The sequence below is a fragment of the Sinomonas mesophila genome, from assembly GCF_001999765.1.
Classification (GTDB): Bacteria; Actinomycetota; Actinomycetes; order Actinomycetales; family Micrococcaceae; genus Sinomonas; species Sinomonas mesophila.
Map to the genome: position 1 here is coordinate 342,985 of NZ_MTIC01000003.1, position 113,354 is coordinate 456,338.

101 protein-coding genes and 1 tRNA gene (2 of these 102 only partly in view) are annotated in these 113,354 nt (G+C 72.4%); 71 read left to right on the forward strand and 31 right to left on the reverse strand.

Going from position 1 to position 113,354, the window contains the following annotated elements:
• On the reverse strand, positions 1 to 371 hold the start of the coding sequence (locus BV907_RS12905; RefSeq protein WP_077490116.1) for a PLP-dependent cysteine synthase family protein. 730 nt of this gene lie to the left of the window's left edge; only the first 371 of its 1,101 coding nucleotides appear in the window; its start codon is at positions 369 to 371; its stop codon lies beyond the left edge, outside the window.
• Positions 372 to 460: 89 nt separating this feature from the next.
• Between BV907_RS12905 and BV907_RS12910 the strand changes: the two genes are divergently transcribed.
• The gene (locus BV907_RS12910) at positions 461 to 1,351 is read left to right on the forward strand and encodes a sulfurtransferase (protein WP_077490117.1); all 891 of its coding nucleotides are present in this window, start codon (positions 461 to 463) and stop codon (positions 1,349 to 1,351) included.
• Between the two features lie 68 nt (positions 1,352 to 1,419).
• Complete coding sequence (locus BV907_RS12915; protein ID WP_077490118.1) at positions 1,420 to 1,848, forward strand: HIT family protein; 429 nt, start codon at positions 1,420 to 1,422, stop codon at positions 1,846 to 1,848.
• A gap of 52 nt (positions 1,849 to 1,900) precedes the next feature.
• Here the strand turns inward: BV907_RS12915 and BV907_RS12920 are convergent, their stop codons facing one another.
• The 5 genes from BV907_RS12920 to BV907_RS12940 all read right to left on the reverse strand — a co-directional run bounded on the left by BV907_RS12920 (position 1,901) and on the right by BV907_RS12940 (position 9,319).
• Positions 1,901 to 2,893: a beta-ketoacyl-ACP synthase 3 gene (locus BV907_RS12920; RefSeq protein WP_077490119.1), complete on the reverse strand. Its 993-nt coding sequence runs from the start codon at positions 2,891 to 2,893 to the stop codon at positions 1,901 to 1,903.
• 65 nt (positions 2,894 to 2,958) lie between these two features.
• Positions 2,959 to 7,050: an ATP-dependent RNA helicase HrpA gene (hrpA, locus tag BV907_RS12925; RefSeq protein ID WP_077490120.1), complete on the reverse strand. Its 4,092-nt coding sequence runs from the start codon at positions 7,048 to 7,050 to the stop codon at positions 2,959 to 2,961.
• A gap of 115 nt (positions 7,051 to 7,165) precedes the next feature.
• Positions 7,166 to 7,238: transfer RNA gene (locus BV907_RS12930), tRNA-Arg, on the reverse strand.
• Positions 7,239 to 7,366: 128 nt separating this feature from the next.
• Complete coding sequence (locus tag BV907_RS12935) at positions 7,367 to 8,263, reverse strand: diacylglycerol kinase catalytic domain-containing protein (protein ID WP_077490121.1); 897 nt, start codon at positions 8,261 to 8,263, stop codon at positions 7,367 to 7,369.
• A 9-nt stretch (positions 8,264 to 8,272) separates the two neighbouring features.
• A complete protein-coding gene (locus BV907_RS12940; RefSeq protein ID WP_077490122.1) occupies positions 8,273 to 9,319 on the reverse strand; it encodes an SPFH domain-containing protein in 1,047 nt (348 codons plus the stop codon).
• A gap of 101 nt (positions 9,320 to 9,420) precedes the next feature.
• On the opposite strand from BV907_RS12940, the gene BV907_RS12945 reads away from it, so the two are divergent.
• The gene (locus tag BV907_RS12945) at positions 9,421 to 10,149 is read left to right on the forward strand and encodes an NUDIX hydrolase (protein WP_077490123.1); all 729 of its coding nucleotides are present in this window, start codon (positions 9,421 to 9,423) and stop codon (positions 10,147 to 10,149) included.
• A 69-nt stretch (positions 10,150 to 10,218) separates the two neighbouring features.
• On the opposite strand, the gene BV907_RS12950 is transcribed toward BV907_RS12945, so the two are convergent.
• Positions 10,219 to 11,781 carry an HNH endonuclease signature motif containing protein gene (locus tag BV907_RS12950; RefSeq protein ID WP_077490124.1) on the reverse strand — a complete coding sequence of 521 codons (1,563 nt, stop codon included), beginning with the start codon at positions 11,779 to 11,781 and terminating at the stop codon, positions 10,219 to 10,221.
• A gap of 168 nt (positions 11,782 to 11,949) precedes the next feature.
• Between BV907_RS12950 and BV907_RS12955 the strand changes: the two genes are divergently transcribed.
• The 10 genes from BV907_RS12955 (at position 11,950) to BV907_RS13000 (ending at position 24,707) form a co-directional block, all read left to right on the forward strand.
• Positions 11,950 to 12,480, forward strand: a complete 531-nt coding sequence (locus tag BV907_RS12955) for an MFS transporter (RefSeq protein ID WP_077490125.1) — start codon at positions 11,950 to 11,952, stop codon at positions 12,478 to 12,480.
• A gap of 76 nt (positions 12,481 to 12,556) precedes the next feature.
• On the forward strand, positions 12,557 to 14,212 hold the full coding sequence (gene argS / locus BV907_RS12960) for an arginine--tRNA ligase (protein WP_077490126.1): 1,656 nt from the start codon (positions 12,557 to 12,559) through the stop codon (positions 14,210 to 14,212).
• A gap of 3 nt (positions 14,213 to 14,215) precedes the next feature.
• Positions 14,216 to 15,766 carry a diaminopimelate decarboxylase gene (lysA, locus tag BV907_RS12965; RefSeq protein ID WP_245827953.1) on the forward strand — a complete coding sequence of 517 codons (1,551 nt, stop codon included), beginning with the start codon at positions 14,216 to 14,218 and terminating at the stop codon, positions 15,764 to 15,766.
• 17 nt (positions 15,767 to 15,783) lie between these two features.
• Positions 15,784 to 17,121: a homoserine dehydrogenase gene (locus BV907_RS12970; protein WP_077490127.1), complete on the forward strand. Its 1,338-nt coding sequence runs from the start codon at positions 15,784 to 15,786 to the stop codon at positions 17,119 to 17,121.
• The gene (thrC, locus tag BV907_RS12975) at positions 17,121 to 18,269 is read left to right on the forward strand and encodes a threonine synthase (protein WP_077490128.1); all 1,149 of its coding nucleotides are present in this window, start codon (positions 17,121 to 17,123) and stop codon (positions 18,267 to 18,269) included. Before BV907_RS12970 ends, thrC begins: the two co-directional genes overlap by 1 nt.
• On the forward strand, positions 18,269 to 19,291 hold the full coding sequence (gene thrB / locus BV907_RS12980; protein WP_077490129.1) for a homoserine kinase: 1,023 nt from the start codon (positions 18,269 to 18,271) through the stop codon (positions 19,289 to 19,291). The genes thrC and thrB overlap by 1 nt, the downstream gene beginning before the upstream one ends.
• A gap of 294 nt (positions 19,292 to 19,585) precedes the next feature.
• Entirely contained in the window at positions 19,586 to 21,733 is a 2,148-nt protein-coding gene (rho, locus tag BV907_RS12985; protein WP_077490130.1) for a transcription termination factor Rho, read from the forward strand.
• 124 nt (positions 21,734 to 21,857) lie between these two features.
• Positions 21,858 to 22,931 carry a peptide chain release factor 1 gene (prfA, locus tag BV907_RS12990; RefSeq protein WP_077490131.1) on the forward strand — a complete coding sequence of 358 codons (1,074 nt, stop codon included), beginning with the start codon at positions 21,858 to 21,860 and terminating at the stop codon, positions 22,929 to 22,931.
• Between the two features lie 16 nt (positions 22,932 to 22,947).
• Positions 22,948 to 23,925 (forward strand): peptide chain release factor N(5)-glutamine methyltransferase, encoded by a 978-nt coding sequence (prmC, locus tag BV907_RS12995; RefSeq protein WP_077490132.1) that lies wholly within the window; start codon positions 22,948 to 22,950, stop codon positions 23,923 to 23,925.
• Between the two features lie 5 nt (positions 23,926 to 23,930).
• The gene (locus tag BV907_RS13000) at positions 23,931 to 24,707 is read left to right on the forward strand and encodes an L-threonylcarbamoyladenylate synthase (RefSeq protein ID WP_425441635.1); all 777 of its coding nucleotides are present in this window, start codon (positions 23,931 to 23,933) and stop codon (positions 24,705 to 24,707) included.
• On the opposite strand, the gene BV907_RS13005 is transcribed toward BV907_RS13000, so the two are convergent.
• A complete protein-coding gene (locus BV907_RS13005; protein ID WP_077490134.1) occupies positions 24,646 to 25,632 on the reverse strand; it encodes an NAD-dependent epimerase/dehydratase family protein in 987 nt (328 codons plus the stop codon). The two genes, BV907_RS13000 and BV907_RS13005, sit on opposite strands and share 62 nt — an antisense overlap.
• 115 nt (positions 25,633 to 25,747) lie before the next feature.
• Between BV907_RS13005 and BV907_RS13010 the strand changes: the two genes are divergently transcribed.
• The 16 genes from BV907_RS13010 to BV907_RS13085 all read left to right on the forward strand — a co-directional run bounded on the left by BV907_RS13010 (position 25,748) and on the right by BV907_RS13085 (position 42,813).
• Positions 25,748 to 27,550, forward strand: coding sequence for a glycosyltransferase (locus BV907_RS13010; protein WP_077490135.1), 1,803 nt, complete (start codon positions 25,748 to 25,750; stop codon positions 27,548 to 27,550).
• 115 nt (positions 27,551 to 27,665) lie between these two features.
• Positions 27,666 to 29,525, forward strand: coding sequence for a polysaccharide biosynthesis protein (locus tag BV907_RS13015; protein ID WP_077490136.1), 1,860 nt, complete (start codon positions 27,666 to 27,668; stop codon positions 29,523 to 29,525).
• The gene (locus tag BV907_RS13020; protein WP_077490137.1) at positions 29,522 to 30,553 is read left to right on the forward strand and encodes an MraY family glycosyltransferase; all 1,032 of its coding nucleotides are present in this window, start codon (positions 29,522 to 29,524) and stop codon (positions 30,551 to 30,553) included. The genes BV907_RS13015 and BV907_RS13020 overlap by 4 nt, the downstream gene beginning before the upstream one ends.
• A 114-nt stretch (positions 30,554 to 30,667) precedes the next feature.
• Positions 30,668 to 31,132, forward strand: a complete 465-nt coding sequence (locus BV907_RS13025) for a hypothetical protein (protein ID WP_077490138.1) — start codon at positions 30,668 to 30,670, stop codon at positions 31,130 to 31,132.
• On the forward strand, positions 31,125 to 31,445 hold the full coding sequence (locus tag BV907_RS13030; RefSeq protein ID WP_077490139.1) for an AtpZ/AtpI family protein: 321 nt from the start codon (positions 31,125 to 31,127) through the stop codon (positions 31,443 to 31,445). The genes BV907_RS13025 and BV907_RS13030 overlap by 8 nt, the downstream gene beginning before the upstream one ends.
• An 87-nt stretch (positions 31,446 to 31,532) precedes the next feature.
• Entirely contained in the window at positions 31,533 to 32,333 is an 801-nt protein-coding gene (gene atpB / locus BV907_RS13035; protein ID WP_139346760.1) for a F0F1 ATP synthase subunit A, read from the forward strand.
• A gap of 68 nt (positions 32,334 to 32,401) precedes the next feature.
• On the forward strand, positions 32,402 to 32,605 hold the full coding sequence (gene atpE, locus BV907_RS13040) for an ATP synthase F0 subunit C (protein ID WP_005268527.1): 204 nt from the start codon (positions 32,402 to 32,404) through the stop codon (positions 32,603 to 32,605).
• Positions 32,606 to 32,660: 55 nt separating this feature from the next.
• Positions 32,661 to 33,212, forward strand: a complete 552-nt coding sequence (locus BV907_RS13045; RefSeq protein WP_077490243.1) for a F0F1 ATP synthase subunit B — start codon at positions 32,661 to 32,663, stop codon at positions 33,210 to 33,212.
• Positions 33,212 to 34,045, forward strand: a complete 834-nt coding sequence (locus tag BV907_RS13050) for a F0F1 ATP synthase subunit delta (RefSeq protein WP_077490140.1) — start codon at positions 33,212 to 33,214, stop codon at positions 34,043 to 34,045. Before BV907_RS13045 ends, BV907_RS13050 begins: the two co-directional genes overlap by 1 nt.
• Before the next feature lie 87 nt (positions 34,046 to 34,132).
• Positions 34,133 to 35,770, forward strand: a complete 1,638-nt coding sequence (gene atpA, locus BV907_RS13055) for a F0F1 ATP synthase subunit alpha (RefSeq protein ID WP_077490141.1) — start codon at positions 34,133 to 34,135, stop codon at positions 35,768 to 35,770.
• Positions 35,771 to 35,847: 77 nt separating this feature from the next.
• Complete coding sequence (locus tag BV907_RS13060) at positions 35,848 to 36,738, forward strand: F0F1 ATP synthase subunit gamma (RefSeq protein WP_077490142.1); 891 nt, start codon at positions 35,848 to 35,850, stop codon at positions 36,736 to 36,738.
• A gap of 64 nt (positions 36,739 to 36,802) precedes the next feature.
• Complete coding sequence (atpD, locus tag BV907_RS13065; protein WP_077490143.1) at positions 36,803 to 38,254, forward strand: F0F1 ATP synthase subunit beta; 1,452 nt, start codon at positions 36,803 to 36,805, stop codon at positions 38,252 to 38,254.
• The gene (locus BV907_RS13070) at positions 38,255 to 38,536 is read left to right on the forward strand and encodes a F0F1 ATP synthase subunit epsilon (protein ID WP_077490144.1); all 282 of its coding nucleotides are present in this window, start codon (positions 38,255 to 38,257) and stop codon (positions 38,534 to 38,536) included.
• 10 nt (positions 38,537 to 38,546) lie between these two features.
• Positions 38,547 to 38,978, forward strand: coding sequence for a DUF2550 domain-containing protein (locus BV907_RS13075; protein ID WP_077490145.1), 432 nt, complete (start codon positions 38,547 to 38,549; stop codon positions 38,976 to 38,978).
• An 11-nt stretch (positions 38,979 to 38,989) separates the two neighbouring features.
• A complete protein-coding gene (locus BV907_RS13080; protein WP_077490245.1) occupies positions 38,990 to 40,309 on the forward strand; it encodes an alpha/beta hydrolase in 1,320 nt (439 codons plus the stop codon).
• Positions 40,306 to 42,813, forward strand: a complete 2,508-nt coding sequence (locus BV907_RS13085; protein WP_245827954.1) for a bifunctional lysylphosphatidylglycerol flippase/synthetase MprF — start codon at positions 40,306 to 40,308, stop codon at positions 42,811 to 42,813. Before BV907_RS13080 ends, BV907_RS13085 begins: the two co-directional genes overlap by 4 nt.
• A 122-nt stretch (positions 42,814 to 42,935) precedes the next feature.
• Here the strand turns inward: BV907_RS13085 and BV907_RS13090 are convergent, their stop codons facing one another.
• The 3 genes from BV907_RS13090 to nucS all read right to left on the reverse strand — a co-directional run bounded on the left by BV907_RS13090 (position 42,936) and on the right by nucS (position 45,468).
• The gene (locus BV907_RS13090) at positions 42,936 to 43,139 is read right to left on the reverse strand and encodes a cold-shock protein (RefSeq protein ID WP_077490146.1); all 204 of its coding nucleotides are present in this window, start codon (positions 43,137 to 43,139) and stop codon (positions 42,936 to 42,938) included.
• Between the two features lie 294 nt (positions 43,140 to 43,433).
• Complete coding sequence (locus BV907_RS13095; RefSeq protein ID WP_077490147.1) at positions 43,434 to 44,696, reverse strand: N-acetylglucosamine-6-phosphate deacetylase; 1,263 nt, start codon at positions 44,694 to 44,696, stop codon at positions 43,434 to 43,436.
• Between the two features lie 76 nt (positions 44,697 to 44,772).
• Positions 44,773 to 45,468, reverse strand: coding sequence for an endonuclease NucS (gene nucS, locus BV907_RS13100; protein ID WP_077490148.1), 696 nt, complete (start codon positions 45,466 to 45,468; stop codon positions 44,773 to 44,775).
• Between the two features lie 97 nt (positions 45,469 to 45,565).
• On the opposite strand from nucS, the gene BV907_RS13105 reads away from it, so the two are divergent.
• Together BV907_RS13105 and BV907_RS13110 are read left to right on the forward strand one after the other, a co-directional pair.
• Positions 45,566 to 45,910, forward strand: coding sequence for an ATP/GTP-binding protein (locus tag BV907_RS13105; RefSeq protein WP_077490246.1), 345 nt, complete (start codon positions 45,566 to 45,568; stop codon positions 45,908 to 45,910).
• 17 nt (positions 45,911 to 45,927) lie between these two features.
• The gene (locus BV907_RS13110; protein ID WP_077490149.1) at positions 45,928 to 46,728 is read left to right on the forward strand and encodes an alpha/beta hydrolase; all 801 of its coding nucleotides are present in this window, start codon (positions 45,928 to 45,930) and stop codon (positions 46,726 to 46,728) included.
• Here the strand turns inward: BV907_RS13110 and BV907_RS13115 are convergent.
• Complete coding sequence (locus tag BV907_RS13115) at positions 46,725 to 48,023, reverse strand: AI-2E family transporter (RefSeq protein ID WP_425441636.1); 1,299 nt, start codon at positions 48,021 to 48,023, stop codon at positions 46,725 to 46,727. The two genes, BV907_RS13110 and BV907_RS13115, sit on opposite strands and share 4 nt — an antisense overlap.
• A 152-nt stretch (positions 48,024 to 48,175) precedes the next feature.
• On the opposite strand from BV907_RS13115, the gene BV907_RS13120 reads away from it, so the two are divergent.
• The 9 genes from BV907_RS13120 to BV907_RS13160 all read left to right on the forward strand — a co-directional run bounded on the left by BV907_RS13120 (position 48,176) and on the right by BV907_RS13160 (position 58,664).
• Entirely contained in the window at positions 48,176 to 49,900 is a 1,725-nt protein-coding gene (locus BV907_RS13120; RefSeq protein WP_245827955.1) for a DUF8094 domain-containing protein, read from the forward strand.
• Between the two features lie 164 nt (positions 49,901 to 50,064).
• Positions 50,065 to 51,090 (forward strand): co-chaperone YbbN, encoded by a 1,026-nt coding sequence (locus tag BV907_RS13125; RefSeq protein ID WP_077490150.1) that lies wholly within the window; start codon positions 50,065 to 50,067, stop codon positions 51,088 to 51,090.
• A gap of 109 nt (positions 51,091 to 51,199) precedes the next feature.
• Entirely contained in the window at positions 51,200 to 52,006 is an 807-nt protein-coding gene (locus BV907_RS13130) for an ABC transporter ATP-binding protein (RefSeq protein ID WP_077490151.1), read from the forward strand.
• Positions 51,991 to 53,583 (forward strand): transporter, encoded by a 1,593-nt coding sequence (locus tag BV907_RS13135; protein WP_077490152.1) that lies wholly within the window; start codon positions 51,991 to 51,993, stop codon positions 53,581 to 53,583. The genes BV907_RS13130 and BV907_RS13135 overlap by 16 nt, the downstream gene beginning before the upstream one ends.
• A gap of 15 nt (positions 53,584 to 53,598) precedes the next feature.
• Positions 53,599 to 54,381 (forward strand): glucosamine-6-phosphate deaminase, encoded by a 783-nt coding sequence (gene nagB, locus BV907_RS13140; RefSeq protein WP_077490153.1) that lies wholly within the window; start codon positions 53,599 to 53,601, stop codon positions 54,379 to 54,381.
• 38 nt (positions 54,382 to 54,419) lie between these two features.
• Positions 54,420 to 54,722, forward strand: a complete 303-nt coding sequence (locus tag BV907_RS13145; protein ID WP_077490154.1) for a DUF3039 domain-containing protein — start codon at positions 54,420 to 54,422, stop codon at positions 54,720 to 54,722.
• The gene (locus tag BV907_RS13150) at positions 54,723 to 56,210 is read left to right on the forward strand and encodes an MFS transporter (protein WP_139346761.1); all 1,488 of its coding nucleotides are present in this window, start codon (positions 54,723 to 54,725) and stop codon (positions 56,208 to 56,210) included.
• Positions 56,207 to 57,994, forward strand: coding sequence for a DEAD/DEAH box helicase (locus tag BV907_RS13155; protein WP_077490156.1), 1,788 nt, complete (start codon positions 56,207 to 56,209; stop codon positions 57,992 to 57,994). The genes BV907_RS13150 and BV907_RS13155 overlap by 4 nt, the downstream gene beginning before the upstream one ends.
• 82 nt (positions 57,995 to 58,076) lie before the next feature.
• The gene (locus BV907_RS13160) at positions 58,077 to 58,664 is read left to right on the forward strand and encodes an isochorismatase family protein (protein WP_077490157.1); all 588 of its coding nucleotides are present in this window, start codon (positions 58,077 to 58,079) and stop codon (positions 58,662 to 58,664) included.
• A 49-nt stretch (positions 58,665 to 58,713) separates the two neighbouring features.
• Here BV907_RS13160 and BV907_RS13165 read toward each other — a convergent pair whose 3' ends face one another.
• Positions 58,714 to 60,033, reverse strand: coding sequence for a nicotinate phosphoribosyltransferase (locus tag BV907_RS13165; protein WP_077490158.1), 1,320 nt, complete (start codon positions 60,031 to 60,033; stop codon positions 58,714 to 58,716).
• A gap of 87 nt (positions 60,034 to 60,120) precedes the next feature.
• Between BV907_RS13165 and clpS the strand changes: the two genes are divergently transcribed.
• The 6 genes from clpS (at position 60,121) to rdgB (ending at position 64,246) form a co-directional block, all read left to right on the forward strand.
• Entirely contained in the window at positions 60,121 to 60,438 is a 318-nt protein-coding gene (clpS, locus tag BV907_RS13170) for an ATP-dependent Clp protease adapter ClpS (protein WP_077490159.1), read from the forward strand.
• Positions 60,431 to 61,015: a DUF2017 domain-containing protein gene (locus BV907_RS13175; protein ID WP_077490160.1), complete on the forward strand. Its 585-nt coding sequence runs from the start codon at positions 60,431 to 60,433 to the stop codon at positions 61,013 to 61,015. The genes clpS and BV907_RS13175 overlap by 8 nt, the downstream gene beginning before the upstream one ends.
• Positions 61,008 to 61,958, forward strand: coding sequence for a glutamate racemase (gene murI / locus BV907_RS13180; protein ID WP_077490161.1), 951 nt, complete (start codon positions 61,008 to 61,010; stop codon positions 61,956 to 61,958). Before BV907_RS13175 ends, murI begins: the two co-directional genes overlap by 8 nt.
• Positions 61,955 to 62,752 (forward strand): MBL fold metallo-hydrolase, encoded by a 798-nt coding sequence (locus tag BV907_RS13185; protein ID WP_077490162.1) that lies wholly within the window; start codon positions 61,955 to 61,957, stop codon positions 62,750 to 62,752. Before murI ends, BV907_RS13185 begins: the two co-directional genes overlap by 4 nt.
• Before the next feature lie 76 nt (positions 62,753 to 62,828).
• Positions 62,829 to 63,593 carry a ribonuclease PH gene (rph, locus tag BV907_RS13190; RefSeq protein ID WP_077490163.1) on the forward strand — a complete coding sequence of 255 codons (765 nt, stop codon included), beginning with the start codon at positions 62,829 to 62,831 and terminating at the stop codon, positions 63,591 to 63,593.
• Positions 63,590 to 64,246 carry an RdgB/HAM1 family non-canonical purine NTP pyrophosphatase gene (gene rdgB / locus BV907_RS13195; RefSeq protein WP_077490164.1) on the forward strand — a complete coding sequence of 219 codons (657 nt, stop codon included), beginning with the start codon at positions 63,590 to 63,592 and terminating at the stop codon, positions 64,244 to 64,246. Before rph ends, rdgB begins: the two co-directional genes overlap by 4 nt.
• An 81-nt stretch (positions 64,247 to 64,327) precedes the next feature.
• Here the strand turns inward: rdgB and BV907_RS13200 are convergent, their stop codons facing one another.
• Positions 64,328 to 65,050, reverse strand: a complete 723-nt coding sequence (locus tag BV907_RS13200) for a DedA family protein (protein ID WP_077490249.1) — start codon at positions 65,048 to 65,050, stop codon at positions 64,328 to 64,330.
• Positions 65,051 to 65,224: 174 nt separating this feature from the next.
• On the opposite strand from BV907_RS13200, the gene BV907_RS13205 reads away from it, so the two are divergent.
• Together BV907_RS13205 and BV907_RS13210 are read left to right on the forward strand one after the other, a co-directional pair.
• Positions 65,225 to 66,280, forward strand: coding sequence for an exonuclease domain-containing protein (locus BV907_RS13205; protein ID WP_077490165.1), 1,056 nt, complete (start codon positions 65,225 to 65,227; stop codon positions 66,278 to 66,280).
• A gap of 74 nt (positions 66,281 to 66,354) precedes the next feature.
• Entirely contained in the window at positions 66,355 to 66,930 is a 576-nt protein-coding gene (locus BV907_RS13210) for a DUF4395 domain-containing protein (RefSeq protein ID WP_077490166.1), read from the forward strand.
• A 12-nt stretch (positions 66,931 to 66,942) separates the two neighbouring features.
• Here BV907_RS13210 and BV907_RS13215 read toward each other — a convergent pair whose 3' ends face one another.
• On the reverse strand, positions 66,943 to 67,905 hold the full coding sequence (locus BV907_RS13215) for an ADP-ribosylglycohydrolase family protein (protein WP_077490167.1): 963 nt from the start codon (positions 67,903 to 67,905) through the stop codon (positions 66,943 to 66,945).
• Between the two features lie 94 nt (positions 67,906 to 67,999).
• Between BV907_RS13215 and BV907_RS13220 the strand changes: the two genes are divergently transcribed.
• The 6 genes from BV907_RS13220 to BV907_RS13245 all read left to right on the forward strand — a co-directional run bounded on the left by BV907_RS13220 (position 68,000) and on the right by BV907_RS13245 (position 75,445).
• Entirely contained in the window at positions 68,000 to 68,356 is a 357-nt protein-coding gene (locus BV907_RS13220) for a DUF202 domain-containing protein (RefSeq protein WP_077490168.1), read from the forward strand.
• Positions 68,353 to 68,718: a DUF202 domain-containing protein gene (locus BV907_RS13225; protein WP_077490169.1), complete on the forward strand. Its 366-nt coding sequence runs from the start codon at positions 68,353 to 68,355 to the stop codon at positions 68,716 to 68,718. The genes BV907_RS13220 and BV907_RS13225 overlap by 4 nt, the downstream gene beginning before the upstream one ends.
• Positions 68,719 to 68,801: 83 nt before the next feature.
• Complete coding sequence (locus BV907_RS13230; protein WP_077490170.1) at positions 68,802 to 69,806, forward strand: aquaporin; 1,005 nt, start codon at positions 68,802 to 68,804, stop codon at positions 69,804 to 69,806.
• 68 nt (positions 69,807 to 69,874) lie between these two features.
• On the forward strand, positions 69,875 to 71,038 hold the full coding sequence (locus BV907_RS13235; protein WP_077490171.1) for an exonuclease SbcCD subunit D: 1,164 nt from the start codon (positions 69,875 to 69,877) through the stop codon (positions 71,036 to 71,038).
• Positions 71,035 to 74,142 (forward strand): AAA family ATPase, encoded by a 3,108-nt coding sequence (locus BV907_RS13240; RefSeq protein ID WP_077490172.1) that lies wholly within the window; start codon positions 71,035 to 71,037, stop codon positions 74,140 to 74,142. Before BV907_RS13235 ends, BV907_RS13240 begins: the two co-directional genes overlap by 4 nt.
• Positions 74,143 to 74,209: 67 nt before the next feature.
• Positions 74,210 to 75,445, forward strand: a complete 1,236-nt coding sequence (locus tag BV907_RS13245) for an MFS transporter (RefSeq protein WP_245827956.1) — start codon at positions 74,210 to 74,212, stop codon at positions 75,443 to 75,445.
• Between the two features lie 131 nt (positions 75,446 to 75,576).
• On the opposite strand, the gene BV907_RS13250 is transcribed toward BV907_RS13245, so the two are convergent.
• Positions 75,577 to 75,969 carry a hypothetical protein gene (locus BV907_RS13250; protein WP_139346763.1) on the reverse strand — a complete coding sequence of 131 codons (393 nt, stop codon included), beginning with the start codon at positions 75,967 to 75,969 and terminating at the stop codon, positions 75,577 to 75,579.
• Between the two features lie 391 nt (positions 75,970 to 76,360).
• Between BV907_RS13250 and BV907_RS13255 the strand changes: the two genes are divergently transcribed.
• Entirely contained in the window at positions 76,361 to 79,306 is a 2,946-nt protein-coding gene (locus tag BV907_RS13255; protein WP_077490175.1) for a DUF7948 domain-containing protein, read from the forward strand.
• A gap of 113 nt (positions 79,307 to 79,419) precedes the next feature.
• On the opposite strand, the gene BV907_RS13260 is transcribed toward BV907_RS13255, so the two are convergent.
• Positions 79,420 to 80,133, reverse strand: coding sequence for an IclR family transcriptional regulator (locus BV907_RS13260; protein ID WP_077490176.1), 714 nt, complete (start codon positions 80,131 to 80,133; stop codon positions 79,420 to 79,422).
• Positions 80,134 to 80,262: 129 nt separating this feature from the next.
• Here BV907_RS13260 and BV907_RS13265 point away from each other — a divergent pair, with 129 nt between their 5' ends.
• The 5 genes from BV907_RS13265 to BV907_RS13285 all read left to right on the forward strand — a co-directional run bounded on the left by BV907_RS13265 (position 80,263) and on the right by BV907_RS13285 (position 85,560).
• Positions 80,263 to 80,799 (forward strand): flavin reductase family protein, encoded by a 537-nt coding sequence (locus BV907_RS13265; RefSeq protein ID WP_077490177.1) that lies wholly within the window; start codon positions 80,263 to 80,265, stop codon positions 80,797 to 80,799.
• 60 nt (positions 80,800 to 80,859) lie between these two features.
• The gene (gene hpaB, locus BV907_RS13270) at positions 80,860 to 82,311 is read left to right on the forward strand and encodes a 4-hydroxyphenylacetate 3-monooxygenase, oxygenase component (RefSeq protein ID WP_077490178.1); all 1,452 of its coding nucleotides are present in this window, start codon (positions 80,860 to 80,862) and stop codon (positions 82,309 to 82,311) included.
• Positions 82,312 to 82,445: 134 nt separating this feature from the next.
• On the forward strand, positions 82,446 to 83,813 hold the full coding sequence (locus BV907_RS13275) for an MFS transporter (RefSeq protein ID WP_077490179.1): 1,368 nt from the start codon (positions 82,446 to 82,448) through the stop codon (positions 83,811 to 83,813).
• A 191-nt stretch (positions 83,814 to 84,004) separates the two neighbouring features.
• Positions 84,005 to 84,553: a hypothetical protein gene (locus BV907_RS13280; RefSeq protein WP_139346764.1), complete on the forward strand. Its 549-nt coding sequence runs from the start codon at positions 84,005 to 84,007 to the stop codon at positions 84,551 to 84,553.
• 125 nt (positions 84,554 to 84,678) lie between these two features.
• A complete protein-coding gene (locus BV907_RS13285) occupies positions 84,679 to 85,560 on the forward strand; it encodes an alpha/beta fold hydrolase (protein ID WP_342745555.1) in 882 nt (293 codons plus the stop codon).
• Positions 85,561 to 86,073: 513 nt separating this feature from the next.
• On the opposite strand, the gene BV907_RS13290 is transcribed toward BV907_RS13285, so the two are convergent.
• The 3 genes from BV907_RS13290 to BV907_RS13300 are packed head-to-tail and all read right to left on the reverse strand — an operon-like array spanning position 86,074 to position 88,190.
• On the reverse strand, positions 86,074 to 86,595 hold the full coding sequence (locus BV907_RS13290) for a hypothetical protein (RefSeq protein ID WP_077490181.1): 522 nt from the start codon (positions 86,593 to 86,595) through the stop codon (positions 86,074 to 86,076).
• Positions 86,596 to 86,640: 45 nt separating this feature from the next.
• A complete protein-coding gene (locus BV907_RS13295; protein WP_139346765.1) occupies positions 86,641 to 87,582 on the reverse strand; it encodes an AraC-like ligand-binding domain-containing protein in 942 nt (313 codons plus the stop codon).
• The gene (locus BV907_RS13300) at positions 87,579 to 88,190 is read right to left on the reverse strand and encodes a TetR/AcrR family transcriptional regulator (RefSeq protein ID WP_077490182.1); all 612 of its coding nucleotides are present in this window, start codon (positions 88,188 to 88,190) and stop codon (positions 87,579 to 87,581) included. The genes BV907_RS13295 and BV907_RS13300 overlap by 4 nt, the downstream gene beginning before the upstream one ends.
• A 102-nt stretch (positions 88,191 to 88,292) precedes the next feature.
• Between BV907_RS13300 and BV907_RS13305 the strand changes: the two genes are divergently transcribed.
• From BV907_RS13305 to BV907_RS13320, 4 genes are all read left to right on the forward strand, one after another.
• The gene (locus tag BV907_RS13305; protein ID WP_077490183.1) at positions 88,293 to 90,299 is read left to right on the forward strand and encodes a primary-amine oxidase; all 2,007 of its coding nucleotides are present in this window, start codon (positions 88,293 to 88,295) and stop codon (positions 90,297 to 90,299) included.
• 157 nt (positions 90,300 to 90,456) lie between these two features.
• Entirely contained in the window at positions 90,457 to 91,965 is a 1,509-nt protein-coding gene (locus BV907_RS13310) for an APC family permease (protein WP_077490184.1), read from the forward strand.
• 136 nt (positions 91,966 to 92,101) lie between these two features.
• A complete protein-coding gene (locus BV907_RS13315) occupies positions 92,102 to 92,743 on the forward strand; it encodes a DnaJ family domain-containing protein (RefSeq protein ID WP_077490185.1) in 642 nt (213 codons plus the stop codon).
• Positions 92,740 to 93,621 carry an alpha/beta fold hydrolase gene (locus tag BV907_RS13320; RefSeq protein ID WP_245827957.1) on the forward strand — a complete coding sequence of 294 codons (882 nt, stop codon included), beginning with the start codon at positions 92,740 to 92,742 and terminating at the stop codon, positions 93,619 to 93,621. The genes BV907_RS13315 and BV907_RS13320 overlap by 4 nt, the downstream gene beginning before the upstream one ends.
• 30 nt (positions 93,622 to 93,651) lie before the next feature.
• On the opposite strand, the gene BV907_RS13325 is transcribed toward BV907_RS13320, so the two are convergent.
• The 6 genes from BV907_RS13325 to BV907_RS13350 are packed head-to-tail and all read right to left on the reverse strand — an operon-like array spanning position 93,652 to position 100,307.
• A complete protein-coding gene (locus tag BV907_RS13325; protein ID WP_077490186.1) occupies positions 93,652 to 94,515 on the reverse strand; it encodes an HpcH/HpaI aldolase family protein in 864 nt (287 codons plus the stop codon).
• The gene (gene hpaH, locus BV907_RS13330) at positions 94,500 to 95,285 is read right to left on the reverse strand and encodes a 2-oxo-hept-4-ene-1,7-dioate hydratase (protein ID WP_077490187.1); all 786 of its coding nucleotides are present in this window, start codon (positions 95,283 to 95,285) and stop codon (positions 94,500 to 94,502) included. Before hpaH ends, BV907_RS13325 begins: the two co-directional genes overlap by 16 nt.
• A gap of 3 nt (positions 95,286 to 95,288) precedes the next feature.
• Entirely contained in the window at positions 95,289 to 96,407 is a 1,119-nt protein-coding gene (hpaD, locus tag BV907_RS13335) for a 3,4-dihydroxyphenylacetate 2,3-dioxygenase (RefSeq protein ID WP_077490188.1), read from the reverse strand.
• A gap of 32 nt (positions 96,408 to 96,439) precedes the next feature.
• Positions 96,440 to 97,993 (reverse strand): 5-carboxymethyl-2-hydroxymuconate semialdehyde dehydrogenase, encoded by a 1,554-nt coding sequence (gene hpaE, locus BV907_RS13340; RefSeq protein WP_077490189.1) that lies wholly within the window; start codon positions 97,991 to 97,993, stop codon positions 96,440 to 96,442.
• Positions 97,994 to 98,043: 50 nt separating this feature from the next.
• Complete coding sequence (locus BV907_RS13345; RefSeq protein ID WP_077490190.1) at positions 98,044 to 98,748, reverse strand: GntR family transcriptional regulator; 705 nt, start codon at positions 98,746 to 98,748, stop codon at positions 98,044 to 98,046.
• Positions 98,745 to 100,307, reverse strand: a complete 1,563-nt coding sequence (locus BV907_RS13350; RefSeq protein WP_245827958.1) for a fumarylacetoacetate hydrolase family protein — start codon at positions 100,305 to 100,307, stop codon at positions 98,745 to 98,747. The genes BV907_RS13345 and BV907_RS13350 overlap by 4 nt, the downstream gene beginning before the upstream one ends.
• 109 nt (positions 100,308 to 100,416) lie before the next feature.
• Between BV907_RS13350 and BV907_RS13355 the strand changes: the two genes are divergently transcribed.
• Complete coding sequence (locus tag BV907_RS13355) at positions 100,417 to 101,394, forward strand: CapA family protein (RefSeq protein WP_077490192.1); 978 nt, start codon at positions 100,417 to 100,419, stop codon at positions 101,392 to 101,394.
• A gap of 96 nt (positions 101,395 to 101,490) precedes the next feature.
• Here the strand turns inward: BV907_RS13355 and BV907_RS13360 are convergent, their stop codons facing one another.
• The 5 genes from BV907_RS13360 to BV907_RS13380 form a co-directional block, all read right to left on the reverse strand.
• Positions 101,491 to 102,312: an alpha/beta fold hydrolase gene (locus BV907_RS13360; RefSeq protein WP_077490252.1), complete on the reverse strand. Its 822-nt coding sequence runs from the start codon at positions 102,310 to 102,312 to the stop codon at positions 101,491 to 101,493.
• A gap of 74 nt (positions 102,313 to 102,386) precedes the next feature.
• Positions 102,387 to 102,716: a biotin/lipoyl-containing protein gene (locus BV907_RS13365; protein WP_077490193.1), complete on the reverse strand. Its 330-nt coding sequence runs from the start codon at positions 102,714 to 102,716 to the stop codon at positions 102,387 to 102,389.
• Positions 102,709 to 103,710: an alpha-ketoacid dehydrogenase subunit beta gene (locus BV907_RS13370; protein WP_077490194.1), complete on the reverse strand. Its 1,002-nt coding sequence runs from the start codon at positions 103,708 to 103,710 to the stop codon at positions 102,709 to 102,711. The genes BV907_RS13365 and BV907_RS13370 overlap by 8 nt, the downstream gene beginning before the upstream one ends.
• Positions 103,703 to 104,728 (reverse strand): thiamine pyrophosphate-dependent enzyme, encoded by a 1,026-nt coding sequence (locus tag BV907_RS13375; protein WP_245827974.1) that lies wholly within the window; start codon positions 104,726 to 104,728, stop codon positions 103,703 to 103,705. Before BV907_RS13375 ends, BV907_RS13370 begins: the two co-directional genes overlap by 8 nt.
• Before the next feature lie 259 nt (positions 104,729 to 104,987).
• Positions 104,988 to 106,376, reverse strand: a complete 1,389-nt coding sequence (locus BV907_RS13380; protein WP_245827975.1) for an amino acid permease — start codon at positions 106,374 to 106,376, stop codon at positions 104,988 to 104,990.
• A gap of 359 nt (positions 106,377 to 106,735) precedes the next feature.
• Between BV907_RS13380 and BV907_RS13385 the strand changes: the two genes are divergently transcribed.
• The 6 genes from BV907_RS13385 to BV907_RS13410 form a co-directional block, all read left to right on the forward strand.
• Positions 106,736 to 107,206: an Lrp/AsnC family transcriptional regulator gene (locus BV907_RS13385; RefSeq protein WP_077490197.1), complete on the forward strand. Its 471-nt coding sequence runs from the start codon at positions 106,736 to 106,738 to the stop codon at positions 107,204 to 107,206.
• A 173-nt stretch (positions 107,207 to 107,379) separates the two neighbouring features.
• Complete coding sequence (locus BV907_RS13390; RefSeq protein WP_077490198.1) at positions 107,380 to 108,123, forward strand: NUDIX hydrolase; 744 nt, start codon at positions 107,380 to 107,382, stop codon at positions 108,121 to 108,123.
• A 58-nt stretch (positions 108,124 to 108,181) separates the two neighbouring features.
• Positions 108,182 to 109,501 carry a quinolinate synthase NadA gene (nadA, locus tag BV907_RS13395; protein WP_077490199.1) on the forward strand — a complete coding sequence of 440 codons (1,320 nt, stop codon included), beginning with the start codon at positions 108,182 to 108,184 and terminating at the stop codon, positions 109,499 to 109,501.
• Positions 109,498 to 111,273 (forward strand): L-aspartate oxidase, encoded by a 1,776-nt coding sequence (nadB, locus tag BV907_RS13400; RefSeq protein ID WP_245827959.1) that lies wholly within the window; start codon positions 109,498 to 109,500, stop codon positions 111,271 to 111,273. Before nadA ends, nadB begins: the two co-directional genes overlap by 4 nt.
• A 1-nt stretch (position 111,274) precedes the next feature.
• On the forward strand, positions 111,275 to 112,243 hold the full coding sequence (nadC, locus tag BV907_RS13405) for a carboxylating nicotinate-nucleotide diphosphorylase (RefSeq protein WP_077490200.1): 969 nt from the start codon (positions 111,275 to 111,277) through the stop codon (positions 112,241 to 112,243).
• Positions 112,240 to 113,354: the 5' portion of a cysteine desulfurase family protein gene (locus BV907_RS13410; RefSeq protein ID WP_077490201.1), read on the forward strand. 43 nt of this gene lie beyond the right edge of the window; only the first 1,115 of its 1,158 coding nucleotides appear in the window; its start codon is at positions 112,240 to 112,242; its stop codon lies beyond the right edge, outside the window. Before nadC ends, BV907_RS13410 begins: the two co-directional genes overlap by 4 nt.

Sequence of the window (113,354 nt, forward strand, 5' to 3'; positions counted from 1 at the left end):
TTCTCGTGGCTCGTCCCGCGCGTCACGACCGCCGTGAACGGCACGCCGATGAGCCGCGCGAAGTAGGCCTCGGACACGGCCGTGCTGCCGCTCGAGGCCTCAACGACCATCGTGCCCTCGCGGATCCAGCCGTTGACGAGGCCGAAGAGGAACAGCGAGCGGGCCAGGCGGTGCTTGAGGCTGCCCGTGCGGTGCGTCGACTCGTCCTTGACGTACAGGTCCACGCCCCACTCGGCGGGCAGCGGCACGGCGTGCAGGTGGGTGTCCGCGCTGCGCCGGGCGTCCGCTTCGATGCGGCGGATGGCCTCGTCGGCCCACGCGCGCTCGCTCCCGCGGGGATCTGGGGTGGCTGCTGGTGCTGGTGAATCCACCGCAACAGCCTATCCGCGGGACTAGGGTGGGAGTGCGTGCGCGCACATCCCGGCGCGCAGGGCTGGACGATCCTCACGAAGGAGTGGCGATGAGCACAGAGCAGGTCCTGGTCTCCGTGGGAGACCTGGCGCGGCGGATGGATGCCGGGTTGCGGACGGTGGTCCTCGACGTCCGCTGGCAGCTCGGCGGTCCCGACGGGCGCACCGCGTACGCGCAGGGCCACCTCCCGGGCGCCGTGTACGCGGACCTGCCGAGCGAGCTCGCCGTCCCCGTCGCCCCCGGCAGCGCCGAGGAGGCGGCCGACGGCCGCCACCCGCTCCCCGCCGCGGATCATTTCGAGGAGTCCGCGCGGAGGTGGGGGATCGACGACGGCGATGCGGTCGTCGTCTACGACGACTGCGCCGGGCAGTCAGCGGCCCGCGCGTGGTGGATGCTGCGCGATGCCGGCGTGGGGGACGTCACGATCCTCGACGGCGGCCTCGCGGCCTGGACGCGCGCTGGCCTGCCCCTCGAGACGGGTCACGAGGTCGCGGCCCTCGGGAGCGTGCGCCTGCGCCCCGGGCAGCTTCCCGTGATCGGCGCCGACGAGGCCGCGGAGTTCCCGGGCGTGCTCCTCGATGCCCGCGCAGGGGAACGGTATCGCGGCGAGACGGAGCCCGTGGACCCGCGCGCTGGCCACATCCCCGGGGCCGTGAGCGCCCCCACGGCAGCGAACCTCTCCGAGGACGGGACGTTCCTGCCCGCCGCCGCCCTGCGCGAGCGCTACGCCCGGCTGGGCGTGCAGGCAGGCCGGCCCGTGGCCGTGTACTGCGGCTCGGGCGTCACCGCCGCGCACAGCGTTGCCGCCCTCGCGGTGGCCGGGATCCGGGCCGCCCTGTACCCCGGCTCGTTCTCCCAGTGGTCCCGCGACCCGGAGCGCCCCGTGGCCGTCGGCGCCGACCCGTCCGGGCTCCAGCATGGGATAGCGTCGGCCTCATGACACCCGGACGCCCTGCCCTCCCCGGCGCGGACAAGCTCGCCCGCGTCCTGCCCCCCGAGAGGAAGCCCATGAGCAGCATCTTCACCAAGATCATCGACGGCGAGATCCCCGGCCGCTTCGTCTGGAAGGACGACGAGGTCGTGGCCTTCCTGAGCATCGGGCCCCTCGCTGAGGGGCACACGCTCGTCGTCCCGCGCGAGGAGGTGGACCGGTGGACGGACGCGTCCCCGGAGCTCTTCGCGAAGGTCGCCGCCGTCGCCCAGATCATCGGCAAGGCGCAGGTCGAGGCGTTCGACGCCGAGCGGGCGGGCGTCATCATCGCCGGCTTCGAGGTCCACCACCTCCACCTGCACGTGTGGCCGTCCAACTCCGAGGCTGAGTTCGACTTCAAGCGCGCCCAGCACAATCCGGACCCCGCCGTCATGGACGCGGCCGCCGAGAAGCTCCGCGCGGCCCTGCGCGCCGCAGGCCACGGGGACTCCGTCCCGGAGGCCTGACGGGCGCGCTGCGCCGGCCAGTGCGACAGGGGGCCGGTGCGTCAGGGGTCGTTCAGTCCCTGCGCGGCGTCATCGCGACCATGCCGGCGAAGGTGAAGCCGCCGCCGAAGCCGAAGAGTAGGGCGGGCACGTCGGCGGGGATCCGGCCGGCATGCCACCAGCGGCTCAGGCCGAGCGGGACGCTCGCGGCGGACGTGTTGCCCGACTCCGTGACGTCGGTGACGACGACGCGGTCGGCGAGGCCGAGCGCCTCGGCGAGCGGCTCGATGATGCGCAGGTTCGCCTGGTGCGTGACGAGGACCTCGATGTCCTCGAGCGCCAGGCCGGACCGCTCGACCGCAGAGCGCGCGTGGCCCGCGGCCTCGGTGAGCGCCCAGCGCAGCACGTCCCGGCCGTTCTGGGCGAAGGTCCCCGTGGGCGGCGAGATCGTCACGGAGCCGGCCATCGCGGGCTTCGAGCCCCACACGACAGGGCCGATCCGCGGCGCCTCCGCGGCGCGCACGACGGCGGCGCCGGCGCCGTCGGCGGTGAGAACCGCCGTCGTCCGGTCCGTCCAGTCCGTGACCGAGGAGAGCTTCTCGGCGCCGATGACGAGCGCGTGCGTCGCCGAGCCCGTGCGGATGGACTGGTCCGCGACGGCGAGGGCGTACTCGAAGCCCGAGCATGCCGTGTTGACGTCCACGATGCCGGGGCCGCGCTCGCCGGCGCCGTCGGTGCCGAGTCCCAGGGCTTCGGCGACGCGGCCGGCGGTGTTCGGGGAGCGTTCCTCGGCCGTGGTCGTCGCGACGATCACGAGGTCGATCTCCTCGGCGCCTACGCCCGAGTCCTCGAGCGCGTGCCGGGCGGCCTCCGCGGCGAGGTCTGCGACGGTCTGGCCGTCAGCGATCCGGCGCGTCACGATCCCCGTGCGCTGCCGGATCCACTCGTCCGAGGTGTCCATCATCGTCTCGAGCTCGTGGTTGTCCATGAGCCGGGAGGCGTCGGCATGGCCGAGGCCGGCGATCTCGGTGCCGGCGGCCGTCGGGGGGAGGCGGAGCACGGGCATGGGGTCCTTTCGGGTGGTGGGCGAGGCCGCGGGGGCCGGAGGAGGGGACAGCGGCAGGGGACCGGCTACGCCGGGGCGAGGGCCTCGTTCAGAGCCTGGCGGACGCGCTTCTCGGAAACCTTCCCGGCGGTTCCGAGCTCGACGGCGAAGAGGCTGACGCGCAGCTCCTCGATCATCCAGCGCACGCGTTCGAGTTTCGCGCGGTGGCGGCCGCCGGCCGCGAGGGCGGCCGCGGCGTCGTCGTAGTCGTCCTCGAGGGACTGGACTGTGGCCATCGCGACGGCGTCGCGCTGGACGTTCGCGGGCATCTTCTCGAGCCGGCGCTCCATCGCGGCGAGATAGCGCGGCAGGTGCGCGAGCTGGGCGTAGCCCGTCTGCGCGACGAAGCCCGGGTACACGAGCTGCTCGAGCTGGGCCTTGATGTCATTCAGGCCCGAGACGAGGGCCAGGCTTGTCGAGCCCCGGAGCGCCTTGCCGATGCGCAGCGACGCGGCGAGGACCTGCTCCACGATCGCGGTCACGGCGAAGACGGTGTCGATGAGCTCGGCGCGGACCTCGTCGTAGAGCGCGTCGAAGGCCGCGCGGTCCCACGGCAGGGCCGCGGGCACGAGGCGGTCGATGGCCGCGAGGACGCAGTCGGCGATGAGGTCAGCGACGGAGCCGTGCGGGTTCTGGCTGAACGTGAGCTTCTCACGGTTGTTCAGGTGCTCGAGGACGTAGCGGTCCGGCGGCGGAACGCGCAGGGCGAGGAGGCGGATGACGCCGGCGCGGTGCGCGGCGAGCTGGTCCTCCTCCGTCTGGAAGACGCGCAGGCCCGCCGTCCCCCGGGAGGAGCCCTTGGGGCGGCCCTCGAGCTGTTCGTCGATGAGAGCCGGGTAGCCCGTCACCGTGTGGCCCGCGACGGTCGTGCTCGCCGTGCGGGGGATCGTGCCCACGCTCCACTCGGTGAGCCCGATCCTCTCGGCGAGGCCTCCGCTTTCGGTGACGCCGCCGCGCTCGGAGGTGGCCGCCGTCGTGCTCACTGACCCTGAGGCCGCGGTGCCAGACCCCCTCTTCGGCGGCATACCCCCCGACTTCGGCGGCACAGTCCCCCTTTTCGGCGGCATGCCCCCCGACGTCGGCGGGGTGGGCGTCGCGCCGAGGGACTCGGCGATGGCCCTGCGGGTCGCCGGGGCGAGCTGCTCCTTGAGGGCCGCGAGGTCCTTCCCCGCGCCGAGCACGGTCCCCTTCGGGTCGACGACGCTGAAGGCCATCGTCAGGTGCGGCGGGACTGCCTCCCAGTTCCAGGACCCGGGCGGGATGATCTGGCCCTTGAGCCGGCGCAGCACGAGCTCGAGGGAATCCGTGAGGGAGTCCTGAGCGGGGTCGAAGTCGGCCTCGAGCGCGGCGACGGCCTGCCGGGCGACGTCCGGGGCGGGCACGAAGCTCTTGCGCACCTGCTTGGGCAGGGACTTGATGAGGGCCGTGACGAGCTCGGTCCGCAGGCCCGGGATCTGCCAGCGGAAGGGTTCCGGGTCGAGCTGGTTGAGGAACAGCACGGGGACCTCGGCGGTCACGCCGTCGCCCAGCTCCGGCGTGCCGTCCTGCATGCCGCCGCGCGCGACAGGATGGAACTCGTACGCGAGCGGGAGGTCGAAGCCGGCCTGCCGCCACACGGTGGGGTAGGCGGCGTCCGCGCTTTCGAGGGTGTCCTCGGCCTCCTGGCGCAGGAGCAGGGCCCGGTCGAAGTCGAGCAGGTGCGGGTCCTTCTGGCGGGCCTTTCTCCACCACGAGTCGAAGTGGCGCTCCGAGACGATGCCCTCGGGCAGGCGCGCGTCGTAGAACTCGACGAGGTCCTCGTCGTCGACCCTCAGGCCACGGCGTCGCACGCGCGTCTCGAGCTCCTCGACCTCTTCGAGCAGGGCCCGGTTGCGGGCGAAGAAGTGGTGGCGTGTAGTCCACTCGCCGTCGACGAGGGCGTGCCGGATGAACAGCTCCCGGGCCACTGGCGGGTCGATCCGGCCGTAGTTGACGCGCCGCTGCGCCACGAGGGTCACGCCGTAGAGCGTGACCTTCTCGTACGCCATGACGGCGCCGGCGCGCTTGGACCAGTGCGGCTCCGAGTAGGAGCGCTTGACGAGGTGCGGCGCGACGAGCTCGGCCCACGCGGGGTCCATCTTCGCCGCGGTGCGGGCCCAGAGCCGGCTCGTCTCGACGAGCTCGGCGGCCATGACATAGGTCGGGTTCTTCTTGAACAGGGCCGAGCCCGGGAAGATGGCGAAGCGCGTCCCGCGGGCGCCGACGTACTCCCGCCCACGCTCGCCCTTGCGCTCGTCGAGCAGGCCGATCTGGCTCGTGAGGCCTGCGAGCAGCGACTGGTGCACGGCGTCGTGCTTCCCGACGGCGTCGAGCCGCACCTCGCCGCGGCCCTGGCCCGCGCTGATGCCGAGCGGGCGCGCGAGCTGCCGCAGCTGGGCGAAGAGCTCCTGCCACTCGCGCACGCGCAGGAAGTTGATGAACTCGGCCTTGCACAGGCGCCGGAACGCCGAGGACGAGAGCTCCTGCTGCTTCTCCTGCAGATAGTTCCACAGGTTGAGGTAGCCGGTGAAGTCGGAGTTCTCGTCCTTGAAGCGCGCGTGCTTCTCCTCCGCGGCCTGCTTCTTTCCGGTCTCAGCCGAGGGCCGCTCGCGAGGATCCTGGATCGTCAGGGCGGCGGCGAGGACCATGACCTCGCGGACGCAGTCGCGGCGGGACGCCTCGACGATCATGCGTCCGAGGCGGGGATCGACCGGCAGCTGGGCGAGCTGGTGGCCGACGGCGCTGAGGCCGCCCTTCGCGTTCCCCGCCTCCGCGAGGGCGCCGAGCTCGCGCAGGAGGGCCACGCCGTCGTTGATCGCGCGCGACTCCGGCGGCTCGACGAAGGGGAACGCCTCGACGTCCTTGGGCCCGCGCGCGATCCCCATCGCGGTCATCTGGAGGATGACGGCAGCGAGGTTCGTGCGCAGGATCTCCGGGTCCGTGAACTCGGGCCGCGAGAGGTAGTCCTCCTCCGAGTAGAGGCGGATGCAGATGCCGTCGGAGACGCGGCCGCAGCGGCCCGCGCGCTGGTTCGCCGAGGCCTGGGAGACGCGCTCGATCGGCAGGCGCTGGACCTTAGTGCGGTGCGAGTAGCGCGAGATGCGGGCGGTGCCCGTGTCGATGACGTACTTGATCCCGGGGACCGTGAGGGACGTCTCGGCGACGTTCGTGGCCAGGACGATGCGCCGCCGCGCTCCCGGGGTGAAGACGCGGTGCTGCTCGGCGAGGGAGAGGCGGGCGAAGAGGGGCAGGATCTCGGCGTCCGCCATCCGCGGGTTGCGCTGGATCCGGCCTGCGAGGGCCTCGGCGGCGTCGCGGATCTCGCGCTCGCCCGAGAAGAAGATGAGGATGTCCCCGGGGGCCTCGCGCGAGAGCTCGTCGACGGCGTCGCACACCGCGTCGAGCGGGTCGCGGTCCTCCTCCAGAGGGTCGTCGGGGGCGCCGCCCTCGCCGTCCTCGTCATCGCTGGCGGGTTCGGCGACGAGCGGCCGGTACCGGATCTCGACCGGGTACGTGCGGCCCGAGACCTCGAGGATGGGGGCGCGCTCGGGCTCCTCGCCGGGAACCTCTTGGGCGAAGTGCCGTGCGAAGCGCTCCGGGTCGATCGTGGCCGAGGTGATGATGACCTTGAGGTCGGGACGCTGGGGGAGGACCCGCTTGAGGTAGCCCAGGATGAAGTCGATGTTGAGGCTGCGCTCGTGGGCCTCGTCGATGATGATCGTCGAGTACTTCTTCAGCAGCCGGTCCCGCTGGATCTCCGCGAGAAGGATGCCGTCGGTCATGAGCTTGACGCGCGTCTGCGGCCCGACCTCGCCCGTGAAGCGGACCTGGAAGCCGACCTCCTGACCCAGTTCGACGCCGAGCTCCTCCGCGATGCGCTCGGCGACCGTGCGCGCGGCAAGCCGGCGGGGCTGCGTGTGCCCGATGAGGCCCTTCTCGCCCAGGCCCAGCTCGAGGCACATCTTGGGGATCTGCGTGGTCTTCCCGGAGCCGGTCTCACCCGCGATGATCGTCACCTGGTGGGCGGCGATGGCCTCCATGAGCTCCTCGCGGCGCTCGGAGACGGGGAGGGCGGCGGGGTAGGTGATCGTCAAGGCCATGGCTGGTCCAGTCTAGTTGCACCGTCCGCGTGCACCCGCAGACGAGAGAAGGCCCCGCTGAGTCTCGTGCGACTCGGCGGGGCCTTCTGACGACGTCCACGGACATCGCTGGATGTGCCCTCGATAGGATTCGAACCTACGGCCTTCTGCTCCGGAGGCAGACGCTCTATCCCCTGAGCTACGAGGGCAGCTCGTCCCGGTGGGAACTCACTGAGCTTATCAGCTGCCGGGGGTGCCGATGCAAACTCGCGCCTGCCCGCGCGGCGCCGCTTCCGCCGGGACTCTCGGCGCGTGGGGCCGCTCCTGCGCTGGCCCGTCACGCGACGAGGAGGAGGGGGCGGTCGGCGAGGCCGACGGCGATCTCCTGCCCCCAGCCGGCATCGAGCCGGTCCGCCTCGATGCCGTCGCCGAAGACCACTAGCTGGCCCGACATGACGGTGATGCGGAGTTCCTCGCCGCGGGTCAGGACGCCCTCGGTCAGCGCGGTGCCTGTGGCGGGCGACGGCCACGCCTCGCGGACGAACCAGGCCAGCCGGCGCTCGGTCGGCAGGGGGAGGCGGCGGCCTCCGCGGTCCCTGGCGATGGACGCGCACCAGCCTGTCGAGCCCGTGCCGCTCGAGATGATGAGGCCGGACGAGGACTGCAGCTCGGAGCCGCCGTCCGGGGTGGCCACCGTGTATCGCGCCGATTGGTGGGACGCGTGGCCGACGAACACCTCATTGAGGGCGCAGAGCTCCTGGCCGTCGTCGAGCCGCGCCCGCACCATCGTGAGCTCCTCGGACCTGAGGGCTGACGCCGAGGCCTCTGCTGCCGCGCCGATGAGCCGCACCGCCTCGTCCGGAGAATGCCGGACGAGGCTTCCCGCATTGACGCCCGGCAGCGGATTGACGCCGATGACAGGCTGCCCGGCGAGGTACTTCGCGGTATTGGCCACGAGCCCGTCCTGCCCGACGACGGCGATGACGTCGTCCGGCTCCCACAGGAAGCGGCTGAGGTCGGAGCGCTCGATCTGGGCCAGACGCCAGGCAAGGGGGAGGGCCTCGCGGACCTGCTGCAGTGCGGCCCGGATGACGTCGTGCTGCTCCTCGACCTCCGACAGGCTTCGCCCCCGCAGCCCGAGGAAGAACTCCGCCTGGCCGCGCGTCGCGTGCCGTTCGAGGAGCTCGTCGAGCTCGGTGCGCCGGTGGACCAGGACGAGCCTCGGCTTTCCCACGGGGGCCTCCTAGATCTCGTGGCTCGCCGAGCCCGCCGAGCCCGCCGAGCCCGCAGGGTGCGAGGCCAGGCGGGTCAGGGCCGCGACGGCCGAGGTGAGCATGTCCGGGGTGATGGTGAGGCTCTCGATGGCCGGGAGCCGTCCCGCCGCTTCGCGCAGGGCCAGGGCGAGGAGCGTGCCCTGGTCCACGGTCCGGTACGCGTCCAGCGCGGCGGCCTCCCTGGCCGCCTCTGCCTCGCCCACGATGCGGATCTGCCCTGCCTCGGCCTCCGCCGCGAGCCCGCGCTGCTCGGCCTGAGAGCGTGCGCCGATCAGGCTGGCCGCTGCATGCTCCTCGGCCTCGAGCCGGGCGTTCGCGCCCTCTTGGGACACGAGCCGCTCGCGCTGCGCAGCGAGCCGGATCTGGTTCGCGAGCTCGTTCTCGGAGATGGCACGCTCGCGTTCGACGGCGAGGGCCCGCCGCTCGTAGGTGGCCCGGTCGGCCTCCGACTGCAGCTGCTCGCGGACGGGCGTCTGCAGGGCGCGTTCCACGTCGGCCTCGGGGCGAACGGCGAGGACGCGGACCCCGATGATCCGGATTCCGGTGGTCACGAGGCGTTCGTCGCTCGCGAGCCCGGCCGAGAGCAGGTCGCGGAGCTCGCCGTTGCCCCGGGCGAGGGCCTCTGCCAGCGTCAGCGTCGCGAGGTGGTCGATGCTCAGGCTCTGGCAGAGCTGGCCCACGATCGTGGCCACCTGCTCCCGCCCCCGCGCCGGCCGCTTGGAGTCGTCGCGCATCGCGAAGTCGAGGCGGGCCGAGACGGTGACCGGGTCCGCGAAGCGGTAGGTGACGTTGGCTTGGACGCTCACATCCTGGTGGTCGCGGGTGAGTGCATGGAAGAGCGTAGGGAGTTCCTGGTCGTCTACCGGCACCTCGCTGAGCACCGAGGTCGCGGGGCGGAACCAGAACGCCTGGCCCACTCCCTGGTGCGTGACCACGCCTTTCTGCAAGTGCACGACGTAGCCCGTCGGGCTGCCCAGGAAGTGGTTGATCCAGGGATAGTGCCTGATGGTCGGCATGGCTCCTCCTTGCCTCAATTTTCGTCAATATGACGATAAAGAGAATCTAGGCGGGGCGAGGATTATTGTCAAGGTGACGATAATACGGATACGGTGAGGACGTGCCTTCGACGCCTTCCCGCCTCCCGTGCCTTCCCGTAGCGGTCGACGTCGTCGCCCTGACCGTGCGGGACGGTTCGCTGAATGTCCTGCTCGTCACCCGACTCATCGACCCCTTCAAGGGACGGCTCGCCCTGCCCGGCGGCTTCGTCACATCGGGAGAGGATGTCGGGGAGGCGGCGAGCCGGGAGCTCGCGGAGGAGACCGGCGTCGAGCGCGTACCTGGCCACCTCGAGCAACTGGCCACCTACGGGCCCAAGGGCCGCGACCCGCGAGGCGACGTGCTCACGGTCGCCCACCTCCTGCTCGCGCCGGACTTCCCCGTGCTCGTCGCGGGCAGCGACGCGGAGCACGCCGACTGGTTCCCCGTGGCGGAGGCCCTCGGCGGCACGCTCGCCCTCGCCTTCGACCACGAGCGGATCCTCCGCGACGCGGTCGAACGCGCCCGCTCGAAGCTCGAGTACTCGCCGCTCGCGGCGGCGTTCTGCGGCGAGGAATTCACGATCGGCCAGCTCCGGGCCGTCTACGAGGCCGTATGGGGCACGCGGCTCGACCCCCGCAACTTCCACCGGAAGGCCACGGGAACGCCCGACTTCCTCGAGGACACGGGAAGGGTCTCCTCCGGCGACGCCGGGCGGCCCGCCGCCCTCTTCCGGCTCGCCGACCGTGCCCGCGCCGAGCCCGGACGCGCGGTCCTCAACCCGCCTCTCATGCGGCCGCGCCCGCTCTAGGCGCCATGGGGTGAGCGGAGCGGTGAGAGGGCTTGCGCCGTTCATCGGCCCCGCGCTGCGCGGGGCGCATCAGAACGGCGGCGGGTCGTTGCGCACGACGACGGCGGGCGCATCGGGTGGCAAGGGAGCCGGAGCGTCCCCCGCTGGCGGGTCTTTGGGGGGCCGTGGCAGCGATGCCCCAAGGGGCGCCAGGCGCGGGCCGAGGATGTGTTCGCGGTCTGCGGGACCGACGGGGAACGTCTGGCCGAGGAGCGTCTCCCACACGAGCTCGCCCGGAACGACCGGTGGCCCCCCATCCGAGGCGCGGGTCCCCGCGGCTCGCCGCAAGTGGAACAGCGCGAGGGACTTGAGGGCATGGTGCTTGCGGCACAGGAGGGTCAGGTTGTTCGCGTCGGTGGTGCCGCCGTCTTGCCATTCGATCGTGTGGTCGACCTCGGACCGATGGGCGGCGCATGTGCAGCCGGGCACGAGGCATTCGCCGTCGCGATACTGGATGAAGCGGCGCAGCCCCGCGGATGGTCGATAGGCGGTGCGGCCGAGACTGAGCGGGACGCCCTCCACGTCGGTGAGGAGCCGCTCCCAGGTCGGGGCGGCCGCGGCGAGCTGCCGGGCGGTCGTCGCGTCGATGACGCCATAGCCCTCGAGCTCGGCGACGTCATCCGAGGCGCCGAGCAGGACGGCCGCCGGGATGTGCACGACGATCTCGGCCTTGATGTTCGAGCTGAAGTCCTCTGGAATCTGAGGGGCAGAGCCCGCGCCGGGCTCGGCAGCTGTTGCCGAGGCCCCGACGGCGCCCTTGAGCATGGGCGCCTCCGCAGTGCCCGCCGGTGCGAGCGACAGGGCGAGGTGAGCGATGGTGTCGGCGCGCAGTTGCGGCAGCGTCCGGTGCTCGCCCTCGACGGCGTGCGCTGCGCGGGCGAGGGCGTCGACGCGCTCGTACATCGCGAGGCCGGTCTCGGCGGGCAGGAGCGCGGTGAGGGTGCACATGCCGTCCTCGGCGGGCTCGTACCAGACGCCCCGGTCCGCCCGGGCCTTGGCCTTGCGCACGGCGACGGACTCCGGGTGGAGGCGCTCGCGGAGGTCCCGTGCCACCCGGCGGAACTCGCCGGGCGTGCGGCGGTGCCCGGCACGGGTGCGCACGCGCTGGAGGGCCTCAGCCTCGAAGGCGGCTGCGGCGTCCTCGGGGAGCGTCCCTGCCTGCTCGACGAGGATGCGGGCGTGGGCCTCGGTGATGTCTCCCGAGGAGAGGGCCTCATAGGTGCCCTCATGCCGGCCGACGAGCGACTGGGAGAAGTTCAGGGTTCGGGCCGCTGCATTCTCGGACGTGCCCAGCAGGAGCGCGAGCTCCGAGACGGCGACGGCGTGGGCATGGTCTCCGCCGAGCCGCGCCGGCTGGCCGGCACGTCCCTCGAGGGGCTCCTCGGCGATCAGGTGGGCCATGCGGTCCACGAGCAGAGCGCGCATGGAGGCATTGAAGGAATCCATATCCGCGATCGCCCGGAGTCCGTTGAGGACTCCCTCGAGCGAGTCGAACGTGTCCGGCGCGAACCAGAGTGTCCCACGGAGGGCTTCCGGATGGCGGGAAGCGAACGCGATGTCGGGCGGCAGCAGCCGTTCGGCCAGCATCGGCATGCGCTCACCCCCCGAGCAGCGGACTCATTCGAAGATATATACGAAAGTCTAGTGGACACGGGCTGGCGTGAGAAGAGATATCTCCTAGGAATCTGCTTGGCCAAAGTAGGCTGAGGTAATTGCACGTGAGAATGGTTACGCGGGGGCGTCCGGAGCGCCTCCTGGGCCGTGCTCAACGTCGTCGCGGTCCTGCCGTGGCTTGGCCTGGCGCTGCGCCCCGCGCACGACGGCGGGCGGGCGCCGCGCGAGGGCCAGCCCGGCGCCGTCGTGCGCAGCGACAGCCCCGACGGTCCGGGAGCCGCATCCCAGGGCCGCCTGGGCGGCGGCCCGCCCCCGCCCCACACCGGGCCAGTGAGGGTGTGGCGCTCGCCGACGGCGTGGGCTCTCGCGCTCGTCTTCGGCTGCACGTCACTCAACACGTACGGGATGTTCGCGTGGATCCCCTCCGTCTTCGCGGACGCGGGCCTCCCGCCGCAGGAGGCCGGCCTGTGGCTCGCGCCGGGCGCCGCGCCGTCCCTCTGGTCGGCGCTCGCGTGCCTCGGGCCTCTGGTCACGGGGTGGCTCCACGACGCGACGGGGGAGTGGACGGCGTTGTTCGCGTTCCTCGGCGCGACGCTCGCGGTGCTCGCCGCGGCGGGATGGGTGATCAGCCGGCGGGGCTTCGTGGACGACGACGAGGGCGTCCTCGCTGCTCGGTGAGTGCCTGGCGTCGCATCCCGGCTCAGGCAGTGGACTGGTTTCAGGGCGGCAGTCCCGCGCCGGTAGGCTATAGGCCGTGACTCCCGAAGAACTCTCCGCCGCTATCTCTGCCTGCCTTGCCGACGCCGTGCGCGCCGGCGAGATCTCTGTGGACGTGCCGGAGGACATCCGCGTGGAGCGCCCCAAGAACCGCGAGCACGGCGACTGGGCGACGAACATCGCCCTCCAGCTCGGCAAGAAGGCGGGCATGAACCCGCGTGAGCTCGCCGGCATCCTCGCCGAGCGCCTCGGCGGCCTCGAGGGCGTCGCCTCCGTGGAGATCGCGGGCCCCGGCTTCCTCAACGTCACGCTCGACGCCGCCGCGGCCGGTGCGCTCGCGAAGACCATCGTCGAGGCGGGCGAGGCCTACGGGACGAACGACACCCTGGAGGGGCACGTCGTCAACATGGAGTTCGTGTCGGCGAACCCGACCGGGCCCCTGCACATCGGCCACACCCGATGGGCCGCACTCGGCGACTCGATCGCCCGCGTCCTGCGCGCCTCGGGGGCGAAGGTGACGCGCGAGTACTACATCAACGACGCGGGCAGCCAGATGAACGTGTTCGCGAACTCCGTCCTGTCGCGCCTGCACGGCCGCGACGTCCCCGAGGGCGGCTACCCGGGCCAGTACATCGTGGACCTCGGCCACGACGTGCTCACCGCCCACCCCGATGTGCGCGAGCTCACCGAGGACGCGGCCCTGCCGATCGTGCGCCACGCCGCGTACGAGGCGCAGATGAAGGACATCAAGGCGACCCTCGCGGCCTTCGACGTCTCCTTTGACGTCTACTTCTCCGAGAAGTCCCTGCACGACGCCGGCGCGATCGAGTCCGCCGTCGCCCGCCTGCGCGAGCAGGGCCACGTCTTCGACGAGGACGGCGCCGTGTGGCTGCGCACGACCGACTTCGGCGACGACAAGGACCGCGTGCTCATCCGGGCCAACGGCGAGCCGACGTACTTCGCCGCCGACGCCGCCTACTACCTCTCGAAGAAGGACCGCGGCTTCGGCGAGAAGATCTACCTCCTCGGCGCCGACCACCACGGCTACGTCAACCGCCTCAAGGCCATCGCCGCGTGCGCGGGCGACGACCCGGAGGCGAACATCGAGGTGCTCATCGGGCAGCTCGTCTCGGTCAACGGCGCCAAGCTCTCCAAGCGGGCCGGCAACATCATCGAGCTCAAGGACCTCATCGACTGGCTCGGCAAGGACGCGGTGCGGTACTCGCTCGCGCGCTTCCCCGCCGACTCGCCGCTCACTCTCGACCCCGAGCTGCTGAAGAAGAACACGAACGAGAACCCCGTGTTCTACGTCCAGTACGCGCACGCCCGCTCGCGCGGCGCGGCGCGCAACGCCGTCGCGGCCGGCGTCGAGCGCACGGTCGGCGGCGAGGACGCGTTCGACGCCGCGCTGCTGGACCACAAGACCGAGAACGAGCTCATCGCGCACCTCGCGGCCTACCCCTCGATCGTGGGCAAGGCCGCCGAGTTCCGCGAGCCGCACCGCGTGGCCCGGCACCTCGAGACCATCGCGGCCGCGTACCACTCGTGGTACGACAACTGCCGCATCGCGCCGCTGGGCGACGAGGAGGTCACCGACCTCAACCGCACCCGCCTGTGGCTCAACGACGCCACGAGCCAGGTGCTTGCCAATGGCCTCAGGCTGCTGGGCGTCTCGGCGCCGGAGAGGATGTAGGCAGTGGGACAGACCGCATCGGCGCCCGCGTCGCGGGCCGCCTCGCCGCTCGCGCCCGCGTGGCTCGACGTGCCGCAGGACCTCAACGCGCTCGAGCCCAAGATGTGGGCGCACGACGTCGAGCGGACCGCGGGCGGGGAGCTCACCGTCGGCGGGCTCGGCGTCGCGGTGCTCAAGGAGCGCTTCGGCACGCCGCTGTTCGTGCTCAGCGAGGCTGACTTCCGCCGCCGCGCGCGCGAATTCAAGGACTCGTTCGACGCCGCGTTCGCCGACGTGTGCGGCGGCGTCGACGTCTACTACGCCGGCAAGTCGTTCCTGTGCAGCGCCGTCGCGACGTGGGTCGGGCAGGAGGGCCTGCGCCTCGACACGGCCTCGGGAGGCGAGCTCGCCGTGGCCGCGAAGGCCGGCCTCGCGGGCGAGCTCATCGGGCTGCACGGCAACAACAAGTCCGACGCCGAGATCGTCCGCGCGCTAGACATGGGCGTCGGCCGGATCATCGTGGACAGCCTCGATGAGCTCGAGCGCGTGGCCCGGATCGCCGCCGCGCGGGGCACCGACACGCCAGGCACCGGGCCGGATGGGGGAGAGGCACCCCGGGCGAAGGTCATGCTGCGCCTCACCCCCGGCGTGCACGCCCATACGCACGAGTTCATCGCGACCGCGCACGAGGACCAGAAGTTCGGCCTCTCGCTGGCCCCGGGCACGGCCAGCGCCGGCTTCGTCGGCGAGCACGGCGGAACCGAGGCGAGCGCCGCGGAGGAGGCCGTCGCGGCGGCCGTGGACCACGACAGCATCGAGCTGCTCGGCGTGCACTGCCACATCGGCTCGCAGATCTTCGACCCCGAGGGCTTCGAGCTCGCGGCCGTGAAGCTCCTGACGTTCGTCGCCGCGATGCGCCCGGCCTACGGCGCGGCCCTTCCCGAGCTCGACCTCGGCGGCGGCTACGGGATCGCCTACGTGCCCGGGGACACCCCACGGCCGCCGGCCGAGATCGCCCGGGCGCTGGCCGGCGTCGTTCGAGAGACGTGCGCGCGGCTCGGCATCGACGCCCCGCGCATCTCGATCGAGCCCGGCCGCGCGATCGTCGGCTCGACGACGTTCACGCTCTACGAGGTCGGGACCATCAAGGACGTCGTCGTTGATGTGCCAGTCGTTGATGTGCCCTCGGAGAACGACGGCGACGAGACCGCCGTGCGCCGCTACGTCTCCGTCGACGGCGGCATGAGCGACAACGCCCGGCCTGTCCTCTACGACGCCGACTACTCCGTGGCGCTCGCGTCCCGCACCTCGTCCGCGTCGGCGCAGCTCTCGCGGGTCGTGGGCAAGCACTGCGAGAGCGGCGACATCGTCGTGCGCGACTCCTACCTGCCCGATGACGTGCGCGCGGGCGACCTGCTCGCCGTGCCCGGCACCGGAGCGTACTGCTGGGCGCTCTCGAGCAACTACAACTACCTCGCCCGCCCCGGCGTCGTGGCCGTCGACGGCGGCTCTGCCCGCTGGATCGTGCGCGGCGAGACCGAAGAAGACCTGCTCTCGCGCGACATGGGAGCTTGAAGCTGATGGGAGACCGAATGACGGACAGGACCCTGAAGGTCGCGCTGCTGGGCGGCGGCACGGTGGGCGCGCAGGTCGCGCGCATCCTCCTCGACGACGCCGAGGCGCTCACCGCGCGCGCCGGCGCCCGCCTCGAGCTCACGGGGATCGGCGTGCGCAACGTCGACGCGCCGCGCGACGTCGACCTCCCGCGCGAGCTCTTCACGGCCGATGCCGAGGCCCTCGTGGAGGGCGCCGACCTCGTAATCGAGCTCATGGGCGGCATCGAGCCCGCCCGCACGCGCATCCTCCAGGCCCTCGGCCGCGGCGCGTCGGTCGTGACCGGCAACAAGGCCCTCCTGGCCCAGGACGGCGCGGCGCTCTTCGACGAGGCCGAGCGCACGGGCGCCGAGCTCAACTTCGAGGCCGCCGTCGCGGGGGCGATCCCGATCATCCGGCCCATCCGTGAGAGCCTCTCGGGCGACCGCATCACGCGCGTCCTCGGGATCGTCAACGGCACCACGAACTTCATCCTCGACGCGATGGACACGACCGGCGCGCAGTTCGCCGACGTCCTCGCCGAGGCGCAGCGGCTCGGGTACGCCGAGGCGGACCCGACGGCCGACGTCGAGGGCCTCGATGCCGCGGCCAAGGCGGCCATCCTCGCCTCACTCGCGTTCCACACGCGCGTCGCGCTCGACGACGTCCGCTGCGAGGGCATCACGAAGGTCACCGCCGGGGACATCGCCGCCGCTCAGGACGCCGGGTTCACGATCAAGCTGCTCGCGATCGCAGAGCTCGTGCGCGACGCAGACGGCTCGGAGGGCGTGAGCGTTCGCGTGCACCCGACCCTCCTGCCGCGGAAGCACCCGCTCGCCGCCGTGCACGGCGCCTTCAACGCCGTCTTCGTCGAGGCCGAGAACGCTGGCTCGCTCATGTTCTACGGCGCGGGCGCCGGCGGAGCCCCGACCGCCTCGGCGATCATGGGCGACGTCGTCTCGACCGCGCGCCGGCTCGTCCAGGGGGTTCCCGGGCGCACGAACACGTCCACGCGCGACCTGCCGATCCTCGGCCCCGAGTCCGTGACGACGAGCTACAGCATCGGCCTGGAGGTCGCCGACCAGCCGGGCGTCCTGTCCCGCGTCGCGTCCGTGTTCGCGGGGCACGGCGTCTCGATCGAGACGATGCGCCAGCGCATCGATGGCGCTGGCGCGCAGGGCGTGTCCGACGCCGACGCCATCCCCGACGGGCGCGCCGAGCTGCGCTTCGTCACCCACGCGGCCTCCGAGGCCGCCCTCGCCGCCACCGTGGCGGACATCAGGAACCTGGACGTCGTCGAGTCCGTGACGAGCGTCCTGAGAGTCGAAGGAGTCTAGTGGCCCACCAGTGGCGCGGAGTCATCCGCGAATACGCCGACCGCCTGCCCGTCACCGAGTCGACCAGGGTCATCACCCTGGGCGAGGGCGGCACGCCGCTCGTGTACGCCCAGGAGCTCTCGGAGCTCACGGGCTCGGACGTGTACCTGAAGGTCGAGGGCATGAACCCGACCGGCTCCTTCAAGGACCGCGGCATGACCATGGCCATGACCGCGGCCGTCGCCGCGGGCGCGAAGGCCGTCGTGTGCGCCTCGACCGGCAACACGTCGGCCTCGGCCGCCGCGTACGCGACCGCCGCGGGCCTCACGTGCGCCGTCCTCGTGCCCGAGGGCAAGATCGCGCTCGGCAAGCTCTCGCAGGCGATCGCCCACGGCGCGCAGCTCCTCCAGGTCGACGGGAACTTCGACGACTGCCTCGAGATCGCGCGCAAGCTCGCCGAGTCGTACCCCGTGTTCCTCGTGAACTCGGTCAACCCGGCCCGCATCGAGGGCCAGAAGACGGCCTCCTTCGAGATCGTCGACGCCCTCGGCGACGCCCCGGACATCCACGTCCTCCCGGTCGGCAACGCGGGCAACATCTCCGCGTACTGGAAGGGCTATAAGGAGTACGCGAAGGACACGGTGTACGGCGCAGGGGAGGGCGAGGCCGACGCCGCGTCCGGTGCAGGCGAGGGCCGCACCCTCCCGTCCGTGTCGACGAAGCTCCCGGTCATGTGGGGCTTCCAGGCCGCCGGCGCCGCCCCCTTCGTCGCGGGCCACCCGATCACGCACCCCGAGACGATCGCGACCGCGATCCGCATCGGCAACCCCGCCTCGTGGGACACGGCCGTGGCCGCGAGGGACGAGTCCGGCGGCCTCATCGACGCCGTGACGGACGAAGAAATCCTTGCCGCGCACCGCTGGCTGTCCTCGAAGGAGGGCGTCTTCGTCGAGCCCGGCTCCGCCGCGTCGGTCGCGGGCCTGCTCAAGCGGCACGCCGCCGGCCAGGTGCCGAGTGGGAAGACGATCGTCTGCACCGTCACGGGCCACGGGCTCAAGGACCCGCAGTGGGCCCTGCGCACCGAGGACGGCAGCGAGGTCGAGCCGTTCAAGGTGAGCAACGACGTCGTGGCCGTCGCCGCCGCTCTGGGGCTCGAGTCGGCCGTCTGATGTCTGCAGTTTCCCCCGATCCGCGCCTCGCGTCGCGCCACGGGCTGCGCCTCGTGCGGCCGGGGCAGCGCGTCACCGTGCGTGTCCCGGCCACGAGCGCCAACCTCGGCCCCGGCTACGACAGCCTGGGCCTCGCCCTGGCCCTGTACGACACCGTCACCGTCGAGACGTCGGACGACGGCGGGCTGGACTTCGACCTGCGGGGCGAGGGCGCCGAGTCCCTCCCGCGCGACGAGAGCCACCTCGTGGTTCGCACGATCGACGCCGCCCTCGCCCGCCTCGGCTACGCGCGAAAGGGCCTGCGCCTCGCGGCGGAGAACGTGAGCCCGCACGGGCGCGGCCTCGGCTCGTCGGCATCCGCGACGGCGGCGGCGGTCCTCGCGGCGGCGGAGCTCGTCGATCCCGCCGACAGGCCGGGCCGCGAGTGGGCGCTCCAGCTGTGCAGCGAGATCGAGGGCCACCCGGACAACGTCGCGCCCGCGATCTTCGGCTCGCTCGCGCTTTCGTGGCAGGAGGGCGAGTCGTTCCGCACGGCCGTCGCCGACGTCGTCCGCACCGTCGTCCCCATTGTCGCGATCCCGGACTTCGAGCTCTCGACCGAGCTCGCGCGCTCGCTCCTGCCCTCCTCGGTCCCGCACCACGCGGCGGCGGCGAACTCGGGCCGCGCGGCGCTGCTCGTGCATGCGCTCACGCGGGATCCGTCGCTCCTGCTCCCGGGCACCGAGGACTACCTGCACCAGAGCTATCGCTCGACGGCCATGGAGCCCAGCGCCCTGCTGATCGAGCGCCTGCGGGCGGAGGGGCACGCTGCGGTCGTCTCGGGCGCGGGGCCCACCGTGCTCGTGCTCGCGGACGGCGAGCAGGAGGCCGACGAGGTCCAGGCGGCGGTCGAGCGCTTCGCGCACGGAGGCGGCGCAGGGACTATCGACACCGAGCAGGGACGGGCGTCTGTGACTGGCTGGCGTGTCCTGCGGCTGGCTGTTGACCGTGAAGGTGCTAAAGTGGACGTGCACCCGCGGTGAATCTGCCTCAGTCAGGCGTAGCCGGTCTAGTAAGGGACTCTCAGCAGCCTTCCTGATGCCAGGTTCCCGGCAGAGGGTGCCGCCCCTCCAGCTCTGCAGCCGGTCAGGCTGCTCGCGGCTGTCCCCGCAAGCAGCTCATGGATCCTCCCGCACGCTCGGGGCGGGCTGTTCGACTACGGCCCTGCCCGGCCTCAGGCCCCGCAGTGCCCCAGCCTGGTCGCCGCTCGAGTCGGCGGCCACGACCCCGCTGCGCTGGCCGCTGAAGCCGCGCAGTCGACTCCGGAAGGATCATCCGTGACACAGACCACTGAGCTGACCCCAGCCGTGGAATCCTCCGCCTCCGAGTCCAAGGGCATCGCCGGCCTCAAGCTGGCGCAGCTCCAGGCTCTGGCCTCCCAGCTGGGCATCACCGGTGGGTCCCGCATGCGCAAGGGCGATCTCGTCGCCGCGATTTCCGCTCACCAGAAGGGCGAGCCCGTGAGCCGCCCGTCCGGACGCGGCGCCGCGAAGGCGGCCGCAGAGCAGGCGGCGCCGGCGGCCACGCCGGAGGCAGCAGCCGCCGAGGCCCCCGCGGCCGAGGCCGCCGCCGAGCAGGCCGAGGCCCCCGGCCGCACCCGTGGCCGCACCCGCCGCCGCGCGGGCAGCGACGGCGTCGTCACCGCCGGCGCTGCAGCCGCCGCGGCCGCCGCGGGCGTCGCCGCCCCCGAGGCAGCCCCGGCCGAGGCCCCCGCCGCGGGGCAGCCCGCCGTCGCCCCGGCCGAGGCACCCACCGAGACCACCCGTCCCGCCCGCGCCCGCGGTCGCAGCCGCCGCGCTGAGGCGGCTCAGGGCTCCGCCGAGCAGGAGGCAGCCGCAGAGCAGGCCGCCGCAGTGCAGGCGCCCGCCGAGGCCGCACCGGAGCAGGCCGCCGAGCAGGCCGCCGCGGTGCAGGCGCCCGCCGAGGCCCCGGCCGAGCAGCCCGCCGAGGCCGGCGAGGGCCGCCGTCGCCGTGGCCGCGAGGGCCGCGAGCGGACGGACGAGGGCCAGGAGCGCCAGCCGTCCCGCCGCGAGCGCGAGGAGGCCGAGCAGGAGGAGGGCGGCGGACGCCGCTCCCGCCGGTCCCGGCGCGGGCGTGATCGCGACCGCGAGGGCGCCGAGCAGGGCGGGCGCGGCGACCGCAGCGACCGCTTCCGCGACCGCAACGAGCGGATGCGGGACCGCGGCGGCCGTCGCGGCGCCGGCCCCGAGGTCGACGATACCGAGGTGACCGAGGACGACGTGCTCGTGCCCGTCGCCGGCATCCTCGATGTTCTCGAGAACTACGCCTTCATCCGCACGTCCGGCTACCTGCCGGGCCCGAACGACGTCTACGTCCCGCTCGCCCAGGTCAAGAAGAACGGCCTGCGCAAGGGCGATGCCGTCGTCGGCGCGATCCGCGCCCCGCGCGATGGCGAGGACAACCCGGGCAGCGGCGGCGGCCGCCAGGGCCAGGGCAGCCGGCAGAAGTTCAACGCCCTCGTGCGCGTCACGAGCGTCAACGGCAAGACCCCCGACGAGATGAGGGGCCGCGTCGAGTTCGGCAAGCTCGTCCCGCTCTACCCCTCTGAGCGCCTCCGCCTCGAGACCGAGAACAAGAAGATCGGCCCGCGCGTCATCGACCTCGTGGCCCCGATCGGCAAGGGCCAGCGCGGCCTCATCGTCTCGCCGCCGAAGGCCGGCAAGACGCTCATCCTGCAGTCCATCGCGAACGCGATCACTGCCAACAATCCTGAGGTCCACCTCATGATGGTGCTCGTGGACGAGCGGCCCGAAGAGGTCACGGACATGCAGCGCTCGGTCAAGGGCGAGGTCATCGCCTCGACCTTCGACCGCCCCGCCGACGACCACACGACGGTCGCCGAGCTCGCGATCGAGCGCGCCAAGCGGCTCGTCGAGATGGGCATGGACGTCGTCGTGCTCCTGGACTCGATGACCCGACTCGGCCGCGCGTACAACCTCGCGGCCCCGGCGTCGGGCCGCATCCTCTCGGGCGGTGTCGACTCGGCCGCGCTCTACCCGCCGAAGCGCTTCTTCGGCGCCGCGCGCAACATCGAGAACGGCGGCTCGCTGACGATCCTCGCCACGGCCCTCGTGGAGACCGGCTCCAAGATGGACGAGGTCATCTTCGAGGAGTTCAAGGGCACGGGCAACATGGAGCTGCGCCTCTCCCGCGCCCTCGCGGACAAGCGCATCTTCCCGGCCGTGGACGTCAATGCGTCGGGCACGCGCCGCGAGGAGAACCTGCTCTCGCCCGAAGAGGTCAAGATCATGTGGCGCCTGCGTCGCGTGCTCGCTGGCCTGGACACCCAGCAGGCTCTCGAGCTGCTCACGTCGAAGCTCCGCGAGACGCAGTCCAACGTCGAGTTCCTCCTGCAGGTGCAGAAGACGACGCTCGCGTCCAAGTCGGAGAACGACAAGCACTAGCGACTCACGGCGGCGGCCGGCCCTGGGCACCCAGGCGCCGGCCGCCGTCGTCAGCGTTTAACCCGCGCCCCCGCGTGGCCCCCCACCGCCCCCATTTCGCACTTTTCGACGAAAGGCCCCCGACATGTTCGAGTCCGTGCAAGGACTGCTGGACGAGCACGCAGACCTGCAGAAGCAGCTCAGCGACCCCGCTGTCTACCAGGACCAGGCGCTCGCGCGGAAGCTCGGCCGCCGCTCCGCTCAGCTCAACGGCATCGTCGAGGCCTACGGCCGCTGGAAGCAGCTCCGCGACGACCTCGACGCCGCGCGCGAGATGGCCAGCGAGGACCCGGACTTCGCGGACGAGGTGGTCCAGCTCGACGAGCAGCTGCCTGTTGCCCAGGAGAGGCTGCGCCGGCTCCTCATCCCGCGCGATCCCAACGACGCCCGCAACGTGATCCTCGAGGTCAAGGGCGGCGAGGGCGGCGACGAGGCGGCGCTGTTCGCGGCCGACCTGACCCGCATGTACACGCGGTACGCCGAGTCGAAGGGCTGGAAGACCGAGGTCCTGTCCTCGACAGAGTCCGACCTCGGCGGCTACAAGGACATCCAGATCGCGGTCAAGGGCTCCTCGAACGACCCGGCCGAGGGCGTCTTCGCGCACCTCAAGTTCGAGGGCGGCGTCCACCGCGTGCAGCGCGTCCCCGTGACCGAGTCGCAGGGCCGCATCCACACGTCCGCCGCGGGCGTGCTCGTCTTCCCCGAGGTCGATGAGCCGGAGGAGATCGAGATCAACGCCAACGACCTCAAGATCGACGTGTACCGCTCCTCGGGGCCGGGCGGGCAGAGCGTCAACACAACCGACTCCGCCGTGCGCATCACCCACCTGCCCACCGGGATCGTCGTGGCGATGCAGAACGAGAAGTCCCAGCTGCAGAACCGCGAGGCCGCGATGCGCGTGCTGCGCTCGCGCCTCCTCGCGCACCAGCAGGAGCAGATCGACGCCGAGAACGCCGAGCAGCGCAAGTCCCAGGTCCGCACGATGGACCGCTCGGAGCGCATCCGCACGTACAACTACCCCGAGAACCGGATCGCGGACCACCGCACGGGCTACAAGGCGTACAACCTCGACGCCGTCATGAACGGCGACCTCGGCCCCGTCATCCAGTCGTGCATCGACCTGGACGAGCAGGCGCGCCTCGACGCGATCGGCGAATGACCGAAATGACAGCAGCATGAGCGACGGTCGCGAGGGCGCCGGCACGGACCTCGGCGCTGCCCTGCGCTCCGCCGCGGCCATGCTCGCCGAGGCCGGCGTGCCGAGCCCCCGGGCCGACGCCGAGCAGCTCGCCGAGCACCTGCTCGGCTGCGGCCTCGGCCGGCTGCGCGCCCTCGCGATCACCGGCGCGCCGATCCCTGAGGGGTTCGGGGATGCCTTCTGGGAGCTCGTGGCCGAGCGGGCCCGCCGCATCCCCCTCCAGCACCTCACGGGCGTCGCGCACTTCCGCCACATCACGCTCGCCGTGGGACCGGGGGTCTTCGTGCCCCGGCCGGAGACGGAGGGCGTCGTGCAGCTTGTGCTCGACTGGCTCGCGGAGCGCTTCGGGCCCGCGCAGTCCCAGCAGGATGGGCGGCCCGCGCAGTCCCGGCGGCCTGTCGTCGTCGACCTCGGCACCGGCTCGGGCGCGATCGCGGCGTCGATCGCCCACGAGCACCCGGGCAGCGAGGTCCACGCGGTCGAGCTCTCCGAGCTCGCGCACGCCTGGGCACAGCGGAACCTCGCACCCTACGGCGTCGAGCTCGTGCTCGGCGACCTGCGCACGGCCCTCCCCGCGCTCGACGGGACGGTCGACGCCGTCGTGAGCAACCCGCCGTACATCCCCGCCGACATGGTCCCGCGCGATCCCGAGGCCGCCGAGCATGATCCGGACCTCGCCCTCTACGGCGGGGGACAGGACGGCCTCGAGATGCCGCTCGCCGCGGCGGCCACGGCAGCCAGGCTGCTGCGCCCCGGGGGGCTCTTCGTCATGGAGCACGCGGAGGTCCAGGGGGACCGCCTTGCCCGGCTCCTCGCACGCGACCCGGCCTGGACGTCCGTGGCCTCGCACGTCGACCTCAACGGGCTCGCGCGGGCCACGAGCGCCACCCGCGCAGCGGAAGAAGCCGTGGAAGAAGCCGTGAAAGAAGCCGCGAAAAAAGCCATGGAAGAATGAGGGCCGTGACGACCACGACCTACAACTGCACGGATCCGGAACAGCGTGCCGAGGGCCTCGCCCACGCCCAGCGCGCGATCGCCCAGAAGCAGTGCGTGGTGATGCCGACCGACACCGTCTACGGCATCGCGGCCGACGCGTTCTCCGCCCAGGCCGTCGCGACGCTCCTCGCGGCGAAGGGCCGCGGCCGCTCGATGCCGCCGCCCGTGCTCATCCCGCGCCTGCAGACCATGGACGGGCTCGCGACCGACGTCCCCGCCGCCGCGCGCGCCCTCGCGGAGAAGTTCTGGCCGGGGCCGCTCACGCTCATCGTGCACGCCCAGCCCTCGCTCACGTGGGACCTCGGCGAGACCCGGGGGACCGTCGCGCTGCGCATCCCCGACGACGAGCTCGCCCAGGCGCTCCTGACGGTCACGGGGCCGCTCGCCGTCTCGAGCGCCAACCGCACGGGCCATGCCGCGGCCCAGACCGGGGCGGAGGCGCGCGAGCAGCTTGCTGAGAGCGTCGAGGTGTACCTCGAGGACGGGTTCCGCCCCCGCAGCGCCGACCACTCGGAGGGAGCCGCGAGCGGCGTGCCCTCGACCATCGTGGACTGCACGGGCGAGCGCCTGCGGATCGTCCGCGAGGGCGCCCTGGGCCTGGCAGAGCTGCGCGATGTGGCGCCGGACCTCCTCGGCCATGGCGAGGAGCCGGAGCCTGCTAGCGAGGAGCCGGAGCCTGCTAGCGAGCCCGCGCCCGCGCCTGGGCAGCCTGACGCAGGACAGCAGCGGCCCGGGGCCTAGGCAGGGCGCCGGCCTCCTCGGCCCAGCCGGGAGCCTGTGACTGGCCGAACCACATGACCTCGGCGCGGCGCACAGCCCCGTGGAGCCGCCCGCCCGCGAGCCGCGAGAGCGCGTAGCCGGCGGCCACCGCGGCCCGGCACAGCGGCGCGGGCAGCCGCAGCGGCGCCCGCCCGCCCGCCGCCTCGAGCACGCCGCGCACCGTCATGCCCTCCCACGGCTGCAGCACGAGGAGCCGGTCCGGCCGCGCCTCGGCGACGTCGACGGCGAACTGCGCGAGCGCGGCGAGCGAGCTCACGGGCGACGGCGCGTCCCCGGCCCCCGCGACCGACGCGAGCGGCGAGGCGGCCACGCGGGCGAGCGACGCCGTCGTGCGCCTGCCCGCGCCCTGGACGCTCGTGGCGCGCAGGATGGTGAGCATGCCGTCCGGAAGCCGCGGCGCGAGCTGCCGCAGCGCCGCCTCGCCGAGGGCCTTCGAGCGCGAGTAGGGCGAGAAGGGGCTCGTCTCCCACGTCTCGTCGAGGACGGGGCGCTCGCCCTGGACCGCCGCGCTCGAGAGGTGCACGAGCCGCGCGGCGCCGGAGCGCGCGCACGCGAGGGCGAGGACGGCCGGCCAGAGGGCATTGGCGCCGTAGAGCGCGTCGTCCTCGGCAGCGTCGGGCGACGCGAGGCCCGCCGCGTTGATGACGAAGGCCCCCGGCGTGATGCCCGCGGACACGCGGGCGACGAGGTCCCCACGGGCGTCCGCGGCCTGGATCACTGCCTCCGGGGTGCGTGCGGAGGTAGCGACGCGCTCGGCGTGCGGCTCCGAGAACTGCAGGCGGCGTGTCCGCAGCTCGTTCGCAATCCCGGCCCCGACGAATCCTCCCGCACCGACCACGAACCAGTGCGGCTGCGCCTGCCGGGGGTGCTGCGTCTGCTCGGCCATGGCACCCATCGTAGGCGCGGCGGGACGTGCTGCTTCCCCACCGGGTCTGGGGCACCGCCTCGCAGCAGGTATCGTGAACGTGCCCAGCCCCCCGCGAAGAGGTCCTGACCCCAGCATGAGCCCTGCACCCCGCGTCGTCGCCGTCGTCGTGAGCTTCAACCGCCGCGAGCTCCTGGCCCGCACCCTCGCGGGGATCGCAGGCGGCGAGCTGCGGCCGGATGCGGTCGTCGTCGTCGACAACGCCTCGAGCGACGGCTCGGCGGACATGGTGCGCGGGCTGGGCCTCGGACTCGAGCTTGACCTTGTCGAGCTCGGCACGAACGTGGGCGGGGCGGGCGGCTTCACCGTCGGGATCGAGCGCGCCGTCCTCGACCACGCCGCGGACCTCGTGTGGGTCATGGACGACGACACCGAGCCCCAGCCCGGCACGCTCGCCGCCGCCGTGCGGGCCTGGACCGACTACGCGCCCGCCCCCGAGCAGCGCCCCACCGTCGTGGCGAGCCGCGTCCTGTGGACCGACGGCCGCGAGCACCCCATGAACACGATGGTCGAGTGGTTCGCGGCCACCCCGGCCCAGCGCCGCCGCGCCGCCGCCGTGGGCGCGATGCCGATCCGCAGCGCCTCCTACGTCTCGTGCCTGCTCTCGGCCGACGCCGTGCGCGAGCTCGGCCTGCCGATCGCCGACTACTTCCTCTGGGCCGACGACTTCGAGCACACGACCCGCCTCGCGCGCTTCAACGATGCGATCCAGGCGCCCGAGTCCGTCGTCGTGCACCACACGAAGAAGTTCGGCACGACCGACGTCGACCCCGGCCCGCGCTTCTACTACGAGGTGCGCAACCGCTTCTGGACCTACGGCCGGTCGCAGTCGCTCGCGCCGTGGGAGAGGCTCGCCTTCACCTACGCGACGGGGCGGATCTGGGTGCGCACGTTCGCGAACTCCTCCGACCGCGGCGTGCTCGTACGCTGCCTCGTGCGCGGGGCGCTCGACGGGCTGCGCGCGCCGCGGCCCAACGCCGAGGTGCTCGCGGGCGTCTACCCCCTGCGGCCCGTTCCGCAGGTGGCGCGGACCTCGTCCGACCGGGCGGAGGCACCCCTGCCGTTCTCGCTGCTCATGGCCGTGTACGACGGCGACACGCCCGAGCGCTTCCGCCGCGCCCTCGCCTCGAGCACGCGCGAGCAGGCCAGGCCCCCCGCCGAGGCGGTGATCGTGCGCGACGGGCCGGTCGGCGCCGAGCTGCAGGCCGCGCTCGACGACGCGGCCGCCATCGCCGGGCCTGGCACCTCCGTGCGGGTCCTCGAGCTCGCGGACAACGTGGGCCTCACCGCGGCCCTCGGCCTCGGCCTCGCCGAGTGCACGCACGCCGTCGTGGCCCGCGCGGACGCCGACGACGTCTCGCTCCCGCGGCGCTTCGCCGCCCAGCTGCCCGTCATCGAGGCCGGCGCGGACCTCGTGGGCAGCGCGATGGAGGAGATCGGCGACGACGAGGACACCGTCGTCGCCCACCGCGCCGTGCCGACTGCGCCGTCCGTCATCACCCGCACGGCCCACGCGCGCAACCCGTTCAACCACCCCACCGTCGTGTTCCGCCGCGCCGCCGTCGACGCTGTCGGCGGCTACCAGGAGGTGCCCGGCGCCGAGGACTGGTGGCTGTGGGCACGGATGATCGCCGCGGGCGCCGACGTGCGCAACCTCGCCGAGCCGCTCGTGCGCTACCGGGTCTCCGGGGGCGCCTACGAGCGCAGGGGAGGGCTGCGCGCGTTCCGCGGTGACCTCGTGGTCCAGGCCCAGCTCCGCGCGGGCGGGTTCGTGGGCCCCGGGCAGTGGCTGCGCAACGTCGCCGTCCGCGCGGTCTACCGATTCCTGCCGACCGCGGTGCGCGCCCGGCGCTACCGCCGGATGGTCGCCCCACGGTGACCAGCCGCCGTCGTGCGCCGGACGGGGGAGGCGCGCGAATCGGAGTATCTTGGTTCAGCATGCCGCCAGGCCGCGAGAGCGCGGCCTCCCGCTAGAGAGAGTCACTGAAACGCCCATGACCGAGCGCGCAACCACTCCGGAGGCCCCGAGGCCGGTGCTGTGGCGCTGGATCCAGTTCCTCCTCGACGCCGGCGCCTGGACCCTCGCGATCCTCATGGCCGTGGTCCTGCGCTACGAGCTCACGGAGCAGACGATGACGCCGAGCGGCGTCGCGGTCTTCAGCCTGCTCGCGATCGGCAGCCAGGCCCTCGTCGGCTTCAGCATGGCCCTGTACCAGGGCCGGCACAGCTTCGGCAGCTTCGAGGAGGCGCGGCTCCTCGTCGCCGTGACGCTCATCGTCGCCACGATCCTCGTCCTGCTCAGCACGTTCCTCGGCTTCACGCTCCAGATCCCGCGCAGCACGGGAGTCATCGCGTTCCCGTTCGCGGCCCTCTTCATGGCCGCGACGCGGTATGCGAAGCGCATGGTGGTCGAGAGCAAGGCCAAGCCCGGCGCGAACGCGCAGCAGGCCCTCGTCTACGGCGCCGGCTTCCTCGGGACCAACCTCGTCTCGCGCATGATGCAGGACCCGGCGTCGCCATACTTCCCGGCCGGCTTCGTCGACGACGACCCCGCGAAGAAGCACCTGCGGGTCTCCTCCGTCCAGGTCCTCGGCACGGGCGACGATCTGCCCGAGCTCGTCCGCCGCACCCACGCGACGGTCCTCATCCTCGCCTTCGCCGCCGCGGACGCGTCCTTCATCCGCGGGGTCTCGGACCACGTCGCGGGGCTCGGGGTCAAGGTCCTCGTCCTCCCGCCGCTCAAGGACATGCTCGGAGGCGGTTCCCACAGCGTCACCGACTTCCGCGAGGTCGCCGTCGAGGACCTCATCGGCCGCCGGCCCGTCGACATCACGGTCGAGGACATCGCCGGGTACATCACGGGCAAGCGCGTCCTCGTCACGGGCGCCGGCGGCTCGATCGGCTCCGAGCTGTGCCGCCAGATCCATCCCTTCGAGCCCGCCGAGCTCATCATGCTCGACCACGACGAGACGGCCCTCCAGCAGACCCAGATCTCGCTCACGGGCCGTGGCCTCCTTGCCGGCAGCGACACGGTGCTCGCGAGCATCCGCGACGGCGCGAACCTCGCGGCCGTCTTCGCCGAACGCCGTCCCGAGGTCGTCTTCCACGCCGCGGCCCTCAAGCACGCGCCGCTGCTCCAGCAGTACCCGGGCGAGGCGTGGAAGACCAACGTGCTCGGCACGCTCAACGTCCTGCGCGCGGCCGAGGCCGCCGGCGTCGAGGCCTTCGTGAACATCTCCACCGACAAGGCAGCCTCCCCCACGACCGTCCTCGGCCACTCCAAGCGCATGGCCGAGCGGCTCACCGCGTGGATGGCGGGGAGGACGGGGCGCAAGTACGTCTCGGTGCGCTTCGGCAACGTCATGGGCAGCCGTGGGTCCATGCTGCCGCTCTTCTCGGAGCAGATCCGCAACGGCGGGCCCGTGACTGTCACGCACCCCGAGGTCACGCGCTTCTTCATGACGATCCCCGAGGCCTGCCAGCTCGTGATCCAGGCCGGGGCCATCGGCACCGGGGGAGAGGTGCTCATCCTCGACATGGGCGAGCCCGTGCGGATCCTTGACGTCGCGCGGCGCATGATCGCGATGTCCGGGAGGGACATCGAGATCGTCTACACAGGCCTGCGGCCGGCGGAGAAGCTCCACGAGGACCTCGTCGATCCGGACGTCGCGGACGTGCGGCCCCTCCACCCGAAGATCTCGCACGCGGCCGCCTCCGGCATGCCGCCCGAGCAGCTCGACTACGAGCGCTGGCTCGCCGAGTGCGAGCGCTCGGAGGAGGCCATGTTCGAGGCCCAGGTGCAGGAGGAGACCGAGCTCTCGCACGAGAGCCTGCGCGGATCGGGCGCGGCATGAGCGCCCTGCCGGGCGACGCGCTCCTGGTCCTCCTCGCGGGGATCGTCGCCTTCGCCGTGAGCGCGGCGCTGCCCGTCGTCGCGCACCCGCTCCTCGCGCGCCTGGGGGTTGTGGACCTGCCGAGCGAGCGCTCCTCGCACACGCAGCCCACCGTCCGCGGCCTCGGCCTGACGATCGCGGCGGGGCTCGCGGCGGGCTGGGCCCTCGCCTTCGCCACGGGCGCCGCGGACGACGGCGTGTGGCTGGCCGTGTGCGTCGTCACCGGCTCCGCCGCGGCGGCCGCGGTGGGCTGGGCCGAGGACCTGCGCGGCCTGTCGATCGTGAGCCGGGCGGGCCTGCAGCTCGCGCTCGGCGCGGCGGGGACGCTCGCGCTCCTGCTCATCACGGGCAAGGGCCTCTGGTGGCTGCCCTTCGGCGCGCTCGCGGTTGCCGCGTACATCAACGTGGCCAATTTCATGGACGGGATCAACGGGATCTCGGGCCTCCACGCCGTCGCCGTGGGCGGGCTCTATGCCGCCGCGGGCGCCGTCGTGGGCCAGGCCTGGCTCGTGGCCGCGGGTGTCCTGCTCGCGGCCGCCTTCGCCGGCTTCCTGCCGTGGAACCTCGTGCGCGGCCGCATGTTTATGGGCGACGTCGGCAGCTACCTCCTCGGGGCGGGCATCGCCTTCGCGGCGGTCGCCGCCTTCCTCGCCGAGATCCGGCTCGAGTACGTCTTCTCGCCCGTCCTCGTGTACCTTGCGGACACGTTCACGACGCTCGTGCGGCGCATGGCCGCCGGGAAGCGGTGGTACGCCTCGCACCGCGAGCACGTGTACCAGAAGCTCACGGACGTCGGGTTGAGCCACGTCGCCGTCGCCGCGCTCGTCACCGCCGCGACGCTCCTTGTCGGGGCCGCCGGGTTCTACGCGGTGTCCGCGACGCCTGCGGGGACCGTCGCCGCCCAGACGGGTGCCGCCGTCGTCCTCGTGGCCTACCTAACGGCGCCGCGCTGGATCGGCGTGCTGCTGCGCGTGCGACGCAGGGCGTAGCACTGGGGGAGCGGGCGCGAACCGCAAGTTCTATGGCGTGTAGAATAGTGATGACCCTCCCACCGCGGGCCTCTTGACACGCAGGCCGCCGACGATCGGCATGACATGACCCGAATGACGCACCGACCGGGCCCCTCCGGCCCCCAGGGCGTCGTCGGCTCCCCATGGCTAGGCCTCGCGGCACGCTGCACGGGCGCCAGCGCGGCGGCCGCGGCGGTGCTCGCCGGCGTCGCCCTGGCCGCGGCAGGACCCCCCGCCGCCGGCAGCGTCGCCTTCGCGGCCAGCGTCGTCATCGCGTTCTTCGCGATCAGCCTCCTGGCCGGTCACGCGATCGGACGCCGGAACCCCTCCGGCGCGATCGGCGCGTTCGCGGTGGTCTACGTGCTCAAGATCGTCGGCTTCGCCGCGCTGCTGCTGTGGCTCGGCCGGCCCGGGTGGGTCGACGGCCCCTGGTTCGGTGCGTCCGGCATCGTCACGGTGGTGGTGTGGCAGGTGGTGGAGGTCCTCTCCTTCAGCCGGCTGCGCCTGCTGATCTTCGGTGACTCCGACGGCTCTTCCGAGGAGGGACCCCGTGGCTGACCCGGACCCGCGTGCCAGCGGCCGCGAGAACGAGCCCGAAAACGGCCCGGAGAACGGCCCCGACGGCGACGGCGGCTACAACGCCGGCATGGCTGTCTTCAGCTACGTCATCGGCGGGATCGTTGTCTGGAGTTTGATAGGGTGGGGGCTGGACAATCTCCTGAAAACCCGCTGGCTCGTGCTCGCTGGCGCCCTTGTGGGGATTGCCGGCGGCATCTACCTGACCATCAAGCACGGGCTCTTCTCGCAGCGTCGCACGGATCCCCACGGGAGCACCGACGGCCGGGATGCGAGGGGCGAGGACCGCGACTGATGGAGCACCCGAAAATTTCACATGTGGGGGTCGAAGCCACTCGCCCCAGCATCTGCCCGACGATGGACACTGCAGAGAGGAATTGCGTTGACCCCGCTCGCGCTTCCGGCCGCTGACGGCGGCACCTTCACCCCGCCCACCCTCGAGGACATGCACCTCCCGGCCATCTTCCCGTGGGGCGAGGGCGAGGGCTTCTCGAAGCAGATGCTGCTCGTGCTCCTCTCCGTCGTCTTCATCGCCTGGTTCTTCATCGCCGCGTCGCGCAAGGGCCAGCTCGTCCCGGGCAAGCTGCAGTTCCTCGGCGAGAGCGCGTACGGCTTCGTGCGCAACTCGATCGGCAAGGACATCATCGGCGGCAGGGACTTCATGAAGTTCGTCCCGCTCCTGTTCGCGCTCTTCTTCTTCATCCTCGTGAACAACATCTACGGCGCGATCCCGTTCTTCCAGCTGCCGACGATGTCCCACGTGGGCGGCGCGTACTTCCTCGCGGGCTTCGTATACATCACCTGGATCGGCGTCGGCCTGCGCAAGTACGGCCCGCGCTTCATCAAGCTCACGATCGTCCCGAGCGGCGTGCCGTGGTTCATCCTCCCGATCGTCGTCCCGATCGAGATCATCTCGAACTTCATCGTCCGCCCGATGACGCACAGCCTCCGTCTCTTCGCGACCATGCTGGCCGGCCACCTCGTCGTCGCCCTCGCCGGCTCCGGCATCGCGTTCCTCATCGCCCAGGAGAACGTCCTCCTCCAGGGCACGTCGCTCCTCGTGCTGGTCGGCGCCACCGCCATGTACGGGCTCGAGGCGCTGATCATGGTCCTGCAGGCCTACGTCTTCACGCTGCTGACCGCGATCTACATCCAGGGCGCGCTTCACGCCGACGCCCACTGAGACTTCCCCCTCACCGGGGGATGAACCGAACCCAACACTGCCCGCGCGGGCAACCTGAAAGGAAAACAATGGAAGGCAACCTCAACCTCGTCGGCTACGGTCTCTCCGCTATCGGTGGTGCCATCGGCGTGGGTCTCGTCTTCGCTGCCTACATCAACGGTGTGGCCCGTCAGCCGGAGGCCCAGCGTGTGCTCCAGCCGATCGCGTTCCTTGGCCTCGCGCTGACCGAGGCGCTCGCGATCCTCGGTCTCGTGTTCGCCTTCGTGCTCTGATCCAGCACCAGGCAGACACGGAGCCAGTACCGAGTAGATAGGAGGGGTGGAGCACATGAACCAGCTGATTGTCCGCGCCGCCACCGAGGGCGCCGCGAGCCCGCTCATGCCGAACTGGTGGGAGGTGCTCGTCACCGCCATCGGCTTCGCCGTGCTGCTCTTCATCGTCGTCAAGTTCGTCGTCCCGGCGTTCGAGAAGACGTTCGCTGAGCGTGCCGAGGCCATTGAGGGCGGCATCGCCAAGGCCGAGAAGGCCCAGGCGGAGGCCTCCGCGGCCCTCGAGGAGTACAAGAAGCAGCTCACGGACGCCCGCACCGAGGCCAACCGCATCCGCGAGGAGGCCCGCGCCGAGGGCTCCCAGATCCTTGCCGAGCTCAAGGAGAAGGCCGCGGCCGAGTACGACCGCATCACCGAGCAGGCCCACGCGCAGATCGAGGCCGAGCGCCAGCAGGCGGTCGCGTCGCTCCGCGCCGAGGTCGGCACGCTGGCCACGACGCTGGCCGGCCGCATCGTCGGCGAGTCCCTGGACGACGACGAGCGCGCCTCCCGCGTGGTGGACCGCTTCCTCGACGAGCTGGAGACCCAGAACGCAGGTGCAGCGAAGTAATGGCAGGAGTATCGAGCGAATCGCTGGCCGCAGCGCTTGCGGACCTGGAGACCACGCTGCCCACGGCCTCGCTGTCGCTGGCGCGCGAGCTGTTCGGCGTCCTCGGCATCCTTGACAGCTCCGCGGGCCTGCGCCGGGCGCTGACCGATCCGTCCCGCGAGGGCGCGGAGAAGTCGGCCCTCGTGCGCAGCCTCCTGGAGGGCAAGGTGTCCGCCGACGCCGTCGAGATCACGGCCAGGCTGGCCGCCTCGCGGTGGGCTGACGCCCGCGACATCAGCGATGCACTCGAGACCCTCGCCTCGACCGTGGCGATCGCCGTGGCGGAGCAGGGCATCGGCGCCTCGAACGGGCTCAGCGGTCTGGAACGCCTCCAGAACGACCTGTTCGCGTTCAACCGCGTGGTCGAGGGCAACCACGAACTCCAGGCTGCCCTGACCGAGCCGCAGGCATCGACGGATGCCAAGCGCTCCCTCGCGCTCCGGGTCGCCCCGGAGGCGTCCGAGGAGGCGAAGCTCCTCATCGGCCAGGCGGCCGCGGCCCCGCGCGGGGCCAAGCCAACGGCGCTCGTCGAGAAGTTTGCCGCGCTCGCCGCGGGTCGCCAGAAGCGCTGGATCGCCGAGGTCGCCGTCGCGCGCCCGCTCAACGGCGGCCAGGCCGAGCGTCTTCAGTCCGGGCTCAATCGCCTCTACGGGCGCGAGCTCAAGATGAACACGACCGTGGACCCGCGGTTGATCGGCGGGCTCCGCGTGACGGTCGGCGATGAGGTGCTCGATGCCTCGACCGTGGCACGGCTCGGCGAGCTGCGCCGCCAGCTGGCCACGCACGCCCGCTGAGGCAGCACACTTCGTAGTAGACAATCCGGTCATCGCAGACAGATCCGCTCCGATGACCATGACACTCAAGAGAGCAGGGACTGCAAGATGGCCGAATTGACCATCAATGCCGACGACGTCCGCAATGCGCTGAATGACTTCGCGGCTTCCTACGAGCCCGGTACGGCTGAGCGCGTCGAGGTCGGCCGTGTGACCACCGCCGGTGACGGCATCGCCCGTGTCGAGGGCCTCCCCTCGGTCATGGCGAACGAGCTCCTCCGCTTCGAGGACGGCACGCTGGGCCTGGCCCAGAACCTCGACGTCCGCGAGATCGGCGTCATCATCCTCGGCGACTTCACCGGCATCGAGGAGGGCCAGGAGGTGCACCGCACCGGCCAGATCCTCTCGGTCCCGGTGGGCGATGCCTTCCTCGGCCGCGTCGTGGACCCGCTGGGCCAGCCGATCGACGACCTCGGCCCGATCGCCGCGGAGTCCTCCCGCGCGCTCGAGCTCCAGGCCCCCGGCGTGACCCAGCGCAAGTCGGTCCACGAGCCGATGCAGACCGGCCTCAAGGCCATCGACGCGATGATCCCGATCGGCCGCGGCCAGCGCCAGCTCATCATCGGCGACCGTCAGACGGGCAAGACCGCCATCGCCGTCGACACGATCATCAACCAGAAGGCCAACTGGGCCTCGGGCGACGTCACGAAGCAGGTCCGCTGCGTCTACGTCGCGATCGGCCAGAAGGCCTCCACGATCGCGGCCGTGCGCCAGACCCTCGAGGACCGCGGCGCCCTCGAGTACACGACGATCGTCGCCTCCCCGGCGTCCGACCCGGCCGGCTTCAAGTACCTCGCGCCGTACGCGGGCTCCGCGATCGGCCAGCACTGGATGTACGGCGGCAAGCACGTCCTGATCATCTTCGACGACCTGTCCAAGCAGGCCGAGGCGTACCGCGCCGTGTCGCTCCTCCTCCGCCGCCCGCCGGGCCGCGAGGCGTACCCGGGCGACGTGTTCTACCTGCACTCCCGCCTGCTCGAGCGCTGCGCGAAGCTCTCCGACGAGCTCGGCGCGGGCTCGATGACCGGCCTGCCGATCATCGAGACCAAGGCGAACGACGTCTCGGCCTACATCCCGACGAACGTCATCTCGATCACCGATGGCCAGATCTTCCTCCAGTCGGACCTGTTCAACGCGAACCAGCGTCCCGCGGTCGACGTCGGCATCTCGGTGTCCCGCGTCGGCGGCGCCGCCCAGGTCAAGTCCATGAAGAAGGTCTCGGGCACGCTCAAGCTCGACCTCGCCCAGTACCGCGACATGCAGGCGTTCGCGATGTTCGCATCGGACCTCGATGCGGCCTCCCGCCAGCAGCTCACCCGCGGCGCGCGTCTCATGGAGCTGCTCAAGCAGGGCCAGTACACGCCGTTCCCGGTCGAGGAGCAGGTTGTGTCCATCTGGGCCGGCACGAACGGCCACCTGGACGACGTCCCGGTCGAGGACGTGCGCCGCTTCGAGGGCGACTTCCACGACTACCTCAAGCGCAAGACCTCGGTCCTGACGACGCTCGCCCAGACCAACGTGCTGGACGACGACACCGTCGAGGCCCTCAAGTCCGCCGTGGCGGACTTCAAGAAGGGCTTCTTCGGGGAGGGCGACAGCCGCCTGGTCGGCGCCGGCCACGAGGAGCACGATGCTCTGGCCGAGGGCGACGTCACCCAGGAAAAGATCGTCAAGCAGAAGCGCTGATTCCCTGCTGCTGAGCGGATGGGCCGGGGCGAACGGCCCCGGCCCGTCCGTCAAGCGAGGGTGAGGAAAGGACAAGAATGGGAGCCCAGATCCGGGTCTACCGCCAGAAGATCGCCTCGACGACGTCGATGCGCAAGATGTTCAAGGCGATGGAGCTGATTGCCACCTCCCGCATCGGCAAGGCGCGCGCCCGCGTGGCCGCCTCCCTGCCGTACGCGAATGCCATTACTCGCGCCGTTTCTGCTGTCTCCTCTTCGTCCGAGATCGACCACCCGCTGACCACCGAGCCCACTCAGGTGCGTCGTGCGGCGGTGCTGGTCCTCACGGCAGACCGGGGCCAGGCCGGCGCCTACTCGGCCAGCATCCTCAAGCAGACCGAGTCGCTCACCGAGCTGCTGCGCGGAGACGGCAAGGAGGTGGCCACCTACTTGGTCGGCCGCAAGGGCCAGGCCTACTTCGACTTCCGTGGCCGCGAGTACGCGCGGGTGTGGACCGGTGGCACCGACAACCCCGAGTTCGCCACGGCCCGGGAGATCAGCGAGGTCCTCCTCGAGGCCTTCGCGACCCGGTACGAGGACGGTGGGGTCGACGAGATCCACGTCGTCTACACGCAGTTCAAGTCGATGGTGGTGCAGGAGCCGACCGTCGTCCGCCTGCTTCCCCTCGAGGTCGTCGAGGAGAACGCTGCGGAGGCGAAGGAGCTCCTTCCGCTGTACGAGTTCGAGCCGGAGCCCGAGCAGGTGCTCGACGCGCTCCTGCCGCGCTACATCGAGTCGCGGATCTTCGCGGCGATGCTGCAGTCGGCGGCCAGCGAGCTGGCGTCGCGCCAGCGGGCGATGAAGAACGCGGGCGACAACGCGACGGACCTGATCAAGAAGTACACGCGACTGCGCAACACCGCCCGCCAGGCGGAGATCACGCAGGAGCTGACCGAGATCATCGCCGGCGCCGATGCCCTCAACGCCTGAGCCGACGGTTCGCAGGCACCACTGAATAGACTGATTCCACGCCATCTACCAAGAAGTGAGAAAGATGACTGCCACTGCCTCTGAAGCGGTTGCGACCGCCGGCGCGACGGGCCGGATTGCCCGCGTGATCGGTCCGGTTGTCGACGTCGAGTTCCCGGCCGACGCGATCCCGGACATCTACAACGCCCTCACCACCGAGATCACCCTCGGCGGCACGACCCGGACCATCACGTTCGAGACGGCCCAGCACCTCGGCGACAACCTCGTCCGCGCCATCTCGCTGCAGGCCACGGACGGCCTCGTCCGCGGCACCAAGGTGGTCGACCTGGGCTCCCCGATCTCCGTCCCCGTCGGCGACGGCGTCAAGGGCCACATCTTCAACGTCCTCGGCAAGCCGCTCGACGTCGACGAGTCCGAGATCCAGGCCTCGGACCACTGGCCGATCCACCGCAAGGCCCCGTCCTTCGCGCAGCTCGAGGGCTCGACCGAGATGCTCGAGACCGGCATCAAGGTCATCGACCTCCTCACCCCGTACATCAAGGGTGGGAAGATCGGCCTCTTCGGCGGCGCCGGCGTCGGCAAGACCGTCCTCATCCAGGAGATGATCACCCGCGTTGCCCGCAACTTCGGCGGCACCTCGGTGTTCGCCGGCGTCGGCGAGCGCACGCGTGAGGGCAACGACCTCTGGGTCGAGATGGACGAGGCCGGCGTGCTCAAGGACACGGCGCTCGTGTTCGGCCAGATGGACGAGCCGCCGGGAACGCGCCTTCGCGTCGCGCTCACGGCTCTGACGATGGCGGAGTACTTCCGCGACGTGCAGAACCAGGACGTGCTGCTCTTCATCGACAACATCTTCCGCTTCACGCAGGCGGGCTCCGAGGTCTCCACGCTGCTCGGCCGCATGCCGTCCGCCGTGGGCTACCAGCCGAACCTCGCCGACGAGATGGGCATCCTCCAGGAGCGCATCACCTCGACGCGTGGCCACTCGATCACCTCGATGCAGGCCATCTACGTCCCCGCGGACGACTACACCGACCCGGCCCCGGCCACGACGTTCGCGCACCTCGACGCGACGACCGAGCTCTCGCGTGAGATCGCCTCGCGTGGCCTGTACCCGGCCGTGGACCCGCTGACCTCGACGTCACGCATCCTCGACCCGCAGTACATCGGCCAGGACCACTATGACACGGCCGTGCGCGTCAAGCAGATCCTCCAGAAGAACAAGGAGCTGCAGGACATCATCGCGATCCTCGGTGTCGACGAGCTCTCCGAAGAGGACAAGATCGTCGTGGCCCGCGCCCGCCGCATCCAGCAGTTCCTCTCGCAGAACACCTACACCGCGAAGCAGTTCACGGGTGTCGAGGGTTCGACCGTCTCCATCAAGGACACGATCGAGGGCTTCAAGTCCATCTGCGACGGCGAGCTGGACCACGTGGCCGAGCAGGCCTTCTTCAACGTGGGCGGCCTCGACGACGTCGAGCGCAACTGGGCCAAGATCCAGGAGCAGACCAAGTAGATGGCTGAGCTCGAGGTCGAGATCGTCGCGGCGGACCACTTCGTGTGGTCCGGCCCGGCGAAGATGGTCAAGGCCCGCACGGCGGACGGCGAGGTCGGGATCCTTCCCGGCCACACGCCGCTGCTGGCAATCCTGCATGCGGGCGAGATTGCGATCGAGCCGGTCACCGGCTCGCGGATCACGGCCACGGTCGACGCTGGCTTCTTCTCCGTCGACAGCAACCGTGTCGTGATCGTCGCCGACAACGCGAAGATCGGCGAGTCGGCCGCGGGGATCCGTTAGCCAGACCTCGATGGACGAATCCGCCATTCCGTTCATCGTTCTGGCAGCGGTCTTCCTGCTCCTTGCAGCGATGCTCTGTGTCCTCGGGGTGCGCCGCGCCGTCCTGCGGCGCACCCTGGGGACGGTGGACGCCTCCATCTCCATGGCCTCCGGGCCGTGGCGGATGGGGGTTTGCCGCTATCAGGACGCCGAACTGGAATGGTTCCACCTGCTCTCGCTCAGTCCCGTGGCCAAGCACCGCTTCACCCGCAGCTCCCTCGAGCTGCTCGGGCGGCGCGCCCCCACAGAGGATGAGCGGGCCAAGGTCCAGTCCGACGTCGTGATCGTCGACCTCCGCTACTTCGACGAGAGCGTCCGCTTCGCAATGGACTTCAACGCCTACGCGGGCCTCGCCGCCTGGCTCGAGGCCGGGCCCGTCGTGGGCGTCGGCCACTGGCGCTGAGCCGCGACGCGATGGACGCCGTGCTCGAGCTGCGCGTGGTGGACGGCCCCGTCGCGGTGGCCTGCTGGGCCCTCGCCGCAGCCGGCGTCGCCTACCTCGCCTGGAGCCTCGTCTCCCGCCGCCCGCGCGTACGCGGCGCGGCCCTCCTCGCAGGTGCGGCCCTCGCCGCCCCCGCCCTCACGCTCCTCGTCCACCGATTCCTCGTGGACATCGCGAGCGTCTTCCCCTCGGACCTGCCGCCCGAGGTCCTGTTCTTCACGGGCCTCGGCCTCTTCGGCGTGCTCCTCGCCGCCGCGTGCCTCGTGCGCTGGGGCCGCTCGGCGCGCTCGTGGGGCCGCCGGACCCTTGCCGTGGCGTCCGCACTCGCCGTCGCCCTCCTGGCCGCGCAGCAGATCAACGCCTACTTCGGCCTCAACCTCACGGTCGGAGACCTGACAGGCTCGAGCCTGAGCCGGATCGAGGCCCTCGAACCGGCCCTCGAGCGCGGGGGAGCCTCGAGCGTGCCGCTGACCGGCTGGACCGCCCCGGAGGAGCTCCCGCCCACGGGCGAGCTGCGGCGCGTGCGGCTTCCCAACGCGGCCTCGGGATTCGCCGCCCGCGAGGCCTTCGTCTACCTCCCCCCGGCGTATTCCGCCGCCGTCCGCCCTGAGCTGCCGGTCCTCGTCCTCATGGCGGGGCAGCCCGGCGGGCCGGCCGACTGGCTCACCGGCGGTCAGCTGCGCGGCCGCATGGACCGCTTCGCCCGTGAGCACGGCGGCGTGGCGCCGGTCGTCGTCGTCGCGGACCCGATCGGGAACCCCTCGGCCAACACGCTCTGCATGGACACGAAGCTGGGCCGGGCCGAGACGTACCTCCTCGACGACGTCGTGCCGTGGGTCAAGGAGCACCTGAGCGTCGCGACGGACGCGCGCGCGTGGGCGGCCGGCGGCTTCTCCTTCGGCGCGACGTGCTCCGTCCAGCTCCTCGCGAAGCACCCCGAGGCGTTCGGCTCGGCCCTCGCCTTCGCGGCCGAGAAGGAGCCGGCGCTCGCGAAGGAGCGGTCGAAGACGATCCAGGGGGCGTTCGACGGCGACACGGCCGCCTTCGAGGATCAGCTCCCCTCACATTTCTTCGCCCAGGGCGGCCATGAGGGCCAGTTCCTGTTCCTCGCCGCGGGCGGCCGAGACCCGGACTTCGTCTCGCAGGCGCAGGTCATCGCTGGCCAGGCCAGGGGCGGCGGGGCCGACGTGCACGAGGAGGTCGTGCCCGGCGAGGGCCATTCGTGGGAGATGATCGGCAAGGCCATGCCCGTCGGGCTCGAGCGGCTCGCCGAGCGCTGGGGCCTGCCGTGAGCCTCCGGGGCACCGCAGGGGCGGCGGCCGTGGCCGCGGCGCGCAGCGTCCGCAAGGTCCCCCTCACCGTCTCGCTCATCGCGGCGCTCTGGGTGGTCGGACTCGCGACCGGGAGCATCCTCGCTGGCCCGCCCGAGGACGTCCTCGCGGTCGTCGGGGGCGACATCGGCTCGCTGCGCTCGGGCCAGTGGTGGGGCGCCGTCACGTCGATCTTCTTCGTCACGAACCCGCTCGCCTACGCCGCCGCGACTGTGGTCCTCGCCGTCCTCGTCCCCGTCGCCGAGACGGCCTATGGAGCGCTCCGGGCCGCCGCACTCTTCGTGGGGGGCCACGTCGCCTCGATCACCGTGTTCTTCGCCGTCACGCAGCTCGCACGGCTCGGCGGCGACGGGTGGCTCGGGTCGATGGTCGAGGACCCCGTGCTCGGCCCCTACCCCGCGGCCCTGTTCGCGGCCATGGCGGCGAGCCCAGCCCTCGGCGTCCTCTGGCGGCGCCGGCTGCGCGCTGCCGTCCTCGGGATCGCGGGCATGCTCACCCTCTACGTGGGGCACTCGGAGACTGTCCTCGGACTCACCGGGGCGCTCCTCGGGCTCGTGGCCTGCTGGTGGTCCGCGGCGGCCCATCCCGAGCCGCACGTCGTCCTCCCGAGCGTGCGCGAGCGGCGCAACCTCCTGGCCCTGCTCGTGACGCTCGCCGCCGTCGGCCCGGTCCTGACGGCCCTCTCGCGCAGCCCCTCGGGGCCGCTCGCACTCGTGCGGGACATCGTCCTGAACCCCCTGCCCGCGCTCACCCAGCTCCAGGAGGACTGCCGGGGCGCCGTCGACGCCGCGTGCCTCCAGGCGGCCCAGCCGAATGCCCTCTCGCCGGTCGGCTACGCGACGGCGCTCGTGCCCATGCTCATCCTGCTCGTGTGCGCGGAGGGCCTGCGGCGCGGGCGCTCCGTGGCCCTGCGCGTCGCCGTCGCGGTCCAGCTTGCGATCGGCGCCCTTGCGGTCGGCTACCTCGCGCTCTTCCTCCGGATCCCCTTCACGCCGCGCACTCCGCGCCTCGGCATCGTGACGTCGGGGTTCGTGCACCTCCTGCCGATCGCGCTCACGGCCGTCGCCCTCGGAGCCGTCCTCTGGCTCGGCCGCGACCTGTTCCGCGTCGAGACAGCCCGCGGCCTGCGCCGCCGGCTCGAGATCGTGGGGGCCGGCCTCGGCCTCGCCCTCGTGCTCTCGTACGCCCTCCTGTGGTGGCAGGGCGGCGGGGCCGGGCGGCGGGACGGCATCTGGGGCCTCGCCGCGGAGCTGGTCCGGCAGTACCTCCCGGCGCCGATCCCGAGCAGCTACGCGGCGGCGTTCCGCGGCCGCGGCGACGCCGAGCTGTGGCTGTTCACGCACAGCGGGCTCATCCTGTGGGCCGCGGCGCTCGTCATCGTCGCCTTCGCCGTCCTGCGCGGGCGGCAGACCCTCGGGACGCGCGACGACAGCCTCGAGCTCGCCCGCTCGCTCGCCCGCAAGGGCGGGGGCTCGCTGTCCTGGATGACGCTGTGGCCGCCCAACAGCTTCTGGTTCGACTCGCACGCGACGGCGGGGCTCGCCTTCCAGCAGCACGGCGCCGTCGCACTCTCCGTCGCGGGGCCGATCGGGGCGCCGGGACGCGGGCCGACCGCGGTCACCGAGTTCATCGCCCACTGCGCCGAGCACGCCCTCATCCCCTGCTTCTACTCGGTCACGGATGAGCTCTGGCCGACCCTCCGCGCGAAGGGCTTCAGGAGGGTCGAGGTGGCCCAGGAGACGCGGCTGTCCGTGCGCGAGCTCGAGTTCGTGGGCAAGGAGTGGCAGAACGTGCGCACCGCCGTCAACCGTGCCCGCAAGCTCGGGGTGCGCGCCGTCTGGACGCGTTACCACGAGCTCGCTCCGTCCCAGCGCGCCCAGCTGAGCGTCCTGTCGGAGGAGTGGTCCGCACAGAAGGCCCTGCCGGACATGGGGTTCACGCTCGGCGGCCTCGACGAGCTCGATGACCCCGACGTCAGGCTGTGCCTCGCGCTCGACGACGAGGAGCGGCTCCACGGGGTCACGAGCTGGCTGCCGGTCTTCGAGCACGAGCGGATCGTCGGCTGGACCCTGGACTTCATGCGCCGCGGCCCCGACGGCTTCCCGGGCGTCATGGAGTTCCTCATCTCCTCGGCCGTCACGGAGCTGCGCTCCTCGGTCGAGTGGATCTCGCTCTCGGGCTCGCCGCTCGCGGCGGACCCGACGGGGGAGCGGGCCGCGGTCGACCGCGGCGACGAGCTGCTCTCGAGGATCCTCGACGCCGTCGGCCGCGTCCTCGAGCCCGTCTACGGCTTCCGCTCGCTCGCCAAGTTCAAGTCGCGGTTCCAGCCCGAGTACCACGCGCTCTACATGTACTACCAGGACCCACTCCAGCTGCCCGCGATCGGGCAGGCGCTCGCGGCCGCCTACCTTCCCGGGCTCACGATGAGGCACCGCATGCGGCTCCTGCGCAGCCTCGTGGGCTGAGCGGCGAAAGTTTATTTACAGCTCACGTTAATAATGTGTCGCGGGCGTTGCGCACGAGACGACGATGGGCCCCGGATTTCTCCGGGGCCCATCGCTGCGCTGTCGAGACGCAGTGGCGTCGATCAGAGGGCGGTGACGCCCGTGGCCTGCGGGCCCTTGGCGCCCTGGCCGATCTCGAATTCGACGCGCTGGTTCTCCTCGAGCGTGCGGAAGCCGTTCGACTTGATTTCCGAGTAGTGGACGAAGACGTCAGCCTCAGCGTCGTCCGGGGTGATGAAGCCGAAGCCCTTCTCAGCGTTGAACCACTTGACGGTTCCCTGTGCCATGACCTTGCGTTCTCCTGTGGAATTGCAACGGGACACCGGCGCTTTCTGCGCCGGTCGAGTTACTCCGCGGGAGGACCCGGTCTAGCCGGGAACTCCACGCTCGCAACGGTCTTGCGAGCATGCATTGCATGGAAAAACACTGCTACCTACATCAAGACTGGTCCTAGCCAATCACGATGTCAGAACGCCGGTCAACGGCATTGACATGTTTTCCGCAGACATTTGGAGAATTTCCGGTAACGGCACGTAAAACGCCCGTCCCCTCGCCAGGGGGCAGTGTCGTTCAGGCGATGCCTACACGCCGCGGGAGGCGCCCAGGAGTCTGCCGGCGCGCACGACGGCGAGCGGCCGCAGCTGGGCGTCGGCGGCCACGAGGTCGGCGCGGAGCCCCCTGCGCAGGCTGCCGATCTCGTCCGAGCGGCCGAGCACGGCCGCGGGCACGGCCGTGGCCGCGACGACGGCCTCCTCGAGCGGGACACCCATCGCAGCTGTCTGGGCGACGACCTCGATGAGGGTCGCGGTGCCGCCCGCGATCGAGCCCGTTGCGTCGAGGGTCGCGACCCCGTCATCGACGGTCACGGCGGAGGGGCCGAGCGTGTAGTGCCCGTCGCCGAGCCCTGCGGCGGCCATCGAGTCCGTCACGAGGGCGATGTTGGCCGCCCCGACGAGCTCGAACACGGTGCGCACCGTCGCCGCGTCGAGGTGGACGCCGTCGGCCACGAGCTCGACGACGGCGCCTCCCCGCGACGCCGCGCGCAGGCAGGCGGCGACGGGCCCGGGGGCGCGGTGGTGCAGGCTGGGCATCCCATTGAAGAGGTGCGTGACGGTCGGAATGCCCTCGGCGCCGTCGAACCCCGCGGCCGCGAGGCCGTCCCGGGCCTGCTCGAGGGACGCCGCGGCGGTCGCGTCGTCGCAGTCCGTGTGACCGAGCGAGGGCGTGACGCCGTGTGCCGTGAGCAGGTCCACGAGGGCCGCGGCCCGGGGGAGCTCGGGGGCGTAGGTCATGGTGACGAGTCGGCCGTCCGAGGCCTCGATGAGCTCGGCGGCGAGGTCGACGTCAGGGGCGAGGAGGAAGTCGGGATTCTGGGCGCCGCAGCGCGCGTGCGAGAGGAACGGGCCCTCCAGGTGGATCCCCGCGACGAGGCCCTCGGCGTCGAGGCGCGAGAAGAGGCCGATGCCGGAGAGCAGCGCCTCGCGCGGCGCCGTGACGAGGCTCGCGAGCAGCGTCGTCGTGCCCCGCCCGTGCAGGAACGCGAGGGCCCGCCTCGCCTCGTCCTCATCGGCGTTCGGGAAGTCGACGCCCGCGGCGCCGTGGCAGTGCAGGTCGACGAGCCCCGGCATCAGGACCGCGTCCGCCGGGAGGTCCAGCTCGGTCCCGCCGAACTCGGCGCCGAATTCGGCATCAAACTCAGTGCTGGGGCCCGCGAAGACGATCCGGTCGTCCTCGGTGGCGACGACGCCGCCGTCGATCGCCATCCCGTCGCTCACGATGCGCCCGCGCGCGACGAGGCGGACCAGGGCGCCGGCTTCGGGGGGCGGGGGCGTGGCAGAGGTCATAGCACGATCTTAGGGGAGTGCCCTTGCGGCGCCGGTCCTACCGGCGTTGGAGCACGGTGGCAGAAGGCGCCGACGCTCAGAAGAGGCGGGACTCGACGTCATCCACGCCGCGCATCGCGTCGTAGTCGAGCGTCACGCAGTCGATCCCGCGGTCCTGGGCGAGCACGCGGGCCTGGGGCTTGATCTGCTGGGCCGCGAAGATGCCTCGCACGGGGGCGAGCAGCGGGTCGCGGTTGAGCAGGTCGAGGTAGCGCGTGAGCTGCTCGACGCCGTCGATGTCGCCGCGGCGCTTGAGCTCGACGGCGACGGTGGCGCCCGCGGCGTCGCGGGCGAGGATATCGACCGGCCCGATCGCCGTGAAGTACTCCCGGCGGATGAGCGTGAAACCGGGGCCGAGCGTCTCGATCTGCTCGGCCAGGAGCCGCTGGAGGTCGGACTCGACACCGTCCTTGATGAGGCCCGGGTCGATCCCGAGCTCGTGGCTCGAGTCGTGCAGGTGCTCGTGGATGTTCACGATGAGGCGGTCGTCCGTCTTGGCCGACTGGACCGACCACTGCTCGACGACGCCCGTCTCGAGCTCGGCCTCCTCGGGCGTGCTCACGCGCAGGGTCGCGGGCGGGCTCATCCAGTTGAGCGGCTTGTACGAGCCGCCATCCGAGTGCACGAGGACCGAGCCGTCCGCCTTGACTACGAGCAGCCGGGTCGCGAGCGGGAGGTGGGCCTTGAGCCGGCCGACGTAGTCCACGGAGCACCGGGCAATGACGAGTCGCACCCGAGCACTCTACCGGAGCCGCCGTGGCCCGCCCGGGCGGCGGCCCGGAACGTCGCCGGGGAAGGGCACAGTCCTGGGGCACGGCACAATGGTGACCATGCCCCGCTCCAACCGTCCCCGCCGCCGTCCGTCGCCGCCCCGCACCGCGCGGGAGGCAGTGGACCGAAGCGAGGACCGCGAAGACTTCGACCCCGAGCGCGTGCTTGCCGGCTTCGCGCGGCTCGAGTCCGCGCCCGACGGCGAGTGGCGGGTCCGCCGGGTCACGACGCGCAGCGCGGCCAAGGACTACACGTGCCCGGGCTGCTCGCGCACGATCCCGCCCGGTACGGCGCACCTCGTGGTCTGGGCCGACGACCACCTCTTCGGCGAGGCCGCAGGGATCGCCGAGCGCAGGCACTGGCACACGCACTGCTGGCGCACCCGCAAGTACAGGTTCCGGTGAATCGCTAGGCTGTCACCATGCCCTTCGACCCCGCGTCCTATGAGTTCAGCCCGTCCGCAGGCCCTGTCGAGATCCGCGCCAACACGGTCCTCCCCGCGCGCCGGGAGAACATCGAGCTGCGCACGCAGGACGGCCTGACGCTCGTCGGCGAGCTGGCCCTCCCGGCGGACCGGGAGCCAGAGGCGACGCTCGTGACGCTCCACCCGCTGCCCACGCACGGCGGCTTCATGGACTCGCACGTCTTCCGCAAGGCCTCCTTCCGCCTCCCCGCGCTCGCGGGCCTTGCGGTCCTGCGTTTCAACACGCGCGGGACCTCCAGCCCACGCGGGACGAGCGAGGGCCGCTTCGAGGAGGGCGTGGGCGAGCGCGCCGACGTCGAGGCCGCCGTCGGGTTCGCCGTCGAGCGCGGCCTCCCGGCGCGCTGGCTCGTGGGCTGGTCCTTCGGCACCGAGCTCGCGCTCAAGTACGGGGCGGTCGAGCCCGTCGCCGGGGCGACCGAGGGCGCCGTCCTGCTCTCCCCGCCCCTCCACCGGGCCGTCGACGCCGACCTCGACGCGTGGGCCGCCGCGGGTCGACCGCTCACGGCGCTCGTCCCCGAGCACGACGACTACCTGCGCCCCGCCGAGGCGGCCGACCGCTTCGCCCGGGTCCCCCAGGCGCGCGTCGTCGGCGTCGACGGCGCCAAGCACCTCTGGGTGGGGGAGAAGTTCGTCCACCGCGCCCTCAGCGAGATCGTGGACGAGGTCACCGACGCCGGCTCGGGCGCCGAGGGGCTCCCGACGTCGTGGGACGGCCCGGTCGCGACGGCCGTCGGCTAGTGCTGGTCCTGCCGGACGATGTAGACCTCTCTGACGAGGAGCATGATCGCGGCCGCCGTGGGGATCGCGATGAGCGCCCCGAGGACGCCCAGGAGGCTGCCGCCGGCAATGACCGAGATGACCGCGACGGACCCCGGGACCGCGACCGCCTTCTGCATGATCCGAGGCGAGATGAAGTATGCCTCGAACTGCAGATAGGCGAAGTACGCGATCGCCAGGACGAGCGCCGTCTGCCAGCCGCCCGTGAGCGCGACGAGCGAGATGAGCACGCCCGCGACGACCCCGCCGACGAGCGGGATGAACGCGAGGAAGCCGACGACGAACGCGAGCAGGGCCGCGAACTGGATTCCCAGGAGCCCCATGACGACGAACGCGAAGGTCGCGTTGAGGACGGCGACGCACACCTGGCCGATGACGTAGTTGCCGACCGAGCGCGTGATCTCCTCGCTCAGGGCCTCGACGCGGAGTCGGCGCGAGCGCGGCGCGAGCCGGAAGCTCCACGCCTTCATGGCGGGCAGGGCCGAGAGGAAGTACAGGCTCAGGACGACGACGATGAGCACGCCGAAGAGCGAGTTGGCGACCGTCGTGCCGAATCCGAGCACGCCGCCGAACACGTTCGTGATGGCCTCCGAGTTCTGCCCGAGCTTCTGCAGCTCTTCGGTCACGCGGTCCTTGACCCCGAACTGCTCGTCGATGCTGCGGTAGAAGTCGGACTCGAGGACGTCCTGGATCCATCGGGGGACGTTGCCCACGAGCTCGCCCACCTGCTCGATCATGGTCGGGATGAGTGTGCCGAAGAAGGCCCCGAGGACGGCGAAGAGGCCCAGGATCGTCCCCGCGATGCCGACGGCGCGGGGAACGCGCCGCCTCTCGAGCCAGCGCACGACGGGGTCGAGGCCGAGGGCGATGAAGAGCGCCGCGAGGATCCACAGGAGCAGCTGCGTCGTATGGGACGCGATGTAGTAGAGCGCGAGGGCGATCCCGACGCCGACGGTGCCCATGAAGCCCATGTACAGCGGGTGCTTGCTCGACATCCGTGGCCCCGGCCTGCCGAACGGCGCGGCCTCGGACGGCTCCGTGGCGGTCTCCTCGCCCCCGCGCTCCGGCGGCATCTCGAAGCGCACGCGCGGCTGCGCTCCGGGAAGGGGCGTTCTCAGCTTCCGGGCCGCACCGTGGAGGAATGCCCCGAACCCGCCGTGCGGCTGGGGCGGGAGGCCGCCCTGGCCGGTCGAGGAGGAGTCCCCCCCGCTGTTGCCGCCGGCCGCGTCCGACCCGGCCTGGCGGTGTTCTGCCACAGGATGCGCCTTCCCCTTGGGTGACCTCGTCCAGGCCCGCGCCGGAAGCCGTCGCAGCCCTCCGGCCACCCTACCAGCCGGTCCGGATCGGGTTTTTGATCACGATTTGGTTACCATTGGAGGGTCTGTGTCCCCAACGCAAAGGTGTACCCGTGCGACTGAAGACCGCAGCTGCGATCCTGCTGCTCGGCCTCATAGCCCTCGTGGCCGGCATCGGCCAGCTCTCCTGGTGGGCTCCCGACGAGCATGTGACCGCCGTGCTCCCGGCCGACGCCCAGGACGCCCCGCTGACCGTCATCGACACGGGGCTGCGCGACCTGCGTGGAGGCGATGCAACCCTCACGGTCCGCTCCGAAGGAAGCTTCACGCTCTCCGCGGCCCGGCCCGATGACATCGAGGCCTGGGTCGGCCCGGCGGCCCACAACACCATCGACGGCGCGTCGGAGGACGGCCGCACCCTCACGGTCGCCCACACCGACGGCGAGGCGACCTCGCCGGACCCCGCCGGCGCCGACCTCTTCGCTGCGAGCCAGAGCGCGTCCGGCACCCTCGAGTACCGCTGGGAGCTCCCGGACGACGGCGAGTGGCAGCTCCTGCTCGCGAGCGACGGCTCCGCGCCGGCGCCCCGCGACGTGACGATCACGTGGCCGAGCAACGCGACCACCCCGTGGGGCGTCCCGCTCATCGTCGTCGGCGCCCTCGCGATCCTCGCGGCCGTCGCCCTCGTCCTCCTCGGTGCGCGCCGCGGCCCGGGCTCCGGCATCGGCCGCGGCTCCGCCGCCCGCCGCCCGCAGGCCGGCTGGCCGGCTGCTCCCACCCGGCGCGGTCGCCCGGGCTCCGCGCCGCGGATGGCGGGGCCGTCGTCCGCCCCCCGCGACCGGGGTGCCCAGGGCCGCGGCCTGCGCGCCGCGGCGGCGGGGACGGCCATCGTCGCTGGCCTTGCCGGGCTCGGGGCCGCGGTGCCCGCCGCGAACGCGGCGACGTCCCCCGCCCCGGCCGCCTCCGAGAAGGTCCTCATCGACGAGCAGCTCACCCGCATCCTCGAGCAGACCGGCAACGCGGTCCAGGCCGGCGACGACGCGAAGGACGCCGCCAAGCTCGCCCCGCGCGTCGACGGCACCGCCCTGCTGACCCGCACGCAGAACTACAAGGTGCGCGCCGCCGTTGCGAGCGCCCCCGCGCTCTCCCCGGTCCGGGCGTCCGACCTGCTCACGAGCGTCGTCACGACGCGCCGCGAGTGGCCCCGCACCGTCGTCGCCGTGACCCAGGGCGAGGGCAACACAACGCCCCAGCTGCTGACGCTGCGGCAGGCGAGCGCCCGCGAGAACTACAAGCTCATCGAGGCGGCCCCCCTCCTGCCGGGCGCGACCTTCCCGAGCACGTCGCGCGCGGGCGTCGAGCAGCTCCCGCTCGATGACAAGGCCGGCCTCGTCAACACCCCCGGGGAGGCCATCGCCGGGCTCGCCGACCGGCTCACGTCCCCGGACAGCAGCTGGAAGGACCGCATCCCCGAGAACGCGTACATCGCGGACACGCAGGGCTACCAGGCCGACATCGTCGCGAGCAGCCCCAACGGCGACTTCGCCTTCAGCCACTCCCTCGTGGGCGACGAGGCGGTCGCGTTCCGCACGGCCGACGGCGGGGCGATCGTCCTCGCGCCTCTCGATTTCACCGTCGAGGGCACGCCCAAGGCCGAGGGCGACAAGGTGACCCTTGCCGACGACGCTGCCGCGCTCGCCGGCGGCAAGGAGGCCACGTCCAAGATGGTGCTCACCTTCCGCGAGACCGTCATGCTCTACGTGCCCAAGGAGGGCGCCAGCCAGAACGTGACCCTCATCGGGGCGACGCGCAACCTCTCCGGGGCGAGCGTGGGCTGATGGGCACCCGGGCACGGCTCCCACGGGCACGGCTCCCGTGAGCACGGCCCCGTGAGCACGGCTCGAAGCACAGGTGCCAAGGGCGCCGGCCGCGTGTGCGGCCGGCGCCCCTGGTCGCTCCCGGACGTTGCTGCCCGTTCTCTGGGCTTCGCTAAGGTGGAGTCATGAGCGTTCCCGGTTCCCGCCAGCCCCAGCCGCAGCTGAACCTCCGCGGCGCCGTCGACCTCTCGGCCCTCAAGGCCCGCGCCACGGCCTCGCCGCCCGCCTCGCCCCAGGCGCCGGCCTCCGGCACGACCCCCCCGGACGAGTCCCTCGCGGGCGCCCCGGGCGCGGGAGCCGAGGCGGCCTCCGGCGCTGAGGCAGGCGCCGCCGGAGCCGTCGAGATCGACGAGAGCAGCTTCCCCGAGCTCGTCCAGCGCTCGGGCGAGGTGCCCGTCGTCGTGCTCCTGTGGGCGTCCTACTCTCCAGAGTCGCTGCGCGCCCGGGACGAGCTCGCGGGCATCGTCGCCTCCTACGCGGGCCGTCTCCTCTACGCGACGGCGGACGTCGAGGCCTTCCCGCAGCTCGCCCAGGCGTTCCAGGCGCAGGCCGTGCCGACCGCCGTCGCGATCCTCAAGGGCCAGCCCATCCCGCTGTTCCAGGGCACCGCCGCCGAGGCGCAGGCGCGCCAGCTCTTCGACGAGCTCCTGCGCGTCGCCGCGGCGAACGGGGTCACCGGCAGCGCGGGGGGCCCGGCGCAGGGAGCGGGCGCGCCCGCCGAGCCCGAGCTCCCGCCCCTGCACCAGGAGGCCTTCGACGCCATCGACCGCGGGGACTTCGCCGCGGCCGAGGCCGCGTACCGCAAGGCACTCGCCGAGCAGCCCGCGGATCGCGAGGCCAAGGCCGGCCTCGCGCAGGTCCAGCTCATGGCCCGCGGCGCGGGGATCGACCAGCCCGCCGCAGACCGGCTCCGTGCCGCGGCCGCGGATGCCCCGGACGACGTCGAGGCCCAGCTCGCCGTCGCGGACCTCGACATCATGGGCGGGCACGTCGAGGACGCCTTCGCTCGGCTCGTGGGCCTCGTGGGGCGAACCGCGGGGGACGACCGCGAGCGAACCCGCGTGCGCCTGCTCGAGCTGTTCGAGATCGTCGGCGGGACGGACCCACGCGTGTCGGCGGCCAGGGCGCAGCTGGCCCGGGCTCTCTTCTGACCCCGGGCGCTCTTCCGACCCCGGCCCCGCAGGATCCTCCCCGCGGATGAGGTCGGCCTCGTCCTCGCGGAGGATCCCGCGGCGCCGGGCGCCTTGCTAGCGTGGGGCCATGAGTGGCCTCGTCCCGCCGTCGGCGGCCTCTGCCCCCTCGCCAGCCGCTGTCCCCTCCGCCGCCCTGTCGCTGCGCGGCCTCGTCAAGGCCTTCGGCGGAAAGCCAGCGGTCAGCGGGATCAGCCTCGATGTCCCCGTCGGCTCCCTCTACGGGCTCGTCGGGCCCAACGGCGCGGGGAAGACGACCACGCTGTCCATCGCCACGGGCCTCCTGCGCCCCGACGCCGGGACGGCGCACGTCTTCGGCGTCGACGTGTGGGGTGACCCGCTGGCCGCCAAGCGGCTCATGGGGGTCCTGCCGGACGGCGTGCGCCTCTTCGACCGGCTCACGGGCGCGCAGCTCATCACCTACGCCGCGCTCCTGCACGGGCTCGACAGGCGCACCGCGGTCGAGCGGACGCACGAGCTGCTCGAGGCGTTCGGGCTCGCCGACGCCGCGGCGACGCTCGTCGTCGACTACTCCGCCGGCATGGCGAAGAAGGCGGCCCTCGCGGCGTCGCTCGTGCACGCCCCGCGCCTCCTCGTCCTCGACGAGCCGTTCGAGTCGGTCGATCCGGTCTCGGCGGCGAACATCCGCGGCATCCTTGCGGACTTCGTCGCGGGGGGCGGGTCCGTGATCGTCTCGAGCCACGTCATGGACCTCGTCCAGCGCATGTGCGACCACGTCGCCGTCGTCGCGGCCGGGTGCATCCTCGCCGCCGGGACCGTGGACGAGGTCCGGGCGGGCTCGACCCTCGAGGAGCGCTTCGTCGAGCTCGTCGGCGGGCCGGGCCGCACGGAGGGGCTGACATGGTTGCGCACCTGATCTCGCTCAAGCTGCTCCTGCTGGCCAACGGCCTGCGCCGGAACGTGTGGCAGGCGGTCGGGCTGGGCATCGCCACCCTGTACGGGTTCGGCCTCGTCACCGCCTGCGCCGTGGGGCTCGCGGCCCTGCGCTTCGCGGACGCGGCGACGGCGGAGACGGCCCTGGTCCTGGGCGGCTCGGCGCTCGTGGCCGTCTGGGCCCTGGCCCCGATCGCCGTCGCCGGCGTGGACCTCACGCTCGACCCCGCCCGCTTCGCGCCCTACCCGATCCCGCGCGGGCAGCTGCTCGCGGGCCACGCGCTGGCGGCGCTCATCGGCGTGCCCGGCCTCTGTACGGCCCTCGTCCTCGCCGCGACGACGCTCACGTGGACACGGGGGCTCGCGCCCTTCGCGGCCTCCGTGGCCGGCGCGGCCCTCGCCCTGGGCCTGTGCGTCGTCGTGAGCCGGCTGGTCGCGAGCCTCGCCTCGGAGCTCGCGGCCTCACGCCGCTTCCGGGACGGCAGCAGCCTCGTCCTGCTTGTCCCGCTCGTGCTGCTCGCGCCCCTCGTGAGCCTCGCGCTGCCCGCGCTCTCCGATGTGGCCGCCCTGGGCGGGGCCGCCGAGGTCCTCGTCTGGACGCCCCTCGGTGCAGCCTTCTCCGCCCCCGCCGACGCGGCCCAGGGCCTCGGGGCCACGGCCGCCGCCAAGCTCGCCATCGCCGCCGCGTCCCTGGCGCTCGCAGCGTGGGCCTGGTCCGGGACCCTCGGACGGGCCCTTGTGCGTCCGAGCAGCGGCGGGCGTGCGCGTGCGGCCCGGGGAGGCCGGGACGGGCTCGGGCTCTTCGCCCTCGTGCCCGCGACGGCCGCCGGCGCCGTGGCCGCGCGGAGCCTCGTCTACTGGGTCCGCGACCCCCGCTACGGCGGCGGGCTCATCGTCGTCCCGCTCCTGCCCGTCGTCCTGTACGCTGCGTCCCTCGGCCAGGACGGCGGGGGCGGGCCGCTCGCGGGGCCGTTCGCCCTGAGCGGCCCGCTCGTCGCGTTCGTCCTCGCGTGGAGCATCTCGGCCGACGTCTCCTACGACTCGACGGCCTTCGCCGGTCACCTCGCCGCGGGCGTGCGCGGGCGCGATGACCGGTGGGGCCGGGCCCTCGCGCTCCTGGCGTTCGGGCTGCCGGTGACGCTCGTCGTCACGGCAGTGCCGTTCGCCGTCGCGGGGGAGTGGGCAACGTTCCCCGCGGTGCTCGGACTCGCGGTCGGCGTCCTGCTGAGCGGGACGGGCCTGTCCTCCGTCGTCTCCGCCCGCTACGCCGTCGCGGTGCCGCTGCCGGGGGAGAGCCCCTTCAAGAAGCCCGCGGGCAACATGGGCCTCACGATGGCCGTCCAATGCGGAGGGATGGTCCTCCTCTGCGTCCTCGCGGCTCCGGAGGTGGCCCTCACGGTGCTGGCGCTCGCGACGGGCGAGCCCGCCTACGGGTGGGCCTCGCTCGCCGTCGGCACCGTCCTCGGCGCGGCGCTCCTGGCCGGCGGAGCTGCCCTCGGCGGGCGCGTGCTCGACGCGCGGGGGCCCGAGCTCTACGCTTCCCTCGTGCGCGTGGCGTGACGAAGGGGGAAGGTCATGGAAATCGTCATCCTCCGGGACACGCGCGAGGTGGGCCGCATGGCGGCCTCGGTGTTCGCGCGGCTCGTGCGCTCGCGGCCGGACGCCGTGCTCGGCCTCGCGACGGGGTCCTCGCCGCAGCCCGTGTACGAGGAGCTCGCGCGCCTCGTGCGCGAGGAGGGGCTCGACTTCTCGCGCGCGACCGGCTTCGCGCTCGACGAGTACGTCGGGCTGCCGCCCGGACATCCCGAGTCCTACCGCGAGGTGATCCGGCGCGACTTCGCCGACCCCGTCGGGCTCGATCCCGCGCGCATGCACAGCCCGGACGGCGGCGCGGCGGACCTGCCCGCGGCGTGCGCGGCCTACGAGGACGAGATCCGGGCCGCGGGCGGCATCGACCTGCAGATCCTGGGCATCGGCACCGACGGGCACATCGGCTTCAACGAGCCAGGCTCCTCGCTCGCGTCCCGCACGCGGATCAAGACCCTCACCGAGCAGACCCGGCGGGACAACGCTCGCTTCTTCGGTTCGCCTGCCGAGGTTCCGCACCACGTCGTGACCCAGGGCGTCGGGACCATCATGGAGGCACGGCACGTCGTGCTCGTCGCCACCGGGGCGACGAAGGCCGAGGCCGTCCATGGGCTGGTCGAGGGGCCTGTCTCCGCGATGTGCGTCGCCTCGGTGCTCCAGTTCCATCCCCACGCGACGGTGATCACCGACAACGCCGCCGCGTCCTCCCTGAAGCTCGCCGACTACTACCGGCATGTCTACGACAACAAGCCGGACTGGCAGGAGCTCTGACCCGGGACCCGTGAGGGCCGCGCGACTACCATGAGTCCATGACCACGATGCCACCAGACCCCTTCGACTCCGATCCCCGAGACCCCTCCCGCGGCGGCTCGACCGCCACGATCGAGCGCGAGGAGCTGCGCGAAGAGCTCGAGCCGGGCGACCGCGAACGCTTCTCGCACTACGTGCGCAAGGAGAAGATCATGGAGTCCGCCCTGACGGGCGAGCCCGTGATCGCCCTGTGCGGCAAGGTCTGGACGCCCGGTCGCGACCCCAAGAAGTTCCCCGTGTGCCCCACGTGCAAGGAGATCTACGAGGGCCTGCGCCCCGGCAGCGACGACGACAAGTCCTGAGTGCCACCCGTTCGCCGCGCCCGCGGGCGCGGCGCCGTCCCTGAGGAGGCCCCGGCGGACGCCGGACCGCGCGCCGGGCTGATGGCGCCCGCACGCCGGGCGCTCGTCGTCGGGCTCCTCGCGATCGTCACGTGCGGCGCGTTCGAGGCCATGGCCGTCACGACGGCGATGCCGGTGGTGGCAGCCGAGCTCGGCGGGCAGGGGGCCTACGGGCTCGCGTTCTCGCTCTTCCTCACGGCCTCCATGGCCGCCACCGCGGCTGCCGGGCCCTGGTGCGACCTCCGCGGCGCCCGCCCCGCGCTCCTGACCGGACTCGGCCTCATGTGCGCCGGCCTCGTCCTCGGCGGGGCGGCGTCCGACTTCGCCGTGTTCACCCTCGGGCGCATGGTCTCGGGACTCGGCGCGGGCTTCATGATCGTCGCCGTTTATGTCGTCATCGGCCAGGTGCTGCCCTCGGCGCTCCAGCCCGTCATGTTCGGCTGGTTCTCCGCCGCCTGGGTCGTCCCGTCCCTCGTGGGGCCGTACGTCTCGGGCCTGCTCGCCCAGCACGTGAGCTGGCGCTGGCCCTTCCTCGGCGTCGTCCCGATCGTCGTGGCCGCCATGGCCCTCGTCTGGCCCCGCGTCCGCTCGCTCGGCCCGCCCGCCCCCGATGAGTCGTCTGGGTCCGGCTCGCCCACGGATGGACGACGGCGCGCCCTCCTCGGACTCGTGCTCGCCGCCGGAATTGCCGGGGCCCAGTGGGCGGCCGTGGCCGCGGCCGACCCGACGTCGCCAGTGCGCGCAGCCGCGCCGGCGCTGCTCGCCGTCGTCGGCGTCGTGGGGGCCGCGCTCGCGGCGGGGGCCGCCCGGCGTCTCATCCTCCGCGGCACGTGGACCGCCCGGCGCGGGCTGCCGGCCGTCATGGCCGTGCGCGGGCTCATCACCTTCGCGTTCTTCGGTGCCGAGGCCTTCATCCCGCTCTTGCTCGTGGACCGGTACGGGCTCGAGCCCTCGATCGCCGGCCTCGCGCTCACCGGAGGCGCCCTCGGCTGGACCGCCGGCTCGTTCGCACAGGCCCGCGCCTGGCTCCCGCGGTCGGCCTACCTCGTGCTCGGGCCCGCCGCCGTCGCCGCGTGCCTCGCCGCTGTCGCCGCGTCCGTCGCCGCAGCCGCGCCCGCGTGGGCCATCCCGGCGGCGTGGGTCCTCGCCGGCGCGGGGATGGGCCTGGCCATGTCCACGACCTCCGTGGCGATGCTGGACCTCAGCGACGCGGCCGAGCGCGGGAGGAATTCGGCCAGCCTCCAGTTGGCCGATATGCTCGGTGGAGTGATTGGAACCGCCGGCGCCGGAAGCCTCTATGCCCTGCTGCTTGACGCCTCACGCACTCCCGGGGCCCTCGGGTTCGCCCTCCTGACCGGGGTCCTGGCGGTTCCCGCCCTCGTCGGCGCGTTCGCCGGCACGCGCACGCACGCGCCGTCGTCCGCCGACCGGAAGGCCCCCCGCGCATGACGGACACCCTCTTCGGCGGGCCTGCCCCACCTTCTTTGCCCCCTGCATATCCCGAGCGCGCCGCCTGGGGCACCGCCCCCAAGCTCCGCGCGTGGCAGCAGGAGGCCCTCGACAAGTACCTCGCCCTCGCCCCGCGCGACTACCTCGCCGTCGCGACGCCGGGCGCCGGCAAGACGACGTTCGCGCTCCGGGTCGCGTCGACCCTCATCGAGCGCGGCGTCGTCAACCGAGTCACGATCGTCGCCCCGACCGACCACCTCAAGCGGCAGTGGGCCGACGCCGCTGCGCGCGTCGGGATCGCGATCGACCCCAACTTCAAGAACTCCGACGGCCAGCACGGGCGTGGCTTCATGGGCGTCGCGGTCACGTACGCCCAGGTCGCGAGCAAGCCGCTCCTGCACCGCGCCAAGACGGAGGCCGCACGCACCCTCGTGATCCTCGACGAGATCCACCATGGCGGCGAGTCGCTCTCGTGGGGCGACGGGCTCCGCGAGGCCTTCGACCCCGCCGTCCGCCGCCTCGCCCTGACGGGAACCCCGTTCCGCTCCGACACCTCGCCGATCCCGTTCGTGGACTACGCCGAGGACAAGGACGGGATCCGGCGCTCGAAGGCCGACTACACCTACGGCTACGGGCAGGCGCTGCGCGACCACGTCGTGCGGCCCGTCATCTTCATGGCCTACTCGGGCCAGATGCGCTGGCGCACGAGCGCGGGCGAGGAGATGGCCGCCTCCCTCGGCGAGGCCGCGGTGACCAAGGATGTCACGGCCCAGGCTTGGCGCACCGCGCTCAACCCGCAGGGGGAGTGGATCCCGGCCGTGCTCGCCGCGGCGGACCGGCGGCTCACCGAGGTGCGCCGCTCCGTCCCCGACGCCGGCGGCCTCGTCATCGCGACCGACCACGAGGACGCGCGCGCCTACGCGGGGCTCCTGAAGAAGATCACGGGCCAGTCGCCGTCGGTCATCCTCTCCGACGACGCGAAGGCGTCGGGCAAGATCGAGGAGTTCGCCGAAGGGCAGCAGCGCTGGATGGTCGCGGTGCGCATGGTGTCCGAGGGCGTCGACGTGCCCCGTCTCGCCGTGGGCGTCTACGCGACGTCGACCTCGACCCCGCTGTTCTTCGCCCAGGCCGTGGGCCGCTTCGTGCGCGCACGACGGCGGGGGGAGACGGCGTCGGTCTTCCTGCCGTCGGTGCCGCAGCTCACCGTCCTCGCCAACACGATGGAGGCCGAGCGCGACCACGCGCTGGACCGCCCCGTCAACGACGAGGACGGGCTCATGGACCTCGAAGAGTCGCTCATCGACGAGGCCAACCGCGAGGAGAAGGCCTCCGACACGCTCACGAAGGGCAAGTACGAGGCGCTCGAGTCGCAGGCGGCGTTCGACAGGGTCCTGTTCGACGGCGGCGAGTTCGGCACGGGCGGCGAGGTCGGCTCCGACGAGGAGCTCGACTTCCTCGGCATCCCCGGCCTCCTCGACGCGGACCAGGTGGCCACGCTCCTGCGGCAGCGGCAGCAGGAGCAGGTGTCGCGGCGGAGCAAGCGGCCGACGTCCTCCGCAACGTCCTCCCCGTCGGGAGTGCCCGACCACCGCCTCCTCATGGACCTGCGGAACGAGCTCGCCAGGAACGTCTCGGCGTGGAGCGCCCGGACCGGCACGCCGCACGGCATGGTGCACAACAAGCTGCGCGAGCTGTGCGGCGGGCCCGCCGTCGCGCAGGCGAGCGAGGAGCAGCTTCAGGCGCGGCTCGCCAAGCTCCGGGACTGGTTCGTCGGCCGCACCTGAGCCGCCCCCCGTCCGCCCACGTTGCGGGGTCACCTCCCTGCGTTGCGGGGTCACCTCGGGGCTTCTGCGCGAGAATGGACGTATGGCATCCCGAGCGCTCGTGATCGTCGACGTCCAGAACGACTTCTGCGAGGGCGGCAGCCTCGCCGTCGACGGCGGCGGGGCGGTGGCCTCCCGGCTCACCGCATTCCTCGCCGACCACGCGCGTGACTACAACGCCATCGTGACGACGCAGGACTGGCACGTCGACCCCGGCAGCCACTTCTCGGCACAGCCTGACTTCGTCGACTCGTGGCCTCCGCACTGCGTCGCCGGCACCGAGGGTGCCGCGTTCCACCCGAACCTCGAGACGGATCAGGTGGACGCCATGTTCCGCAAGGGCCAGCACGCAGCTGCCTATTCGGGATTCGAGGGCAGGCTCGCATCGCCCGAGGACGTCCTCGGCGCCTCCGAGAATGCTGCGTCCTTGGACGAGTGGCTCCGGGCCGAGGGGATCGACGCTCTCGACGTCACCGGCATCGCGACCGACTACTGCGTCAAGGCGACGGCGGTCGACGCTGCGCATGCCGGCTACTCGACTCGTGTGCTCACCGGGCTGTGCGCAGGGATCGCGGACGACCTTGAGCCCACCTACCGCGATCTGGAGAAGGCAGGAGTCGTCCTGGCCTGAGCCCGGCTCGCAGGGAGGTGACCCCGGGTCGCAGGGAGATGACCCCGGGTCAGGCGTCCTCGTAGAGGGTCGGGATCGCGGGCTCTCCGCGGTGCATGCGGTGCACCGACGCGGGCAGCTCGGCGAGGGAGGCCGCGTGCCGGGCCCGGGCCCGCTCGACGCCCTCGGGCCCGGTCCAGCCCGGCTTGAGGTCCCCGTCGACGATGAAATGCTCGAGCAGCGGCCGGTCGTTGCCGTCGTCCTCCGGGCGGCGCCCGATCCCGACGACCTCGGCGCTCGCGACGCCGCGCCCGTCGAGCCGGCGCAGCGCGTACTTGCGCCCGCCCATGCTCACCTTGTTCTTGGCGGCCTTCGCGACGGAGACGAACTCGCCGTCGTCATCCGTGCGGCTCACGAGCTTGTAGACCATCGACGCCGTCGGCGCCCCCGACCCCGTCACGAGCGCGGTGCCGACGCCGTAGGCGTCCACGGGCGCCGACTGCAGCGCCGCGATCGCGTACTCGTCGAGGTCGGACGTGACCACGATGCGCGTGTTGACGTTGCCGAGGTCGTCGAGGAGGGCCCGGACCCAATGCGCCTGCTCGATGAGGTCCCCCGAGTCGAGCCGCACTGCTCCGAGCCCGTCCCCGGCGATCTCGACGGCCGTGCGGACGGCCGTCTCGACGTCGTACGTGTCCACGAGGAGCGAGGTGCCGGCGCCCATCGAGCTGACCTGCGCCTCGAAGGCGTCCCGCTCGGTGTCGTGCAGGAGCGTGAACGAGTGCGCGGCCGTTCCGACGGTCTTGATCCCGTAGCGCAGGCCCGCGGCGAGGTTCGACGTGCTCGAGAAGCCCGCGATGACGGCGGCGCGGGCCGCGGCGACGGCAGACTCGTCGTGGGTGCGGCGCGAGCCCATCTCGATGCACGGCCGGCCGCCGGCCGCCGTCGTCATGCGCGAGGCCGCCGAGGCGATGGCCGAGTCGTGGTTGAGCACGGAGAGGATGTACGTCTCGAGGATGCATGCCTCGGCGAACGTGGACTCGACGATGAGGACCGGCGAGTTCGGGAAGTACGCCTCGCCCTCGGCGTAGCCGAACACGTTCCCGGAGAAGCGGTAGTCCGCGAGCCAGTCGAGCGTCTCGCGGTTGACGACCTGTGTGCGCTCGAGGAAGGACAGCTCCTCGTCGGTGAAGCGGAACTTCATGATGCCCTCGAGGACGCGGCCCGTCCCGCCCACGACCCCGTACCGGCGCCCGTCCGGGAGGCGGCGCGCGAAGGCCTCGAAGACGCACCGGCGGTGCGCGGCCCCCGAGTGGAGCGACGCCTGGAGCATCGTGAGCTCGTAGTGGTCCGTGAAGAGCGACGTGCGGGGCTGGTCCCAGAGGCTCATGTCAGTCACGCGCTTCACTCTAGCGGCCCGCCGCGGCGCCGGTGCCCTTGCCGGAAGGCGCCGGTGCCCCTGCCTAGAATGGAGCGCATGAGCATGAGCGTCGCCACTGAGCCCTCGCAGGAGGTCGCGGGCCAGACAGTCCCGGACCCCACGGCAGCGCGGCAGACGCCGTGGAATCTCATCGTCTGGAACGACCCCGTCAACCTCATGAGCTATGTCAGCTATGTGTTCCAGACTTACTTCGGCTTCTCCGAGGCCAAGGCGGACGCCCTCATGATGCAGGTCCACACCGAGGGCCGATCGGTCGTGACGCAGGGCTCGAAGGAGTCGGTCGAGCAGCACGTGGTCGCGATGCACACCTATGGCCTGTGGGCCACGATCGAGAGGTCCGGCGAGGATGGCTGATCCGTTCGTCTACGGCCTGCGAGGGATCACGGGGCGCCTGGAGGACGCCGAGCGGGAACTCCTGCGCGGCCTGTTCAACGACGTCGTCGGCATGCTCGAGCCCGAGGAGGGCACGCACGCCGACCCGCTCGAGGCGCTCGTCGGGCTGAGCCCGAACGCGAGCGAGCCGGAGGACCCGGCGCTCGCGCGCCTCCTGCCCAACGCCGTCAAGGACGACGCCGAGGCCTCCCTCGAGTTCCGCCGGCTCACCGAGCGCTCCCTGCGCCAGGGCAAGGCCGGCGCCCTGCGCGCGGCAGCCCTCGGCCTCGACTCGGCGCACCTTGTGCTCGACGATGCCGCGGCGGGCCACTGGTCGACGGCGCTGAACGACGTGCGCCTCGTCCTCGCCGAGCGCCTCGGGATCCGCTCGGAGGACGACGCCGAGAGGATCCACGCGAAGACCGACTGGTCCGAGGCGGAGGACGTCGAGACCTACCTCGCGCTCGTGTACAACTTCGTCACGTGGCTCCAGACGACGCTCATCGAGGCGATGCTCGACGCTCACCGCGTGCGCTCGGAAGGGAGCGGCAATGAGTGAGCTGCCCCGCTCCGAGCGGCCGATCGGCATCTTCGACTCGGGCGTCGGCGGCCTCACCGTTGCCCGCGCGGTGATCGACCAGCTCCCGCAGGAGTCGATCGTCTACGTCGGGGACACGGCGCACGGCCCGTATGGGCCGCTCCCGATCGCCGAGGTCCGCGCCTTCGCCCTCGGCGTCATGGACGAACTCGTCGACTCGGGGGTCAAGGCGCTCACGATCGCGTGCAACTCTGCCTCGGCCGCCGTCCTGCGCGACGCGCGCGAGCGGTACACGGCCCGCTACGGCATCCCCGTCATCGAGGTCATCCAGCCCGCGGTGCGCCGCGCCGTCGTCGCCACCCGCAACGGGAAGGTCGGCGTGATCGGGACGAGCACGACCATCGGCTCGCGCGCGTACGATGACACGTTCGCCGCCGCGCCCGGGCTGAGCATCACCTCGGCCGCGTGCCCGGAGTTCGTGCGCTTCGTCGAGGCCGGCGTCACGACCGGCCCCGAGCTCCTCGAGGCCGCGGAGGCGTACCTCGCCCCGCTCAAGGCCGCGGGCGTGGACACGCTCGTGCTCGGCTGCACGCACTACCCGCTGCTCACGGGCGTCATCTCCTACGTCATGGGGGACGGCGTCACGCTCGTCTCGAGCGCCGAGGAGACCGCCAAGGACGTCTACCGTGCCCTCGTGGGCCACGGCCTCGAGCGCACGGGCGCGGCGCCCCCCGTGCACCGCTTCGTGGCCACCGGGGACCCGGGGCAGTTCGAGGTCCTGGCCCGGCGCTTCCTCGGGCCCGAGGTGCAGGGCGTCCAGCACGCCGACCACGTCTCCGCCCGGTACCCCACGGCGAGCCTCGCCCAGATCACGCCCGAGATGATCGAGGATGCCCGCGCGCGCGGCGGGTCGGCGCGGATCTCCCACTTCGCGGCGGGCGAACCGGGCAGGATGTCACCGTGAAACTCACCATCGTCGGCTGCTCGGGATCGTTCCCGGGCCCGAGTTCGCCCGCCTCGTGCTACCTCCTCACGGCGAATGACGGCAAGCGCGACTGGCGCATCCTGCTCGACCTTGGCTCGGGCGCCCTCGGCGTGCTCCAGCGCTACATCCACCTCTCCGACATCGACGGCGTCCTCCTGAGCCACCTGCACCCGGACCACTGCATCGACCTCACGGGCCTGCACGTGGCAGTCCACTGGGACCCACACGGCTGGCCCTCGGGGCGCATCCCGGTATGGGGGCCGGAGGCCACGGCCAAGCGCATCACGATGGCCCTCGACATGGAGCCGCCTGCCGACCTCACGGAGGACTTCGAGTTCCACCGCTGGACCCCGGGGGAGAAGGTCGAGTTCGGGCCGTTCCGCTTCGAGGCCATCACGGTGCGCCACCCCATCGCCGAGTCCTACGCGATCCGCGTCGAGTCGGTCGAGCCCGACGGCGCGGACGGCGAGCGGCGCCGCGTGCTCGCCTACTCGGGGGACACCGACTCGTGCCCGGGCCTCATCGAGGCCGCCCGGGACGCGGACATGTTCCTGTGCGAGGCCGCCTACCACGAGGGCCGCGACGACGCGATCGAGGGCGTGCACCTCACGGGCCTGCGGGCCGGGCAGGCGGCGCACGATGCCGGCGCCCGCCGCCTGCTCCTGACGCACCTGCCCGTGTGGAACGACGCGAACCGCTCGGTCGAGGAGGCCCAGCGCGCGTACGACGGCCCGATCGCGGTAGCCGTCGCTGGGGTGCACTACACGATCTGACCCGGGACGATCTGACCGAGACGATCTGACCCGAGAGGATCGAGCCCGGCGATCCGACTCTGGATAAGCTGGGGTCATGATCCCGAGCTCTGAGCACCCTCTCTCCACCGTGCGCGCCGACGGCCGCTCCCCGGACCAGCTGCGCCCGATCTCGATCACTCGCGGGTGGTCCAAGCAGGCGGAGGGCTCGGCCCTCATCGAGTTCGGGAACACGCGCGTGCTGTGCACGGCGTCCTTCACCGAGGGCGTGCCGCGCTGGCTCAAGGGCGAGGGCCGCGGCTGGGTCACGGCCGAGTACGCGATGCTCCCGCGCGCGACGAACACGCGCTCCGACCGCGAGTCGGTCAAGGGCCGCATCGGCGGCCGCACGCACGAGATCTCGCGCCTCATCGGCCGGTCGCTGCGATCGATCATCGACACGAAGGCGCTCGGCGAGAACACGGTCGTCCTCGACTGCGACGTCCTCCAGGCCGACGGCGGGACCCGCACCGCCGCGATCACCGGGGCCTTCGTCGCGCTCGCCGAGGCCGTGCGGTGGGCCAAGGAGAAGGGCCTCATCGAGCCCGGCGCCGACCCGCTCATCGACACGGTCTCGGCCGTGTCGGTGGGGATCATCGACGGCGTGCCCATGCTCGACCTGCCCTACGTCGAGGACGTGCGCGCCGAGACCGACATGAACGTCGTCGTGACCGGCTCGGGGAAGTTCGTCGAGGTCCAGGGCACGGCCGAGGGCGCGCCGTTCGACCGGGAGGAGCTTGACAGCCTCCTCGACCTCGCGCTCCTGGGCACGGCTCAGCTCGCGGACATCCAGCGGGAGACACTTGCGGAGGCGCTCAGGTGACATACGACGGCGAGCGGCCGGCCGCCGCTGACCTCGCGCCGAGGCTCGTCCTCGCCACCCACAACCAGGGCAAGCTCGCCGAGCTGCGGGCGCTCCTGCGCGGCCAGGTGGCCGGCCTCGACGTCGACACGCAGGTCGTGGACGCGGGCGCCGTGGGCGGGCCGGACGTGGTCGAGGACGGCGTGACGTTCGCCGAGAACGCCCTGCTCAAGGCTCGCGCGGTCGCCGCCGCGACGGGTCTGCCAGCGATCGCGGACGACTCCGGACTCGCCGTCGACGTCCTCGGCGGCGCGCCCGGCATCTTCTCGGCCCGCTGGGCCGGCCGCCACGGCGACGACCGGGCGAACCTCGAGCTCCTCCTCGCCCAGCTCTCCGACGTGCGGGACGAGCACCGGCAGGCGGCCTTCGTCTGCGCGGCCGCGCTCGTCGACCCGGGGGCGAGGGTGCCGGAGACGGTCGAGACGGGCCGGCTCGAGGGCACGCTCCTGCGCCAGCCGCAGGGCGAGGGCGGCTTCGGCTACGACCCGATCCTGCGGCCGGCCGGCCTCGAGGTCAGCTGCGCCGAGCTCACGCGCGAGCAGAAGAACGCCATCAGCCACCGCGGCCGGGCCTTCCGGGCGCTCCTGCCCGCGATCATCGCGGCCCTCCGCTGAAGACAGCAACGCCGCATCGCAACACGCCGAAAAGGACGGATCTTTCCAGCGTGTTGCGATGCGGCGTTGAGGTGTGAGGGACTACTTCCCGTCCGGGTGCGTCTTGCGCTCCTCGACGGGCTCGTGCTCCTCGATGAACTCGTCCACGACGTCGGTGCCGAAGCGCTCCGCCTGCTTCTTCGCGGAGATGCCGCGGACGAACTCGAGGATGATCGGCAGGACCGAGACGAGGACGATCGCGATGAAGATGATGTCGATGTTGTCCCCGACCCACTGGTACTGGCCGAGCCACGCGCCGAGCAGCGTCACGCCGCCGCCCCACAGGAGCGCGCCGATGACGTTGTAGAGGAAGAACTTGCCCTTCCCCATCTGGGCGACCCCCACGATCACGGGCACGAAGGTGCGGATGATCGGCACGAAGCGGGCCAGGATGAGGGCCTTGCCGCCGTGCTTCTCGAAGAACGCGTGCGCCTTCTCGACGTTCTCGCGCTTGAACAGGCGCGAGTCCGGACGGTTGAAGATGGCCGGGCCGGCCTTCGAGCCGATGAGGTATCCGGCCTGGTTGCCGATGACCGCGGCGACGATGATGAGGCCCGCCATGGCCCAGAGGTTGAACTGGATGGCCCCCGTCGCGACGAGGAGCCCGGCGGTGAAGAGCATCGAGTCGCCGGGAAGGAAGAAGCCCACGAGCAGCCCGGTCTCGGCGAAGACGATGCCGCACACGAGGAGCACGACCCACGGCCCCAGCGGTGAGTTGCGCAGGAACACGTCCGGGTTGAGCCAGTCGGGCAGGAACGAGGCCATGTGCGGCTGCACGGCGAGGGCCTGCACGGCCAGCCCGTTGAGCGCCTCGGTCGCAGCGGGCAGGGAGGTCAGGAGCGTCGGAGTCACCCCCCAAGCCTACGGGAGAAAGCCTGTGCACCCGCTGTGGCGTGTGGCTCACGGGCGCGGGGCCCGGGCGCGGCTAGACTCGTCGCCGTGCCCCTGGACTTCACTGCGATCGACTTCGAGACGGCCAATGGGTTCCGGGGCTCCCCCTGCTCGGTGGGCCTCGTGCGCGTCCGGGACGGGCGCGCGGTCGAGCGCGCGCACTGGCTCATGCGGCCCCCGGAGGGCCATGACCACTTCGACCCGCGCAACGTCGCGGTCCACGGCATCAGGCCGGAGGACGTGGCGCACGCTCCGCGCTTCGCCGACGTCTTCGCGGAGATCGGCGGGTTCATCGGCGACGACGTCCTCGCCGCCCACAACGCGGCCTTCGACCTCGGCGTGATCCGCTCGGCCCTCGAGGTCAGCGCCCTGCCGGCCCCGGCCTACGACTACGCGTGCACCGTGGTCCTCTCGCGCCGCACCTACGACCTGCCCTCGCACTCGCTGCCCTTCGCCGCGCGCGCCGCCGGCGTCGAGCTCGAACGCCACCACGACGCCGCCGAGGACGCCGCAGCGTGCGCCGGGGTCCTCGTGGACATCGCCCGGCGGCACGGGGCGGACAGCGTCGGGGGCGTCTACGGCGCGCTGGGCCTCTCGCTCCCGCGCCAGGACGGCTTCGTCCCCGGGGTCGACGAGCCCTCGCGCCCCACCGCGCGTGCCATCGCGCGCACGGGCCCGGGCGCCCCGGACAGGGGACGCACGACGGCGGGACGCGCCCCGCGATCGCGCCCCGCCGGCACGGGGCGTGCGTGGGCGCCGTGGCCGACCGAGGGCGCGAACCCGCTCGCCAACGCCGCCGCAGACCCCAACCATCCCCTCTTCGGGCACCGCATCGTCTTCACGGGCACGCTCGGCATGACGCGTTCCGAGGCCAAGGAGCGGGCCGCAGCCCTCGGCGCGCAGCCCGCGAGCACGGTCACGCGCGCGACGACGATCCTCGTCGTCGGGGACGGCTTCGTCGCCTCGGACCTCGTCTCCGGCCGCGTGACGTCCAAGGCCCGCCGGGTGCTCGAGCTGCGCGAGCGGGGCCAGCGGGTCGAGGTCCTCTCCGAGGCCGAGTTCCTGCAGATGCTGGGCGGGCGGTGGCCCGCCCGCAGCGCCTAGCCGAGGAGGTCCGGCCGGTCACGCGACGCAACAGTCCTTCCGGGGCGGCTCGCCGGATCCCTAGGCTGGTGGGCATGACCGAGAGCCAGACCGGATTCGCGCAGACCGGATTCGCCCACGTCGATGCTACTGAGGTGGTCAGCGTCGCACCCCGCCAGAGCCTTCTGCGGCGCGCGTTCGCCTTCCCCAACCCCGTCAACGAGTACGCGGCGCGCGCGACGGCGGGCATCGTGGTCGTCCTGAGCCTCGCCGCGCTGCTGACCCAGTCCGGGTGGGCGCTGTGGGCCATCGCTATCGGCTTCGCGCTGCGCGTCGCGGGCGGGCCCCGCTACTCCCCGGAGGGCCGGCTCGCGGTGCACGTCATCGCCCCGCGCCTCGGCCCGGCGCGCCTCGTGGCGGGACCGCCCAAGCGCTTCGCCCAGGGGATCGGGCTCGTCGTCTCGACGGCCGCCGCGATCCTGCACGCGTCGGGCCTCGTCGTCGCCGCCTGGAGCGTCCTCGGCATCCTCATCGTGGCCGCGTCGCTCGAGGCCTTCGTGGGCTTCTGCCTCGGCTGCTGGATCTTCGGCCGGCTCCAGGACGCTGGCCTGATCCCGGCATCGGTGTGCGAAGCCTGCTCGAGCGTCGGCAGCGCCCGCAGCGGACGCTGACCGAGGCCGCGCTCAGGCCCCCGTGACCGCCGCGAGGCGCGCCGCCACGCCGTCGGCCGCCGCCATCCCCGCCGTCCGCTCCGCCCAGGCGGAGGGCACGGCGGCCGGGCCCCACAGCGTGCCCAGGAGCGCGCCCGCGATGGCCGCCGCGTCGCTCCCGTGCCCCGCGGCGAGGCCGACGCCCGCCGCGAACGCCCCGTCCAGAGGCTCGCCGGACCGCCCGGCGCTCTCGGCCGCGAGGACCGCCGACGCCGCACGGCCGAGGGCCTGGGCGGCGGGTCCCGCCCCGACGCCCACGCCACCGATCCCGTCCAGTGCGGACAGGACGTCCGGGTCCGGGACCCGCAGCGAGGCGACCTGCGCGCGCGCCGAGCCGAGCGCCGTCGCGGCGTCGGCGCCGAGCGCGAGGTAGTGGGCCGTCGCGGCGACGGCGACGGCGGCCTGGACGGCAGGCGCGGCCCCGTGGGTCAGATGGGCGGCGTCCGCGCTCATCTTGGCGACGGCGGCCGCCGGGATGTGGGGGACGAGGCCGAAGGGGGCCGTGTGCGCGGCGGCCCCGGCGTCGTCGTGTGCGAGGCCGAGCGGGCGCGCCGGCGTGCCCATCTCGCCCGAGGCGAGCGAGTCCACCCACGCCGGCAGCGGGCGCGCGGGCACCCGCACGCCCTCCTGGCCGTCGAGCCAACGCGCCTGCGCAACGGGGGCAGAGGGGGCGATCGGCACGCCCTGGCCGCCGAGCCAGCGCAGGGACGCGAGCCACACGCACGCCGCCTCGTCCGCGTGCACGCCGTCGTTCGCCCACTCGATGGCCTCGGCGAGCGCATCCGCGGTGAAGAGCGTGAGCTGGCCGGCGGCGCCGAGGGGGCGCGAGGCCGGGCCCGGCGCGTCGGTGCCGGCGGGGTCGAGGGCGGCCGCCTCGGCGACGGCGGTGCCCGCGAGGCAGCCGTGGATCCGCTCGGCGGCAGTGGGAGTGCTCATGGGCCACAATCTACCGGGTATCCTTCACGGGCAGAGCCGTGCCCGCAGTGCACCGGAGCCGGCCGACGCGAGGCCGAAGGGACGAGAGGGACTCATGCGCGAACCCGCGTGGCGCAGGACAGGGACGACCCCCGACTACCGCTTCTCGCTCGCGAACGAGCGCACGTTCCTCGCGTGGCTGCGCACGGCGCTCGCGCTCCTGGCCGGCGCCGTCGCGCTCGACCAGCTGACGCCCAACATCGCGCCCGCCCTCGTGCGCGGGATCCTGGCGGTGGCCCTCGCGGGCGTCGGGGCGGCCCTCGCGGCGCTTGCGTACCGGCGCTGGTCGCTCGCCGAGCAGGCCATGCGCCACGGGCGCGAGCTGCCGTTCTCGAGGGTCATGCTCGGGATGACCCTCGTCGTGGCCCTCGCCGCGCTTGCCTTCGCCGTGCTCGTCGTGGTCCGGCCGTGACCGTCCCGGCCGCCCCGGGCGCGGGGGGAGAGGCGCGGGACCCGGGCCTGCAGCCCGAGCGCACTTCCCTGTCCTGGCGGCGCACACTCCTCTCGCTCATCATCCTGGACCTGCTCGTGTGGCGCGCGTGGCTCGTCGCGGCGGACGACGGCGGGCGCGGCCCCGGCGTCGTGGCCGCGCTCGGCGTGTGCGCGGGCGCCGCGGCGACGGCCACCGCCGTCCTCGCCCTGTGCGCGCGGGCCCGCCGGCGTGAGCTTCGTCACGGCACTCAGGCGCCGCCCGCCGCCCTCATGCGCTGGGCCACGGCGGCCCTCGTGGTGCTCGGAGCGGCGACGATCGCCGTCATCCTGCTCGGGCGGTAACCTTCACTGGGACCGGCGCAGGCCCCGCCGAACCGCTGCGGACACCCGCAGAGACCACGAAAGCTCCACGAAAGAGGACTTCCATGACCACCACCGTGGCCGACCGCACGCCTGCGACGGCGCCCGAATACGGCGTCGTCGCCAAGCTCTCCGCCGAGGCCTTCGGCACCTTCCTGCTCGTCTTCGGCGCGCTCGGCGTGGCCCTGTTCAGCAACCCCTCGGCGGCGCCGATCCCGACGCCGCTCGCGCTCGGCCTGGCCCTCGCGGTCGGCATCGCCGCGGTGGGCCACGTCTCCGGCGGCCACTTCAACCCGGCCGTGACCCTCGGCCTCGCGGTCGCGGGGCGCACCAACTGGCGGCTCGTCCCCGGATACATCGCGGCGCAGCTCGTCGGCGGCCTCCTGGGCGCGCTCGTGCTCTGGGTCAGCGTGCGCACGCTGCCGAACCTGAGCAACGTCCAGACGATCTTCTCCCAGCTCTCCAACGGGTTCGGCGAGCACTCGCCGAACCAGTTCCCGCTCGCCGCGGGCCTCCTTGCCGAGGTCGTGTCGGCTGGCGCCTTCGTGGCGGTCGTCCTGGCCGTGACGAGCCGCCGCGCCATCAAGGGCATGGCGCCGTGGGCCATCGGGCTCGGCCTCGCCGTCCTCGTCCAAGGCATCGCGCCGATCACGAACGCGGGCCTCAACCCCGCCCGCTCGACCGCGACGGCGGTGTTCGCCGAGCCCGGCGTGCTCGCCCAGCTGTGGCTCTTCTGGGTCGCCCCGATCCTGGGCGCCGTGATCGTCGGCCTCATCTTCCGCGGCTTCGGCTCGCCCGAGGACCTCCACCGCGCCACCGCAGGCGCCCTCGCCGACGTGACAGCCGAGGCCACGCGCGACGACGGCGCCCGCGCCTCGGACGCGGCGGTGGCCGCCGCCGCTGCGGAGACGGCTGAGGACGCGGCCGCCGCGGAGGCCCAGGGAGAGACCGCCGGGACCGCGACGGCGGAGCCCCAGGCCGCCCAGCCCCAAGCTGCCGAGACCCCGGCCGCCGAGACCCCGCGCAGCCCGGAGGACGACGCGCGCGACTTCTTCGACAAGAACCGCTGAGCCGAGAACCTGCGCCGCGGGCCGGTGGCGCCGCAGAAATGTCGGTGCCACCGGCTAGCCTCGCTCGCATGAAGATCCTGCACACCTCGGACTGGCACCTCGGCCGCTCCTTCCACGGCGTCGGCATGCTCGCCGCTCAGGCCGAATGGCTCGACGGGCTTGTGCGCTTCGTCGAGCAGGAGGAGGTCGGGGCGGTCCTCGTCGCGGGGGACGTCTACGACCGTGCGCTGCCGGCGGTCGACGTCGTGGACCTCCTCGACTCGGCCCTCGTGCGCCTCGTCGGGGCCGGAACGCAGGTCGTCATCAGCAGCGGAAACCACGATTCCGCCGTGCGCCTCGGGTTCGCCTCGCGACTGCTCGAGCGCGGCGGCGTCCACCTGCGCACGCGCGTGGAGGAGATCGGCTCGCCCGTGCTCCTGCCCCTCCTCGGGGGCGCGCAGCTCGCCGTCTACGCCCTGCCGTACCTCGAGCCCCGGCTCGTCGGCGACGCGCTCGGGGTCTCGGAGCAGGGGCACACCGCCGTCACGCGCGCGGCGCTCGACCGCGCCCGCGCGGACCTCGAGGCCCGCCGTCAGGCCGGGCCGGTCCATTCGATCGTCATGGCGCACACGTTCGCTGGCGGGGGAGCGCCCTCGGACAGCGAGCGGGCGCTCTCGATCGGAGGACTCGACGTCGTCCCGGTGGGCCTCTTCGACGGCTTCGACTACGCCGCGCTCGGCCACCTGCACGGCCGGCAGGAGCTCACGCCGACCGTCCGGTACTCCGGATCGCCGCTGGCCTACTCCTTCTCGGAGGCGCGCCAGGCCAAGGGAGCCTGGCTCATCGAGGCCGGACCGGAGGGCATCGAATCCGTCGAGCCCGTGGCCTGGCCGAGCAGCCACCGCCTCGCGGTCCTGCGGGGACGCCTCGACGAACTCCTCGCGGACCCGGCCCACGCCGAGGCCGAGGGCGCATACTGCCACGTCACGCTCGTCGACGACGACCGTCCGCAGCGGGCCATGGAGCGCCTCCGGGCGAGGTTCCCGCTCGCGGTGGCCCTCGCGTTCGAGCCCGAGGGCGGGGCGAAGGACGGCGGCGAGAGCTACCGTTCGCGGCTCGCCGCGGCACAGACGGACCTCGACGTGTGCTGCGGCTTCCTCGAGCATGTGCGCGGGCGGGGCCCGAGCGGCCCCGAGAGGGCCGCCCTCGGCGAGGCCCTCGATGCCGTCCGGCTCGCGGAGGTGTCCGCATGAGGCTCCATCGGCTCGAGATCACGTCCTTCGGCCCCTTCGCCGGGACCGAGCACATCGACGTCGACGCGCTCGCGGAGCACGGGCTCTTCCTGCTCAACGGCCCCACGGGGGCGGGCAAGACGTCCATCCTGGACGCCGTGTGCTTCGCCCTCTACGGGAGCCTCCCGGGCGCTCGGCAGGGAAGCCGCGCGCTCAAGAGCCACCACGCCGCCGCGGACGCCGAGCCCTCCGTGCTCCTCGAGTTCACCGCGCAGGGCCGCCGCTTCGAGGTGCGCCGCACCCCCGAGTGGTCCAAGCCGAGCCGCCGTGCCGCAGGCGGCTGGTCGGTGCAGAAGGCCTCGACCCACCTGAGGGAGCACGTCGACGGGGAGTGGGCAGCCCTCAGCGCGCGCAACGACGAGGTCGGAGCGGTCCTCGCCGACGTCCTCGGCATGGGGCGCGAGCAGTTCACGCGCGTCGTCATGCTGCCCCAGGGCGAGTTCGCGTCCTTCCTGCGCTCGAAGGCCGCCGAGCGCGTGGCCCTGCTCGAGAAGCTCTTCGGCACGCAGCGGTACGCCGACGCCGAGGAGCAGCTCGCCCATCTCGCTCAGGCCGCCCGCGGGGAGGCCGAGCAGGCCGAGCGCGCCGCGGCGCTGCCCATCGCCCAGCTCGAGGCCGAGCTCGCCGCGGCCCCGGCCGAGGGTGCCGATCATGACGCGGACTCCACGCCGCAGCGCCCGTCGCGGGTCGAGGCCGAGTCCGCGCGCTCCCTGTTCCGCGCGGCGGAGCGCGCCTACGCCTCCCAGTCGGCCGCCGCGGCCGAGGCCCAGGCCCGTGCCAAGACCGATCTCGAGGCGGCGCGAGAGGCCGCGGAGGCAGCCGCGCGCTCGCTCGAGGACGCCGAGGAACTGGCACGAGCGCGGACCAGCCGCGCCGTCTGGGAGGACGCGGGCCCCGAGCATGCCCGGCACGTCGCCGCGCTCGCCGCCCACCGCGAGGCCGTGGGCCTGCGCCCGCACCTCGCCGAGTCGGAGCGCAGCGCGGCCGAGGAGCGCCGCACCGTGCGGGAGGCCCTCGCGGCGCTCGAGGATGCGCAGGCCGCGGGCTGGGTCCCGGGGGCGTCGGAGGAGGACGGCGCCGGGGACGCGCTCGGCCTTCCGTCTGCGGGCCTCGTGCATCGCGCCTCGGCGGCGGCCTCGGCGGAGGCCGCCGTGCTCGCCGAGCGGCTCCCGGCCGAGCGCGAGCTCGAGGAACTCGAGGCCCGGCATGAGCGCGAGGCCGCCGAGGCCCGGCGGCTCGCCGAGGCGAGCGCCCGCGCCGCGCAGGACCTTGGGGAGGCGACGGAGCACGCGGAGGGGCTCGCGGCCTCGCGCGCGCAGCTCGAGCCGGTTGCCGCCACGCTCGGCCTCGCCCGCGTCGAGGCGGACGCCGCGCGGGCCGTCATGGAGGCCGTCCAGGAGCACGCCGAGGCCGCGCCCGCCGCGTCTGCGGCCGCCGAGGCACACACGCGCCTGCGGCAGGAGTCGCTCGACGCGCGCGAGCGTTGGCTCGCCCTGCGGGAGCGTCGGCTCGACCAGTCGGCCGCCGAGCTCGCGGCCCGGCTCGAGCCGGGCGCGGCCTGCCCGGTGTGCGGCTCCCCGGAGCACCCGCAGCCCGCGCATGGCGCCGAGGAGCCCCTCGGCCTCGTCGACGCCGAGCGCGCCGCCGCCCAGGAGGCGGAGGCCGCCGTCGCCAGGGAGCGCACGGCGAACGACGCCGTCGCGGCAGCCCGGGAGCGGCTCGCCGCGGTCGACGCGCGCGGCGGCGCGACCGACCCCGACAAGGCGGCGAGGACCCTCGAGGAGGCGCTGTCCGAGTTCCGGCACGCGGAAGCCGCCTCGGCCGAGCTCGTCGCCGTCCTGAGCCGGCTCGAGGCAGCGGCCCGCCGCCGCGACCTCGCCGCCGTCGCGCTCGCCGACGCGACAGCCGCCCAGGCTGGCGCCGAGGGGTCCCTCGCCCGCCTCGCCTCGGACGCGCGATGCAGGCGCGACGAGCTTGCCGTCTGGAGGGCCGGCTATCCCTCGCTCGCCGCGCGCCAGGCCGACGTCGCCGCCCGGGCGCGCACCCTCGACTCCCTCGAACAGTCGGTCCTGCGCCACGGCTCCGCGGCCGCGTCGCTCGAACGCGCCCGCGTCGCCTTCGCCGAGGCGCTCGCGGCCACCCCGTTCGCCGACGAGGCAGCGGTGCGCGAGGCCCTCGTCCCCGAGCAGGCTGCCCGCGCGCTCGAGGACGCCGTCCGGGCCCACGAGGCCGAGGGGCAGCAGCTCGGAGGCCTGTTCGATGCGGCGGCCGTGCGGCGCGCGCTCGAGGCCGAGTCCGCCGGGCGTGCCGTCCGGCCCGAGGAGCTCGCGATGCTGCGCGCCCGGGAGGCCGAGGCCGAGGCGCGCCGCAGCCGGGGCGAGGTCTCGGCCCACGCCGCCTCCGCCGCGGAGGATCGGCGGCGCCGGCTCGAGGCAGAGTTCGAGGCCTGCCTCCCGGCACTCGCAAGTGCCCGCGACCGGGCGGACCTGCTGGCCGAGCTCCTGCGCACGGTGCGCGGCCAGGGCGAGAACGCCAAGCGCATGTCCCTGCACAGCTACGTCCTCGCGGCCCGGCTCGAGCAGGTGGCCCACGCGGCGACCGAGCGGCTCCTGGCCATGACCGACGGCCGCTTCACGCTCGAGCACAGCGACGCGCTCGCCGCCCGCGGCGCCGCCTCGGGCCTCGGCCTCGAGGTCCACGACGGCTGGACCGGCCAGCGGCGCGACCCGTCGACGCTGTCCGGGGGAGAGTCCTTCATGGCCTCCCTCGCGCTCGCTCTCGGGCTCGCGGACGTGGTCCAGCACGAGTCCGGGGGCATCGACATCGAGACGCTCTTCGTGGACGAGGGCTTCGGCAGCCTCGACGAGCAGTCGCTCGAGCAGGTCATGGACGCGATCGAGGGCCTGCGCGCCGGCGGGCGCGTCGTCGGGCTCGTGAGCCACGTGCCCGAGCTCAAGCAGCGGATCCCCGCCCAGATCCGCGTCGTCAAGGGCAGGACGGGATCCCATGTGAACCTTGTCGGGGTCAGCGGGGAGCCTAGGCGGGAGGGCTCGGCCCCGGGCTAGGATGGTGAGGCTACCGGGTCCTGCACGGCGGGTGGCAGGGACGCCGTGCGCTCCCTGAGGTGTGCCTGTGCCCGTCCGCGTCTCCTTCCTGGCCCGCTACGCCGCCCTGCCTTCCCTGGCCGGGACGTCGTTCATCCCCATCGCCTTCGTCGCGAGGCTGCCCCTCGCGATGCTCACCGTCGGGACGCTCACCGCCGTGGCCGTCGCGTCGGGTTCCTACGCCCTCGGCGGGCTCGCGGCGGGAGCCGTCGGGCTCGGCGCCGCCCTGGGGGCGCCCCTGCTCGGCGGTCTGGCCGACAGGCACGGGCAGCGCCACGTGGTCCTCGCCGCCGGGCTGCTTAACGCCGCCGGCATGCTCGCCGTCGTCCTTGCGAGCTATCCGCCGCCGCTCGCAGGCGAGACCCCGCCGTGGGCCGTCGTGGCGGCGTCCTTCGCCGCCGGCCTCACGACGCCGCAGGTGGGGCCCCTGGCCCGCGCCCGCTGGATGGCGCTCACCGCCGGGAGGGCCCGACGGGCGCTCGAGCTCGACGCAGCCCTCTCCTACGAGGGGACGGCGGACGAGGTGACGTTCGTGCTCGGCCCCGCGCTCGTGGGCGCCCTCGCGGCGCTCCTCGGCCCCGGCGTCCCCCTCGGCGTCGCGGCCGCCCTCACGGCCGTGTTCGTGGGCGCCTTCGCGCTGCATCCCACGGCCGTGGCCGCCCATCCCGCAGGGCGGGACCCGCACGCCCGCGTCCCCGCGCGCGCGTGGCTCATCGTCCTGGTTCCCGTCGCGGCGATGACGGCCATGGGGACCTTCTTCGGCGCGATGCAGGCGGCGGTCACGGCGTTCGCCGGCGAGCGCGGTGCGGCCGAGGTCGGCGGGCTGCTCTACGCTGCGGTCGGGGCGACCTCGGCCGTGACGGCGCTGAGCGTCGCCGCGTGGAGTCCGCGCATCGCCCTGCCTGTGCGCTGGGCGGCCTGCGCCGCCGCCATGGTCCTGGCCGCGCTCCTGCCCTTGGCCGCCGATTCGTTCGAGAGCCTCACGGCGGCGCTCCTGGTCCTCGGCCTCCCTGTCGGCCCCATCATGGTCACGGTCTACGCCGTCGGCGGCCGCGTGGCCCCGGACGGCAGGGCCGGGACGGTCATGACCGCCCTCGCGAGCGGCCTCGTCGCCGGCACGGCCCTCGGCTCGGGCCTCGCGGGGGCGCTTGCCGAGTCCGGGGGAGTGGCCGCCGCGTTCGGCGCGCCGCTGGGGGCAGCGGCGGGCCTCCTCGTGCTCGGCGCGGTGGCGGCAGCAGCGGGGTGGGGGAACCACGTCGACTGAGCCGCGCCGTCACTACGCGCGAGCCTTCCTCGGAATGCAGCACCTGCCAGCTTCGGCTCGGCTCGGGACACGTACAAGCTCCGGGACTGGATCCCTTGCTGGCGATCCAGACGGGGCCGCCCCCGGGCGAGCTAGCAGACCTTATCGGACCTACTCGTGCGCGTCTGACCATTGGTGGTGACTGACTGGGAGTTGACGCGGCAGGTCTCGCCATTCTCGGTAAACGTGTTCTGGCTAGTCAGCTTTATCACCTTGTCGTTCAAGTGATAGTGCTGTTTATAGTCGGACGTGTAACCCTCAAGAACTTCTTGATCGCGGTTATTGCTCGTGTAGTACTCATTCGCAATGTATCGAGTCACGGAGCGGTACTCACGGGTGTATGACCCATCGGGACTGCTGTATTCGAGGTATTCCACCTGGGCGGGGTTGCTGGGCGAGCCCGATGGCGGCGCGGCCAGCGCCGGCGAGGCAGTGAGGGCGAGAGCCAGGCCAGCGCCGGCGGCGGCGGTGACCAAGCGCGTCAAACGGTGCACTGTGGGAGGTCCTTTCGTTTTTGTCCGGGCTCCCCAGCGCGCAGTGAAGAAATCTTAGCTATCGCAAATTGCTCGGTCAATCAATTGACCACCCGGCATGCAGACGCTGGTTACCGTCATCGCCCCGGGCTCTTGCGGCAGCAGGGGCGAGGTCCCATCGATCGGGCATCCTGCGGCGAGGTGGTCCATGACAGGTGATTCTCTGATGCGCAGTCCCCTCAAACGAGTACACGCTACTCGTGCGCGTTGAGATGCCGTCGGGTTGAAATGTTGGCACGCGTGCAACGTGGAGCTTTCGGGGGCCGCATGCGTCGGGGTGTTCACGTTGGGGTTCGCCGCCCGTGGGCTGTATGGCGGGACGTTCGGAGAAGAGGGTACGGCTATGGCACTGGTGACCGAATACGCGTCTGCGGGAGTGATCGGCTCGGGCGTTGGCCCGGTCCGGGCGGGCCGGCATCGGGCGGGGTTCACTTTGGTCCTGATCGTCCTGGCCATGCTCGCCGTCGCGTCGATTGTGCTGGCGCAGATGACCTTGAGAGTTGCTGGAGGCCCCGCGCCTGCGGCGGCCGGGCCGGTGCCTGCCGTTCAGGCCTTGGGCCTTCCCCAGCCCGGGATTGCGGGCTCGGACGGTCTCTCGCGGGCGAGCAGGGAAGACGCCCTGGACGCCTATGGGAAGCTGCCTCTGTCCTTCGTGGCGAATGCCGGCCAGACCGATGAGAGCGTGCGGTACTACGCGCAGGGAGCCGGCTTCGGCTTCTTCTTCACCGAGGGCAAGGCCGTCCTGTCCTTGGCCAAAGGCGACCGCGGCCATGCGCTTGAACTTGGTTTTCTCGGCTCCAGCCCGGACGCGACGCTCGAGGCGGGCGAGCCCGCTGCCGGGACGGTGAACTACCTGACGGCGGGCGAGAGCCACACCAGCCTGCCCACCTACCAGCAGGTCGTCTACCGGGGGCTCTGGCCGGGCATCGACATGGTCTTCGCCGGCCGGGACGGAACGCTGAAGTACGAGTTCCACGTGGCGCCCGGAGCCGATCCCGGCGACATCCGCCTCTCCTACGGCGGCGCCGACGGGCTCGCGCTCGGCCCTGCCGGTGCGCTGCTCATCGACACCCCGCTGGGGGCCTTGCGGGACTCTGCCCCTACGAGTTACCAGCTCATCGACGGCAGGTCCGTCCCGGTCGAGAGCCGCTACGCGCTCGAAGATCACTCCTATGGCTTCGCGCTCGGCGGCTACGACCGAAGCCAGCCGCTGGTGATCGACCCGGCCCTCGCGTACTCGACCTACCTCGGCGGGAGCGGCATTGACGCCGGCCTCAGCATTGCCGTCGACGCCTCCGGCAACGCGTACGTGACCGGGTCCACGAACTCGACCGACTTCCCCACCACCGTCGGCGCCTTCGACACCACCATCAATGGCGACGATGCATTCGTCACCAAGCTCTCGCCCACCGGGTCAAGCCTGGTCTACTCGACCTACCTCGGGGGGAGCGGCTTCGACACCGGCGCCGGCGTCGCCGTTGACGCCGTGGGCAGCGCCTACGTGACCGGCACAACGGATTCGGCCGACTTCCCGACCACGGCCGGCGCCTTCGACACCACCTTCAACAGCGGCAACGACGCCTTCGTCACCAAGCTCAACCCGGCCGGCTCGGCGCTCGTCTACTCGACCTACCTGGGCGGGACGTCGTTTGACAACGGCTTCGGCATAGCCCTCGACGCGGCCGGCAGCGCCTACGTGACCGGCGAGACGAGCTCGACCGATTTCCCGACCACCGCCAGCGCCTTCGACACCATCCACAATGGCGGCATCCGCGACGCCTTCGTCACCAAGCTGGACCCCACCGGATCGAGCCTCCTTTACTCGACCTACCTCGGGGGGAGCGACGACGACAACGGCTTCGGCGTCGCCGTCGACGCCGCGGCCAGCGCCTACGTGACGGGCGCGACGGGCTCGACGAATTTCCCGACCACGGCCGGCGCCTTCGATACCACCCTCGATGGCGGCGGCGACGCCTTCGTCACCAAGCTCTCGCCCACCGGGTCGAGCCTCGTCTACTCGACCTACCTCGGGGGTGGCAACTTCGACCCCGGCAACGGCGTCGCCGTCGATGCCACGGGCAGCGCCCACGTGACCGGGTCCACGACCTCGACCGACTTCCCGACCACGGCCGGTGCCTTCGACACCACCGCCAACGGCAGCAACGACGCCTTCGTCACCAAGCTCTCGCCCACCGGGTCGAGCCTCGTCTACTCGACCTACCTCGGGGGGAGCGGCTTTGATCGCGGCCTCGGCGTCGCCGTCGACGCCGCGGGCAACACCTACATCACCGGCAACACGAGCTCGACCGATTTCCCAACCACCGCTGGCGCCTTGGATACCACCCTAAATGGCGGCGGCGACGCGTTCGTCACCAAGCTCTCGCCCACCGGATCGAGTCTCCTGGACTCGACCTACCTAGGGGGGAGCGGCTTCGACAACGGCGCCGGCGTCACCGTCGACGCCGTGGGGAGCGCCTACGTCACCGGGTCCACGGGCTCGGCCGACTTCCCGACCACCGCCGGCGCCTTCGACACCATCTTCGATGGCGTCGCCGATGCCTTTGTCGCCAAGCTCACGTTCGGCCCGGGCGCGCCGGCGACAATCACGCTCGCCCCTAAGACGGACACCAACGACATCGGCACCCAGCATTGCGTGACCGCGACGGTCAAGGACGCGTCGGGCAACCCGATTCCGGGTATCACCGTGCGCTTCACGGTCACCGGCTCGGTGACCACCAGCGGATCGGACACCACGGACGCGAACGGGGAAGCGACCTTCTGCTACCCGGGCCCCCAGCTCCCCGGCGCGGACGCGATCACAGCCTTCGCCGACACCGACAACGACACCACCCAGGATCCGGGTGAACCCTCCGACACCGCGGCCAAGGCCTGGACGCTTCCGACTACCACGCCACTCTGCCAGGTCAAGACCGAGACGGGTGGCACGATCATCGCCAACAACGGCGACAAGGCCACGTTCGGCGGCAACGCCCAGTCAAACGCCGTCGGCAACGTCAAGGGCCAGCAGCAGTACCAGGACCACGGTCCCGCCCAGCCACAGAGGGTGAAGTCCATCCGGATCCTCGCGTTGACCTGCAACCCGCAGCACACCCAGGCGACGATTTTCGGCCGCGCCACGATCGACGGTCAGGGCTCGCACCTGTTCCGGATCGATGTCCAGGACTTCGGTGAGCCCGGCAAGGGCAACGACACCTACTGGATCCGACTCGAGACCGGCTACGACTCGGGCTCGCACACGCTCGAGGGAGGCAACATCCAGATCCGCTAGACCGGATCGTTCCGACCTGAGCAACCCCGCATCGCAACACGCCGTTATGGTCTCCCCATAGCGGCGTGTTGCGATGCGGGGTTGTGTGCATGGCCGCCGCGCCGGCCCGGCTCTCAGCCGATGGCGTCCTGGATACGTCCGGCCGCGGCCGCGAGGGCCGCGCCGATGCGTGCGTGGTCGGTGATCCCGCCGAAGTAGACGACGGCGAGGGCGGCGGGGCGCTGGTGCGGGATCCGGAGGGGCACGGCCACGGAGGAGAAGCCCGGGATGACCTCGTCGTGGCTCAGCGAGTACCCGCGCTCCCTGGCCGCGTCCGCGTCGTCGCGATACGGGATCTCCGGCGCCCGCTGTTCCCACTCCTCCCGCCCGAGGGCGGACTGGATCGCGATCCCGGGCGCGCCCTGGTCGAGGCTGTGCCGCGTCCCCGGCCGCACGGCGAGCGTAGCTCCGTTGTGCTGCGGCTCGACGGTCGCGAGCGTGATGCATTCGGCGCGGTCCCAGACGGCCACGAAGGCCGTCATCTTCAGCTCCGAGGCGAGCCGGCTCAGCTCGGGCAGCGAGGCCGTCTGGAGGTCCCTCGACACCGAGCGCGCGAGCACCGAGAGGCCCGCGCCGGGGCTGAGACGGCCGGACTCGTCCCTCGTGACGAGGGCGTGGTCCTCGAGGGTGCGCACAATGCGGTAGGCGATCGAGCGGTGCACCTCGAGCGCCGCGGAGAGCTCGGCGATCGTGAGCGGGTTCCGGGCCTCCGCGAGGACCTCGAGGGCGCGGATCCCCCGGGAGAGGGTCTGCGAGTGCGGACCGGACTCCGCGGCGGTGCGTGGCATCTGACCATCCTAGGATTCAGGCTCGGGCGGGGTTCGGGGCAGGCTCGGCGTCGCTGGGCCTTGTGCCACGGGTCGCACGCGACCTACAGTGTGGTTGTTCTATATAAGCACGGACAGTTCGATATTCGAATGCCAGACACCAGCAGTATTGAACACTCGGGCACCTCACACAAGTGGACGGGCGGCGCCCAGGCCCACCACTTCCGCGGCAGCCTCGGCCGCTTCGCCACGGGGGTGGCCATCGTGGCCTTCGACGGCCCGAGCGGCCGCCACGGCATCACCGTCAACTCCTTCATCTCGGTCTCGCTCGAACCCCCGCTCGTGCTCGTGAGCATCGCGCGCACCGCCCGGGCCCACAACGAGCTCGCGGGCCGGCCGTTTTCGGTCAACATCCTCGGCGCCGAGCAGAAGGCCCTCGCCCTGCACTTCGCGGGGAGGCCGGGACTGCAGCCGGAATGGGTCGAGGGCCCGACGGCGCCGCGCCTCGCCCGGCCGCTGGCCTACTTCGTCTGCACCCCGTGGGCCGCCTACGACGGCGGGGACCACACCCTCTACGTCGGCGAGGTCGTGGACTTCAACCACCGCCCCGGCGACGCCCTCGCCTTCCAGGGGGGCCGCTTCACGACCATCCCCGAGAGCGAGCTGGGCGTCGAGGACCTCCTCTAGCCCTTCCGGGGCACGGACCCCGGCACCATCCCGCCACCGACGACGACTGGAGTGACAGCCATGGGCATCCGCACTGGGGAGCAGTTCCTCGCGAAGCTGAACGCGATGCGTCCGCACCTCGTGATCGACGGCGAGGTCGTCTCCGAGAACCTCACGGAGCACCCCTCCTTCAGGGGCCTTGCCCGCAGCTTCGCGGCGCTCTTCGACCTCCAGCACGACCCCGAGCACCGGGATGCGCTGACCTACGGCTCCCCCACGACGGGCGAGCCCGTCAACGTCTCCTTCCTCGTGCCCCGCACAAGGGAGGACCTTGAGCGGCGGCGCGCCGGCATGACCGTCTGGGCGCAGTACTCCCACGGCTTCCTGGGCCGCACCGGCGACTACATGAACTCCGCGCTGACGGCCCTGGGCTCGGCCAAGAAGTTCTTCACCCAGGCCGATCCCGCCTACGGCGAGCGCGTCGAGGCGTACTACGAGATGTGCCGCGAGAAGGACCTCCTGGCGACCCACACCCTCATCCCGCCGCAGGCCAACCGCTCCGTGTCCGGCTCCGAGCAGCTCGGCGGACAGCTCGCCGCGCGTGTCGTCGAGGAGCGCGACGACGGCGTCGTGGTCCGCGGCGCGCGCATGCTCGCGACCATCGCCCCGATCGCCGACGAGCTGCTCGTCTTCCCGTCGACTCTCCTGCGCGGCGGGCCCGACGACGTGCCGTACTCGTTCGCGTTCGCGATCCAGAACGACGCCCCCGGCCTCCGCTACCTCTGCCGCACGGGCCTGCACCACGGCGGCGGCCACCACGACGAGCCGCTCGCGAGCCGCTTCGAGGAGGTCGACGCCGTCGTCGTCTTCGACGACGTCTTCGTGCCGAGCGAGCGCGTGTTCATGCTCGGGCGCCCCGACCTGTGCAACGCGTGGTACGCCGAGACCGGCGCGGGGCCGCTCATGGCCCACCAGGTCGTGACCCGCACGCTCGCCAAGAGCGAGTTCTTCCTCGGGCTCGCTTCGGAGATCGCCGCGGCGATCGGCATCGACGGCTTCCAGCACATCCAGGAGGACCTCGCGGAGCTCATCCGCAACGTCGAGATCGGCAGGGCGCTCATCGTCGCGGCCGAGGCGCAGGCGGCGCTGTCCGACGACGGCGTCATGCTCCCGCACTGGCCCACCCTCAACGCGGCCCGCAACTGGTACCCGAAGGCTTCGCAGCGCTACCCGGAGATCATCCGGAAGTTCTGCGCGTCCGGCCTCATGGCCCTGCCGGGCGAGGCGGATCTGGACGTCGCCCGCGGGGACATCGAGATGTACCTCCAGGGGAAGTCGCTCACAGGCCCCGAGCGCATCCGCCTCTTCAAGCTCGCCGCCGACGCCTCGGTCACGGGGTTCGCCGGCCGGCAGGCGCTGTACGAGTACTTCTTCTTCGGCGACCCCGTCCGGATGGCCGGCGCCCTCGTCAACAGCTACGACCGCGAACCCCTCCGCGAGCGGATCCGTGAGCTCCTTCACCATGAGGACTGAGCGCCGGACGGCCGCCCGTGGAGGGCCGGGGGTGTGCGGCACCTCACACTTCATGTATTCTCTTCTTTATTGACCGACCAATCGGTCAGTAATAGGCCCCCCAGCCCCGCACCCTGAAGAACGACGGAGTTCGAATGTCCAAAGCAGTGAACGCCGCGCGGCCAGCCTCCCACCAGATGTCCCGGGAAGAGCGCAAGGTCCTCGCCGGCACCCTCGTCGGCACCACGATCGAGTGGTACGACTTCTTCATCTACGCCCAGGCGGCCGGCGTCGTCCTAGGGCCGCTCTTCCTGGCGCCCGTCGCGCAGGAGAGCCCCGGCCTCGCGCAGATCATCGCCTTTGCGACCATCGGCATCTCCTTCCTGTTCCGTCCCCTCGGCGCCATCGTCGCGGGCCACCTCGGGGACCGGCTCGGGCGCAAGAAGATGCTCGTGTTCACCCTCATCCTCATGGGCGCCTCGACCTCGCTCATCGGCGTCCTGCCCACCTACGCCCAGATCGGCGTCCTGGCCCCGGTGCTGCTCATCTTCCTGCGCATCCTCCAGGGCTTCTCGGCCGGCGGCGAGTGGGGCGGCGCCGCGCTCATGTCGGTCGAGCACGCCCCGGCACACCGGCGCGGCTTCTTCGGAGCGTTCCCGCAGATCGGCGTCCCGATCGGCATGATCCTCGCGACCGCCACCCTCTGGGTCCTCACGACCTCGATGGGCCCGGCGTTCAACGAGTGGGGCTGGCGCATCCCGTTCCTGTTCTCGATCGTCCTCATCGTCGTGGGCTACCTGATCCGACGCGCGGTCGAGGAGAGCCCCGTGTTCAAGCAGCTGCAGCAGCGGCACAAGGAGTCCTCGGCCCCGCTCGGCCAGCTGTTCCGCTGGAACTGGCGGCAGGTCATCCTCACGGCCGTCATCTTCATCGCCAACAACGCCGCGGGCTACCTGCTCATCGCGTACTTCGCGACCTACGCCGTCGGCGTGCTGAAGATGGACCGCCCGAGCGTGCTCCTCGCGACCACGCTGGCCTCGTTCGGCTGGCTCGCCTTCACTCTGTGGGGCGGCATCGTCTCTGACAGGCTCGGCCGCGTCCGCACCTTCCAGATCGGCTACGCCTTCCTGGCACTGTGGGCCGTGCCGATGTGGTTCCTCATCGACACGAGGAACGTGGTCTGGTACTTCGTGGCCCTGTTCGTCATGACGTTCGGCCTCGGCCTGAGCTACGGCCCGCAGTCGGCGCTCTACGCCGAGATGTTCCCGGCCAAGGTGCGCTACTCCGGCGTCTCGATCGGCTACGCGCTCGGCGCCATCCTCGGCGGCGCGTTCGCCCCGATGATCGCCGAGGTGCTCATGAACGCCTTCCGCGCGTCGTGGACGATCGGCCTCTACATCGCGATCGCCGCGGTCATCTCGCTCATCGGCGTCTCGCTCGTGCGCGAGACGAAGGGCGTGGACCTGCACGTCGCCGAGGCACATGCCGAGTACGTCAAGGAGCACCCGGAGGCCGCACGCTGACGGGTCTCTGACGCTGGCCGCTCCGGCCCTGCGGTGCGCACGACGGCGGGCCTCCCCCTGCGCGGGGAGGCCCGCCGTCGTCGCCGTCTCCTGGGGGCTCCGGGGTGAGCGTCGCCATTCGTGCGCTCGCGGTCAAGCGCCGTGCGCTCGTGCCCCGGCGGGCAGGGCCGTTCGCGCGGCATCGTGGGTGCATGAGCAGTGTGGCCTTCAGCGCGCCGACCCGGACGACGTCGGGCGCCGGCACAGCGGGCGCCGGCACCCCCGCGTACGACGGCGCGGCTCCCGCGCGCCTGAGGGGCCGGCTCGCCGCCGCGGCGGCCGCCGCGGGCGCAGCGGCCCACCTCGCGATGGTTCCCTCCGGGGGGTGGATGGCGGCCCTCGGCCTCGCGATGGCCGCCGCCTGCGTCCCGTGCGCGTGGCACCTGTGGCGCCGCCCGGCTGCCCGCACCGCCAGAGCGCTCCTCGGCATGTCCCTCGCCATGGTGTTCATCCACGCGGTTCTCGTGCTCCGCCCCGAGCCCGCGGCCGCGCACGGAGTGGCGGCCCACGCGCATGCCCAGCCCGGAGGAGCCGGCGTTGCGCCAGTCGCGGGGCACCCGGTCGCGGGGCACCCAACGGCAGGGCACGCCGAGGCGATGCTCGCCGTCGTCGGCGCGGACCTCCTCGCGGCGTTCCTCGCCGCCGCGTGGCTGGGTGCGGCCCGCAGGGCCCGGCCCCAGCCTGCGGCCCCGTCTGCGTGAGGCGTCCGCCACATCTCCCCGCCCGGGCCCGATCCGCGGCTTAGGGTGGCCCGGTGAGCACGACGGCCAATCCCGACGACGGCACCCCGATCCACTTCGAGGTGGCGGGGGAGGGGCCCGCCGTCGTGCTCCTGCACGGCTCGGCGCTGTCCAAGGCGATCTGGCGCGGGCTCGGCTACACCGCCGCGCTCGAGGGGCACACCGTGGTCCGGGTGGACCTGCGCGGCCACGGGCGCAGCGGCAAACCGCACGACCCCGAGTGCTACCGCATGGCCCGGCACGCCGGGGACGTCCTCGCGGTCCTCGACACGGCGGGGATCAGCCGCGCGCATGTCGTGGGCTACTCCTCGGCTCGCGCGTCGCGTTCTCCCTCGCGGCCACGTCCCCGGGCCGCGTCGCGAGCCTCACGACGCTCGGCGGGACCTTCCGGCCGCAGCGTGGCGAGGTCGAGAAGGTCTTCTTCTCCGGCTACCTCGACGCGCTCCGCACGGGCGGCGTCCAGGCCTTCGTCGACGGCTTCGCCGCCGCGGGCCGGCCGCTCGACCCCGGCACGCGCGCCGCGTTCCTCGCGAACGACGGCGCGGCGCTCGCCGCGTGCTTCACGGCCACCGAGGAGGACCCGGGCCTGCCCGAGGCCGTCGTCGCGCAGCTCGCGCTCCCGGCCCTGCTCATGGCCGGCACCCGCGACCGGGCGAGGCTCGCGGACTCCAGCCTCGCCGCGGAGCTCATGCCGCGGGCCAGGTTCGTCGAGCTGCCCGGCCGCACGCACGCGGGCACCCTCGCGCCAGCCGCGCCCGTGCTCGACGAGCTCGTGCCCTTCCTGCTCGGCCAGCCACGCACGAGCTGAGCATCGCCGCGAGCGAGTCGGCGAGGAACTCGGGGTTCTCCCCCAGGAGTGCGGCATCGATGGATCTGGTCGAGTTGGTCATGCGCTCGGGGAGTCGATGGGGATGGACCGGAAGACCGGGCGCAGAGCCGGAGTTCGATGTCTGGATCGAGTGGGATGAGGAGCAGTTGCAGCCCGGGGGTCGCCGGGGCGTTCGTCCACGGTCGTGCAGGACTCCCCTCCGTAGACCTCTCCATACCGCGCAGCTCCGCAGCGGCGACTGGCACTCGAGGTCGAGGTTGACACGTCCAGCCCTTCTGGAAGTCGAAATCAGGATCCCTTGTCCCCTGTTTCGAGATGCTCCAGAGGCGTATGCTCGTTACAGGCCTGCGGGACGGGCGAGGGAGCCGAAAGGCTGAGAGGCCAGAAGGTCGAAAGATCGACTGGCGACCCCAACTACCTGATCCGGACAATACCGGCGAAGGGAAATCGCCTCGCAGGTCTTGTCATGCCCCCGGCAGACTGATGGAACTTTTGGGATGTTCTTCGAGCCTCTCAGCGCTCGGCTCCCACCCGCGACGTCAACCACATGGTCCGGGGCATTGCGCAGAATTCCGTGGGTCGGCGTGCCCGAACTCGTGTGGACCGGCATCCAAGGACGGAGTTGACGGCTCACTCCAGAGTGAAGCCCGAGTCAGTTGCCCTTGGTCGCCGTTGCGCGTTCGGCTTCTTCGTGGAGCCGGGAGGACCGGGCGAGCGCGAGGGAGACCACGACGGCCGTGAGCACCGCCGCCCCGAGGTGGGCCGTGACCAAGAGGTGGAGGTCCCCGTGCGACGCATCGGCCGCCGCGGCGCCAGGATCGAGCGCCGGGTCGGGGACGGCGTTCAGGACCGGATCAGCCGGCGTTGTCCGGCCGTGGTGGCCCGTGACGTCCTGGGACCCGGCGGCGAAGGCTGTGGACGCGAAGACGAGGTGGAGCGCCTGCTGCGAGAGCCCGCAGAAGAGCGCGATGGCCCACGTGGGCACGAGGGTGCGTGATACTCCGGCGGCCGCCGCGAGACCCAGGAGCGTCGCGCACGCGACGGCGACGCCAGGGGACGGGAGGGCGCCGCCCGCGAGGACGTGCGCGGCAGCCCCGAGCGCCGTCCCGCCGGGACCGGCGGCGAGGGCCGCGGCGATGGCACGGCGTCGTGAGCGTCGTGTCCGGGCGTCCATGCACTCCCTTCGGAGCGCGCGCCTGGATCGGATGGGGCGGGAGCTCTAGCCGGCGGCCCGGTACGACGACGGCGGCTCGCCGAAGGCGGCGCGGAAGATCCGGCTGAAGTGGGCCGAGTCCGTCAGGCCCCAGCGCGCGGCGATCGCCGTGACGGGCCGGTCCGCGAGCACCGGGTCGCGCAGGTCGCGGCGGCAGCGCTCGAGCCTGCGCTCGCGGATCGAGGCCGAGACCGTGGTGCCGTGCTCCCGGAAGAGGTCGTGGAGGTGCCGCGTCGAGATGTAGTGCGCCGTCGCGATCGCCCCGGGGGAGAGCTCCGGGTCGCCCAGGTTCGCCTCGATGAAGTCGTGGATGCGGGCCCGGAGCACTTGGTGCGGGTCGCGGGACGCGGCCGAGCGCGCGTCGAGCTCACCGTTGAAGAGCGTCGTGACGAGGTCCAGGGCGTTGTGCGCGAGCCGCGTTCCGTTCGGGCCCGCGACGGCGCCGAGGTTCTCGGACAGCCGCACGAGGAACGGCGCCACGAGCGCGCCGAGGCCGTGCTCCCCGCTCATCGCCGTGGCCGTGATCTGGGACATCGCGTCGGCCGGGAGGTCGAGGGCCGAGTGCGGGAACATGAGCACGAGCGAGCGGAAGTCGCCGTCGAACGCGAGCGTGTACGGCCGGTCCGTCGAATAGACGGCGAGGGTACCCGGCTGCAGGACCGCCTCGCGGCCGTCCTGGAGGAGCAGCCCCGTGCCGGCGAGCTGGATGCTGAGCTTGAAGTAGCGCCGGTCGGCGGCAGCGATGAGCTTCGGCGTGCGCATGACGGCGTGGCTGCTCGCGGCGACCTCGATCATGCTGAGGTCCTCGCGGGCGATGTGCTTGCCGCGCATACTCCCGTGGAAGGTCCCGCTGCGGTCGGCCTCGACGGCGAGCGGGACGAAGGACGCGGACACGGCCCGGCGCCACGTGTCGAAGTCGTGGGCGAGGGTCACGTCCAAGGCGCTCACGACGCGCTCCCGAGGATGCCGTCGAGGAGGCAGTCGAGCTGGGCCACGAGCTGGCCGGGGGAGTGGTGGGCCGGCGAGAGCGTCGCGGTGATCTGGGCGCCGAGGACGAGGTCCATGATGGCGCCGACGTGCGCCTCGAGGGCTGCTTCGCCCCCGCTCCCGGCATCCCCGCCGGTGCCTTCGGCCTCGTTGCGCAGGAACCCGGCCATCGCGGAGCGCCACTGCTCCATCGAGCGTTCGTGCAGCGCGGTCTTCGCCGGGTCGCGCAGGGCCTTCTGCCAGAAGGCGATCGCGACGCGGGCCTCGGCCAGCTTCTCGTCATCGAGGGGCAGGATCTCGTGGCAGTAGGCCCGCAGGGCGGCGCGGCCGAACAGGCCCGCCGTCGCGGCCTCCATGCGGCGGTTCGTCTGGGCGAAGATGTGCTCGAACGCGAAGTCGAGGAGCCTGTCCTTCGTGGCGAAGTAGGGCTTGAGGGCGCCGTTGGCGAAGCCTGCCTCGGCAGCGATGTCCCGCATCGTCGCGGCATCGAGCCCGCGCTCCGCGATGATCCGCCACGTCGCGTCGACGAGCTCGAGGCGACGCTGGTCGTGGTTCACGATCTTCGGCATCCCCATCCTCCGGTCTTTTTTTCTACGCCTGTTGTGATTCACCTTACAGGGCCGTTATTGTCTACGTCCATAGAAAAAAACTCAGCGACCTCCGGAGGAGCCATGAGCACCGAGACGACCACGCACCCCTGCCACAGCCGCGGCCACACCGCTGACGGCGCTGCAGCCCAGCCGGCCGCCGGCGCCTACGCGCTCGCCACGCCCGAGGAGATCACCGCCGTCCGCGGCATCCTCGACGCCGCCGGGCTGTGGCACGAGACCACCCGCATCGCCTACCTCGGCCTCGTGGGGCCGGCCCGCGGCTCCGCGGCGAAGGGGGCGACCGCGGTCGACAGGCGCTTCCGCGCCTTCCTGCACGACGTCGGCGGCGCCCGCCCGCACGACGTCACCGTCTCGGTCACGCGCGGAGAGGTCGATTCCGCCGTCGAGCTCGACACCGCCGTCACCGGCGAGCTGCCCGTTCTGGAGGAGGAGTTCGAGGCCGTCGAGGAGATACTCAACGCCGACGCGCGGTGGCTCAGGGCCCTCGCGGATCGCGGCCTCAACGTGTCCACCGTGCGCGTCGCCCCGCTCTCGGCGGGCGTGTTCGAGTACCCGGAGGAGAGAGGCCGGCGGATCCTGCGTGGGCTCGCGTTCGTGCAGGAGCACGCCACGGACAGCCCGTGGGCGCACCCCGTGGACGGCCTCGTCGCCTACATCGACATCGTGAACCGCAGCGTGGACCAGGTCCTGGACTTCGGGCCCGTCCCGATCCCCGCGGAGCACGGCAACTTCACCGACCCTGAGCTCACGGGCCCGGTCCGCACGAGCCAGAAGCCGCTTCTCATCACCCAGCCCGAGGGCCCGAGCTTCACCGTCACGGGCGGCAACCACGTCGAATGGGAGAAGTGGAGCCTCGACGTCGGCTTCGACGTGCGCGAGGGCCTCGTGCTGCACAACATCTCGTTCGACGACGACGTGGCCGGCAACCCTGGCAGCCCCCGCACCACCCGCCGTCGGCGGATCCTCGACAGGGCGTCAATCGCCGAGATGGTCGTCCCCTACGGCGACCCGTCCCCGGTGAGGTCGTGGCAGAACTACTTCGACACGGGCGAGTACCTCGTGGGCCAGTACGCCAACTCGCTCGAGCTCGGCTGCGACTGCCTCGGCGAGATCACGTACCTGAGCCCCGTTGTGAGCGACGCGTTCGGCAACCCGCGCGAGATCCGCAACGGCGTGTGCATGCACGAGGAGGACTGGTCCATCCTCGCCAAGCACTCGGACCTGTGGACCGGGGTCAACTACGTCCGGCGCAACCGCCGCCTCGTCATCAGCTTCTTCACGACGATCGGCAACTACGACTACGGCTTCTACTGGTACCTCTACCTCGACGGAACGATCGAGTTCGAGGCCAAGGCCACGGGCGTCGTCTTCACGAGCGCCCAGCCCGAGGGCGACTACCGGTTCTCGTCCGAGATGGCTCCCGGGCTCGGCGCCCCGTTCCACCAGCACCTGTTCAGCGCGCGCCTGGACTTCGCGCTCGACGGCGGGCCGAACCGCGTCGAGGAGGAGGACGCCGTCCGCGTGCCGATGGGCCCGGGCAACGAGCGCGGCAACGCCTTCACCCGCAGGCGCACGGTCCTGTCCCGCGAGTCGGAGGCAGCGCGCGACGCCGACATGGCCGCGGGCCGGAGCTGGATCGTGAGCAACCCGACCTCGCTCAACCGCCTCGGCGAGCCCGTCGGGTACAAGATCCACCCGCAGGGCCACCCCACCCTCCTGGCCGACCCGGCGTCGTCGGTCGCCGGCCGCGCCGCCTTCGCGACCAAGGCGCTGTGGGTGACCCAGTACGACGAGGCCGAGCGCTACCCGACCGGCGACTTCGTCAATCAGCACCCCGGCGGCGCCGGCCTGCCCGCCTACCAGGCCCAGGACCGCGACCTCGACGGGACGGACCTCGTCGTGTGGCACACGTTCGGCCTCACGCACTTCCCGCGGCCCGAGGACTGGCCGATCATGCCCGTCGACCACGTGGGCTTCACGATCCGCCCCGAGGGCTTCTTCGACCGCAGCCCCGTCCTCGACGTCCCCGCCCCCGCCAAGGGCGACGGCGGGCACTGCCACCGCTGAGTCCCTCGCCCCGGGATCTCTCCCGCGGACAAGAGCCGTTCGCTGTGGGACAAGTCACGGGCACGGCCGCCGCAGCACGATAGGTGCAGCGGCCGCCGTGCCCGTTTCCGCAATCCACCCGAAGACGCCATCCACCCCACTACTTGCTGGAGGACCCATGAGCATCTCGACGAGCTCGCACCGGACGCCGGGGGAGGTGGCCGTGACCCGACAGCGCCGCCTCGGCGTCGCCTCCGTGACCCTCATGATCATCGCGGCCTCCGCGCCCCTGACCGTCCTCGCTGGCGGCGTGACGACGACGTTCGCCGTCACCGGGCTGCTCGGCGTCCCGCTCTCGTACCTCGCCCTCGGCGCCGTCCTCGCGGTCTTCGCGGTCGGCTACGCGGCAATGAGCCGCCACGTGACCAACGCGGGCGCCTTCTACGCCTACGTCTCCCAGGGCATCTCGCGGCCCGCGGGCGTGGGCGTCTCCCTCGTCGCGCTCATGGCGTACAACCTCATGCAGGTGGGCATCTACGGGCTCTTCGGGTTCACCGTCTCCTCGCTCCTCGCCGAGCGGTTCGGCGTCGACCTCCCGTGGTGGATCCCGGTCCTCGCGTGCATCGCCGTCGTGGCCGTGCTCGGCGTCAACCGCGTGGACCTCTCCGCGAGGGTCCTCGGCGCGCTCGTCGCCCTCGAGTTCCTCGTCGTCATCGTCTACGACGTCGCAGCGTTCGCCGTCGCCCCCGAGGGCATCACCGCCGAGCCGCTCGCGCCCTCGAGCCTCCTTCTCCCCGGCGTCGGCGCCGTCCTGTCGTTCGGCATCGCCGCCTTCATGGGCTTCGAGTCCGCGGCTATCTACGGCGAGGAGGCCAAGGACCCCCACCGGACCATCCCGCGGGCCACGTACACCGCCGTTGGCGTCATCGCGGTGTTCTACGCAGTGTCCGCCTGGGCCATGGCCGTCGGGGCGGGGCCGTCGCAGCTCGCGGCCGTCGCGGGGGAGCAGGGGCCCGGGCTCGTCTTCGCCTTCCTGTCCGAGCGCCTCGGCGTCATCGTCGCCGACATCGCCCAGCTGCTCTTCGTCACGAGCCTCTTCGCCGCCCTCGTGAGCTTCCACAACGCCGTGGCCCGGTACTTCTTCTCGCTCGGCCGGGAGCGCGTCCTGCCCGCATGGCTCGAGGGGACGAGCCGCCACGGGGCGCCGCGGGCGGGCTCGCTCGTGCAGACGGGCATCGCGATCCTCGTCACCGCCGGGTTCGCCGTGGCCGGCATGGGCTCCGAGCTCGGCCCGCTCTACCCCGTCCTGACCATGTTCACGTGGCTCACTAACGCGGGCGCACTGGGCCTCGTGCTCCTCATGGCGGTCGTCTCCGCCGCCGTCGTCGGCTTCTTCCGCCGCCGGGGCGAGCTCGCCGCCGGGCCCTGGACGGCCATCGTCGCGCCGTCCCTCGGCGCCGTCGCGCTCGCGGCCGTCTTCGGCCTCATCGTGGCCAACTTCGACGTCCTGCTCGGCCAGACCGAGCCCAGCCCGCTCAGCTGGGTCCTGCCGGCGATCGTCGTCCTGCCCGGGCTCGCGGGCATCGCGTGGGCGCTGTGCCTGCGCCGGACGGACGCGCAGCTCTACCGACGGATCGGCCACGGCGAGGAGGTTCGGGAGGCCCACCACCTCGGCGAGGACGCCTAGCCCCACCCCTCACAACGCCGCATCGCAACACGCCGTTACGGGATGCCCATAACGGCGTGTTGCGATGCGGCGTTGTCGGCCTGAGGAGGCCATCCCTACGCCGAGGGACTCCGGACGCAGGGCGATACTGGTGTCCATGGAGAACCGGCGCGAGGAGGAACAGCGCCAGCGGCTCGAGCGCCTCGCGGAGCTGCGCGCCGCCGGCGGCGCCCAGTCGCCCGAGGAGGCGGAGGAGCTCGCGCGCGAGGAGGAGCTCAACCGCCGACGGCGGGAGATCGACACGGCGCGCCGGGCCGACTACCTCATCCGGGAGGCCATGGCGCGCGGCGAGTTCGACCACCTGAAGTACGCGGGCAAGCCCATCCCCAACCTCGACAACGTCAACGACCCCGACTGGTGGATCAAGGGCCTCATCCAACGGGAGCAGCTCACGGGGCTCGGGCCCGAGGCGCTCCTCCTGCGGGTCGAGGATGGCCGGCTCGCCGACACGCTCGACGCCCTGCACACCGAGAAGCAGGTCCGCGACGCCGTGGAGTCGTTCAACCGCAGGGTCATCGAGGCCCGCCGGCAGCTCCTCGGCGGGCCGCCCGTCGTCACGAAGACCCGCGACGTCGAGGCCGAGGTGGGCGCCTGGCGGGCCCGGCGGGAGGCGCGCGAGGCGGCGGCAGCCCGCGCCGAGGAGGCGCACGACGCCGCAGGGACGCCGCCGTCGGGCTGGCGGCGCCTGGTCTCCCGGCTGGGCAGGGCGACGCGCTCTGCCCACGGAGGGCGTCCATGATGGCCGAGCGCATGATCACGGTGCGGGGAGTGCAGCTGTGCGCCGAGTCCTTCGGCGACCCGGGGCGGCCGCCAGTGCTGCTGATCATGGGGAACGGCGCATCGATGATGTGGTGGGAGGACGATTTCTGCCGCGGGCTTGCCGCGGAGGGAATGGCGAACGGACGGTTCGTGATCCGCTACGACCACCGCGACACCGGTCGGTCCGTCGTCTACGAGCCGGGGCACCCGGGCTATGACGCGGGCGACCTGGCGGAGGACGCAGCCGGCGTGCTCGATGCGTTCGGCATCCAGACGGCGCACCTCGTGGGGGTCTCGGCAGGAGGCGCACTGGCCCAGCTGGTGGCGCTTGATCATCCCGACCGGACCAGCAGCCTCACCCTGATCAGCACCACGCTGGCCGTGGCCGCCCCCGAGGGGCACGATCTGCCCGGGCCGACCGGCGAGTTCAGGGATTTCCTGCGGGCGTCCGGCCCGGACTGGGCCGACCGCGACTCGGTCGTCGCCTATCTGATGAGGTACACGGAGATCCTCGCGGGTGGACGCCGGGCCTTCGAGGAGCGCGAGGTCCGCAGGCTGGTGGAGGCGGACGTCCTCCGTGCACGCAGCCCTGCTTCGGCGCAGAACCACGACCTCCTCGAGGAGACCCCACGGGCCCGTCCGCCCCTGACGAGCCTCCGGGTGCCGACACTCGTGGTGCACGGCGCCGCGGACCCGATGTTCCCCCTCGCGCATGGACGGGCGCTGGCCGAGCAGATCCCGGGCGCTCGGTTGCTCGTCCTCCCGGACGCAGGACACGGGGTGGACCGAGCTGACTGGCCCGTGCTCATCGCGGCGATCCACGATCACACGACGAGCCGGGCGGCCGGCGAGCCTTGAGGCTCGCCGGCCGCCCGGCCTCAGGCGACGTCAGTAGCTCGCCGGCTGCCCGCCGTCGGCTCCAGTTTCTCCGGCTGCGCCGGTCCCCGGCTCGCCGGTGAAGCGGGAGGCGAGTTCCTCGCTCGAGCGGGCGAGGATCGAGACGTCCGCGCCCACGAGCACGAAGCGCGCCCCGCGGGAGAGGTAGTGCCTCGCGGTCGCCTCCACAAAGGCGTTGACGCCCGCGGGCTTGCCGGCCGCCTCGGCGGCCTCGAGGCAGCGCTCGACGGCGGCGCGCACGTCCGGGTGCTCCTGCTGCCCTAGCAGGCCCATGGATGCGGCGAGGTCCGACGGGCCGATGAAGATCCCGTCCACGCCCTCGATGGCGAGGATCTCCTTGACGTTCTCCACGGCCTCGGCCGTCTCGATCTGGACCATGAGCGAGATCGTCTCGTCCGCGCGCGCGAGGTAGTCCGGGATGCGGTTCCACCGCGCCGCGCGGGCCAGGGCCGAGCCGACGCCGCGCACGCCGTGCGGCGGGTACCGCACGGCCGCGACGGCTGCCGCCGCCTGCTCGGCGTCGTTCACCATGGGGATGAGCAGGTTCTGCGCCCCGAGGTCGAGGTACTGCTTGATGAGCACGGTGTCGTTCCACGGCAGCCGCACGACCGGCAGGACATCGTAGCCGTGCACGGCCTGGAGCTGGGCGAGGACCGACTCGAGCGAGTTCGGGCTGTGCTCGGCGTCGATGAGCAGCCAGTGCGCCCCCGAGCCCGCCATGATCTCGGCCACGAGCGGGCTGCCGGAGCACACCCACAGGCCGATCCGCGGCCCCCCGCCCTCCTCGGGGGTGCGGGCCGCGGCCTCGGCGAGGGAGTGCCGGAAGGTCATCTCTGGCTCTAGACGAAACGGCATGTCACCGTCCCCAGGGGCCCATAGTCCGCGTACACCGTGTCCCCCTCGTAGACCCACATGGGCCGCGTGAACGAACCGGCGAGGATGAGGTCCCCGGCGCGCAGCTCCTGCCCGTGCTGGGCGAGCTTGTCCGCGAGCCACGCCACGCCGGTCCCGGGGTGGTTGAGCACGCCCGCCGCCACGCCGGTCTCGATGATCTCCTGGTTGCGGTACAGGAGCGAGGAGACCCAGCGGAGGTCAGTCTCGTGCGGCCGCACCGGGCGGCCGCCGACGACCATGGCCCCCATCGCGGCGTTGTCCGAGATGGTGTCCACGATCGTGCGGCCCTCCATCTCGATCCGCGAGTCGAGGATCTCGAGCGCCGGGACCACGTACTCCGTCGCGTCGAGGACGTCGAAGAGCGTGATGCCCGGGCCCTTGAGGTCGGCGCCGAGCTTGAACGCGAGCTCGACCTCGATGCGCGGGTGCGTGTAGCGCTTCCACTCGACCGTGGCGCCATTCTCGAGCACCATGTCGTCGAAGATGACGCCGTAGTCCGGCTCGGTGATGCCCGTGGCCGCCTGCATGGCCTTGGAGGTCAGGCCGATCTTGCGCCCGACGACGCGCCGGCCCTCGGCCTCGAGCCGCGAGGCCCAGAGCTTCTGCACGGCGTACGAGTCCTCGATGTCCATGCCCTCGTAGCGGTCGTGGAGGAGGGGGACGGGCGTGCGCGTCCGCCCCGCCTCCACGAGCTCGTCGGCGATGGCCGCGATGGTCTGCTCGTCGAGCATCGGCTAGACCTGGCTTCCCAGCTTGAAGCCCTTGGACGCCTCGCCGTGGTACGAGCCGGACTCGTCCCCGGCGCGCGTGTAGGAGAAGCCGTCGGCGCCGATGGTCACGGCCATCTCGGACTTGTCCTCGCGCTTGACGACCTCCTGCGGGTTGCCGTCCAGGTCCAGGACGAGCGAGGCCTCGGTGTACCAGCTCGGCACCACCGGGTTGCCCCACCAGTCGCGGCGCTGGTTGTCGTGGACGTCCCACGTGATCGTGGGGTTGTCCGGGTCGCCCGTGTAGTAGTCCTGCGTGTAGATCTCCACGCGGTGGCCGTCCGGGTCGAGGATGTAGAGGTAGAAGGCGTTCGAGACGCCGTGGCGGCCGGGGCCGCGCTCGATCCGGTCGGACATGCGCAGGGCGCCCATCTTGTCGCAGATCTGGATGATGTTGTGCTTCTCGTGGGTCGAGAAGGCGATGTGGTGCAGGCGCGGGCCGTCGCCGCCCGTCAGCGCGGTGTCGTGCACCGTCTGCTTGCGGTGCAGCCACGCCGCATAGGTGACTCCGTCGGAGTCCTTGATGTCCTCCGAGACCCGGAAGCCGAGGCCCTCGAGGTAGGCGCGGCCGCGGGGGACGTCCGGGGTGACCTGGTTGAAGTGGTCGAGGCGCACGAGTTCGCCGGCGGAGTAGAGGTCGTAGCGCATGTGCAGGCGCTCGACATGCTCGACGTGGTAGAAGAACTCGTACGGGAAGCCCAGCGGGTCCTCGACGCGCACCGAGTCGCCGATGCCGCGGACGAAGCCGTCCTTGCGGCGCTCGGTGCGGCAGCCGAGCTCCTGGTAGTACGCCTCGGCGCGGTCGACGTCCTCCGGGGTGCGGACGCGGTAGGAGAAGGCGGCGGCCGCGGCCACGGGGCCCTTGCGGAGGACGAGGTTGTGGTGGATGAACTCCTCGAACGAGCGCAGGTAGATCGCCTCGTCGTCCTCGTAGGTCACGTGCAGGCCGAGCAGGTCCACGTAGAAGTCGCGGGACTTCGCCAGGTCCGTGACGACCAGGTCCAGGTAGGCGCAGCGGACGATGTCCGGGGCTGGGACGGAGGGGGTGGGGATGGGCGGGTGGGGGAGCTGGGCGTTCGCGGTCATGGGGGTTCTCTTCCTCGAGAAGGGGGGCCGGGTTACTGGTCGTTGGTGGAGGAGGCGGCGACGACGTCGGCGGCCACCGGGGCGGCGCCGAACTTGGGCGTGTGGACGTCGCCGAGCGTGATGTGCACGGCCTGCTGGTCGGTGTAGAAGTCGATCGAGCGGTAGCCGCCCTCGTGGCCGAGGCCCGAGGCCTTGACGCCGCCGAACGGAGAGCGGAGGTCGCGGACGTTGTGCGAGTTGAGCCAGACCATGCCCGCCTCCACCGACTGCGCGAAGTTGTGCGCGCGCTTGAGGTCGTTGGTCCAGATGTAGGCGGCGAGGCCGTAGCGGGTGTTGTTGGCCAGGGACAGGGCTTCCTCGTCCGAGTCGAACGGCGTGATCGCCACGACCGGGCCGAAGATCTCCTCCTGGAAGATCCGTGCGTCCGGCTTGACGTCGGCGAACACAGTTGGGGCGACGTAGGAGCCGCTCTCCTGGCCCTCGGGCAGGTTCTCCGGGCGGCCGCCGCCGGCGAGGAGGCGGCCCTCCTCCTTGCCGATCTCGACGTAGCTCATGACCTTGGCGTAGTGCTCGGGGTGCACGAGGGCGCCGACCTGGGTCTTCGGGTCGGACGGGTCGCCGACCACGATGTTCTTGGCCCGCTCGGCGTAGCGCTCGGTGAACTCGTCGTAGACGCTGCGCTCGACGAGGATGCGCGAGCCGGCCGTGCAGCGCTCGCCGTTGAGCGAGAAGACGCCGAAGAGGGTCGAGTCGATCGCGGCGTCGAGGTCGGCGTCGGCGAAGACGACGGCGGGGGACTTGCCGCCGAGCTCCATCGACATGCCCTTGAGGTGCTCGGCGCAGTTGCGGAAGATCGTCTGGCCGGTCGAGGACTCGCCCGTGAAGGAGATGAGCGGGACGTCCGGGTGCTTGACGAGCGCATCGCCCGCGGATTCGCCGAAGCCGTTGACGAGGTTGAACACGCCAGCGGGGAGGCCGGCGTCCTCGAAGATCTGCGCCCACAGGGAGGCGGAGAGCGGGGTGAACTCGGCTGGCTTGAGTACCACGGTGCAGCCCGAGGCGATCGACGGCGCGAGCTTCCAGGACTCGAGCATGAACGGCGTGTTCCACGGCGTGATGAGGCCGGCGACGCCGATCGGCTTGCGGTTGACGTAGTTCAGCTGGGTGCCGGGCACCTTGAGCGCCGTGTCGTGCTGGGCCACGATGAGGTCCGCGAAGAAGCGGAAGTTCTCCGCCGCGCGCTGGGCCTGGCCGCGGGCCTGGGTGATTGGCAGGCCTGTGTCGAAGGTCTCCATCTCGGCGAGGCGGTCCTCCTGTGCCACGACGGCGTCGGCGATTGCGTAGAGCACCTTGGCGCGCTCGCGGGCCTTCATGCGCGGCCACGGCCCATTGACGAACGCCTCGCGGGCGGCGGCGACGGCGGCGTCGATGTCCGCCTTCTGTCCCGAGGCCGCGGTCGCGTAGGCCGTGTTGGTGACCGGGTCGAGGACCTCGAAGGTCTCGCCGCCGATCGAGTCGACGAATGCTCCGCCGATGTAGTGCTTCAGATGGGTCGGGAGGTTCTCGGGGACAAAGTGCTTGCTCATGGGTGTCGCTCCTGGTGCGGGTCAGGTTGCCGGTCGTCGTGGTGGGTGGGCTAGAGGGTCGGGAAGCCGGGGCTCTCCCCGGTCCGGGCGAGGTAGGCGTCGAGCGTCGCCGAGCGGTGGCGCCGTGCGGCGAGCTCGACCTCGGCCGTCGGCGCGCCCCGCTCGATGAGGGACAGCAGCTGCTCGTGCTCCTCGACGGACTCGGCGGCCCGCTCGGGCACGTAGCTGAAGGTCGAGCCGCGGAGGGCCTTGAGCCGGTTCCAGCCGCGGTGGACGAGGTCCAGGATGTGCGGGTTCGGGCAGTGCTCGAACAGCACGCTGTGGAACTCTCGGTTCAGCGCGGTGAACTGCACCGGGTCGAAGTCGTGGAGGCACTCGCGCATGCGTGCGTTCACCTCGCGCGCCCTCGCGATGTCCGCGGGGCCGACGGCGGGGGCGGACAGCGCCGTCGCGGCGCCTTCGACGAGGCTCAGGGTCTGCATCGTGTAGAGGTATTCGACCGGGTCGATGCCGGCGACGGTGGCACCGACATTCTTCTCGAACGTCACGAGCCCCTCGGCCTCGAGACGGCGGACGGCCTCCCGGACCGGGACGACCGAGACGTCGAGCTTCTCGGCGACCTGGGAGAGGACGAGGCGCGCCCCCGGGGGAAGGTCGCCCGCGACGATCTGCTCGTGCAGCCAGTCGTAGGCGAGTCCCGACTTGCTGACCGCCTTACCGGCAGCCTTGCTTGCGCTTTCAGCCGCGGTGGTCATGACCGTCCCGCCGTGTCCTGCCCGTGCTGAAGGCGCTGCACGTGCTCCTCATACGCCGCGCGCCACCGGGCGTTCATCGGGAAGAGGCCGTCGACGGCGTGCCCCTCGGCGACCCGCTCCGCGACCCACGCCTCCTCGCGCTCCTGGGCGACGGCGTCGTCCGCGACCTCCGCGGCGAGGTGCGCGGGGATCACGACGAGGCCGTCCTCGTCGCCCACGATCACGTCGCCCGGCACGACCGCCGCGCCGCCGCACGAGATGGTGTCGTCGACGCTCCAGGGGACGTGCTTGCGGCCGAGGACCGCGGGGTGGCCGGTCGCGCCCCATGCGGGGAGGTCCATCGCGCTCACGGGCCCGAGGTCCCGGATGCCTCCGTCGGTGACGACGGCCGCGGCGCCGAGCATCTGGGCGCGGAGGGCGAGGACGTCGCCGAGCGTGCCTGAGCCCTTCTCGCCGCGGGCGTCCATGACGAGGATGTCGCCGGGGCGCAGCGAGTCGACCGCGCGCTTCTGCGCGTTGTAGCCGCCGCCGAACTCCTTGAAGAGGTCCTCGCGGGCCGGGACGTAGCGAAGGGTCCGCGCGGTGCCCACGACCTTGACGCCCGGCTTGGTCGGGGTCAGGCCCTCGATGTGGCAGTTCTGCATCCCGCGGCGGCGCAGCTGCACGCTCAGGGTCGCGGTCCCGACGCCGCGCAGCTTCTCCTCGAGCTCGGGGCTGAGGACGCTCGCGGGGCGGGTGTCGGGCTCGCCGGCCGTGCTTTCGCCGGCGGAGGCGGACGACGGCGTGGCCTCCTCGGGTGCCTCGAGTCCGGCCGCTTGCGCCGAGCCCCAGGCGTCGATGCGGTCTGCGTCGGTGATCTTGGGCATCGCGCCGAAGGGCGCGAGGGCCTGGTTCGTCTCGACCACCTTGTTGGCGAGCCGCCCGGTGGTGAGGTGCGCGCCGTCGGCCGCCTCGCCGTCGACCTCCACCTCGACGAGGTCACCCGGCTGGGCCACGGTCGCGCCGGCCGGGGTGCCGGTGAGGATCACGTCGCCGGGCTCGAGGGTCATGAGGCGCGAGAGGTCCGCGACGAGCTGCGCGAACGGGAAAAGCAGGGTCGCGGTCGAGTCCTCCTGGACAAGGGAGCCGTTGATCCACAGGCGCACGCGGAGGGCGTGCGGGTCGAGCTCCTGGGCAGGGAGCAGGGCCGGGCCGAGGGGCGCGATGCCGTCGGCGCCCTTCGAGCGGAGGTTCGAGCCCTTGTCCGGCCAGCGGAGGTCGGCGAGCCCCGCGTCGTTTGCAGCGGTGACAGCGCCGACGTGCTGCCAGGCGTCCTCGAGCGAGACATTGCGCGCGCGGCTCCCGATCACGAGGGCGACCTCGCCCTCGACCGTGAGCAGCTCGACGCCCTGCGGCCGGCGCAGCTCGGCGCCGTGGAGCGCGAGAGAGGTCGCGGGCTTGAGGAAGTACGAGGGGACGGCGGGGGTGCGCCCGCGCTGGGCGGCGCGGCTGGGGTAGTTCAGATGGACGGCGATGACCTTGCCGGCGGCGTCCAGGTCTTCCTGCGTGAGGTGCTCCACGGAGGCCTCTCCTTCGCGTCTCGGATCGTATACGAAAATCGTATACGAAGTCTCGGGGTGGTTCAAGGGGCAGAGTGACGCGCACCATGGAAGCCAGCAGGAGGCGCTCATGAGGATCGGGATGATGGGGGACGTGATGCTGGGCCGCCTTGTGAACCAGCGCCTGCGGCGCGTGGAACCCGCGTATGTCTGGGGTGACCTCCTGCCGATCCTCGCCCAGGCCGACGTGCGCTTCGCGAACCTCGAATGCGTCATGGCGGACGGCGGCTCGCCGTGGCCGGGCAAGGTCTTCCACTTCCGCTCCGACAGCAAGAACGTCGCGTGCCTCGAGGCCGCGGGGATCACCGTCGTCTCGCTCGCGAACAACCACACGCTCGACTACGGCTTCGACGCATTCCGGGAGATGCTGCCCCTGCTCGACGCCCACGGCATCCGGCGCGCAGGTGCGGGCCTCGACGCCGCGGAGGCCCAGCGGCCGGCGACCGTCACCGCCGGGGGCACCACGCTGGGGGTCCTCGCCTTCACCGACAATGAGCCCGGATGGGCGGCGGGCGCCGTGACCCCGGGGATCTTCCACGCGCCCACGGACCTCGCCGATCCCCGCACGCGCGCCCTCGTCGAGGGTGTGCAGAGGGTCCGCGGCGAGGTCGGCTTCCTCGTGCTCTCGGCCCACTGGGGGCCGAACTGGGGCACGGCCGTGCCCCCGGACCACGCCGCCCTCGCGCACGCGCTTGTCGACGCGGGGGCGGACGCCGTGTTCGGGCACTCCGCCCACATCTTCCGCGGCGTCGAGGTGTACCGGGGGAAGCCTGTCGTCTACAGCGCGGGGGACTTCGTCGACGACTACGCGGTCGACGACATCGAACGCAACGACCAGTCCTTCCTCTTCCTGCTCGAGGTGGACGACGGCGCGCCCACCTGGTTGCGCCTCTTTCCCACGGTGATCGCGGACCTGCAGGTCAGGAGGGCGGGCGCGGAGGCGCAGTGGATAGCCCGGCGCATGCAGCGGCGGAGCGCCCAGCTGGGCACAGAGGCCCGATGGCTCGATGCCGAGCGATGCCTCGAGATCCGCTTCGCCGATGGCTGATGGTTCTAGGTGCCGGATCCGGGTGACCCCGGATCCTTGGGAGGTGACCCCGCAACGTAGGGAGGTGACCCCGCAACGTTGGGAGGTGACCCCGGATCAGGACTGGGCCAGGAACTCGATCGCCGCGTGCTTGAAGGCCCGTGCCGTCACGGCGTTGACGTGGGTGCGCCCCGGGAGGATGAGGACCTCGGCGTGGGGCACGAGCTCGCGCAGCCGTTCGATCGTCGCGACCCGCTCGTCCCGCTCGCCGGCGACCATGAGGACGGGCTGCCGCGGCACGGCCTCGCCCGGATCGTACGGCTCCTCCTTGACGCCCTCGACGAGCGAGAGCAGGGCATACATGTCCGAGCCGGGGGAAGCCTGCGCCATCGACACGAGCGTGGCCGTCGAGGGGTCCTCGATCGGCGTGCCGTCGGCGAGGAAACGCTGGGCCGCGACGAGGTCGAACTCCGCGAGGGGGTCCCGGCTGCTCGGGCCGCCGAGCACGAGCCGCCGCACGAGCGAGGGCTGCGTCGCCCCGAATTCCCACGCGAGGCGCGAGCCGAGCGAGTAGCCCACGACGTCGAGCCCGCTGTCAGGGTGCCCGTCAGCGATCGGCCGGGCGCCGGCGTCGGACGCGATCTGGAGCAGGTCCGCGCGGATCCGGCTCGGCGTGTACGAGTCGACGTCCTCAGGCGCGCTGCTCGCCCCGTGCCCGGGGAGGTCGACGGCGATGACCCGCCGCCCGGCCTCGAGGAGCGCTTGGATCCACCCGCTCTTGTCCCAGTTGAGCTCGACCGAGGAGGCGAAGCCGTGGATGAGCAGGACGGGTGGGAGCGCCGCGGGGGACTCCGGAACCGCAGTGACCACGTTGAGCCCGGGATCCGTGCCCTCGACCGTGTGGTGGGCCGCGGCTCCGGTGTGCCGCCCTGTCGTCATCGCCATCAGTCCCTCTTCCCTCGGTGTCTGCACTGCTTTTCTGCCCAGTCGGCTTTTGTGCCCAGTCTGCGCCCTCAGTCATCGTCCAGGTTCGCGCTCAGGCGCACGCGGCGCGTCGGCGCGCCGTCGGCGGGCACCGTGCCGACGATGCCCGCGGCGTCGTCCGGGACCTCGAACACGATGAGCGGGTCTCCGACGGGGATGACCTCGCCCGGGGCGCCGTACACCTTGAGGACCCGCCCTGCCTGGGGCGAGGGGAGCTCGAGCGCGGACTTGGCCGTCTCGACCTCGACGAGCGGCTGGTTGCGTTCAACCTGGTCGCCCTCGGCCACGAGCCACTCGAGGACGGTCGCCTCGATGAGGCCCTCGCCGAGGTCCGGGAGCGGGAAGGGGATCTCAGCCACGCCTGTACTCCAATACTCGCTGGATGCCGAACAGGATGCGGTCGATGCTCGGGATGTACTCGTCCTCCAGGTCGCCTGACGGATACGGTACGTCGAACCCTGTGACGCGCTCAACGGGCGCCCTGAGCGTGCCGAAGCAGCGCTCGGTGATGCGCTGGGCCACCTCCGCCCCGAGGCCCGCCGTGAGCGGTGCCTCGTGCACGACGACGGCGCGGCGCGTCTTCCCGACGGACGCCGCGAGGCTCTCGGTGTCGATCGGCTTGAGCCAGCGCAGGTCCACGACCTCGACGTCGACGCCGTCCTCCGTGGCGAGCTCGGCGACCTGCAGGCAGCGCGCGACCATCGCGCCCCACGCGACGAGGGTTAAGTGACGGCCCACGCGGGCGACCCGCGCCCCGGCCCAGTCAGCCGACTCGGTGACCACCGCGCCCTTCTGCCAGTAGCGCGACTTCGGCTCCATGAAGATCACCGGGTCGTCGGAGCGGACCGCCGCCTTCAGGAGCGTGTAGGCCTGCTGCGGGTCGGCGGGGCAGGCGACCTTGAGGCCCGGGACGTGGGCGAAGACGGCCTCGAGGCTCTCCCCATGGTTCTCGGGTGCACGGATGCCGCCGAAGCTCGGCACGCGGAGCGTGACGGGCATCCGCAGGGCGCCGCGGGAGCGGTAGTGCATGCGGCCCAGCTGTGTGACGATCTGGCTCATGGCCGGGTAGGCGAAGCCGTCGAACTGGACCTCGGGCACGGGGCGGAACCCGGCCATCGCGAGCCCGATCGCGAGGCCGAGGATGCTGGACTCCGCGAGGGGCGTGTCGAACACGCGCTCGGAGCCGTGCTTGGCCGCGAGGCCGTCCGTCACGCGGAAGACGCCGCCGAGGGCACCGACGTCCTCGCCGAACACGAGGACCTTCGGATCCTCGGCGAGGAGTTCGGAGAGCGCGAGGTTGAGCGCCTGCTGGAGGGACAGTTCGCGGGTTGCGGGTGCCATCGCTTCAGCCATGCTCGGACTCCTTGCGCCATTGAGCCTTTTGGCGCAGCAGTTCCTCCGTGGGCTCGGCGAAGACGAGGTCGAACATCTCTGCGCCTGGGCGGGGCCCGAGTGCCAGGACGCCCTCGCGCACGGCCTCGGCCTCCGCCGCGGCAGCCGCGTCGCACTCGGCGACGAACGCCTCATTCGCGAGGCCCTCGCCGAGCAGCCGCGCCCGCAGCCGCTCGAGCGGGTCGGCGCCGGCGTCGCGCCGCTCGTCGTCGAGCGTGCGGTAGCGGCCAGGGTCGTCGGCCGTCGAGTGCGGGCCGCGACGGTAGGTCACGGCCTCGACGATCACGGGCCCACGGCCGGCGCGGGCGTACGCGAGGGCGCGGCGCGTCGCTGAGACGACGGCCTCGGCATCGTTGCCGTCGATGCGCAGCGCGGGCATCCCGTATCCGGCGCCGCGGGCGGCCACGCTCCCGCCGGCGACCTGGCGCTCGGTCGGCACGGAGATGGCCCAGCCGTTGTTCTGCACGAAGAAGACCACGGGGGCGGCGAAGACTGCCGCGATGTTCATGGCCTCGTGGACGTCGCCCTGGCTCGAGGCCCCGTCGCCGAGGTAGGCAACGGCGACACCCAGTCCGCCCACCGGGTCCTGCGGGTCTCCGGGCGACGCCGCGGCGAGGCGCTGGCCGTGCGCCCAGCCGACGGCGTGCAGCACGGACCCGGCGACAACCGCCTGGATCGGAGCGAGCCGGTGCTCCGCCGCGTCCCACAGGCCGCCGTGCCACGTGGCCCTGTGGGTGGACATGTACTCGACCATGTCCACGCCGAGGGTCCGGGCCACGCCGGCCTCGCGGTAGGTCGGGAAGAGGAAGTCGCGCTCGCGGTCGACGGCGAACGCCGAGCCGACCTGCGCCGCCTCTTGTCCGAGCAGAGGCGCATACGCGGGCAGGATGCCCTGCCGCTGCCACGCGACGGCGGCCTCGTCGAGCCGGCGGACCGAGCTCATGAGGCGGTAGACCTCGCGCAGCTCCGGGGCGGTCATGGGCGGCACCGCGGGGAGCTCGGGGACCGGCGGAGCCGCGCTGCCTGCGGCTCCCGATCGGCCGAGGCCCTGCACGCGCTGCATGGCCTCAAGGTAGGGCCGCCGCGCACGGTGTTCAAGCAATCCCTCAGCGACTGGACAGTCTGTCCATTCGAGGGGCGCTGTGCCTTGCGTCACAGGTCACCGTGCGCAGTTGCCCGGCTGCCCGCCCGGCGGCCGCCCGCAGGGGCGGCCGCCGGGTCGGTGGTGCATCTGAGGATCAGCCCTGTGAGGGCTCCATCTCCCGGTCTGCGCCCGCCTTCGAGCCCGCGGCGCGTCGGCGCAGCCAGCTGCCCGCCGCGATGACGGCCACGAGCCCGAAGGTGCTCAGGAGCTGCCCGCGCGAGTCCTCCGCTGCGAGGCCGACGGCGAAGATCGCCGCGAGCAGCGCCATGCCGACGCCGGTCAGCCAGGGGAAGCCCGCCATGCGCAGGGGCAGGACATCCTGGGCGCTGTCGTCGCCTGCCCCGCCCTGGGCGACCGCCCGATCCGCGCGCCGGCGCAGCACGAACTGCGAGACGAGCGCCGAGCCCCACACGACGAGGCACGTCGAGCCGACGAAGTTCAGCAGGAGCGGCAGCACCTGTTCGGGGAAGAGGAGCTCGAGGACGGTCGCGACGAAGCCGAAGGCCACGGACGCGAGGACAGCCACGGCGGGCACCTTCGCCCCCGTGAGCCAGACGAGGGCGCGCGGCGCCTCCCCGCGCTCGGCGAGCGAGAAGATCATGCGCGAGGCGCCATAGAGGTTCGCATTGAGCGCCGAGAGGAGGGCGACGACGGCCACGAGGGTGATCGCGGAGGCGGCGCCGGGCATCCCGGCGGCCTCGAGCACGGCCGCGAACGGGCTCTTGAGCCCGGGCGACGTCCACGGGACCACGGCGGCGATGACGAAGATCGAGCCCACGTAGAACACGAGGATGCGGGCCACGACCGTCTTGACCGCCCTGGCGACGCTCTTGGCGGGGTCGCGGGTCTCGGCCGCGGCCACCGAGACGATCTCCGTGCCGCCGAACGCGAAGGCGACGACGAACAGGCCCGTCGCGATGCCTGCCAGGCCGTTCGGCGCGAAGCCGTCCGCCGTGAGGTTGGCGAGCCCGGGCGACTCGGCGCCGGGGATCCAGCCGAACAGGAGCGCAGCGCCGACGAGGAGGAACACGACGATCGCGACGACCTTGAGGAGCGCGAACCAGAACTCGAACTCGCCGAAGTTCTTCACGCCCGTGAGGTTCACGGCGGTGAAGACGCCCATGAAGACGAGAGCCATGAGCCAGACGGGCACGGCCGGGACGAGCGTCGAGAGCAGGCCGGCGGCCCCGAGTGCCTCGGCGGCGATGACGACGACGAGCTGGAGCCACCAGAGCCAGCCCACCGTGGCGCCGGCCACGCTGCCGAGCGCCTTGGAGGTGTACACGGAGAAGGCGCCGCTGTTGGGGTTGGCGGCGGCCATCTCGCCGAGGGCCCACATCACGATGATGATGAGCGTCCCGGCCACGAGGTAGGAGACGAGCACGGCGGGCCCTGCGGCCTGGATGCCGGCGCCGGAGCCGATGAAGAGGCCAGCCCCGATCGCGCTGCCGAGGCCCATCATGGTGAGCTGCCGCGGGGACATCGAGTGACCGAGCCGGGCGTCCGCCGTCGGCCGGGCCTCGGTGGGCCCGGCCGTGGACGAGGCTGCCGTCGACGCCTGCGTCGCGAGCCCGTCTGCAGTGTGCATTGCTGTCATATCCGTCTTTCGGAGTGCGGTGCCCGGGCGCCGGATGGGCGCCGCGGGCCAGAGGACGTCGATGACGATAGCGCCTTTCGCCGCGGCGTGTGTGGTGCATCTCACGCCCCTGTGCATCCTGTGCAGTCTCGGTCCCAACCCGCCGCTCCAGCTACACATATTGCGCAGTGCATGCATGGTGGCGCATCAATCTGTAGCATCGTGCCGACCGCCCCGCGGGGGCAGGACGAGGGACGGAGGGCCCCATGAAGGTCGACGAGCTGGACGCGCGGATTGTGAGGCTCTTCACGGACGAGCAGCGGATGTCCGTGCTCGAGGCCTCGCGCATCCTCAAGGTCGCCAGGGCCACGGTCCAGGCCCGCCTCGACCGCATGGTCTCGAGCGGTGTCATCGCCCGCTGGGCGCCCCAGCCCGAGCCCCGGGCGTTCGGCTTCCCGGTCGTCGCGTACTGCGCGCTCACGATCCACCAGGACTTCGGGCACGACGCCGTCGCCGCAGCGCTCGCCAGAATTCCCGAAGTGCTCGAGGTGCACACCGTCTCGGGGGACAGCGACCTCATGGCCCGGGTCGCCGCCCGGTCCAACGCCGACCTCCAGCGGGTGCTGGACGCCGTCACCGCAACCAAGGCCGTGGTCCGCTCGTCCTCGGTGATCGTGCTCAACACGCATTTCGAGGGCCGCACCCTCCCGCTCCTCGAGGCCGCCGCGCGCCGCTGACGAGCCGCGCGTGCACAGGACGACGCACGCGCTCGCGTGCGCGTCATCATGTTGCACCGGCGCGCGGCCCGCGCGTATGATCACTTAAAGTCATTTTGACTTTAACTAGCGGTGAAGGCGCAGCGACGTTCCGACGCAGGCCTCACTGCACGCACCCAGCCTGAGGAGGTGGCATGGCCCCCGCGCCGTTCCCGGTCGCCGTCGGCGGCGCTAACGTCGCCGAGCGCGCGCAGCTCCCGCCGTCGCTCGCCATCTCCACGGTGATCTTCGCGCTCAAACCGGCCCCCGACGGCCGGCCGACGCTCTGGGTGCCGCTCGTGCGACGGGTCCGCGAGCCCTACCGCGGATCCTGGGCCCTCCCGGGCGGCCCGCTCACCGCGAGCGAGTCCCTCGAGGACGCCGCGCGTCGGAACCTCGCCGAGACGACGGGCCTCGACCCGGCCTACCTCGAGCAGCTCTACGCCTTCGGCGGGCTGCGGCGCGCCAACCGCCCGGACATCGGGAGCCAGCGCGTCGTCTCGATCGTCTACTGGGCCCTCGTGCGGGCCCACGAGACGGAGTTTGGGGGAGAGCTGGGCGAGGAGCGGGACAACGTCGCGTGGCACCCCGCCGAGCCCTCGCACGGCGGACCCGCAGAGCTGGCGTTCGACCACCGCGAGATCGTGGACTACGCGCTCTGGCGCCTCCGGAACAAGATCGAGTACGCGCAGGTCGCGTACCACGTCCTCGGCGAGATGTTCACCCTCGCCCAGCTCCGCGAGGTGCACGAGGCCGTCCTCGGCCGCAGCCTCGACCCCGCCAACTTCCGCCGCCAGCTCAAGGGCACCGCCGACCTCGAAGCCACCGAGCACTACCTCGAGGGCGGCCGGCACCGCCCCCCACGCCTCTACCGCTACACGGGCCCGCGCGGCCTCTGATTCCCCTTCTCCTTCCCTTCGTCTGTCCCTCGTCCGCACCCCCCACCAGGAGCACGCCATGACCTCGGTCGCCACCAGCATCAGCCTCATCACCCGCGCCGAGGCGGAGCGCGGGCTCAAGGGAAGCCCCGGCGCGTCCGCGGGGAGCACGTGTGGCGCGGACCTCGCCAAGGGCCCGTGGGAGTTCGACGCCGCCGAGGCCCTGCGCGGGCTGCCCGCCTACGGCCCCGGCGCCTCAGTCGGCGACGTCGCCCCCGCCTCGACGCCCCGCCAGGGCCAGCTGCCGCAGGAGTACCGCGACGCGCCCGAGGCCGAGCTGCACGAGCGCATCCGCGCGGCCAAGGCCACGCTCGGGGACCGCGTCGTGGTCCTCGGCCACTTCTACCAGCGCGACGAGGTCGTCGAGCACGCCGACTTCGTGGGCGACTCCTTCCAGCTCGCCAACGCCGCGCTGACCCGGCCGGACGCCGAGGCCATCGTCTTCTGCGGCGTCCACTTCATGGCCGAGACCGCGGACATCCTCTCGCGCGACGACCAGGCGGTGATCCTGCCCAACCTCGCGGCCGGCTGCTCGATGGCGGACATGGCGGACATCGACTCCGTCGAGGCCTGCTGGGCCCAGCTCGAGGAGCTCTTCGGCACCGAGCCGGACGAGGATGGCCGCGTCCCGGTCATCCCCGTGACGTACATGAACTCCTCGGCCGCGCTCAAGGGCTTCTGCGGCGAGCGCGGCGGGATCGTGTGCACGTCGTCGAACGCCGCCACGGTGCTCGAGTGGGCCTTCGAGCGGGCTCAGCGCGTCCTGTTCTTCCCGGACCAGCACCTGGGCCGCAACACGGCCAAGGCCATGGGCGTGCCGCTGGCGCAGATGCCGATGTGGAGCCCGCGCAAGCCCTGGGGCGGCACCGATCCTGAGACCCTCCAGGACGCCCGCGTCATCCTGTGGCACGGCTTCTGCTCCGTGCACAAGCGCTTCAGCGTCGCCCAGATCGAAAAGGCCCGCGCCGAGTACCCAGGCGTGCGCGTCATCGTGCACCCCGAGTGCCCCATGGAGGTCGTCGACGCCGCGGACGAGTACGGCTCCACCGACTACATCCGCAAGGCGATCGCCCGCGCCGAGGAGCCCACGGTCTTCGCGATCGGCACCGAGATCAACCTCGTCAACCGCCTCGCGGCCGAGTACCCGCAGCACACGATCTTCTGCCTCGACCCGGTGATCTGCCCGTGCTCGACGATGTACCGGATCCACCCCGGCTACCTCGCCTGGGTCCTCGAGGGCCTCGTCGAGGGCGAGGTCCGCAACCGCATCGAGGTCCCCGCCGAGGTCGCCGGGACGGCGCGCGTGGCCCTCGAGCGCATGCTGGCGGCGCGGCCGTGACCAGCACGCCGCTGCGGCTCGGGGCGCCGGGGCGCACCATGCGGTCCCGCACGACGCCTACCCGTCGCCTTGTCGTCGTGGGCAGCGGCGTCGCCGGGCTCGTCGCGGCGATCCGCGCTGCTGCACCCAGCGCGGGCGCGCCCTCGGCCGACGTCGTCCTGCTCACCAAGGCGGGCCTCGAGGACAGCAACAGCATGCTCGCCCAGGGCGGGTTCGCCGCCGTGCTGCCCGAAGGGCAGCGCGCGCCGGGCGACACCGTCGCGAGCCACGTCGCCGACACGCTCGCCGCCGGTGCGGGGCACGGGGACCGGGCCGCCGTCGAGGCCATGTGCGCCCGCGCCGCAGAGGCCGTGGACGGCCTCATGGCCCACGGCGTCGTGTTCGACCGCGGCGCGGACGGCCGGCTCGCCCTCGGCCTCGAGGCCGCGCACGCCTTCCCGCGGATCCTGCACGCGGGAGGCGACGCGAGCGGCGCGGGCATCACGCGCGCCCTCGCGGACGCCGTCCGCCTCCTCGCCGCGCAGGGCCGGGTCGAGATCGTCGAGGGCGCCATGGCCACCGAGCTCGTGCTCGACGCCGGCCGGGTCGCCGGGGTGGAGTACGTGGCCGCGGGCGCCCGTCACGTCCTCGACGCCGACGCCGTCCTCCTCGCCACCGGGGGAGCGGGCCAGCTCTTCGCCCAGACGACGAACCCGGCCGTGGCGACGGGCGACGGCGTCGCGCTCGCCTTCCGCGCCGGGGCGCTCCTGGCCGACCTCGAGTTCTACCAGTTCCACCCGACCGCCCTCCAGACCGTGGGCCCCGACGGGCGGCTGCGCTCCCAGCTCGTCTCCGAAGCCGTGCGCGGCGAGGGCGCCGTGATCCGGGACGCCCGCGGCCGCCGCTTCGTGGCCGACTACCACCCGCTCGGCGAGCTCGCGCCCCGGGACGCGGTCTCCCGCGCCCTCGCCCTGCACCGCCGTGCCGGGCACGGTCAGGCGTTCCTCGACGCCACCGGGCTCGAGGATGCCCACGGCCGTGGGTTCCTCGCTCGGCGCTTCCCGGGCCTCGACGCCATGACCCGCGCCGCGGGCTTCGACTGGCGCCGCGAGCTGCTCCCGATCGGGCCCGCCGCCCACTACTGGATGGGCGGCATCGTGACGGACCTCGATGGCGCGACGAGCATCCCGGGCCTCTACGCCGCCGGCGAGGCCGCGCGGACCGGGGTCCACGGGGCCAACCGTCTCGCCTCGAACTCGCTGCTCGAGGGCGCCGTGTTCGCCGCGCGGGCCGTTGAGCATTTCCTGGCCGGCGAGGCGCTCGCGTGGCCCGCTGCCGCGGCGGACGCCCGGACCGGCCTCCTAGGGGAAGCGGGCGGGGCGCGGCTGCCCCTGCCTGGCGACGACCAGCTCCAGGAGCCCGAGTTCAGCGCGTCGCCCGAGCTCCTCTCCGGCGACGCCGGACGGGCGAGGCTCGCGGCTGCCATGGAGGCCGACGCCGGGGTCCTGCGCGACGCGGACGGACTCGCACGCCTCGCCCGGACGCTTGGCGCGTGGTCCTCCGACGACCCCGAGACGGCCAACCTCCTGACCCTCGGCCGGCTCCTCACGGCAGCGGCCTCGGCGCGCGAGGAGTCGCTCGGCGCCCACTTCCGCCTCGACTTCCCCCAGCGGCGCCTCGCGCGCCGCGCCGACCCTCTCACCGCCGTCGGCGACCAGCTCTTCGGCGAGACCGCAGCGTCGGCGAGGATCGGCGTCGTCCGCCAGCCCGCGCTGGCAGGAAGGACCGCCTGACATGACACCCGCAGCCCCTACGCCCTCCGCGACGACGGCCCCGGCGCCGGCCCCCATCAGGCTCGCCCCGGCCCCCATCCCACTCGCCCCCGTCCCGCTGGCGCCCGCCGCCGTGCGACGCGTCCTCGAGGCCGCCTACGCCGAGGACACCCCGAGCGGCGACCTCACGTCGCTCCTGCTCATCCCCGCCGGCGCCCGCGCAACGGCCGAGCTGCGCGCCCGCGAGGCCGGCGTGCTCTCGGGCGGGCCGATCGCGGAGGCCGGCTTCCGGCTCCACGACCCCGCGGCCGAGGTCGAGCTCCTCGTCGCCGAGGGGGAGGCCTTCGGCCCCGGGACGGTCCTCGCGCGCGTCACCGGGGAAGCCAGGGCCATCCTCACGGCCGAGCGGGTCGTGCTCAACCTCCTCCAGCGCATGAGTGCGATCGCAGCGCTCACGGCACAGTACGTCGCGCTCACGGCGGGGACGAAGGCCAGGATCGTGGACACGCGCAAGACGACGCCCGGCCTCCGGGAGCTCGAGCGCTACGCCGTGCGCTGCGGCGGAGGGCGCAACCACCGCTTCAGCCTCTCCGACGCCGTCATGGCCAAGGACAACCACCTCGCCGTGCTCACGGGCGGCGACCCCTCGCGGCTCACCGAGGTCCTCCGTGCCGCGCGCGAGCGCCTCGGCCACACGACGCATGTCGAGGTCGAGGTGGACCGGATCGAGCAGATCGAGCCCGTGCTCGCGGCCGGGGTCGACACGATCATGCTCGACAACTTCACGCCCGCCGAGCTGCGCGAGGGCGTCGCGCTCATCGCCGGGCGGGCCATCGTCGAGGCGAGCGGCGGCGTGAACCTCACGACCGTCGCGGAGATCGCCGCGACCGGCGTCGACGTCATCTCTGTCGGGGCACTGACCCACTCCGTCGTCAACCTGGATCTGGGCCTCGACGTCGTGATCGAGCCCGGGGAAACGGACCGGCCATGATCTACCTCGATGCCGCCGCGACGACCCCGGTCCGCCGTGAGGTGCTCGAGGCCATGTGGCCCTACCTCACGGGGGACTTCGGGAACGCGTCGAGCCACCATGAGCTCGGGGCGAGGGCGCACGAGGCCCTCGAGGGCGCGCGGGCCGAGGTCGCCGGCGTCCTGGGCTGCCGCCCCTCGGAGGTGACCTTCACGTCGGGCGGGACCGAGGCGGACAACCTTGCCGTGAAGGGCATCGCGCTTGCGCGCCGCGCCGCCGATCCGCGCCGGACGCGCATCGCCGTGAGCGCCATCGAACACCCGGCAGTGCTCGAGTCCGCGCGGAGCCTCGCCCGCCTGCACGGGTTCGCCGTCGACGTCGTTCCGGTCGACGCCCAGGGGCGGGTCGCGCCCGAGGCCCTGGCCGGGCTCCTCGGACCCGAGACGGCCGTCGCCTCGGTCATGTACGCGAACAACGAGGTCGGCACCGTGCAGCCCGCGGCCGAGCTCTCCGCCGTCGCCCGCGCCGCGCGCGTCCCCTTCCACACGGACGCCGTCCAGGCCGCAGGCTGGCTCCCGCTCGGCGTGGGTGAGCTCGGCGTCGACGCCCTCAGCATCTCGGGGCACAAGCTCGGCGCGCCGAAGGGCGTCGGCGCGCTCTTCGTCGCGGGGCGCACGGTCGTTGAGCCCCTGATCGACGGCGGCGGGCAGGAGCGCGGGCTGCGCTCCGGGACGGAGAATGTCGCGGGCGCCGTCGCGCTCGCCACCGCGCTGCGGCTCGCCGAGCAGGAGCGTACGACGGCTGGGGAGCGGCTTGCGCTCCTGCGGGACCGGTTCATCGGGCGGGTGCTCGACTCCGTTCCCGATGCGGTGCTCACGGGGCACCCGACGGAGAGGCTCCCGGGCAGCGCGTCGTTCTGCTTCCCGCGCGTCAGCGGCGAGTCGGTGCTGCTCGAGCTCGAGCGGCGGGGTGTCGTATGCTCCTCCGGCTCCGCCTGTGCTGCCGGCTCGAGCGATCCTTCGCACGTCCTACTCGCGCTCGGCCTCGAGCCCGCCGTGGCCCAGACAGCGGTGCGCTTCACGCTCCCCGGCACCGTGACCGCCGAGGAGCTCGACGCCGCCTCGGCCGCCGT

Excerpts from the sequence above, each read along its gene's own strand:
- BV907_RS12910 (WP_077490117.1), top strand. The coding sequence starts at position 461 with ATGAGCACAGAGCAGGTCCTGGTCTCCGTGGGAGACCTGGCGCGGCGG.
- BV907_RS12915 (WP_077490118.1), top strand. The coding sequence starts at position 1,420 with ATGAGCAGCATCTTCACCAAGATCATCGACGGCGAGATCCCCGGCCGC.
- BV907_RS12920 (WP_077490119.1), bottom strand. The coding sequence starts at position 2,893 with ATGCCCGTGCTCCGCCTCCCCCCGACGGCCGCCGGCACCGAGATCGCC.
- hrpA (WP_077490120.1), bottom strand. The coding sequence starts at position 7,050 with ATGGCCTTGACGATCACCTACCCCGCCGCCCTCCCCGTCTCCGAGCGC.
- BV907_RS12940 (WP_077490122.1), bottom strand. The coding sequence starts at position 9,319 with ATGCCGACCATCAGGCACTATCCCTGGATCAACCACTTCCTGGGCAGC.
- BV907_RS12950 (WP_077490124.1), bottom strand. The coding sequence starts at position 11,781 with ATGCCGATGCTGGCCGAACGGCTGCTGCCGCCCGACATCGCGTTCGCT.
- BV907_RS12970 (WP_077490127.1), top strand. The coding sequence starts at position 15,784 with ATGACGGACAGGACCCTGAAGGTCGCGCTGCTGGGCGGCGGCACGGTG.
- thrB (WP_077490129.1), top strand. The coding sequence starts at position 18,269 with ATGTCTGCAGTTTCCCCCGATCCGCGCCTCGCGTCGCGCCACGGGCTG.
- prfA (WP_077490131.1), top strand. The coding sequence starts at position 21,858 with ATGTTCGAGTCCGTGCAAGGACTGCTGGACGAGCACGCAGACCTGCAG.
- prmC (WP_077490132.1), top strand. The coding sequence starts at position 22,948 with ATGAGCGACGGTCGCGAGGGCGCCGGCACGGACCTCGGCGCTGCCCTG.
- BV907_RS13005 (WP_077490134.1), bottom strand. The coding sequence starts at position 25,632 with ATGGCCGAGCAGACGCAGCACCCCCGGCAGGCGCAGCCGCACTGGTTC.
- BV907_RS13010 (WP_077490135.1), top strand. The coding sequence starts at position 25,748 with ATGAGCCCTGCACCCCGCGTCGTCGCCGTCGTCGTGAGCTTCAACCGC.
- BV907_RS13015 (WP_077490136.1), top strand. The coding sequence starts at position 27,666 with ATGACCGAGCGCGCAACCACTCCGGAGGCCCCGAGGCCGGTGCTGTGG.
- BV907_RS13020 (WP_077490137.1), top strand. The coding sequence starts at position 29,522 with ATGAGCGCCCTGCCGGGCGACGCGCTCCTGGTCCTCCTCGCGGGGATC.
- BV907_RS13025 (WP_077490138.1), top strand. The coding sequence starts at position 30,668 with ATGACGCACCGACCGGGCCCCTCCGGCCCCCAGGGCGTCGTCGGCTCC.
- atpE (WP_005268527.1), top strand. The coding sequence starts at position 32,402 with ATGGAAGGCAACCTCAACCTCGTCGGCTACGGTCTCTCCGCTATCGGT.
- BV907_RS13045 (WP_077490243.1), top strand. The coding sequence starts at position 32,661 with ATGAACCAGCTGATTGTCCGCGCCGCCACCGAGGGCGCCGCGAGCCCG.
- BV907_RS13050 (WP_077490140.1), top strand. The coding sequence starts at position 33,212 with ATGGCAGGAGTATCGAGCGAATCGCTGGCCGCAGCGCTTGCGGACCTG.
- atpA (WP_077490141.1), top strand. The coding sequence starts at position 34,133 with ATGGCCGAATTGACCATCAATGCCGACGACGTCCGCAATGCGCTGAAT.
- BV907_RS13060 (WP_077490142.1), top strand. The coding sequence starts at position 35,848 with ATGGGAGCCCAGATCCGGGTCTACCGCCAGAAGATCGCCTCGACGACG.
- atpD (WP_077490143.1), top strand. The coding sequence starts at position 36,803 with ATGACTGCCACTGCCTCTGAAGCGGTTGCGACCGCCGGCGCGACGGGC.
- BV907_RS13070 (WP_077490144.1), top strand. The coding sequence starts at position 38,255 with ATGGCTGAGCTCGAGGTCGAGATCGTCGCGGCGGACCACTTCGTGTGG.
- BV907_RS13075 (WP_077490145.1), top strand. The coding sequence starts at position 38,547 with ATGGACGAATCCGCCATTCCGTTCATCGTTCTGGCAGCGGTCTTCCTG.
- BV907_RS13080 (WP_077490245.1), top strand. The coding sequence starts at position 38,990 with ATGGACGCCGTGCTCGAGCTGCGCGTGGTGGACGGCCCCGTCGCGGTG.
- BV907_RS13090 (WP_077490146.1), bottom strand. The coding sequence starts at position 43,139 with ATGGCACAGGGAACCGTCAAGTGGTTCAACGCTGAGAAGGGCTTCGGC.
- BV907_RS13095 (WP_077490147.1), bottom strand. The coding sequence starts at position 44,696 with ATGACCTCTGCCACGCCCCCGCCCCCCGAAGCCGGCGCCCTGGTCCGC.
- BV907_RS13105 (WP_077490246.1), top strand. The coding sequence starts at position 45,566 with ATGCCCCGCTCCAACCGTCCCCGCCGCCGTCCGTCGCCGCCCCGCACC.
- BV907_RS13110 (WP_077490149.1), top strand. The coding sequence starts at position 45,928 with ATGCCCTTCGACCCCGCGTCCTATGAGTTCAGCCCGTCCGCAGGCCCT.
- BV907_RS13125 (WP_077490150.1), top strand. The coding sequence starts at position 50,065 with ATGAGCGTTCCCGGTTCCCGCCAGCCCCAGCCGCAGCTGAACCTCCGC.
- BV907_RS13130 (WP_077490151.1), top strand. The coding sequence starts at position 51,200 with ATGAGTGGCCTCGTCCCGCCGTCGGCGGCCTCTGCCCCCTCGCCAGCC.
- BV907_RS13135 (WP_077490152.1), top strand. The coding sequence starts at position 51,991 with ATGGTTGCGCACCTGATCTCGCTCAAGCTGCTCCTGCTGGCCAACGGC.
- nagB (WP_077490153.1), top strand. The coding sequence starts at position 53,599 with ATGGAAATCGTCATCCTCCGGGACACGCGCGAGGTGGGCCGCATGGCG.
- BV907_RS13145 (WP_077490154.1), top strand. The coding sequence starts at position 54,420 with ATGACCACGATGCCACCAGACCCCTTCGACTCCGATCCCCGAGACCCC.
- BV907_RS13155 (WP_077490156.1), top strand. The coding sequence starts at position 56,207 with ATGACGGACACCCTCTTCGGCGGGCCTGCCCCACCTTCTTTGCCCCCT.
- BV907_RS13160 (WP_077490157.1), top strand. The coding sequence starts at position 58,077 with ATGGCATCCCGAGCGCTCGTGATCGTCGACGTCCAGAACGACTTCTGC.
- BV907_RS13165 (WP_077490158.1), bottom strand. The coding sequence starts at position 60,033 with ATGAGCCTCTGGGACCAGCCCCGCACGTCGCTCTTCACGGACCACTAC.
- clpS (WP_077490159.1), top strand. The coding sequence starts at position 60,121 with ATGAGCATGAGCGTCGCCACTGAGCCCTCGCAGGAGGTCGCGGGCCAG.
- BV907_RS13175 (WP_077490160.1), top strand. The coding sequence starts at position 60,431 with ATGGCTGATCCGTTCGTCTACGGCCTGCGAGGGATCACGGGGCGCCTG.
- murI (WP_077490161.1), top strand. The coding sequence starts at position 61,008 with ATGAGTGAGCTGCCCCGCTCCGAGCGGCCGATCGGCATCTTCGACTCG.
- rph (WP_077490163.1), top strand. The coding sequence starts at position 62,829 with ATGATCCCGAGCTCTGAGCACCCTCTCTCCACCGTGCGCGCCGACGGC.
- BV907_RS13200 (WP_077490249.1), bottom strand. The coding sequence starts at position 65,050 with ATGGCCTCGTTCCTGCCCGACTGGCTCAACCCGGACGTGTTCCTGCGC.
- BV907_RS13210 (WP_077490166.1), top strand. The coding sequence starts at position 66,355 with ATGACCGAGAGCCAGACCGGATTCGCGCAGACCGGATTCGCCCACGTC.
- BV907_RS13215 (WP_077490167.1), bottom strand. The coding sequence starts at position 67,905 with ATGAGCACTCCCACTGCCGCCGAGCGGATCCACGGCTGCCTCGCGGGC.
- BV907_RS13220 (WP_077490168.1), top strand. The coding sequence starts at position 68,000 with ATGCGCGAACCCGCGTGGCGCAGGACAGGGACGACCCCCGACTACCGC.
- BV907_RS13230 (WP_077490170.1), top strand. The coding sequence starts at position 68,802 with ATGACCACCACCGTGGCCGACCGCACGCCTGCGACGGCGCCCGAATAC.
- BV907_RS13235 (WP_077490171.1), top strand. The coding sequence starts at position 69,875 with ATGAAGATCCTGCACACCTCGGACTGGCACCTCGGCCGCTCCTTCCAC.
- BV907_RS13240 (WP_077490172.1), top strand. The coding sequence starts at position 71,035 with ATGAGGCTCCATCGGCTCGAGATCACGTCCTTCGGCCCCTTCGCCGGG.
- BV907_RS13255 (WP_077490175.1), top strand. The coding sequence starts at position 76,361 with ATGGCACTGGTGACCGAATACGCGTCTGCGGGAGTGATCGGCTCGGGC.
- BV907_RS13260 (WP_077490176.1), bottom strand. The coding sequence starts at position 80,133 with ATGCCACGCACCGCCGCGGAGTCCGGTCCGCACTCGCAGACCCTCTCC.
- BV907_RS13265 (WP_077490177.1), top strand. The coding sequence starts at position 80,263 with ATGCCAGACACCAGCAGTATTGAACACTCGGGCACCTCACACAAGTGG.
- hpaB (WP_077490178.1), top strand. The coding sequence starts at position 80,860 with ATGGGCATCCGCACTGGGGAGCAGTTCCTCGCGAAGCTGAACGCGATG.
- BV907_RS13275 (WP_077490179.1), top strand. The coding sequence starts at position 82,446 with ATGTCCAAAGCAGTGAACGCCGCGCGGCCAGCCTCCCACCAGATGTCC.
- BV907_RS13280 (WP_139346764.1), top strand. The coding sequence starts at position 84,005 with ATGAGCAGTGTGGCCTTCAGCGCGCCGACCCGGACGACGTCGGGCGCC.
- BV907_RS13290 (WP_077490181.1), bottom strand. The coding sequence starts at position 86,595 with ATGGACGCCCGGACACGACGCTCACGACGCCGTGCCATCGCCGCGGCC.
- BV907_RS13300 (WP_077490182.1), bottom strand. The coding sequence starts at position 88,190 with ATGCCGAAGATCGTGAACCACGACCAGCGTCGCCTCGAGCTCGTCGAC.
- BV907_RS13305 (WP_077490183.1), top strand. The coding sequence starts at position 88,293 with ATGAGCACCGAGACGACCACGCACCCCTGCCACAGCCGCGGCCACACC.
- BV907_RS13310 (WP_077490184.1), top strand. The coding sequence starts at position 90,457 with ATGAGCATCTCGACGAGCTCGCACCGGACGCCGGGGGAGGTGGCCGTG.
- BV907_RS13315 (WP_077490185.1), top strand. The coding sequence starts at position 92,102 with ATGGAGAACCGGCGCGAGGAGGAACAGCGCCAGCGGCTCGAGCGCCTC.
- BV907_RS13320 (WP_245827957.1), top strand. The coding sequence starts at position 92,740 with ATGATGGCCGAGCGCATGATCACGGTGCGGGGAGTGCAGCTGTGCGCC.
- BV907_RS13325 (WP_077490186.1), bottom strand. The coding sequence starts at position 94,515 with ATGCCGTTTCGTCTAGAGCCAGAGATGACCTTCCGGCACTCCCTCGCC.
- hpaH (WP_077490187.1), bottom strand. The coding sequence starts at position 95,285 with ATGCTCGACGAGCAGACCATCGCGGCCATCGCCGACGAGCTCGTGGAG.
- hpaD (WP_077490188.1), bottom strand. The coding sequence starts at position 96,407 with ATGACCGCGAACGCCCAGCTCCCCCACCCGCCCATCCCCACCCCCTCC.
- hpaE (WP_077490189.1), bottom strand. The coding sequence starts at position 97,993 with ATGAGCAAGCACTTTGTCCCCGAGAACCTCCCGACCCATCTGAAGCAC.
- BV907_RS13345 (WP_077490190.1), bottom strand. The coding sequence starts at position 98,748 with ATGACCACCGCGGCTGAAAGCGCAAGCAAGGCTGCCGGTAAGGCGGTC.
- BV907_RS13355 (WP_077490192.1), top strand. The coding sequence starts at position 100,417 with ATGAGGATCGGGATGATGGGGGACGTGATGCTGGGCCGCCTTGTGAAC.
- BV907_RS13360 (WP_077490252.1), bottom strand. The coding sequence starts at position 102,312 with ATGACGACAGGGCGGCACACCGGAGCCGCGGCCCACCACACGGTCGAG.
- BV907_RS13370 (WP_077490194.1), bottom strand. The coding sequence starts at position 103,710 with ATGGCTGAAGCGATGGCACCCGCAACCCGCGAACTGTCCCTCCAGCAG.
- BV907_RS13375 (WP_245827974.1), bottom strand. The coding sequence starts at position 104,728 with ATGACCGCCCCGGAGCTGCGCGAGGTCTACCGCCTCATGAGCTCGGTC.
- BV907_RS13380 (WP_245827975.1), bottom strand. The coding sequence starts at position 106,376 with ATGTCCCCGCGGCAGCTCACCATGATGGGCCTCGGCAGCGCGATCGGG.
- BV907_RS13385 (WP_077490197.1), top strand. The coding sequence starts at position 106,736 with ATGAAGGTCGACGAGCTGGACGCGCGGATTGTGAGGCTCTTCACGGAC.
- BV907_RS13390 (WP_077490198.1), top strand. The coding sequence starts at position 107,380 with ATGGCCCCCGCGCCGTTCCCGGTCGCCGTCGGCGGCGCTAACGTCGCC.
- nadA (WP_077490199.1), top strand. The coding sequence starts at position 108,182 with ATGACCTCGGTCGCCACCAGCATCAGCCTCATCACCCGCGCCGAGGCG.
- nadC (WP_077490200.1), top strand. The coding sequence starts at position 111,275 with ATGACACCCGCAGCCCCTACGCCCTCCGCGACGACGGCCCCGGCGCCG.